At 47.5% G+C, this 112866-nt stretch carries 118 protein-coding genes and 1 pseudogene (2 of these 119 running past the window's edge); 59 read left to right on the top strand and 60 right to left on the bottom strand.

Features of this window, described 5'->3' with window-relative positions:
* Positions 1 to 828, top strand: the 3' portion of a protein-coding gene (locus tag ACKTRM_RS05455) for an MFS transporter (protein ID WP_012117246.1). 369 nt of this gene lie to the left of the window's left edge; only the last 828 of its 1197 coding nucleotides appear in the window; its start codon lies off the left edge, out of view; the stop codon is at positions 826 to 828.
* Between the two features lie 167 nt (positions 829 to 995).
* Complete coding sequence (locus ACKTRM_RS05450) at positions 996 to 2153, top strand: AbrB family transcriptional regulator (RefSeq protein ID WP_012117245.1); 1158 nt, start codon at positions 996 to 998, stop codon at positions 2151 to 2153.
* A 36-nt stretch (positions 2154 to 2189) separates the two neighbouring features.
* Here ACKTRM_RS05450 and ACKTRM_RS05445 read toward each other — a convergent pair whose 3' ends face one another.
* The 4 genes from ACKTRM_RS05445 to ACKTRM_RS05430 form a co-directional block, all read right to left on the bottom strand.
* Positions 2190 to 2711, bottom strand: a complete 522-nt coding sequence (locus tag ACKTRM_RS05445) for a MarR family transcriptional regulator (RefSeq protein ID WP_012117244.1) — start codon at positions 2709 to 2711, stop codon at positions 2190 to 2192.
* Between the two features lie 88 nt (positions 2712 to 2799).
* Complete coding sequence (locus ACKTRM_RS05440) at positions 2800 to 4278, bottom strand: monooxygenase (RefSeq protein ID WP_012117243.1); 1479 nt, start codon at positions 4276 to 4278, stop codon at positions 2800 to 2802.
* A gap of 147 nt (positions 4279 to 4425) precedes the next feature.
* Positions 4426 to 4941: a signal peptidase I gene (gene lepB / locus ACKTRM_RS05435; RefSeq protein WP_003155158.1), complete on the bottom strand. Its 516-nt coding sequence runs from the start codon at positions 4939 to 4941 to the stop codon at positions 4426 to 4428.
* Positions 4938 to 5564 carry a TVP38/TMEM64 family protein gene (locus tag ACKTRM_RS05430; RefSeq protein WP_012117242.1) on the bottom strand — a complete coding sequence of 209 codons (627 nt, stop codon included), beginning with the start codon at positions 5562 to 5564 and terminating at the stop codon, positions 4938 to 4940. Before ACKTRM_RS05430 ends, lepB begins: the two co-directional genes overlap by 4 nt.
* Before the next feature lie 152 nt (positions 5565 to 5716).
* On the opposite strand from ACKTRM_RS05430, the gene ACKTRM_RS05425 reads away from it, so the two are divergent.
* The 4 genes from ACKTRM_RS05425 (at position 5717) to ACKTRM_RS05410 (ending at position 8240) form a co-directional block, all read left to right on the top strand.
* Positions 5717 to 6076 carry a hypothetical protein gene (locus tag ACKTRM_RS05425; protein ID WP_012117241.1) on the top strand — a complete coding sequence of 120 codons (360 nt, stop codon included), beginning with the start codon at positions 5717 to 5719 and terminating at the stop codon, positions 6074 to 6076.
* Positions 6077 to 6196: 120 nt separating this feature from the next.
* A complete protein-coding gene (locus tag ACKTRM_RS05420; RefSeq protein ID WP_007409181.1) occupies positions 6197 to 6397 on the top strand; it encodes a DUF3311 domain-containing protein in 201 nt (66 codons plus the stop codon).
* Positions 6394 to 7863: a sodium:solute symporter family protein gene (locus tag ACKTRM_RS05415; protein WP_012117240.1), complete on the top strand. Its 1470-nt coding sequence runs from the start codon at positions 6394 to 6396 to the stop codon at positions 7861 to 7863. Before ACKTRM_RS05420 ends, ACKTRM_RS05415 begins: the two co-directional genes overlap by 4 nt.
* Positions 7864 to 7904: 41 nt before the next feature.
* Positions 7905 to 8240: a YbjQ family protein gene (locus tag ACKTRM_RS05410; RefSeq protein WP_012117239.1), complete on the top strand. Its 336-nt coding sequence runs from the start codon at positions 7905 to 7907 to the stop codon at positions 8238 to 8240.
* Positions 8241 to 8254: 14 nt separating this feature from the next.
* On the opposite strand, the gene ACKTRM_RS05405 is transcribed toward ACKTRM_RS05410, so the two are convergent.
* The gene (locus tag ACKTRM_RS05405; RefSeq protein ID WP_003155168.1) at positions 8255 to 8524 is read right to left on the bottom strand and encodes an excalibur calcium-binding domain-containing protein; all 270 of its coding nucleotides are present in this window, start codon (positions 8522 to 8524) and stop codon (positions 8255 to 8257) included.
* A 195-nt stretch (positions 8525 to 8719) separates the two neighbouring features.
* Here ACKTRM_RS05405 and ACKTRM_RS05400 point away from each other — a divergent pair, with 195 nt between their 5' ends.
* Positions 8720 to 9430: a YrpD family protein gene (locus ACKTRM_RS05400; protein WP_015239530.1), complete on the top strand. Its 711-nt coding sequence runs from the start codon at positions 8720 to 8722 to the stop codon at positions 9428 to 9430.
* Between the two features lie 228 nt (positions 9431 to 9658).
* Here ACKTRM_RS05400 and ACKTRM_RS05395 read toward each other — a convergent pair whose 3' ends face one another.
* The 4 genes from ACKTRM_RS05395 to ACKTRM_RS05380 form a co-directional block, all read right to left on the bottom strand.
* Positions 9659 to 10168, bottom strand: a complete 510-nt coding sequence (locus ACKTRM_RS05395; protein ID WP_012117237.1) for a MepB family protein — start codon at positions 10166 to 10168, stop codon at positions 9659 to 9661.
* A 122-nt stretch (positions 10169 to 10290) separates the two neighbouring features.
* Positions 10291 to 10662: an iron chaperone gene (locus tag ACKTRM_RS05390; RefSeq protein WP_012117236.1), complete on the bottom strand. Its 372-nt coding sequence runs from the start codon at positions 10660 to 10662 to the stop codon at positions 10291 to 10293.
* A 26-nt stretch (positions 10663 to 10688) separates the two neighbouring features.
* Complete coding sequence (locus ACKTRM_RS05385) at positions 10689 to 11057, bottom strand: iron chaperone (RefSeq protein WP_012117235.1); 369 nt, start codon at positions 11055 to 11057, stop codon at positions 10689 to 10691.
* A 145-nt stretch (positions 11058 to 11202) separates the two neighbouring features.
* Positions 11203 to 11781, bottom strand: coding sequence for a competence protein ComK (locus ACKTRM_RS05380; RefSeq protein ID WP_012117234.1), 579 nt, complete (start codon positions 11779 to 11781; stop codon positions 11203 to 11205).
* 314 nt (positions 11782 to 12095) lie between these two features.
* Between ACKTRM_RS05380 and ACKTRM_RS05375 the strand changes: the two genes are divergently transcribed.
* Positions 12096 to 12329, top strand: coding sequence for an IDEAL domain-containing protein (locus ACKTRM_RS05375; protein ID WP_012117233.1), 234 nt, complete (start codon positions 12096 to 12098; stop codon positions 12327 to 12329).
* Between the two features lie 30 nt (positions 12330 to 12359).
* Here ACKTRM_RS05375 and ACKTRM_RS05370 read toward each other — a convergent pair whose 3' ends face one another.
* Entirely contained in the window at positions 12360 to 13217 is an 858-nt protein-coding gene (locus tag ACKTRM_RS05370) for an SDR family oxidoreductase (RefSeq protein WP_007610477.1), read from the bottom strand.
* A 124-nt stretch (positions 13218 to 13341) separates the two neighbouring features.
* On the opposite strand from ACKTRM_RS05370, the gene ACKTRM_RS05365 reads away from it, so the two are divergent.
* The 7 genes and pseudogenes from ACKTRM_RS05365 (at position 13342) to ACKTRM_RS05335 (ending at position 20121) form a co-directional block, all read left to right on the top strand.
* Positions 13342 to 14865, top strand: coding sequence for an FAD-dependent oxidoreductase (locus ACKTRM_RS05365; protein ID WP_012117232.1), 1524 nt, complete (start codon positions 13342 to 13344; stop codon positions 14863 to 14865).
* Positions 14769 to 15521, top strand: a pseudogene (locus ACKTRM_RS05360) (protoglobin domain-containing protein); the annotation flags it as partial. The gene ACKTRM_RS05365 and the pseudogene ACKTRM_RS05360, both read left to right, overlap by 97 nt.
* Positions 15522 to 15764: 243 nt before the next feature.
* Positions 15765 to 16280 carry a methyl-accepting chemotaxis protein gene (locus tag ACKTRM_RS05355; RefSeq protein ID WP_370529535.1) on the top strand — a complete coding sequence of 172 codons (516 nt, stop codon included), beginning with the start codon at positions 15765 to 15767 and terminating at the stop codon, positions 16278 to 16280.
* Positions 16281 to 16410: 130 nt separating this feature from the next.
* The gene (locus tag ACKTRM_RS05350; RefSeq protein ID WP_003155185.1) at positions 16411 to 16968 is read left to right on the top strand and encodes a biotin transporter BioY; all 558 of its coding nucleotides are present in this window, start codon (positions 16411 to 16413) and stop codon (positions 16966 to 16968) included.
* Positions 16969 to 16979: 11 nt separating this feature from the next.
* The gene (locus ACKTRM_RS05345; protein ID WP_012117230.1) at positions 16980 to 18416 is read left to right on the top strand and encodes an acyl-CoA synthetase; all 1437 of its coding nucleotides are present in this window, start codon (positions 16980 to 16982) and stop codon (positions 18414 to 18416) included.
* Positions 18404 to 19495: an acetyl-CoA C-acyltransferase gene (locus tag ACKTRM_RS05340; protein ID WP_012117229.1), complete on the top strand. Its 1092-nt coding sequence runs from the start codon at positions 18404 to 18406 to the stop codon at positions 19493 to 19495. The genes ACKTRM_RS05345 and ACKTRM_RS05340 overlap by 13 nt, the downstream gene beginning before the upstream one ends.
* A 50-nt stretch (positions 19496 to 19545) precedes the next feature.
* Complete coding sequence (locus ACKTRM_RS05335; protein ID WP_012117228.1) at positions 19546 to 20121, top strand: histidine phosphatase family protein; 576 nt, start codon at positions 19546 to 19548, stop codon at positions 20119 to 20121.
* Between the two features lie 15 nt (positions 20122 to 20136).
* On the opposite strand, the gene ACKTRM_RS05330 is transcribed toward ACKTRM_RS05335, so the two are convergent.
* Positions 20137 to 21015, bottom strand: coding sequence for an ABC transporter substrate-binding protein (locus ACKTRM_RS05330; RefSeq protein ID WP_012117227.1), 879 nt, complete (start codon positions 21013 to 21015; stop codon positions 20137 to 20139).
* Between the two features lie 489 nt (positions 21016 to 21504).
* Here ACKTRM_RS05330 and ACKTRM_RS05325 point away from each other — a divergent pair, with 489 nt between their 5' ends.
* Positions 21505 to 22653, top strand: a complete 1149-nt coding sequence (locus ACKTRM_RS05325) for a S8 family peptidase (protein ID WP_007409199.1) — start codon at positions 21505 to 21507, stop codon at positions 22651 to 22653.
* A 45-nt stretch (positions 22654 to 22698) separates the two neighbouring features.
* Here the strand turns inward: ACKTRM_RS05325 and ACKTRM_RS05320 are convergent, their stop codons facing one another.
* Entirely contained in the window at positions 22699 to 23949 is a 1251-nt protein-coding gene (locus ACKTRM_RS05320) for a M48 family metallopeptidase (RefSeq protein WP_012117226.1), read from the bottom strand.
* A 154-nt stretch (positions 23950 to 24103) separates the two neighbouring features.
* On the opposite strand from ACKTRM_RS05320, the gene ACKTRM_RS05315 reads away from it, so the two are divergent.
* Positions 24104 to 24499 (top strand): hypothetical protein, encoded by a 396-nt coding sequence (locus ACKTRM_RS05315; protein WP_012117225.1) that lies wholly within the window; start codon positions 24104 to 24106, stop codon positions 24497 to 24499.
* A gap of 47 nt (positions 24500 to 24546) precedes the next feature.
* On the opposite strand, the gene ACKTRM_RS05310 is transcribed toward ACKTRM_RS05315, so the two are convergent.
* The 4 genes from ACKTRM_RS05310 to ACKTRM_RS05295 all read right to left on the bottom strand — a co-directional run bounded on the left by ACKTRM_RS05310 (position 24547) and on the right by ACKTRM_RS05295 (position 28688).
* Positions 24547 to 26088 (bottom strand): fatty acid--CoA ligase family protein, encoded by a 1542-nt coding sequence (locus ACKTRM_RS05310; protein ID WP_012117224.1) that lies wholly within the window; start codon positions 26086 to 26088, stop codon positions 24547 to 24549.
* A 132-nt stretch (positions 26089 to 26220) separates the two neighbouring features.
* Positions 26221 to 26865, bottom strand: coding sequence for an SDR family oxidoreductase (locus ACKTRM_RS05305; RefSeq protein WP_041482184.1), 645 nt, complete (start codon positions 26863 to 26865; stop codon positions 26221 to 26223).
* Positions 26866 to 26945: 80 nt separating this feature from the next.
* On the bottom strand, positions 26946 to 27941 hold the full coding sequence (gene lplJ / locus ACKTRM_RS05300) for a lipoate--protein ligase LplJ (RefSeq protein WP_012117222.1): 996 nt from the start codon (positions 27939 to 27941) through the stop codon (positions 26946 to 26948).
* Between the two features lie 12 nt (positions 27942 to 27953).
* Positions 27954 to 28688, bottom strand: a complete 735-nt coding sequence (locus ACKTRM_RS05295) for an MBL fold metallo-hydrolase (RefSeq protein ID WP_007409205.1) — start codon at positions 28686 to 28688, stop codon at positions 27954 to 27956.
* A 151-nt stretch (positions 28689 to 28839) separates the two neighbouring features.
* Here ACKTRM_RS05295 and yhfH point away from each other — a divergent pair, with 151 nt between their 5' ends.
* Positions 28840 to 28980, top strand: coding sequence for a protein YhfH (gene yhfH, locus ACKTRM_RS05290; protein ID WP_012117221.1), 141 nt, complete (start codon positions 28840 to 28842; stop codon positions 28978 to 28980).
* 234 nt (positions 28981 to 29214) lie between these two features.
* Positions 29215 to 30504 (top strand): cation:dicarboxylate symporter family transporter, encoded by a 1290-nt coding sequence (locus ACKTRM_RS05285; RefSeq protein ID WP_007610442.1) that lies wholly within the window; start codon positions 29215 to 29217, stop codon positions 30502 to 30504.
* Positions 30505 to 30544: 40 nt separating this feature from the next.
* Here ACKTRM_RS05285 and ACKTRM_RS05280 read toward each other — a convergent pair whose 3' ends face one another.
* The gene (locus ACKTRM_RS05280; protein ID WP_007409206.1) at positions 30545 to 31576 is read right to left on the bottom strand and encodes a M42 family metallopeptidase; all 1032 of its coding nucleotides are present in this window, start codon (positions 31574 to 31576) and stop codon (positions 30545 to 30547) included.
* A gap of 131 nt (positions 31577 to 31707) precedes the next feature.
* On the opposite strand from ACKTRM_RS05280, the gene ACKTRM_RS05275 reads away from it, so the two are divergent.
* Positions 31708 to 31929 carry a hypothetical protein gene (locus tag ACKTRM_RS05275; protein WP_007610440.1) on the top strand — a complete coding sequence of 74 codons (222 nt, stop codon included), beginning with the start codon at positions 31708 to 31710 and terminating at the stop codon, positions 31927 to 31929.
* A 137-nt stretch (positions 31930 to 32066) separates the two neighbouring features.
* Positions 32067 to 33044, top strand: coding sequence for a beta-ketoacyl-ACP synthase III FabHB (fabHB, locus tag ACKTRM_RS05270; protein WP_003155217.1), 978 nt, complete (start codon positions 32067 to 32069; stop codon positions 33042 to 33044).
* Between the two features lie 61 nt (positions 33045 to 33105).
* Here fabHB and ACKTRM_RS05265 read toward each other — a convergent pair whose 3' ends face one another.
* The 6 genes from ACKTRM_RS05265 to ACKTRM_RS05240 form a co-directional block, all read right to left on the bottom strand.
* Positions 33106 to 35439: a YhgE/Pip domain-containing protein gene (locus ACKTRM_RS05265; RefSeq protein ID WP_012117219.1), complete on the bottom strand. Its 2334-nt coding sequence runs from the start codon at positions 35437 to 35439 to the stop codon at positions 33106 to 33108.
* 74 nt (positions 35440 to 35513) lie between these two features.
* Positions 35514 to 36086, bottom strand: coding sequence for a TetR/AcrR family transcriptional regulator (locus ACKTRM_RS05260; protein WP_003155219.1), 573 nt, complete (start codon positions 36084 to 36086; stop codon positions 35514 to 35516).
* Between the two features lie 148 nt (positions 36087 to 36234).
* Complete coding sequence (gene hemY, locus ACKTRM_RS05255) at positions 36235 to 37668, bottom strand: protoporphyrinogen oxidase (RefSeq protein ID WP_012117218.1); 1434 nt, start codon at positions 37666 to 37668, stop codon at positions 36235 to 36237.
* A gap of 27 nt (positions 37669 to 37695) precedes the next feature.
* A complete protein-coding gene (gene hemH / locus ACKTRM_RS05250; RefSeq protein ID WP_012117217.1) occupies positions 37696 to 38631 on the bottom strand; it encodes a ferrochelatase in 936 nt (311 codons plus the stop codon).
* Between the two features lie 75 nt (positions 38632 to 38706).
* Entirely contained in the window at positions 38707 to 39768 is a 1062-nt protein-coding gene (gene hemE / locus ACKTRM_RS05245) for a uroporphyrinogen decarboxylase (RefSeq protein WP_012117216.1), read from the bottom strand.
* Between the two features lie 123 nt (positions 39769 to 39891).
* The gene (locus tag ACKTRM_RS05240) at positions 39892 to 42033 is read right to left on the bottom strand and encodes a transglycosylase domain-containing protein (protein WP_012117215.1); all 2142 of its coding nucleotides are present in this window, start codon (positions 42031 to 42033) and stop codon (positions 39892 to 39894) included.
* 122 nt (positions 42034 to 42155) lie between these two features.
* On the opposite strand from ACKTRM_RS05240, the gene hmoB reads away from it, so the two are divergent.
* The 3 genes from hmoB (at position 42156) to ACKTRM_RS05225 (ending at position 45416) form a co-directional block, all read left to right on the top strand.
* The gene (gene hmoB, locus ACKTRM_RS05235; protein ID WP_012117214.1) at positions 42156 to 42656 is read left to right on the top strand and encodes a heme-degrading oxygenase HmoB; all 501 of its coding nucleotides are present in this window, start codon (positions 42156 to 42158) and stop codon (positions 42654 to 42656) included.
* A gap of 117 nt (positions 42657 to 42773) precedes the next feature.
* Entirely contained in the window at positions 42774 to 44159 is a 1386-nt protein-coding gene (locus tag ACKTRM_RS05230; RefSeq protein WP_012117213.1) for a hypothetical protein, read from the top strand.
* A gap of 69 nt (positions 44160 to 44228) precedes the next feature.
* Positions 44229 to 45416 (top strand): M20 family metallopeptidase, encoded by a 1188-nt coding sequence (locus tag ACKTRM_RS05225; RefSeq protein WP_012117212.1) that lies wholly within the window; start codon positions 44229 to 44231, stop codon positions 45414 to 45416.
* A gap of 22 nt (positions 45417 to 45438) precedes the next feature.
* Here the strand turns inward: ACKTRM_RS05225 and ACKTRM_RS05220 are convergent, their stop codons facing one another.
* From ACKTRM_RS05220 to ecsA, 3 genes are read right to left on the bottom strand one after another with little or no spacing between them, the layout of a single operon-like run.
* Positions 45439 to 46143 carry an EcsC family protein gene (locus tag ACKTRM_RS05220; protein ID WP_012117211.1) on the bottom strand — a complete coding sequence of 235 codons (705 nt, stop codon included), beginning with the start codon at positions 46141 to 46143 and terminating at the stop codon, positions 45439 to 45441.
* 42 nt (positions 46144 to 46185) lie between these two features.
* Entirely contained in the window at positions 46186 to 47412 is a 1227-nt protein-coding gene (locus ACKTRM_RS05215; RefSeq protein ID WP_012117210.1) for an ABC transporter permease, read from the bottom strand.
* Positions 47405 to 48148 (bottom strand): ABC transporter ATP-binding protein EcsA, encoded by a 744-nt coding sequence (ecsA, locus tag ACKTRM_RS05210; protein WP_003155231.1) that lies wholly within the window; start codon positions 48146 to 48148, stop codon positions 47405 to 47407. The genes ACKTRM_RS05215 and ecsA overlap by 8 nt, the downstream gene beginning before the upstream one ends.
* Positions 48149 to 48638: 490 nt before the next feature.
* On the opposite strand from ecsA, the gene ACKTRM_RS05205 reads away from it, so the two are divergent.
* The 3 genes from ACKTRM_RS05205 to ACKTRM_RS05195 all read left to right on the top strand — a co-directional run bounded on the left by ACKTRM_RS05205 (position 48639) and on the right by ACKTRM_RS05195 (position 50930).
* Positions 48639 to 49076 carry an HIT family protein gene (locus tag ACKTRM_RS05205; RefSeq protein WP_007409220.1) on the top strand — a complete coding sequence of 146 codons (438 nt, stop codon included), beginning with the start codon at positions 48639 to 48641 and terminating at the stop codon, positions 49074 to 49076.
* A 135-nt stretch (positions 49077 to 49211) separates the two neighbouring features.
* Positions 49212 to 50291 carry a 3-phosphoserine/phosphohydroxythreonine transaminase gene (serC, locus tag ACKTRM_RS05200; protein ID WP_012117209.1) on the top strand — a complete coding sequence of 360 codons (1080 nt, stop codon included), beginning with the start codon at positions 49212 to 49214 and terminating at the stop codon, positions 50289 to 50291.
* A 120-nt stretch (positions 50292 to 50411) separates the two neighbouring features.
* A complete protein-coding gene (locus ACKTRM_RS05195) occupies positions 50412 to 50930 on the top strand; it encodes a tryptophan transporter (RefSeq protein ID WP_012117208.1) in 519 nt (172 codons plus the stop codon).
* Positions 50931 to 50987: 57 nt separating this feature from the next.
* Here the strand turns inward: ACKTRM_RS05195 and ACKTRM_RS05190 are convergent, their stop codons facing one another.
* Positions 50988 to 51179 carry a hypothetical protein gene (locus ACKTRM_RS05190; RefSeq protein WP_007409223.1) on the bottom strand — a complete coding sequence of 64 codons (192 nt, stop codon included), beginning with the start codon at positions 51177 to 51179 and terminating at the stop codon, positions 50988 to 50990.
* Positions 51180 to 51296: 117 nt separating this feature from the next.
* On the opposite strand from ACKTRM_RS05190, the gene ACKTRM_RS05185 reads away from it, so the two are divergent.
* Together ACKTRM_RS05185 and ACKTRM_RS05180 are read left to right on the top strand one after the other, a co-directional pair.
* Positions 51297 to 51653 carry a YtxH domain-containing protein gene (locus ACKTRM_RS05185; protein WP_007409224.1) on the top strand — a complete coding sequence of 119 codons (357 nt, stop codon included), beginning with the start codon at positions 51297 to 51299 and terminating at the stop codon, positions 51651 to 51653.
* Between the two features lie 180 nt (positions 51654 to 51833).
* Complete coding sequence (locus ACKTRM_RS05180; RefSeq protein WP_003155240.1) at positions 51834 to 52445, top strand: HTH-type transcriptional regulator Hpr; 612 nt, start codon at positions 51834 to 51836, stop codon at positions 52443 to 52445.
* On the opposite strand, the gene ACKTRM_RS05175 is transcribed toward ACKTRM_RS05180, so the two are convergent.
* On the bottom strand, positions 52442 to 52783 hold the full coding sequence (locus tag ACKTRM_RS05175; RefSeq protein ID WP_003155243.1) for a YhaI family protein: 342 nt from the start codon (positions 52781 to 52783) through the stop codon (positions 52442 to 52444). The genes ACKTRM_RS05180 and ACKTRM_RS05175 overlap by 4 nt on opposite strands.
* Positions 52784 to 52993: 210 nt before the next feature.
* Between ACKTRM_RS05175 and ACKTRM_RS05170 the strand changes: the two genes are divergently transcribed.
* Both ACKTRM_RS05170 and ACKTRM_RS05165 read left to right on the top strand, forming a co-directional pair.
* The gene (locus ACKTRM_RS05170) at positions 52994 to 53524 is read left to right on the top strand and encodes a DUF3267 domain-containing protein (RefSeq protein ID WP_007409225.1); all 531 of its coding nucleotides are present in this window, start codon (positions 52994 to 52996) and stop codon (positions 53522 to 53524) included.
* Positions 53525 to 53584: 60 nt separating this feature from the next.
* Complete coding sequence (locus ACKTRM_RS05165; protein ID WP_003155245.1) at positions 53585 to 53803, top strand: hypothetical protein; 219 nt, start codon at positions 53585 to 53587, stop codon at positions 53801 to 53803.
* A gap of 56 nt (positions 53804 to 53859) precedes the next feature.
* On the opposite strand, the gene yhzE2 is transcribed toward ACKTRM_RS05165, so the two are convergent.
* Both yhzE2 and yhzE1 read right to left on the bottom strand, forming a co-directional pair.
* Positions 53860 to 53946, bottom strand: a complete 87-nt coding sequence (gene yhzE2, locus ACKTRM_RS05160; protein WP_003155248.1) for a sporulation protein YhzE2 — start codon at positions 53944 to 53946, stop codon at positions 53860 to 53862.
* A gap of 124 nt (positions 53947 to 54070) precedes the next feature.
* Complete coding sequence (gene yhzE1 / locus ACKTRM_RS05155; protein WP_017417375.1) at positions 54071 to 54157, bottom strand: sporulation protein YhzE1; 87 nt, start codon at positions 54155 to 54157, stop codon at positions 54071 to 54073.
* A 158-nt stretch (positions 54158 to 54315) separates the two neighbouring features.
* Between yhzE1 and ACKTRM_RS05150 the strand changes: the two genes are divergently transcribed.
* Entirely contained in the window at positions 54316 to 55167 is an 852-nt protein-coding gene (locus tag ACKTRM_RS05150) for a peptidylprolyl isomerase (RefSeq protein ID WP_007409226.1), read from the top strand.
* 38 nt (positions 55168 to 55205) lie between these two features.
* On the opposite strand, the gene ACKTRM_RS05145 is transcribed toward ACKTRM_RS05150, so the two are convergent.
* The 6 genes from ACKTRM_RS05145 to ACKTRM_RS05120 form a co-directional block, all read right to left on the bottom strand.
* Complete coding sequence (locus ACKTRM_RS05145; RefSeq protein ID WP_012117207.1) at positions 55206 to 55433, bottom strand: sporulation YhaL family protein; 228 nt, start codon at positions 55431 to 55433, stop codon at positions 55206 to 55208.
* A 114-nt stretch (positions 55434 to 55547) separates the two neighbouring features.
* Positions 55548 to 56492 (bottom strand): 3'-5' exoribonuclease YhaM, encoded by a 945-nt coding sequence (yhaM, locus tag ACKTRM_RS05140; protein WP_012117206.1) that lies wholly within the window; start codon positions 56490 to 56492, stop codon positions 55548 to 55550.
* Positions 56493 to 56565: 73 nt separating this feature from the next.
* Entirely contained in the window at positions 56566 to 59448 is a 2883-nt protein-coding gene (locus ACKTRM_RS05135; protein WP_012117205.1) for an ATP-binding protein, read from the bottom strand.
* Entirely contained in the window at positions 59445 to 60668 is a 1224-nt protein-coding gene (locus ACKTRM_RS05130) for a metallophosphoesterase family protein (RefSeq protein ID WP_012117204.1), read from the bottom strand. The genes ACKTRM_RS05135 and ACKTRM_RS05130 overlap by 4 nt, the downstream gene beginning before the upstream one ends.
* A gap of 110 nt (positions 60669 to 60778) precedes the next feature.
* Positions 60779 to 62038, bottom strand: coding sequence for an ABC transporter permease (locus tag ACKTRM_RS05125; protein WP_012117203.1), 1260 nt, complete (start codon positions 62036 to 62038; stop codon positions 60779 to 60781).
* Entirely contained in the window at positions 62031 to 62927 is an 897-nt protein-coding gene (locus ACKTRM_RS05120) for an ABC transporter ATP-binding protein (protein ID WP_007409231.1), read from the bottom strand. Before ACKTRM_RS05120 ends, ACKTRM_RS05125 begins: the two co-directional genes overlap by 8 nt.
* A 105-nt stretch (positions 62928 to 63032) precedes the next feature.
* On the opposite strand from ACKTRM_RS05120, the gene ACKTRM_RS05115 reads away from it, so the two are divergent.
* Positions 63033 to 63218 carry a YhzD family protein gene (locus ACKTRM_RS05115; RefSeq protein ID WP_015239502.1) on the top strand — a complete coding sequence of 62 codons (186 nt, stop codon included), beginning with the start codon at positions 63033 to 63035 and terminating at the stop codon, positions 63216 to 63218.
* Between the two features lie 24 nt (positions 63219 to 63242).
* Here the strand turns inward: ACKTRM_RS05115 and ACKTRM_RS05110 are convergent, their stop codons facing one another.
* The gene (locus tag ACKTRM_RS05110) at positions 63243 to 64010 is read right to left on the bottom strand and encodes an enoyl-CoA hydratase (RefSeq protein WP_012117202.1); all 768 of its coding nucleotides are present in this window, start codon (positions 64008 to 64010) and stop codon (positions 63243 to 63245) included.
* A gap of 184 nt (positions 64011 to 64194) precedes the next feature.
* On the opposite strand from ACKTRM_RS05110, the gene ACKTRM_RS05105 reads away from it, so the two are divergent.
* Genes ACKTRM_RS05105 through ACKTRM_RS05095 form a run of 3 tightly spaced genes read left to right on the top strand, consistent with a single transcriptional unit; the run spans position 64195 to position 66295 of the window.
* A complete protein-coding gene (locus ACKTRM_RS05105) occupies positions 64195 to 64548 on the top strand; it encodes a hypothetical protein (protein WP_012117201.1) in 354 nt (117 codons plus the stop codon).
* A 27-nt stretch (positions 64549 to 64575) separates the two neighbouring features.
* Positions 64576 to 65073 carry a cation:proton antiporter regulatory subunit gene (locus ACKTRM_RS05100; protein WP_012117200.1) on the top strand — a complete coding sequence of 166 codons (498 nt, stop codon included), beginning with the start codon at positions 64576 to 64578 and terminating at the stop codon, positions 65071 to 65073.
* A 7-nt stretch (positions 65074 to 65080) separates the two neighbouring features.
* Positions 65081 to 66295: a cation:proton antiporter gene (locus ACKTRM_RS05095; protein WP_012117199.1), complete on the top strand. Its 1215-nt coding sequence runs from the start codon at positions 65081 to 65083 to the stop codon at positions 66293 to 66295.
* 25 nt (positions 66296 to 66320) lie between these two features.
* Here the strand turns inward: ACKTRM_RS05095 and ACKTRM_RS05090 are convergent, their stop codons facing one another.
* From ACKTRM_RS05090 to ACKTRM_RS05080, 3 genes are all read right to left on the bottom strand, one after another.
* Positions 66321 to 67610 (bottom strand): lysine N(6)-hydroxylase/L-ornithine N(5)-oxygenase family protein, encoded by a 1290-nt coding sequence (locus ACKTRM_RS05090; protein ID WP_023356813.1) that lies wholly within the window; start codon positions 67608 to 67610, stop codon positions 66321 to 66323.
* 101 nt (positions 67611 to 67711) lie between these two features.
* Positions 67712 to 69214, bottom strand: a complete 1503-nt coding sequence (locus ACKTRM_RS05085; RefSeq protein ID WP_007409236.1) for a coproporphyrinogen III oxidase — start codon at positions 69212 to 69214, stop codon at positions 67712 to 67714.
* A gap of 112 nt (positions 69215 to 69326) precedes the next feature.
* Positions 69327 to 70193: a Cof-type HAD-IIB family hydrolase gene (locus tag ACKTRM_RS05080; protein ID WP_012117197.1), complete on the bottom strand. Its 867-nt coding sequence runs from the start codon at positions 70191 to 70193 to the stop codon at positions 69327 to 69329.
* Positions 70194 to 70576: 383 nt separating this feature from the next.
* Here ACKTRM_RS05080 and ACKTRM_RS05075 point away from each other — a divergent pair, with 383 nt between their 5' ends.
* Positions 70577 to 71716: a DNA alkylation repair protein gene (locus ACKTRM_RS05075; RefSeq protein WP_023356811.1), complete on the top strand. Its 1140-nt coding sequence runs from the start codon at positions 70577 to 70579 to the stop codon at positions 71714 to 71716.
* 38 nt (positions 71717 to 71754) lie between these two features.
* Here the strand turns inward: ACKTRM_RS05075 and ACKTRM_RS05070 are convergent, their stop codons facing one another.
* Together ACKTRM_RS05070 and ACKTRM_RS05065 are read right to left on the bottom strand one after the other, a co-directional pair.
* Positions 71755 to 72105 (bottom strand): YlbF family regulator, encoded by a 351-nt coding sequence (locus ACKTRM_RS05070; protein ID WP_012117194.1) that lies wholly within the window; start codon positions 72103 to 72105, stop codon positions 71755 to 71757.
* Between the two features lie 85 nt (positions 72106 to 72190).
* Positions 72191 to 73324, bottom strand: coding sequence for a DUF445 domain-containing protein (locus ACKTRM_RS05065; protein ID WP_012117193.1), 1134 nt, complete (start codon positions 73322 to 73324; stop codon positions 72191 to 72193).
* Between the two features lie 237 nt (positions 73325 to 73561).
* Here ACKTRM_RS05065 and ACKTRM_RS05060 point away from each other — a divergent pair, with 237 nt between their 5' ends.
* From ACKTRM_RS05060 to ACKTRM_RS05035, 6 genes are all read left to right on the top strand, one after another.
* Complete coding sequence (locus ACKTRM_RS05060) at positions 73562 to 74653, top strand: YheC/YheD family endospore coat-associated protein (RefSeq protein ID WP_012117192.1); 1092 nt, start codon at positions 73562 to 73564, stop codon at positions 74651 to 74653.
* Positions 74643 to 76001: a YheC/YheD family endospore coat-associated protein gene (locus ACKTRM_RS05055; protein WP_012117191.1), complete on the top strand. Its 1359-nt coding sequence runs from the start codon at positions 74643 to 74645 to the stop codon at positions 75999 to 76001. Before ACKTRM_RS05060 ends, ACKTRM_RS05055 begins: the two co-directional genes overlap by 11 nt.
* An 82-nt stretch (positions 76002 to 76083) precedes the next feature.
* Positions 76084 to 76299, top strand: coding sequence for a YheE family protein (locus tag ACKTRM_RS05050; protein WP_012117190.1), 216 nt, complete (start codon positions 76084 to 76086; stop codon positions 76297 to 76299).
* 224 nt (positions 76300 to 76523) lie between these two features.
* The gene (locus ACKTRM_RS05045) at positions 76524 to 76730 is read left to right on the top strand and encodes an alpha/beta-type small acid-soluble spore protein (RefSeq protein WP_007610368.1); all 207 of its coding nucleotides are present in this window, start codon (positions 76524 to 76526) and stop codon (positions 76728 to 76730) included.
* 101 nt (positions 76731 to 76831) lie between these two features.
* Positions 76832 to 76957, top strand: coding sequence for a hypothetical protein (locus tag ACKTRM_RS05040; protein WP_007610363.1), 126 nt, complete (start codon positions 76832 to 76834; stop codon positions 76955 to 76957).
* A gap of 28 nt (positions 76958 to 76985) precedes the next feature.
* Positions 76986 to 77606 (top strand): NAD(P)-dependent oxidoreductase, encoded by a 621-nt coding sequence (locus ACKTRM_RS05035; protein ID WP_012117189.1) that lies wholly within the window; start codon positions 76986 to 76988, stop codon positions 77604 to 77606.
* Between the two features lie 39 nt (positions 77607 to 77645).
* On the opposite strand, the gene ACKTRM_RS05030 is transcribed toward ACKTRM_RS05035, so the two are convergent.
* A complete protein-coding gene (locus tag ACKTRM_RS05030) occupies positions 77646 to 79667 on the bottom strand; it encodes an ABC transporter ATP-binding protein (protein WP_012117188.1) in 2022 nt (673 codons plus the stop codon).
* Positions 79664 to 81421, bottom strand: a complete 1758-nt coding sequence (locus ACKTRM_RS05025) for an ABC transporter ATP-binding protein (protein ID WP_007409248.1) — start codon at positions 81419 to 81421, stop codon at positions 79664 to 79666. The genes ACKTRM_RS05030 and ACKTRM_RS05025 overlap by 4 nt, the downstream gene beginning before the upstream one ends.
* 421 nt (positions 81422 to 81842) lie before the next feature.
* On the opposite strand from ACKTRM_RS05025, the gene ACKTRM_RS05020 reads away from it, so the two are divergent.
* The gene (locus ACKTRM_RS05020; protein WP_023356808.1) at positions 81843 to 82343 is read left to right on the top strand and encodes a universal stress protein; all 501 of its coding nucleotides are present in this window, start codon (positions 81843 to 81845) and stop codon (positions 82341 to 82343) included.
* A gap of 38 nt (positions 82344 to 82381) precedes the next feature.
* On the opposite strand, the gene ACKTRM_RS05015 is transcribed toward ACKTRM_RS05020, so the two are convergent.
* Positions 82382 to 82933: a hypothetical protein gene (locus ACKTRM_RS05015; RefSeq protein ID WP_007409251.1), complete on the bottom strand. Its 552-nt coding sequence runs from the start codon at positions 82931 to 82933 to the stop codon at positions 82382 to 82384.
* Between the two features lie 108 nt (positions 82934 to 83041).
* Between ACKTRM_RS05015 and ACKTRM_RS05010 the strand changes: the two genes are divergently transcribed.
* The gene (locus tag ACKTRM_RS05010) at positions 83042 to 83626 is read left to right on the top strand and encodes a TetR/AcrR family transcriptional regulator (protein WP_012117186.1); all 585 of its coding nucleotides are present in this window, start codon (positions 83042 to 83044) and stop codon (positions 83624 to 83626) included.
* 41 nt (positions 83627 to 83667) lie between these two features.
* On the opposite strand, the gene dat is transcribed toward ACKTRM_RS05010, so the two are convergent.
* Entirely contained in the window at positions 83668 to 84519 is an 852-nt protein-coding gene (dat, locus tag ACKTRM_RS05005; RefSeq protein ID WP_012117185.1) for a D-amino-acid transaminase, read from the bottom strand.
* A gap of 256 nt (positions 84520 to 84775) precedes the next feature.
* Here dat and ACKTRM_RS05000 point away from each other — a divergent pair, with 256 nt between their 5' ends.
* Positions 84776 to 85624, top strand: coding sequence for a polysaccharide deacetylase family protein (locus ACKTRM_RS05000; RefSeq protein ID WP_012117184.1), 849 nt, complete (start codon positions 84776 to 84778; stop codon positions 85622 to 85624).
* Positions 85625 to 85657: 33 nt separating this feature from the next.
* Here ACKTRM_RS05000 and ACKTRM_RS04995 read toward each other — a convergent pair whose 3' ends face one another.
* The 3 genes from ACKTRM_RS04995 to ACKTRM_RS04985 form a co-directional block, all read right to left on the bottom strand.
* Entirely contained in the window at positions 85658 to 86389 is a 732-nt protein-coding gene (locus ACKTRM_RS04995; protein WP_301294548.1) for an NAD-dependent protein deacylase, read from the bottom strand.
* Positions 86390 to 86452: 63 nt separating this feature from the next.
* Positions 86453 to 87568, bottom strand: a complete 1116-nt coding sequence (locus ACKTRM_RS04990; RefSeq protein WP_007409256.1) for a mechanosensitive ion channel family protein — start codon at positions 87566 to 87568, stop codon at positions 86453 to 86455.
* Between the two features lie 162 nt (positions 87569 to 87730).
* Positions 87731 to 87835: a YhdX family protein gene (locus ACKTRM_RS04985; protein WP_003155299.1), complete on the bottom strand. Its 105-nt coding sequence runs from the start codon at positions 87833 to 87835 to the stop codon at positions 87731 to 87733.
* Between the two features lie 169 nt (positions 87836 to 88004).
* Between ACKTRM_RS04985 and ACKTRM_RS04980 the strand changes: the two genes are divergently transcribed.
* Genes ACKTRM_RS04980 through crcB form a run of 3 tightly spaced genes read left to right on the top strand, consistent with a single transcriptional unit; the run spans position 88005 to position 89474 of the window.
* Positions 88005 to 88721: a glycerophosphodiester phosphodiesterase gene (locus ACKTRM_RS04980; protein ID WP_012117182.1), complete on the top strand. Its 717-nt coding sequence runs from the start codon at positions 88005 to 88007 to the stop codon at positions 88719 to 88721.
* Between the two features lies 1 nt (position 88722).
* The gene (locus tag ACKTRM_RS04975; RefSeq protein WP_012117181.1) at positions 88723 to 89118 is read left to right on the top strand and encodes a fluoride efflux transporter FluC; all 396 of its coding nucleotides are present in this window, start codon (positions 88723 to 88725) and stop codon (positions 89116 to 89118) included.
* A complete protein-coding gene (gene crcB, locus ACKTRM_RS04970) occupies positions 89115 to 89474 on the top strand; it encodes a fluoride efflux transporter CrcB (RefSeq protein WP_012117180.1) in 360 nt (119 codons plus the stop codon). Before ACKTRM_RS04975 ends, crcB begins: the two co-directional genes overlap by 4 nt.
* A 13-nt stretch (positions 89475 to 89487) precedes the next feature.
* Here crcB and ACKTRM_RS04965 read toward each other — a convergent pair whose 3' ends face one another.
* From ACKTRM_RS04965 to ACKTRM_RS04955, 3 genes are all read right to left on the bottom strand, one after another.
* The gene (locus tag ACKTRM_RS04965) at positions 89488 to 90876 is read right to left on the bottom strand and encodes a hemolysin family protein (RefSeq protein ID WP_007610337.1); all 1389 of its coding nucleotides are present in this window, start codon (positions 90874 to 90876) and stop codon (positions 89488 to 89490) included.
* Positions 90877 to 91105: 229 nt separating this feature from the next.
* The gene (locus tag ACKTRM_RS04960; protein WP_012117179.1) at positions 91106 to 92350 is read right to left on the bottom strand and encodes a beta-ketoacyl synthase N-terminal-like domain-containing protein; all 1245 of its coding nucleotides are present in this window, start codon (positions 92348 to 92350) and stop codon (positions 91106 to 91108) included.
* 32 nt (positions 92351 to 92382) lie between these two features.
* The gene (locus ACKTRM_RS04955) at positions 92383 to 93567 is read right to left on the bottom strand and encodes a pyridoxal phosphate-dependent aminotransferase (RefSeq protein WP_012117178.1); all 1185 of its coding nucleotides are present in this window, start codon (positions 93565 to 93567) and stop codon (positions 92383 to 92385) included.
* A gap of 179 nt (positions 93568 to 93746) precedes the next feature.
* Here ACKTRM_RS04955 and ACKTRM_RS04950 point away from each other — a divergent pair, with 179 nt between their 5' ends.
* Positions 93747 to 94172 (top strand): MerR family transcriptional regulator, encoded by a 426-nt coding sequence (locus ACKTRM_RS04950; protein ID WP_007409263.1) that lies wholly within the window; start codon positions 93747 to 93749, stop codon positions 94170 to 94172.
* Positions 94173 to 94233: 61 nt separating this feature from the next.
* Complete coding sequence (locus ACKTRM_RS04945) at positions 94234 to 95568, top strand: hemolysin family protein (protein WP_003155308.1); 1335 nt, start codon at positions 94234 to 94236, stop codon at positions 95566 to 95568.
* A gap of 45 nt (positions 95569 to 95613) precedes the next feature.
* Here the strand turns inward: ACKTRM_RS04945 and ACKTRM_RS04940 are convergent, their stop codons facing one another.
* A complete protein-coding gene (locus tag ACKTRM_RS04940; RefSeq protein WP_007409265.1) occupies positions 95614 to 96213 on the bottom strand; it encodes a lysophospholipid acyltransferase family protein in 600 nt (199 codons plus the stop codon).
* Between the two features lie 240 nt (positions 96214 to 96453).
* Here ACKTRM_RS04940 and sigM point away from each other — a divergent pair, with 240 nt between their 5' ends.
* Genes sigM through ACKTRM_RS04925 form a run of 3 tightly spaced genes read left to right on the top strand, consistent with a single transcriptional unit; the run spans position 96454 to position 98289 of the window.
* The gene (gene sigM, locus ACKTRM_RS04935; protein ID WP_003155312.1) at positions 96454 to 96945 is read left to right on the top strand and encodes an RNA polymerase sigma factor SigM; all 492 of its coding nucleotides are present in this window, start codon (positions 96454 to 96456) and stop codon (positions 96943 to 96945) included.
* Positions 96935 to 98011: an anti-sigma factor gene (locus tag ACKTRM_RS04930; protein ID WP_088005355.1), complete on the top strand. Its 1077-nt coding sequence runs from the start codon at positions 96935 to 96937 to the stop codon at positions 98009 to 98011. The genes sigM and ACKTRM_RS04930 overlap by 11 nt, the downstream gene beginning before the upstream one ends.
* Positions 97999 to 98289, top strand: a complete 291-nt coding sequence (locus ACKTRM_RS04925; RefSeq protein ID WP_003155315.1) for an anti-sigma-M factor — start codon at positions 97999 to 98001, stop codon at positions 98287 to 98289. Before ACKTRM_RS04930 ends, ACKTRM_RS04925 begins: the two co-directional genes overlap by 13 nt.
* Before the next feature lie 36 nt (positions 98290 to 98325).
* On the opposite strand, the gene ACKTRM_RS04920 is transcribed toward ACKTRM_RS04925, so the two are convergent.
* From ACKTRM_RS04920 to ACKTRM_RS04905, 4 genes are all read right to left on the bottom strand, one after another.
* Positions 98326 to 99681 (bottom strand): sodium-dependent transporter, encoded by a 1356-nt coding sequence (locus ACKTRM_RS04920; RefSeq protein ID WP_012117177.1) that lies wholly within the window; start codon positions 99679 to 99681, stop codon positions 98326 to 98328.
* A gap of 114 nt (positions 99682 to 99795) precedes the next feature.
* The gene (locus ACKTRM_RS04915) at positions 99796 to 101199 is read right to left on the bottom strand and encodes an amino acid permease (RefSeq protein WP_012117176.1); all 1404 of its coding nucleotides are present in this window, start codon (positions 101197 to 101199) and stop codon (positions 99796 to 99798) included.
* A gap of 333 nt (positions 101200 to 101532) precedes the next feature.
* Positions 101533 to 102402, bottom strand: a complete 870-nt coding sequence (locus ACKTRM_RS04910; protein ID WP_007409269.1) for an SDR family oxidoreductase — start codon at positions 102400 to 102402, stop codon at positions 101533 to 101535.
* Between the two features lie 79 nt (positions 102403 to 102481).
* Entirely contained in the window at positions 102482 to 103585 is a 1104-nt protein-coding gene (locus ACKTRM_RS04905) for a citrate synthase/methylcitrate synthase (protein ID WP_023356802.1), read from the bottom strand.
* A gap of 109 nt (positions 103586 to 103694) precedes the next feature.
* On the opposite strand from ACKTRM_RS04905, the gene ACKTRM_RS04900 reads away from it, so the two are divergent.
* Positions 103695 to 104570: a LysR family transcriptional regulator gene (locus ACKTRM_RS04900; RefSeq protein WP_007409271.1), complete on the top strand. Its 876-nt coding sequence runs from the start codon at positions 103695 to 103697 to the stop codon at positions 104568 to 104570.
* Between the two features lie 68 nt (positions 104571 to 104638).
* Here the strand turns inward: ACKTRM_RS04900 and ACKTRM_RS04895 are convergent, their stop codons facing one another.
* Positions 104639 to 105463 carry a C40 family peptidase gene (locus ACKTRM_RS04895; RefSeq protein WP_012117174.1) on the bottom strand — a complete coding sequence of 275 codons (825 nt, stop codon included), beginning with the start codon at positions 105461 to 105463 and terminating at the stop codon, positions 104639 to 104641.
* Between the two features lie 459 nt (positions 105464 to 105922).
* Here ACKTRM_RS04895 and ACKTRM_RS04890 point away from each other — a divergent pair, with 459 nt between their 5' ends.
* Positions 105923 to 107302, top strand: a complete 1380-nt coding sequence (locus ACKTRM_RS04890) for an alkaline phosphatase (RefSeq protein ID WP_012117173.1) — start codon at positions 105923 to 105925, stop codon at positions 107300 to 107302.
* Positions 107303 to 107340: 38 nt separating this feature from the next.
* Here ACKTRM_RS04890 and ACKTRM_RS04885 read toward each other — a convergent pair whose 3' ends face one another.
* On the bottom strand, positions 107341 to 108747 hold the full coding sequence (locus ACKTRM_RS04885) for a SpoVR family protein (protein WP_012117172.1): 1407 nt from the start codon (positions 108745 to 108747) through the stop codon (positions 107341 to 107343).
* A gap of 169 nt (positions 108748 to 108916) precedes the next feature.
* Here ACKTRM_RS04885 and ACKTRM_RS04880 point away from each other — a divergent pair, with 169 nt between their 5' ends.
* The 3 genes from ACKTRM_RS04880 to ACKTRM_RS04870 all read left to right on the top strand — a co-directional run bounded on the left by ACKTRM_RS04880 (position 108917) and on the right by ACKTRM_RS04870 (position 112631).
* On the top strand, positions 108917 to 110431 hold the full coding sequence (locus tag ACKTRM_RS04880; RefSeq protein ID WP_023356801.1) for a mechanosensitive ion channel: 1515 nt from the start codon (positions 108917 to 108919) through the stop codon (positions 110429 to 110431).
* A 132-nt stretch (positions 110432 to 110563) separates the two neighbouring features.
* Complete coding sequence (nsrR, locus tag ACKTRM_RS04875; protein ID WP_007409277.1) at positions 110564 to 110998, top strand: nitric oxide-sensing transcriptional repressor NsrR; 435 nt, start codon at positions 110564 to 110566, stop codon at positions 110996 to 110998.
* A gap of 178 nt (positions 110999 to 111176) precedes the next feature.
* Entirely contained in the window at positions 111177 to 112631 is a 1455-nt protein-coding gene (locus tag ACKTRM_RS04870) for a C40 family peptidase (RefSeq protein WP_012117170.1), read from the top strand.
* 44 nt (positions 112632 to 112675) lie between these two features.
* Here ACKTRM_RS04870 and ACKTRM_RS04865 read toward each other — a convergent pair whose 3' ends face one another.
* A protein-coding gene (locus ACKTRM_RS04865; RefSeq protein WP_003155332.1) for a DUF3889 domain-containing protein crosses the window boundary here: on the bottom strand, positions 112676 to 112866 show its 3' portion. Its footprint extends 133 nt past the window's final position; the window shows 191 of its 324 coding nt (coding positions 134–324); its start codon lies off the right edge, out of view — the gene reads right to left on this strand; the stop codon is at positions 112676 to 112678.

The raw sequence follows: 112866 nt of genomic DNA, 5'->3' as shown, positions 1-112866 counted from the left end.
GCAGATATTACGACGGTGCAGGAAAGATCGAAGGCGATGGGCTATGTATCTGCCGCCATCAGCACAGGGTTTATCATCGGGCCCGGCATAGGAGGATTTATTGCCGATCACGGCGTTCGTATGCCGTTTTTCTTTGCGGCGGGAATTGCATTTATCGCAGTGATTTCCTCTGTCTTTATGCTGAAAGAGCCGTTAACTAAAGAAGAACGCGCAAAGCAGATGGAAAGCGTCAAAGAATCAACTTTCTTAAAAGATTTGAAAAAGTCGATTCATCCAAACTACTTGATCGCCTTTATCATCGTTTTTGTTTTGGCATTCGGACTGTCGGCGTACGAAACGGTATTCAGCTTATTTACAAACCATAAATTCGGCTTCACGCCAAAGGATATCGCCATTATTATTACGTTCAGCTCCATTGTGGCGGTCCTCATTCAAGTGCTCGCGTTCGGAAGACTTGTCAACTTCCTCGGGGAGAAAAAAGTCATTCAGCTTTGTCTGATCATCGGCGCTGTGCTGGCTTTCGTTTCTACGGTGATGTCAGGATTTTTGCCCGTGCTCGCTGTCACCTGCATCATTTTCCTTGCGTTTGATTTACTGCGCCCGGCACTGACTACTTATTTATCGAAAATCGCAGGAAATCAGCAGGGGTTTGTTGCCGGTATGAACTCAACATACACGAGTTTGGGCACTATTTTCGGCCCGGCTCTGGGCGGTATTTTATTTGATATGAATATTCACTTCCCGTTTCTATTCGCAGGTGTGGTTTTATTTCTCGGTCTGGGATTGACCTTTGTGTGGAAAGGAAAAGCAGGCGAGGTTTCGGAGTAGGGTGCACTCACCCATCTCCGGAGCTTTTTTTGCGTTTTCGATAAGAAAAACGAATGGATTATGAGAAATAATTCATTATTTATTTATCTCAAAATCTATACTATAGTAATAGTAAGGTTAACGAGCTTAACAATTTAATATGAATGTTTCAGGAAGAAGGGTTTTCATTGAAGAAAGACAAACATCTCCTTACGGATATCTGGTTTATTCTCATCAGTGCGGCAGGGGGGTTTCTTCTTTCGCTTACAGGGATGTCGATCGCCTGGATGCTCGGAACGCTGGCCGCCGGCTGCATCCTCTCCATGACGAGGCCCCGCTGGCTGTTCATGGCGCCTGACAGAAGAGGGATTCACCGCAGATGGCTTGCGGCGGGACAAATGATCCTCGGCATCGAACTCGGCCAGAAACTGAACCTGTCCGTTCTGTCGGTTTTACGGGAGCATTGGCTTCCGGTAGGCTTCATGCTGATTTTCTCTATCGTGATGGCGCTTGTTTCCGGATATGTGCTCTTTCGGTTCAGCCGGACGGACATGATGACAAGCTTTGTAGGCACGGCGCCGGGCGGTTTATCCGCCATGCCCGGTATCGCCCAGGAAGTCGGCGCAAACACCGCGATTGTAAGCCTTATTCAGCTGACGCGCGTCCTTTTGGTCGTCATGACAATACCGTTTCTCGTCATTTTCTTATTTACCAAACAAAACGGTGCGGCTCAGACATCAGCCGGAGCCGTTTCGGCAGGAGCTTCACATCCGGGCCTTACTCCCATCTTGTTAACGGCCGGATTTATTTTGGCTGCCTGGCTTGCAAGCAAAGGCGCAAAACGGCTGAAATTTCCCGCCCCTTGGCTGCTCGGCAGCATGATCGGCGTTGCTGCTGCGGAAATCGGCGTGTCCGCCTTGGCGGGCAAAGACATGCTGGCCTGGTGGCCGCCGGAAGCGAACCAGCTGTCACAAATTTTTCTCGGCGCCACAATCGGATCAAAAATGTACAAAAGCATGTTCACCGGCGTGGCGAGAGTGCTGACCGTCGGATTTATTTCTTCCGTCGGATTAATCGCCGCCATGATTCTGAGCGCGATTGCGGTTTCTAAATTAACGGGCATCTCCATGATTACATCTGTTCTCGCCTTTTCTCCCGGCGGGATCGCCGAGATGGCGGCGACTTCGATCACCCTGCACGAAGACTCGACTTTCGTCGTCGCGGTTCAGATCATCCGGATCGTTCTCGTCATCGCCATGCTTCCGCCCTTCTATCGGCTGCTGCACCACCTTTCTCAGCTGAAACGGGCACACGGCGAGAGAGGCCGGGCAGAAAGAGGAACATGATCCGAATAAAAAAACACGCATTCATATGCGTGTTTTTTATTTGAACAGCTCTCCGCCGCCATTTACAGACCGCCAGTTTGCTGAAAGATCACGGAACAGCCGTTCAGCAAATAACAGTTCTTCATCTGTATAGCGGTCTAAAAACGCCAAGAGCCGCTTTTTTATCAATTCATGATATTCATGATGAAGGGAATGCAGCTCTTTCCCGGCAGGAGTCAGCCGGAAATAGACTTCTTTTTTATTGTCGCTCAGCCGGGTCCTGCGCAGAAAGCCGGCTTCCAAAAACTTCGCGCAGCTTCTCGACACGGTCGGCTTTGTCGTCTTCATTTTTTCCGCTATTGACGTGACATTGATCGGTTCATGATCTCCGATACACGACAAAATGTGAATTTCCGTCAAGGTCAACTGTAATTTTTTTCCGTTTTCTTCACGGAGTTCGTCCATCCGTCCGGCCAACGACGCCCTGATGTCCTCCTGACACCTCTCCTGCTCGTGAAAAATATCTGTCAGCCCTTCAAGAATCATGTGTTTTGCATGGTCTGGCTGTCTTCTGTCCAACTGCTGAATCACCCTTCCGTATTGATTGTTTCTTTTACTATAACGTTTTGTTACACAAGAAACAATCACACAGGCGCATAAAAGGGTATCAGATGAATCCCCATCTCTCCAAACCGGCCAGAACAGCTTCTTCCGCTTCACGTCCCGAGCCGCCGGCTGCCCATGCCGCGTGGCCGTCCGGCCGGATTAAAACGGTGTGGACGTCATCCCAATCGGCACGTGTTTCAGCAAGCTCCGCCCTGACAGCTGCCACGCTGTCCGTATCAATACCGGCATGAATGCTCCCTCTTAATGATAAAAGCACAAAGGCGCCCTTATGAAGAAAATCATACAGCCGGGCCGGCCGCCCGTCATGAAGGGTCAATTCGATATCCGGCAGGCGTTTTCCGTTCAGGATATGCGGCGGCAGCTCCGCATCCGGTTCATAATGCAGATCAAGCGCGGATACTTTTCCCGCCAATAAACGGTTGGACTCCTGAAAATCCAGCAAAGCGGTCATCGTTTCTCTTAAAGCCATCCCCGACTCGGTAAAATCCATGAGCTTTATCTGGGTTTTTATATTGTGCAACACTTCTTTTCCTATGCTGTGCCTTTCCTGATGATAGCTGTCCAGAAGATAAGGCGCCGCTTTCCCCTTCATTTGCGCCGCCAGCTTCCAGCCGAGGTTGAAGGCATCCTGAAGCCCCGTGTTCAGCCCTTGGCCGCCTGCGGGAAAATGAATGTGCGCCGCATCACCGGCCACAAAAACCCGGCCTGATCGGTATTGTTCGGCCTGACGCTCGGCATTGCCGAACCGCGACATCCATACCGGATCACTCAATCCGAAATCAGTGCCGCATATCCGCCGCAGGTCTTCTTTCAGCTCATTTTCGGTGACCGGCTCTTCCTTCCGCTTTTGCGGAGCGTGCGGAGAAACGATGAGGACGCGGAAAAGTCCGTCCGTAAGAGGGACAATCACAACCGATCCCTCCAGGCGGCACGTTGAAAAAAAGGAAGATTCGGGCGGATGTTTCAAAGCGGCATCACAGAGGGTTCCTGTTAAGTCGGCATCAGTGCCCGAAAAAGCGATGCCCGCCTGTTTCCTGACAATGCTCCCCGCTCCGTCTGTACCCGCGGCATATAAGCTGTGAAGAGTGCGGATCCCGCTTTCGTCCCGGAACACCGTCTCCACTCCGTCATCCGTCTGGGTGACAGCCACCGCTTCCGCCCCGCGGATGATGTCTGCGCCGAGACTTGATGCATACTCCTCCAAAATCCGCTCCGTTTCTGCCTGAGGCAGCATTAACGAATAATTCTGCTTCGTATCCAGCCGAGAAAAATCCAGCCGTGTATCCAGCATGGAAAAATGGCCGGAAGACACCTTCGTCCCTTTTTCCAAAAAGCGTTCCAATATGCCTCTCATGGCAAAAAGCTCAAGTGTGCGCGGATGCATGATAAGCGCTTTGGAATATGGCACCGTCTTCTTCAATCGTTCAATAACAGTCGTTTTCACTCCGGCCAGCGCCAGTTCTGATGCAAGCATAAGCCCGACCGGACCTCCCCCGATAATGGCAGCCTGTGTTTTCATCTCATCAGCCCTCTTTCATATTTTTTGTTACATGGGTAACAAAATCACCAAAAAATAAAACGCCTCCTTTTTGTTTCGCGCGTAACAATTTTCATTATAGTCTTCCCTCTGCTTTTTTACAATCATTTCCGAAAAAAAAGACGCCGTTCACTTGGCGTCTGATTCACTGATAACTCCGACAATGTCTTTATCCTTAATCGGACCGAAATGACGGCTGTCGAGGCTGTATATGCGGTTGTCGCCAATAACAAAGTATTGTCCCTTCGGTATGCTTTTGCGCCCGGTCGTTTCCTTCAGCGTATAATCACCGGTCACATGGCTCCCGGCGGACAATGATGACTTTAACGGTTTTAAAAACGGTTCCGCCACCCGTTTTCCATTCACATACAGCTGATCCTCCCTGTATGCGATTGACTCGCCGGGGAGCCCGATGACACGTTTGATCAGCACTTTGCGGTGCGGGCCTTTAAACAGGACAATATCGAAACGGCGGATCGTTTTGTAACGATGGGAAAACTTGTTGACCATCAGCTCATTTCCTTGTTTAAAGGTCGGATTCATGCTGATTCCTTCGACTTTATAATCAATAAAAATGGCATTCTTTAATTGTATGGCCAAAACAACGATAAGCACGCCGGCTATAAACCAAAATCGTTTTTTCAAGATTCCTGTCTCCCTCCGTCTTTCTCATGCTGACTGATTCTCATCTGTAAACGCCGTTCGATATGCTTTCCGGCATACCACAGCACCGCGATCACCATTATGGCGCCCGCCATCCTGAAAGGCTGTGTCATGAGTGCGTGAAGATCATACCCGATAAAGCTGATCATAAAAATCATGACCATTTTCCCCATAGCGGCTGCTGAAATAAACTGCAGCGCCCCCACCCGTGACAGACCGGCAACGATATGAACCGCAGCGGACGGCGTAAAGGGGAAGCAAAGTAAAATAAACAGCGGACCGAAACCGTGCCGCTCAACCCAGAGCATCATCCGCCTTATGGTCTGATGCCTGCGGATGAAACCGAAAGCTCTTTTCTGTCCGAAACGGCGGACGGCATAAAACATCAGCATCGATCCTGCCGCAGACCCGAGCCATGACAGAAAAAAACCTTCCCACAAACCAAATGCATTCGTATTCGCCACCACAAATACAACGAGCGGCAAAAACGGAAGAAACGCTTCAATAAAAGGCAGTGCAGCCGCAGCCGCCGGGCCGAAAGCTCTATAGCTTTGGAACCATTCCGTCAGCTGTTCCTCAGTCAAATATGATAAAAATTGCTCCAACGTTTATACTCCTTAACGAGTTTGTCTATCCTTATTCTACACATTATCTCCAAAAAACGAAAATGTTTACGAGATTTTCCGACTTGAAATATCGTGTAAGCGAGTATAAAATAAGAACAAAGGTTCTCTTTTTTAAGAAAGAAGGAGTATTTATGCCTGACATCCGGAGCGGCACCCGCGATCTCATCGAAAAAGGGCTGTTTCTGCCCATGGCGGCTGCCATCCTGAACCGGGACCTCGAAGCGCTTGATTCGTGCCCGTTCAAATTAAAACAACCCTATAAACAGCTTATCAGCTGCTCTTTAAAATTAGCACAAAAGGATTTGAGTGATGTTCGAAAAGAGTTAAGAAAGCGTAAAATTAAAATATACGAAGCGGAAAGAGACGAAGCATTTACGCTTTATATATGCACCATTAACGGCTATGAAGAAAAACACCGTTATTTCAACCCGAGAATAAGGGAACAGGTAACTGCCTTATTAGAATATTACCTGTCTCTTGCGACCATTTAAAAAGCAGACGGGACTGCTTTTCCTTTTCAGCTGATAAATTTCAGACTATTCACACTATACATTCGACATGATTTTCTTTATAATCGGGACACGCTGTTTTCAATGAAAAGGAGGAATGTTATGAAACTGATTCATGTTCTCGCCGCCCTGCCCTTTTTCGGAATTCTCGCCGGCATTCCATTTGCCAACCGGGTGACGCCTTATGTTTTCGGAATGCCTTTCATTCTCGCGTATGTCGTCATCTGGGCGGTGCTGACTTCCGTTCTGATGGCCGCCGTTTACAAATTGGACAAAGAAAACAAGGCGGGTGAGGCGGAATGAACGCAGCATTTCCCGTAATGGCCGCCGTGCTCCTGTTTTGTGTATATCTCGGAATCCGGGCCCGAAAAGGAAAACATATGGACCTTGAACAATGGACGGTGGGCGGACGCGGCTTCGGCACGATGTTTGTCTTTTTATTAATGGCGGGAGAAATATACACGACCTTTACATTCCTCGGCGGAAGCGGATGGGCTTACGGAAAAGGAGGCCCCGCCTTTTATATTATCGCGTACGGCTGCCTTGCCTACATTTTGTCATATTGGCTTCTGCCAGCCGTGTGGACTTACGCCAAACAACACAAACTGATGTCGCAATCAGATTTTTTTATTTCAAAATACAACAGCTCGCTCCTCGGCATTCTCGTATCGCTCGTCGGCATCGCATCCCTCATACCCTATCTCGTCCTGCAGCTGAAAGGGCTCGGATTAATTGTTTCAGCAACGTCATACGGACAGATTCCGCCCTCAGCCGCTGTCTGGATCGGCGCTGTTTCCATCACGATTTATGTGATGATATCAGGAATCCACGGTTCAGCGTGGATATCAGTCGTTAAAGATATCATGATTTTAGGCATCGTCCTGTATTTAGGCATTTATCTGCCCATTCATTACTATGGCGGATTTACGGAGATGTTCAAACAAATTGACGCCGCAAAACCCGGTTTTCTCACGCTGCCGGAAACCGGACAGAGCGTTTCCTGGTTCAGCTCAACGGTTTTGCTGACCGCCCTCGGCTTTTATATGTGGCCCCATACATTTGCCGCTTCCTATTCGGCGGAGCATCCGCGGGTGTTTCGGAAAAACGCAATCATCATGCCTCTTTATCAGCTCGTCCTGCTGTTTGTCATCTTTACCGGATTTGCGGCGATTCTGCAGGTGCCCGGTTTAAAAGGGGCGGACACGGATCTCGCCTTATTAAAGCTGTCTGTGAAAACCTTTGATCCCTGGTTTGTCGGACTGATCGGATCGGCGGGCATCCTGACGGCGCTTGTACCCGGTTCAATGATATTAATGGCCTCAAGCACGCTGTTCGCCAAAAATGTGTACAAAGCCATTCTGCCCGGCACGACTGACGAAAAAGTCTCACGGCTCGCAAAATACGCCGTACCCGTCATCGCGCTGATATCCGTATATTTTACGCTGAAAGGCGGAAATACCATCGTCACCTTGCTTTTAATGGGCTACAGCCTTGTCACCCAGCTTTTCCCCGCCCTCTTATTCAGCCTGCCGAAGCGGCGTTTCATCACAAGCCACGGCGCTTTTGCCGGCATAACGGCCGGGGTCGGAACGGTGGCTTTCATTACGCTGACCGAATCAACCATCGGAACCCTCTTTCCGTTTCTTCCGCAGATCGTTAAGGATATGAATACAGGCATCATCGCACTGGTTCTGAACATTGCCGTCATGTTTGCAGTCAGCGCCGCAGTCAGAAAAAAACAAATCAGCGCAGCCGAAAAGGCGGCTTAAATGGTAAGATAGCGGTAAGATACACGAAAGGGGAAAAACGCATGATCATGACAACGACCGAAACCATCGCCGGAAAACAGATTACGGAAGTGAAAGGCTTGGTGACAAGCAGTATCGTCCAGTCCAGACACATCGGCAAAGACTTGCTTGCAGGCTTAAAATCTGTCGTCGGCGGCGAATTGAAAAGCTATACTGAAATGCTGGAAGACTCCAAAAAAGCGGTGAAAGAGCGGCTGATCAGAGAGGCGGAGCAGCTCGGAGCGAACGCCATCGTCGGCCTGCGGTTCGAACTGACCGCAGGACAGAACACATCCGAATTAATCGGATACGGAACCGCCGTCACCGCCGAATCCATTAAAAAAAACAAGCCTCTTTAAAGAGGCTTGTTTTTTTATTTCTCACATGCGATATAGTCTTTATCTCGGTCAAGTCTTTTATTTGCATTGTAAAGCGCTTTTGATACATACGGTTTGTACTTTGTTCTGCCGCCCTTGTTTTTCACTTTCGACGATTTGGCCACGCCGCCCTTATACACCTTATTCAGCGCCTTGCAGTTTTGATACGTTTTCACCTTTGTTTTCGCTTCTGCCGTCTGCCCCGCTCCGTATGAACATCCGAACACAAGACCGAAAGACAAAAGCACAGCTGCCGTCTTTTTCATTTCTATCCTATCCCCTCTCCTGAGTTAAGCGGTATTGCTGAACATATCATAGTTCAAATAATCTCCATTTACAAGAGAAATAGGAAAATAGTTTCAATTTACGTCCGACTGTATATCTTTTATGGAATTTTTCCCAAAACCTTTTATAATATGAATTGATAGCGCTATCTGACTATGATGATAGGAGGAGAAATGATGATGAAAAAAGGGCTTTTTGCGGGTGTGCTCACTACAGCCGTTCTATTCGGCACATGTACGGCGGAAATTCCGGGGTTGATCAGTCCCAATACGGCGGAAGCGGCGTCTCAGCTCAGCAAAGGAATCGGCGGAAGGGCCTACCTGAACAGCACAGGCTCAGTTCTCGTCACGAAAATTCAGCTTCCAAGCTCAATTCAAGTGTCAAATGGGACAGCCTATATTTACTCAGGATTTACCGGAGGCACAGAGGCTGATATCGGGCTTCAGTACAGTGACACCTATCATGTATGGAAACCGATCATGAAAGTCGGTTCAAAGGGACAAGGCCAGGTCAAGTATCTGGAAGGAGAAAGCCAATTCACCTATACGAAAGGCTTCCGGCCCGGCAGCACCGTACAGCTGACCATCTACAAAAATCTGAACGGCAATACCCGCGCCACATACTGGGGCACGAATAATGACGGATACACCGGCCGCATCATCTCAGAACTCGCCCAAACAAATGTAGGCTCTGTCTCAAAATGGAAAGCGCTCGCCACCGTCGCGGTCACATCAGAGGATCAGCGCCCTTACATCAAATCAAACTTCTCAACAGCCTTTACGAACATCACGATTGACAATAAAGCAGTCACACCTGTGATTGATACACAGGATTTTGCCAAATTGACAGTGTCAGGCAGCAGCGTCAGCATGTCTGTCGTCAAATAAAGAATGTTGAACGCACGATTTCTGTCATCGTGCGTTTCGTGAGGGTCTGCCGGATACGCAAATCCCTTATTTTTCGGATTACGTTTAATAAACAAACTCTGTTACATTCAAAATGTCGATTTCTATATAACAATTAGAGGAACCTCATTTGTTGAGGTTCCCCGTTATTCTCCAACTCACGCACCGGTTAACTTCACATACTGTCAGCCGACTCAGGGCTGTCCAATTTTAGTTAGAATATAGCTTTAACAGGTCTTGTGCTGGAAAACGATCTGCATCGTTCGCCTCAACAAAATATGCCAACTGCCATTTTTGTGTTTCGATAGCTTGTTTGCTAGTGGGATTTTCCCATTCAGGGTAAACTCTAATTGCCATTTTTCCTTTTGTAGCGGCTGTTTTAAGGATATTTTGCTTTACAAGAACTTCTTTTGGAAAAACAAATTGTCCAAAATGATTATTACTGGCAAAAGTATTGATAACCAATAAATCAGCAGCTTTTTCATATGAAAAGGCTTGGTTTTTACCATCTCCATCTTTTTCCCAAAAAGCAACAAACTGTCCTATCTTGTTAGGCGTTATTTTTGCGACTCTGAATCGAACTGATTTTGAATGCAGTTGAAACATACCGGCCCCATACTCTGAGTTTTGAGCTTCTTCTTGAATATCATGTATCGTTAAGTGATTTGGTTCATAAAAAATTTTATTTACATATGTTAACGCCTTATAAAATTCATTCACTGCTTCGTACTCCTTATTTTTTATAGTACGTCATCCATTGCTTCTTGATTAAAATGGGCTGATCATGTGTTTCCAATAAAAAAACAGCCCTCCTCAGGGTTGTTTTTTTAACATTTCTTTCATTATTTCCGCCAAAATGCTGAGCAGTCCGCCTTATCCTGAATATTGAATTGAATCATGCGTTCAAGCAGCTCATAATGCACCGGTTCAGTCCATTGAATTCTGAACAAACGGGAAGTAGCGCTGTAGCCGGCACAGGCAATGTCGTCGGTAAAATGCGCAATTCCAGCTTCTTCGGGGGAAACACTTACATGATGCTTTGCCGCCGCAAAGCCGATAATAAAGGTGCCGTGATCGGTAAACATTGGCGTGTTCCACTTGATCTGCGCTTCTAAGTTCGGAAATTGGTCAGCCGTCCACGAGAGGATTTCCTCCATTCGCAGACGATGATCAGGGCTGTCGATACTTGATAAATAGTCTTTGAAAACGTCCATGTCTTCCTCCTTCAACATCACGTCCGCTAGCGCCAAAACCCCGGATTTTCAGCTTTTTCCTTGATGTTAAATTCGATGATCTTCTTAAGCAGATCATAGTGCACCGGATCAGTCCATCGAATTCTGAATAGGCGCGAAGAAGCGCTGTACCCGGCTTGAGCGATGTCATCGGCAAAATGCTCCATCGTCTCTTTTTCAGGTAAAATGCTCAAATGATTTTTTGCCGCGGCAAACATAATGATATAGGTGCCGTGATCGGTAAATGTCGGTTTGTTCCACTTGATCTGCGCTTCTAAGTTCGGAAATTGGCCAGCCGTCCACGACAAAATTTCCTCTGCTTTGAGACGGTGATCCGGGTTGTCGATTCCTGATACATATTTTGCAAACACATCCATGCCCATCTCTCCTAAAATGAAATATCATTACTCTTTACATCATCATAGCCAACAGACGGACACGATACAACTCTGCCCGGGCATGTAAAGCAAAAAAAGCCCTCCCCAAAAGGAGAGGACCCGTCCCTTCACATCACAGCTTTCTCTAATATCTCTCCCCCAGCTCCCGCAAAATAAAGTCGTAGATCATTCTTGTCCGCTCTTCTTTCGGATACAGCATGAATTCCTGCCGCTTCGGGACATGACTGCCCATCCTGTCCTGAAAAGTGGTTCTGAGATAGGCGGTTCTGTAAACCTGATTTTCAAAAGAATGATAGGATACTTCCAGTTCCATCGTTTTGCCGTTTGAGAACGTGACCGCTGTGTCATCAAATGCCGTCGGTTGAAAATCTTTAACGTGCACATGAGATATCCAGCCGCATTGAGGCCTTGCAGAAGAAAGTGTAGGGAATAAAAAGATGTGATTTGAAGGGTCCACCATAATCGGCGGCTTGTGAGAAATTTTAATCGCTTCATATGTTCCCGCTTTTCTCCCGGCATAGCTGGAGCCAAAGTAGCGGCAGCTTCTGTCGATGATGTGAATCGGCTTCATGCTGACATACAGAATGCAGTCTTTCTCAATGACCTTCGACCCCATTTTACCGTCTATTTCCTCAGGCAAAACAGCGATGGTTGAACGATTTACTTCGTAGCTTTCTAAGGGTGCGTGTGTTTTCTGGCACATAATGTGCAGCCTCCAATCCTTTTCTTGAAAATTTATACTAATAATCTATCATCTGTCATTGGAAAACGACAGGTTTTTTTTGAATATAGCTAAAAATCACCTTTTAAAGATGTAATTTAGTCTTAAATTACTATTTAAATATTGTTTTTCTTTTTCGTTTCACCTCATTTATACGATGATCATTTTCGTTTTTCGTCAATTTGCAGGATATGTCGATATATTTCCAAGTATTAGTTGTCTAAAGATTATAAAAATTAATTGATTTTTCCGGCCGTTATCCATATACTATAAAAAAGGCATTGGGGGGATTCTTTATGAAAGAGAAAAAGTCGTACACTGAGCTCATGAAGTCCCGCAACACGCAAATAGCAAACGAATTCGATGTGACAATGGCCGATATTTACATTCAAATGGTGCTTGATGAATCCTTGTATAAACGCCGGCTCGCCATGCTGACCATGCAGATTAATAAGGCGCTTGATGATAAAAATAAAGAAGCGTTCCTCACGCTTTCAAAAGAATATGCAGCACTCAAACAGAGTGAATAAGCCAATCCATATGGATTGGCTTTTTTTACATTATCCGTTTACGATGGTGCCGCCGTTCACATGAATCGTCTGTCCCGTGACATAGGAAGAATCATCGCTTGCTAAGTACAAATAGCTCGGCGCCACTTCAACAGGCTCTCCCGGGCGCTGCATCGGCACGTCTGAGCCGAAGACTTCCACTTCCTTCGCCGAGAAGCTCGCCGGGATCAGCGGCGTCCAGATCGGCCCCGGCGCCACTGCGTTTACCCTGATGCCCTGAGTGACAAGAGATTGGGAAAGAGATCTTGTAAACGTGACGATCGCCCCTTTTGTCGCTGAATAGTCAATCAATGTTTTGTGGCCTTTATAGGCGGTAATAGAGGCCGTATTAATGATTGAACTTCCTTTTTTCAGGTGGGGGAGCGCGGCTTTCGTTAAGTAAAACATTGAAAAAATATTCGTCTGAAACGTTCTGATGAGCTGGTGGCTCGTGATTTTCTCAATCCCCGGCTGCACGTGCTGCTCACCTGCGTTGTTGACCAGGATGTCAATGGAAGGAAAGGCTTGGCCCGCCTGGCGGATGACATCGTTGCAAAAGGCTTCGTCGCCGACATCCCCTGCGATCAGCAGACACTTCGCCCCCTCTTTTTCTACGTATTGCTTCGTCTCTTCGGCATCCTGATGCTCATCAAAGTAAACGATGACCACATTAGCGCCTTCCTTCGCGAATAAAACGGATACGGCGCGGCCGATCCCGCTGTCTCCGCCCGTGATGATCGCCGTTTTCCCTTCAAGTTTTTTCGCCGCTTTCGGTTTGTCAAAAACGGGACGCGGGTCCATTACATATTCAAAGCCCGGCTGCCGGTTTTGATGCTGCGGCGGCAAGGTTTTCTTCTTCTGGTTAGCCATTTTGATCACTCCTTTACATTAATTACTATATTATGAGTAATTTGAGCATCTTATACGAATTTCATGTATGAACAGAGTCTTATTGGAAAAATTAAGAATATACAACAGAGGAGGTAAATCTGAATTGACTACTTTTTCAAACGAAGAACCGGCTTCCTATTGGAAAGCAACAGCTGACATTCCTTCCTTTCCCGCCCTCACTGAAGATACGGAATGTGACGTTGCGGTTATCGGCGGAGGAATTACGGGCCTGACAACGGCATACGAACTGACGAAAAGAGGTTTCCGTGTCGCTGTCATTGAAGCAGACCGGATTTTAAACGGGACGACCGCGGGCACGACCGCAAAAATCACCGCCCAGCATGATTTCATCTATGCCGATCTTATTCAGCAGATCGGCCTGACCAGCGCAAGGCTGTATTTCGAAGCCCATCTCCGCGCCATGGAAGACATGAAGCAGATCATCAAGGACCTTTCGATTGACTGCAGACTGATTGAACAAGACGCATATCTTTACACCAATACAGAATCAGGCGTCAAAAAAATCCGCAGTGAGCAGGAAGCTTATACCAAGCTCGGTATTGAACACGAGCTTGTGAAAGAACTTCCCGTACCCGTTGATTGCAGGCTCGGTCTCGCCATGAAGAATCAGGCGCAATTCCATCCGCTTTTATATGGCGCGGCGCTCGTCAATGAGATCGTTAAAAACGGGGCGCGGATTTTTGAACAGACGGCTGCGATCGACATAAAAAAAGAACCGCAGCCGGAAGTGGTCACGAAAAACAGACACGGCATCAAGTGCAGCTATATTGTCTGCTCTTCCCACTTTCCTTTTTATGACGGAGGCGGGCTTTATGCCGCCAGAATGTATGCCAGCAGATCCTACGTACTCGCGGTAAAGCCGAAACAAGCGTATCCGGACGGGATGTATCTCAGCATAGACAAGCCGTCCAGATCACTGCGATACACCGATTTGAACGGTGAAAAACTGGTTCTTGTCGGCGGCGAAAGCCACAAAACAGGCCAGGGAAAAGAAATGTCCGAGCATTACGAAGCACTGAAACAATTTGCGGAAGACACAATCGGAGTTGAAAGCATCCCATATCATTGGTCTGCACAAGACCTTGTCACCATTGACAAAATTCCGTTCATCGGTCCCATCTCGGGCGATGAAGAACATATTTTGGCGGCGACCGGTTTTAAAAAATGGGGCATGACAAGCTCAGCGCTCGCCGCGAAGCTTTTGGCTGATCATATTCAAAACAAAAAGAACCCGTTTTCCGGCCTGTTTATTCCGTCACGCTTCCACGCAGATCCGGGACTGAAAAAACTGATTTCCTATAATGCCGACGTGGCCAAACACCTTATCTCGGGCAAACTTGAGAGGCCAGACGCTTCACCTGAGACTCTTCGGCCCGGGGAGGGAAAAATCGTAACGGTAAACGGCAAACGGGCCGGCGCCTATAAAGATGAAAAAGGCTGTCTGCATCTTGTCGATACGACATGCACCCATTTGGGCTGTGAGGTCGAATGGAATGACGGCGAACGGACGTGGGACTGTCCTTGTCACGGGTCCCGGTTCACACCCGACGGCGGGGTTGCCGAAGGTCCCGCCATCAAGCCGCTGAAGCGCCTCAGCCAAGATTGACTAAACCATTCTGTACGAATGGTTTTATTTTTTTTTGCATTAAAATATTTTTATCAGATTCCTTCATTCAAGTTCCTTCCATACCGATAAAAAGAAAAAGAGAATATCTGGGGGAACTTATATTGTTATTTAAAAAAGACCGCAAAAAAGAAACAGCTTATTTTTCGGAAGCCGATGGAAAAAAACGCATCGCGCTTTCAAATCAATATGCAGATGTCCAAAAACAGCTGAAAATGGTCAGGCTCGGAAACGAAGAACTTCATGTGCTTGAAGAGCTGCAGCCGTTAATTAAAGAACATATCTCAACAATCGTCGATTCCTTTTACCGAAACCTGGATCACGAAAAATCATTAATGACGATCATTAACGACCACAGCACGGTCGAGCGCCTGAAAAAAACATTACGGCGTCATATCCATGAGATGTTTGCCGGCACGATTGATGATGAATTCATTGAAAAAAGACAGCGCATCGCTTCCATCCACTTGCGGATCGGCCTTGAACCGAAATGGTATATGGGAGCGTTCCAGGATCTGCTTCTGTCGATGATGAACATATATGAAGCAACCATTCCGGATTTGCATGAGCTTTTAAAAGCGATCAAAGCGACGACGAAAATATTGAATCTTGAACAGCAGCTCGTCCTTGAAGCATTCCAGACTGAATATAACTGCCAGCGTGACGAACAAGAGGAAAAGAAAGCCCGCCTTCATCAAAAAATCCAGGAAACATCCGGATCACTTGCTGATTTGTTTTCAGAAACGAGCAGAGCCGTGCAGGAGCTGGTCGATAAATCCGAGGGCATTTCCAAGGCGTCAAAAGCCGGCACTGTCACTTCCGTACATGTCGAAGAAAAATCAATCGGCGGGAAAAAAGAGCTTGAAAGCCAGCAGAAGCAGATGAATAAAATCGACGCCAGCCTTCTGCAGATTGAAGAAGAAATGGACAAGCTGAATGACATCGCCCAGCAGATCGAAAAAATCTTCGGCATCGTGACGGGGATCGCCGAGCAAACGAATCTCCTGTCACTCAACGCTTCAATAGAATCCGCGAGAGCCGGGGAGCACGGCAAAGGGTTCGCCGTTGTCGCGACGGAGGTAAGAAAGCTTTCAGAGGATACGAAAAAAACCGTTTCCACCGTATCAGAGCTCGTGAACAATACCAATACACAAATCAACATCGTGTCCAAACATATCAAAGATGTAAACGGACTTGTAAGTGAAACGAAAGAAAAAATGGCGCAGATCAACCGTTTGTTTGATGACATCGTCCAAAGCATGAAAACGAGCAAAGACCAGACAGGCAAAATCGACGTTGATTTGCAGGCCTTTCTCGGCGGTCTTCAAGAAGTCAGCCGCGCCGTTTCCCACGTTGCATCATCCGTTGATTCACTTGTTATCCTTACAGAAGAATAAAGATAAACCGACCGGCCTTTTTCATAAAGGGCCGGTCTTTTTAATGTTAACTTAAAATATAATAGAGTTGACATATATAAAGACTCGCTTTATTGTATAAACATATTTTGATAAGCTGGAGGAATACATAATGAAATTGACAGAAATGATGCATATTGCCGTGTTTACCGCCATTATGGGACTTTTGGGGCTGCTCCCGCCGCTTTTCTTATCCTTTACGCCGGTTCCGATTACGCTCCAGACGATCGGTGTGCTCTTATCGGGAAGCATCCTAAAACCGAAAGCGGCGTTTTTAAGCCAATTGCTGTTTTTGCTGATTGTGGCATGCGGAGCGCCTCTCCTTTCAGGCGGCAGAGGCGGATTCGGGGTTTTTTTCGGGCCGAGCGCCGGATACCTCATCGCATATCCGCTGGCGGCATTACTGCTGAGCCTCAGCATCCAAGGCCTTCGCTCAGCTGCTGTCCCCCATTTGTTTATCAGACAGTTCTTGTTCGGCGTGCTGTTTTTGTATGTCATCGGCATTCCCGTTCAGGCTTTTATGATGCACATTGATATCTTAACTGCCGTAAAGCTCAGCCTCATCTATGTGCCCGGAGATCTGCTTAAAGCGGCCGCAGCCTCATTCGCAGCCGTAAGAATCAGGAAAACTCTTCAAGCAAGCCGGCTTTTGCCGACGAAAGGAAGCTGATTTTAGTCATCATGATTACATCATCATATTCAGATACAGCCGGACAAGCGCCGGAACAGATCGCAATTCAGACAGAAACAGAACAGATCACCTATCAAACTTGGAACAGGCTGGTTAACCAAACCGCAAACTGGCTTGGCAGCCTTTCAGGTAAGCCGGAAAACATTGCAATATTACTGCCGAACGGCATCCCATTTTTACAACTTTTCGCAGGGGCGGCGCATGCCGGCTGCACGGCGGTTCCGTTAGATCCCCGCTCGGCAGCGGCGGAACTCGCGGACCAGCTGCACATCAGCAAAACCGGCCTCGTCATCTGTGACCGCCGGCTGAGCGGCAGACTGGACGGCGTCAAAACGCCTGTCATCCTGTGGGATGAATGCAGGCCTTTGATCGAGGCGGAAAAAACGGAAGGCGCTTTTATCAAAAACGCCGGCCTGCCCTTTTATACCGGATTCACCTCGGGATCGACCGGTAAGCCGAAAGCCTTCACCCGCTCTCACCGTTCGTGGCTGGAGAGCTTTTCTTGTACGAAACGTGAATTCGGCATTTCCCCTGATGACAAAGTGCTGGTACCGGGCACGCTTCGCTCGTCACACTTTTTATACGGCGCCGTCAGCACTTTGTTTATCGGCGGAACCGTCATCCTTCAAAGAAAATTCAACCCGGCCGGAATGAAAGACCGGCTCAGACAAGCTGACGTTCTATATACCGTTCCGACAATGACGGACGCCCTGCTCTCACTAGAGGCGTTTCCGGATACACCGCTCAAGGTGATTTCTTCCGGTGCAGACTGGCCCGCTTCGTCTAAACAAGCGCTGTCAGAGCGCTATCCCCATCTGCGGTTGTACGATTTTTACGGAACGTCCGAGCTGAGTTTCGTGGCGTTCTTATCGCCTGAAGACAGCGCCCGAAAGCCTGACGCGGCGGGCCGCCCGTTTGAAAATGTTACAATCGAAATCCGCCGGCCCGGCGGAGAACGCTGCATGCCGGGCGAAACGGGGAAGATTTTTGTGAACAGCCCGATGAAATTTTCCGGATACATCAACGGCGCAAAACCTGATGATTCCGGCTGGATGACGGTTGATGACATGGGATATATCGATCGTGAAGGCTATCTTTATATCGAAGGACGTGAAAACGGGATGATCGTATCAGGCGGCCTGAATGTATTCCCAGAAGAGATAGAACGTGTGCTCAACCGCTGTCCGGGCGTCAGAAAAGCGGCCGTCATCGGCATTCCTGATGATTATTGGGGCAGCATCGCCGTTGCGGTGATCGACGGACATGCAAATGTAAAGGAACTGAAGAAACAGTGCCGCGAGCAGCTGGCGGCATATAAAATCCCGAAAAAATGGCTGTTTTCAGAAATACCGGAAACAGCCGGCGGAAAGATCGCCCGTGCCGCCGTACAAAAGCAGGCAAAGGACATGATGGAATGGAAGCTGTAATTACGGATGCGAAACGGACAATTTTCGCCCGGGAAAACGGCCTGTTAAAAGACTGTCTCCCAGAAGATTTGGCAGCTCCGCTGATCCGCCATTTGAGCCGGAACATGCCCGAAGACATTGATGAAGTCCTGATCGGAAACGCGACGGGCCGCGGCGGGAATCTCGCCCGGCTGTCAGCCTTGGCCGCCGGACTTCCTTTGAGCGTGTCCGGTACGACCATCGACAGGCAGTGCGGCTCCGGACTGGACGCCGTGAGGGTCGCGTGCCACTTTGTCAAAGCCGGCGCGGGGAGAACGTACATCGCGGGAGGAGCGGAGAGCAGCAGCCGTTCCCCTTTCTCATCCCGGGCGCGCTTTTCTCCTGAACACATCGGCGATCCTGATATGGGCATAGCAGCAGAGTATACGGCACAGGCTTACGGCGTAACGAGAAAGATGCAGGACGAATATGCCCTTCTCAGCTATGAACGGAGCATCAAAGCGCACGAAGACGGCTTGTACCGCCCGGAAATTCTTCCCTGTCACGGATTCGCCGCTGACGAAAACATGCTGAAAAAGCGGAACATGGAGCCTCTCATCTCCCGTGCCAAGCCCGTCTTTCAGTCCGGAGGCTCTGTCACCGCCGCCAACAGCTGCGGAATTTCTGACGGGGCGGCGGCAGTTTGTGTGATGGAAGAACAAAAAGCGCGGTCTCTCGGTTTAAAGCCGGGATTGCGTTTTATCGGAAGCGCGGTAAGCGGCGTCCATCCGCATTATCCGTCAGCAGCTCCGGTTTATGCCGTCAAAAAGCTTTTGAAGGAACGGGACCTGTCACCGGATGATATTGATATATACGAAATCAACGAGGCGTTTGCCGTCAAAATATGCGTTTTTTCACAGCAGCTTCGAGTGCCGTATTCTAAAATAAATGTCAGGGGCGGCGCTCTGGCCGTCGGGCATCCGTACGGGGCTTCCGGGGCGGCGCTTGTCACCCGGCTTTTTTATGAAGCAAAAAGACGCCCGGATGCCCGCTACGCAGCAGCAGCGATCGGCAGCGGAGGCGGAGTCGGACTGGCGCTTCTCTTTGAAGTGTTAACGTAACGGCAGTATAATAGATGATATCGATAAAAAATGATCGGAGTGAAGACTTTATGACTGCCGTTTGTTTAGTAAGACATGGAGAGACTGATTGGAATGCCCAAAAGAAGCTTCAAGGCAAATCGGATATTCCGTTAAATGCGACGGGAGAGCGTCAGGCGAAAGAAACAGGAGAGTACTTAAAGGGGTCCGAATGGGATGTCATCGTCTCAAGCCCGATGAAACGGGCCAGAAAAACAGCTGACATTATTAACGGGTTTTTGAATCTTCCCATCGTCGTCATGGAAGATTTCAGAGAACGAAGCTACGGTGATGCGGAAGGAATGTCTTTACCGGAACGGTCGAAGCGCTACCCGGATAAAAACTACCCGAACATGGAGACCGCAGAAGAGCTGACAGACAGAATGCTTGCCGGTTTAGTGAAAGTTCAGGAGCAATTTCCTGATCAAAAAGTACTGATCGTCGGTCACGGCGCAGCCATTCATGCCCTCTTGTCCGCCATTTCTGACGGTGATACAGACATACAAAACGCAAAGCTTGTCAATGCGTGCCTGAGCAATATCGAACGAATTGAAAATAAGTGGCGCGTCAAAGATTACAATGTAAGCAGCCACCTATCAGAATCATAACAAAAAGGCCCGAATTCAGTTTTGGGCCTTTTTGGCGAGCATTTTTTTCTGCAGATCATGTAATATGGCGTCCGCTCCGTCAATGCTCCGGCGCTCCGTCCATACCGCCCTGTCCGCGCGGTAAACGTGTCCGTTTTTTACAGCTGTCAGCTGTTTCCAGAGGTGATTTTTTTCGAGTTCTTTCTCACCGTCCAACAGCACGATGTAATCAGGATCGGTATGCAAAAGCTGTCCGGACGTCATTTTGATAGAGTCTGATTTCCCGCCGGAATCCGTCTGGACCGCATAGGTAAACCCTGCGAGCGTCAAAAGCCGGGACGTAAAAAACTGATCATCCTTTACGGAAATGCTGTCATTTGCAGCGTCAATTAATAAAATCGTGCCGCCTTCTGCATCCAGCTTTCTTTTGATGTCATTCAGCTTTTCTTCCTGAGCCGACAATTGTTTCTCTATGATGCCATCTTTACCGACCGCCTTTTCAATAGTAAGGGCAGCATCAACCGCATCCTGATAATCCGCAGCTTCATTCTTTAAAGCGATTGTCGGAGCGATCTTTGTCAGTTGTCGGTATATCCCCTTGTGAAGGCTTGAGTCTGCAATGATGAGATCGGGCTTTAACGAAGTGATCTTTTTCAAATCAGGGTGTGACGGTGGTCCGACAGACGGACTGCCGTCGTTTCGCTCTGTCCGATTATCCGCCGCAGCCACAGGCTTTATGCCGAGATCATGGAGAATATCATTAAAGCCCGGATTCAACACGGCAACGCGCTGCGGGTGCGCAGCCACATGCGCCGTCCCCAGATCGTGCCTGACGGCGGTTTCATGTTCCTGTTCTGAGCATGCCGTTATGAAGAGAACGGATAAGATCATCAGCATACTGAAAATTTGTTTCATCTGTTCCCCCTCTTTCGTTTTTCCGCAATTATATCATTGACAATATAAGTATCAATGATATTCATTATCATTATTTTTATAAAATGGTTTCACAGCTTTTTTCCGTCAAGAAAGCCGAAGACTGATTCATGCCGGCCGCTTTATTTCATTCCGCTTTCGTTTCCATCAGACTTCTGCATTCAACAAAAGGTGACATTTATCCTGTTTTTGCCGCAGCTTCCGAAAATGGAATCAAACCGTTCGACCCAGCAAACAAGAGAGCGATTGCGGCTGTGTACAAATACTCATGTCCTTCCATCGGTTTTTTCCATTAAAATTTAAATATTTCGGGTTCCTATTAAACGAAAGAGAGATGATATACCTAAATAGAAATAAAACAAACTGAAAAAAATTGGGTCTACTAAAATATTATTCCATGCTATACAATTAATCCACAGAATAATCTGTCTATTGGTTGTTCTGCAAATGAAAAAAAGGAGAGGATAAAGAGTGAGAGGCAAAAAGGTATGGATCAGTTTGCTGTTTGCTTTAGCGTTAATCTTTACGATGGCGTTCGGCAGCACGTCTCCTGCCCAGGCGGCAGGGAAATCAAACGGGGAAAAGAAATACATTGTCGGATTTAAACAGACAATGAGCACGATGAGCGCCGCTAAGAAAAAAGATGTCATTTCTGAAAAAGGCGGGAAAGTGCAAAAGCAATTCAAATATGTAGACGCAGCTTCAGCTACATTAAATGAAAAAGCTGTAAAAGAGCTGAAAAAAGACCCTAGCGTCGCTTACGTTGAAGAAGATCACGTTGCAAAAGCGTACGCGCAGTCCGTGCCTTACGGCGTATCACAAATTAAAGCCCCTGCTCTGCACTCTCAAGGCTTCACCGGATCAAATGTGAAAGTAGCGGTTATCGACAGCGGTATCGATTCTTCTCATCCTGATTTAAAAGTAGCAGGCGGAGCCAGCATGGTTCCTTCTGAAACAAATCCTTTCCAAGACTACAACTCTCACGGAACTCACGTTGCCGGTACAGTTGCGGCTCTTAATAACTCAGTCGGTGTATTAGGCGTTGCGCCAAGCGCATCTCTTTACGCTGTAAAAGTTCTCGGCGCTGACGGTTCCGGCCAGTACAGCTGGATCATTAACGGAATTGAGTGGGCGATCGCAAACAATATGGACGTTATTAACATGAGCCTCGGCGGACCTTCTGGTTCTGCAGCGTTAAAAGCGGCAGTTGACAAAGCCGTTGCTTCCGGCGTCGTAGTCGTAGCGGCAGCCGGTAACGAAGGCACTTCCGGCGGCTCAAGCACAGTGGGCTACCCTGGTAAATACCCTTCTGTCATTGCGGTAGGCGCTGTTAACAGCAGCAACCAAAGAGCATCTTTCTCAAGCGTAGGTTCTGAGCTTGATGTCATGGCACCAGGCGTCTCTATCCAAAGCACGCTTCCTGGAAACAAATACGGCGCGTACAATGGTACGTCAATGGCATCTCCGCACGTTGCCGGAGCGGCTGCTTTGATTCTTTCTAAGCACCCGAACTGGACAAACACTCAAGTCCGCAGCAGTTTAGAAAACACCACTACAAAACTTGGTGATGCTTTCTACTACGGAAAAGGGCTGATCAACGTACAGGCGGCAGCTCAGTAAAACATAAAAAAACCGGCGTCGGCCATGGCCCCGCCGGTTTTTTTATTATTTTTCTTCCTCAGCATGTTCAATCCGCTCCATGATCGACGGGTGGCTCCCTCTGAAAATTTTGACGAGAAACGGCGGGTTGACCCGGCTCAGTCCCGTATCGGCCAAATCCTGAAACGTCTCAATCGCCGCTTCCCGGTTTCCGGTCAGCTCGATGCCGTAACGGTCGGCGGCGTTTTCCTGATACCGGGAGACGGCATTCGTAATCGGATCAGAAGCAAAACTGAGAACGGATATGAGCAGCAATAACAGCGGGAGGGCGGCCAGATCTTCAGGCCCCTTTATATGAAGCATTCGGCCGAAGAATTTGGACAGCCGCTTATAAAGCTTGTCAATGATATAGAACCCGGCTAATGACAGCAGGAGATACCCGGCCAGTCCGATGTACACGTGCTTCATCACATAGTGCCCCATCTCATGCCCCATAATGAACAAAATTTCCCGATCCTTCAGTTTGTTAAGCGTCGTATCCCACAAAACGATCCGCTTATTCGAACCGATTCCCGTCACATACGCATTCAGCGCATTCGTTTTCTCCGACATATTTACTTCATAAACATGGCTGGCCGGAATGTCGGCTTTGTCGGCAAGCGACAAGATTTTGCTTTCCAGCTCCTTGTCTTTCAGCGGATAAAAATCATTGTATAAAGGATCAATCACGACCGGCTGCAGGAAAAACAAAAACAGGGTAAACGGCACAGTAAGACACCAAGCGTAAAACCACCATTTTTTTGTATGCTTTGTGATCAGCCAGTAAAACACAAGCACACACACGGCAAACAGCGGAAAACTGATCCAGAAATCAATGACATGGTCTCTTATCCAGCTTGCTGTTGTCTGCGTCGAAATATGATACGCAAGCGAAACCCGATATCCGATCCACTCAAGCGGAAGCGAAGCCGCCGTAACGATGAGTGAAATCACAAATACGAAGCTTCCGATTTGCAGCACCCGAAAGCGCACCGCTGCTTCCAGCCAATGCTTTATTTTTTTGGCAAGCCCCGTAATGAGCAGCAGAAAAAATAAAAACCAATCTAACGGCGCACCGATGAAAAATAAAAAATCCTTTACATTTGAAAAGTTTTCAGCGGCTTCCAGGCGGCCCGGGTCCATAAACGAGGACGGATCGGCTTTCGTTCCCTTTACGGCCTCCGGGACGGCGGAGTCGCCTGTCATAAAGAAATACCAATAGAAAAAAAGGCCGTACAGCACATAGGCAAGTCCGGCTGCCGCTATCCATTTGCGCATGGAAGTCTCCCTCCTTAGCCTGATGACTTACTCCTATTGTAAGCATAAATGCAAATAAATAGAACCAAGCCTCCTAAACGGATGTTAATCTTTTCACAACAGAAAAGAATGGAACAACAGGAAGCGGGAAAGACTAAAAGACGGAGTGATGAATATGAAAAAAATAATCGCGTTTATTGTAGTAATCGCCCTTTTGGTTATTGCTTTCTTCTATGTATACAGCCGGACCGGCGATGTGTTTCCATCAAGCAACGCAGATCTGATTATTCTGTCTGAGCACGGAAAAAAAGAAATCAAAATTAAAGACAGGCAGAATGTAAAAGATATGCTCGATATCTTGAACCAAGGAAAACAAGTCAAACTGACCAAAAGCGTATCTCCCGATTACGACGGAACGGTCAAATACCATGAAGACCGTTTCGATTCATTCAGCATGTGGCTCGAAGGCGGCAATTATATGCTGTACAAGTATAAAAACACGTATTACAAACTGACCCGGCATGATACGAAGCTTGTGCAAAGCATCATTAAGGAAGAATCGCAGAGCTGACCGGATCAGCATGTAAAAGCGAAGCCCCCGGCTTCGCTTTTCGTCCGTCATTTCGGAAGCATGTCCCGGACCGCCCGCCTCAGCAGCTTCCCGGTCGCGTTCTTCGGAATCTCATCAAGAAAAACCACTTCCGCCGGCCGTTTATATTTTGCCAAATGTGTTTCACAGTAATCAAAAACCGCCTGCTCTGTCAGCTCACCGTCCCCAGGCACTATATAAGCATGCACCGCTTCCCCCGTTTTGGCGTCAGGAACGCCGATGACCACGGCTTCTTTAATGCCCTCATGGCTGTAGAGCACTTCTTCTACTTCGCGCGGATAGACGTTGTATCCGCCGACGAGAATCATATCTTTTTTTCTGTCGACGATATAAAAATAACCGTCTTCGTCGCGCTTCGCCAAATCACCCGTGTACAGCCAGCCGTCTTTCAGCGCGTGCTCCGTCTCCTCGGGCATCTTGTAATAGCCTTTCATCACATTCGGCCCTTTCACGATCAATTCTCCCACTTGATGGTCGGGCAATTCGCGTCCGAGCGTATCGACGACTTTATTTTCGACATGTAAAATATTCGTCCCGATCGAGCCGGGCTTTCTCCCCCGGTCAAACGGATTAAAACAAGTAACCGGAGACGCTTCAGAAAGTCCGTACCCCTCCAGAATGGTGACGTCAAAGGTTTGTTCAAACGTCTGCAACAGAGCGACCGGCATAGAGGCCCCGCCTGAAATGCACAGTCTGACGGACGCAAAATCCTCCGCCTTGCCGTGCTCGTATTGATACAGATAGTTATACATCGTCGGAACGCCGGCAAAAATGGTTGCCTGACGGCTTTTAATCAGTTTAAACACAGAAGCCGGGCTGAATTGCGGCTCGATTAAGACACACGCTCCGCTCATCAGAGGCGCATTCATACAAACGGTTAAACAAAAAACGTGAAACATCGGCAATGCCGCCACAATTTTGTCTTTCTCATTCATTCCTAAGTATCCGGCGACATCATTTGCATTGGAGAAAAGATTCTGATGGGTGAGCATGGCGCCTTTCGGTTTTCCGGTCGTCCCTGAGGTGTATAAAATGACGGCAGTATCATCTTTGGACAATATCGGATAAGTTCTGCTGCGCTCCGCCGGGCAGAGCATTTTTGCAAACGTTGTCATTTTTAAGCGCAATTGAGGGTCTTCTGTCGATGGAGCGTTCTCTGCTGTCTGGCTGATAATGATATGCTCCAGCAGCGGCAGCGAGCCGTGCAGGCTTTCAAATACGGGAATTAAAAGGTCGATGCCGGCGATCGCTTTGACATCGCCGTTTTTCAGCATGTATGCGATTTCTGAAGGTGTATATGCCGGATTAACAGGTATGACGACAATTCCCGCTTTTAACGCGCCGAAAAACGCAATAACAAAATCAGGCGTATTTCCGAGCAGCAGCGCGAGATGATCCCCTTTTTTCAGTCCCCTGTCCTCCAAGCCGTTTGCAAATGCTTTGATTTTACCTGCCAGCTCCTCATACGTCATGTACTGATCTTGAAACAGACAAGCTGGTTTTTCCGGTTTCTGCGATGCCGTTTCTTCCAATTTGGAAACCAGATTCATTTTCCCACCCCTTTAAAAATTGTAATGAATGAATAGTCATTCATTTATCCGGAATAAACGTTCACTTTTATTATAGAAAAATATAGAAAAACACTCAAGGGCAAAAAGCCCCGAGTGCCGTAAAACCGGAAACTATAATTGTTTCAGCGCTTCACTGACCGGCGTGCTGCCCGCTGTCAGATCGAATGCTTTTTCATACGTATTCGGTTCATCAAGGGATGCGATAACGGTCTTGGCGACATCGTCTCTTGAAATGAAGCCTCTTTCTAAATCGGCCGCGGCTTTGATATTTCCCGTGCCGGGATCATTTAATAACCCGCCCGGCCGGATAATCGTATACGTCAGACCGCTCGCTTCAAGAATTTTATCCGCATAATGCTTTGCGGCGTAATACGGCTTCAGCGCTTCATTCCAATTGCCGCGGTTATGAGCCTGAAGGGCGCTTACCATAATGAACCGCTTGATGCCGGCTATCTTTGCCGCTTCTATCGCTTTCGCGGCTCCGTCAAGATCAATCAAAAGCGTCTTATCGTATCCGGTGCTTCCTCCTGATCCGGCGGTAAACACAATCGCGTCACAGCCTTCAGCGGCTTTCGCGATGTCTTCCGGGCTTCCTTCCAAATCTGCAAGAACGGCTTCTGTTCCCGCGGCTTGAAGCGCTTCTTTCTGCTCTTGTTTCCGGACCATCGCCCGCAGCGTATGCGTGCCGTCTTTTTGAAACAGCCCGGTCAGCCGCTGTCCGATCTGTCCGTTTGCTCCGATGAGAAATACTTTCATCATGATCCCTCCCCATTCATTATGGTTCTATCATTTCACAAAAACGGGCGCTGATTCAAATCATGCGTTCGGCAAATGTTCTAATAAATCAGCTCGAGGAAATCTTCCAGCTCTATTTTGCCGAAATACTGTTTCAGATCGATTCCGGCCAGCGCCTCCTTGATAGCGGTTCGGTCATACTGTTTTCCGGTCAGCGCCTGTTCGACTCCACTCACATCTTTCGCACCGAAGAAATCACCGAAAATTTTGCAGTCCTGAATGATTCCTTTTTTCACTTCAAGACGCAGATCAATCGATCCGACCGGATAACGTTTCGAATGCTGAAGATTAAATGCGGGCGACCTTCCGAAATTCCAGTCCCAGTTTTGATAGCGCTCTTCGGAAATCTTCCGGATCGCTTTCCAGTCTTCATCGGTCAGTTTATATTCCGGCACTTCGGAAAGATCATTTGTATTAAAAATATGGTGAAGCAGGTGCTTTTTGAATTCATCCGCCGTCATTTTGTCATCAAGAAACTCGCTGATGTTGGCGACACGGCTTCTGATCGACTTAATGCCTTTTGATTCGATTTTGTCTTTTTTCACTTTCAAGGCTGACACAACATGATCAATGGCGGAATCCAGCATTAATGTTCCGTGGCTGAAAATACGCCCTTTCGTCGAAAATTGAGCGTTGCCGGAAATTTTTCTGCCGTCCGCGACGATGTCGTTTCGGCCGCTTAATTCAGCTTCCACACCGAGCTGGCGCAGCGCCTGAATAACGGGTTCGGTGAATTTTTTAAAATTGTGAAAGCTGTCGCCGTCATCCTTCGTGATAAAACTGAAATTCAGATTCCCGAGGTCATGGTAAACCGCACCGCCTCCTGACAGCCTGCGGACGACGATGATTCCGTTATCTTCTACGTATTTCGTATTGATTTCTTCTATTGTGTTTTGGTTCTTCCCAATGATAATCGACGGCTGATTGACATAAAACAGCAGGTATGTCTGTTCAGGGTCGAGATGCTTCACGCAATATTCCTCGATCGCGAGGTTGATCCTCGGGTCGGTTATGTTTTGGTTGTCGATAAATAACATGGTGCTCCTCCTTTATTTCTCCCACTTCAATCCGGAAGCGGCGATTGTCACTTCGCCCCCGAACACGGATTCCGCTTCTTCTTTCAGCTTCCGGTGCTCGCCGAAATGAGGCAGATGCGTGAGAATCAGCTCCCCCGCTCCGGCCTCCTTCGCGATACGTCCGGCTTCCAAACTGTTCATATGGCCGGCTGACGTGCCGTCCTGGTCTGCGTAAAAATTGCACTCGCAGATCAGCAGATCGGCATTTTCCGCAAACGGGATAAACGCGTCCTGGTAGCTTGAATCAGCCGTATACACAACAGAAGCTGAACCGTCAGTAATCCGCATCGCATAACAAGTGACCGGATGCACCGTTTTCAGAAAGGTAATGGTGAACGGACCTAGAGAAAGCGGGCGGTCCGGCTGATAGGCCACTCCCTTTGTATGCGTTTTATATGTAAGGCGCTCAAACTGTTCTATATCAGCATCATGCCCGTAAATCGGCAGTGCATGCGTCCCTTTTCCGAGAAAGGAGCCGACCTGTTTGGCAAATTGAAGCGGCCCGATATCAGCGATATGATCATGGTGATAATGGGACAAAATGACGGCATCAAGCTCTTCTGCCGGAACATAGGCAAACAGCTTTGATAATACGGCGCTTCCGCAATCGACGAGCAGAGAATAACCGCCGGACTGAAACAGATAGCCTGAAGTTGCTTCGTTTGCGGCCGGAAACCCGCCGCAGCACCCAATAACTGTAACTTTCATATAATCCTCCGAATGTTTATGATAAAAAGATCCTTTCCTCCAATATACCTATTTTTCGTACAAATTGCATGTTTTAAACATTGTGTCAAAACAGCCGTTGATTTTCCAAAACTGTTATAATACAATGTAGAGACAAAACAATGAAAGAGGGATGGGTATGTTGGAAAAGATGTCGGATTTTTTCAGAAATTTACCCGGTAAGAAATGCGAAGAATGCGGAAATGAGATTGTTGAGCAGTATGAGTGTCACATTAATCTGTGCAATGACTGCTTGAAAATTAAGGATATGTGACAATAGGGCGCCGCACAATTCTAAGTTGTGCGGCGCCCGTTTTTTCGGCCGTCATCATACTTTCTGAATAGGGCGTTATTCACCATTATTAGCAATTATCTGTACGTTTTAAAAGATTCAGTATTTTCAATCTATATTTTTCTATAGACGGATTGTTTTCTTTTCTATTATAATTTGTTCTAATAGCTATCTTTTTAGATACTTATTGCACTTTTTTTCTTCGGGAGGTAATCTATGAAAAAATTACGCTTTGGACTAGCGACGCAAATTTTCGTCGGACTCATACTAGGGGTTGTAGTCGGTGTCATCTGGTACGGCAATCCCGCCATTCCAACATATTTACAGCCTATCGGCGATTTGTTTTTACGCTTAATCAAAATGATAGTGATTCCAATTGTCGTCTCCAGCTTAATCATCGGCGTTGCCGGCGCGGGAAGCGGAAAACAAGTCGGAAAATTAGGCTTCAGAACGATTTTGTATTTTGAGATCATTACCACTTTTGCCATTATTCTCGGGCTGGCTTTGGCGAATCTGTTTCAGCCGGGAGCAGGCGTTAATATACATGAAGCTCAAAAGACAGATATCAGTCAATATGTTGAAACAGAAAAAGAACAAAGCGGTAAATCCGTTGCGGACACATTCCTGCATATCGTACCGACAAACTTCTTCCAATCATTAGCCGAAGGAGATCTGCTTGCCATCATCTGCTTTACCGTGCTGTTTGCACTCGGCATCTCGGCAATCGGTGAAAAAGGAAAGCCCGTATTGGCCTTCTTTGAAGGTGTTTCTCATGCGATGTTCCATGTTGTGAACCTCGTCATGAAAGTTGCGCCGTTTGGTGTTTTTGCGTTGATCGGTGTTACCGTTTCCAAATTTGGGCTCAGTTCCCTGCTTTCACTCGGTAAACTGGTCGGTTTAGTATATGTAGCTTTGGCTTTCTTTCTCATTGTTGTATTCGGAATCGTCGGAAAGCTTGCCGGTTTAAACATTTTCAAATTCCTCGCCTATATGAAGGATGAAATTTTATTGGCGTTCAGTACGTCAAGCTCCGAAACCGTACTCCCCCGCATCATGGAGAAGATGGAGAAAATCGGCTGTCCGAAAGGTATTGTTTCCTTTGTTGTGCCGATCGGATATACCTTTAACTTAGACGGATCTGTGCTGTACCAATCAATCGCCGCTTTATTCCTCGCTCAGGTATACCACATTGACTTGACCATTTGGCAGCAGATTACCCTTGTGCTTGTCTTGATGGTCACTTCCAAAGGAATGGCTGCCGTGCCCGGGACTTCTTTCGTCGTCCTGCTTGCGACACTCGGCACAATCGGCGTTCCTGCAGAAGGCCTTGCATTCATCGCCGGTGTTGACCGGATTATGGACATGGCCCGTACGGTCGTCAATCTGACCGGAAACGCGCTGGCATCCGTTGTGATGTCAAAATGGGAAGGCCAGTATGATCCCGTTAAAGGCGCGAAGGTCATGAGCCTCGCCAAAACAGAACAAAACACAACCATCTCAGGTTAAAATGAAAACCCTGCACGGAATGATTTCCGCGCAGGGTTTTTTATGCCATCGGCGATAAAACGTACCGGTGCAAAAGCTTCGCCGTATTAAGAAGCGATAATTCATGCGTGCGTTCAAAAGCGTGTGAAGCGTCAATTCCCGGGCCGATCAGCCCGTGGACGATGTCATGGCCCGAACGGATGGCTGCTGAGGCATCAGAACCGTAATACGGATAAATATCAAGCTGATAATCAATGCCATAGCGCTCCGCAAGCCCGGCCAGATGTTTTCTGAGCTGATAATGGTACGGGCCGCTCGCATCCTTCACGCAAATGGAGACGGTATATTCATCCGTAGACTGGCCGTCGCCGATCGCCCCCATATCAACAGCCAAGTATTCGACGGTCTCAGGAGGAATGTTGGAATTGCCGCCGTAGCCGATTTCTTCATTATTAGAAATCAGAAAATGCGTCGTATACGGAAGTTCGATTTTCTCTTCCGTGATGCGGCGGATTAAATTCAAGAGCAGAGCCACGCTCGCTTTGTCATCAAGATGCCGGGACTTAATAAAGCCGCTCGGCGTAATCTGCACGCGCGGGTCAAATGAGATGAAATCGCCGACCCTGATGCCGAGATCGGACGTCTCTTCCTTCGTCCGGACAGGCTCATCAAGGCGGACTTCCATATTCTCCTGATTCCGCTCTGCCTTGCCGGCGTCCTTGTAGACGTGCACTGAAGTCTGATGCATTAAGATGGTGCCTGTATAGGTTTTGCCGGAAGAAGTTTGGATCTCGCAATATTCCCCTTCAATCGAGTGATATCGGAAGCCGCCGATCAAGTCAATCTTCAGCCGGCCGTCCGCCTTTATCTCCTTTACCATCGCGCCGAGCGTATCGACATGCGCCGTCAGCAATCTGTGTTTCTTGTCATCACGGCCGGGAATTGTGACAAAAAGACCGCCTTTGCGGTTTCTGTAAGAGGAGACGCCCCATTCTTTTAAAAGACTTTCTGTATAGGCGATAACCTCGTATGTATTGCCCGTCGGACTCGGAATCGACACCAATTCTTTAATCAGTTCCATCGTATGTTTCATATTTGCCACAGGTCATTCCTCCTATCAATTTTATTCTTCTTAAAATATACTCTTTTGATCCATAACCCGTCCAATCTTTTCCTTCTCTTTTTTCATAGAATGAAGGGAGCATGAGCATAGGAGGGAAATGTATGATCAGCCGTAAACCGCACAAGCGGAAAAGGTTTCATAATGATTGGTTTGAGGATTGGTTTGAGGATGATTGGTCTGGTGCAGCCTTCTGGGGCTGTAAAAAAGAAGAAGATCACTGTAAAAAGAAAAAAGAAGACCCTTGTAAAAAGAAGAAAGAAAAAAAGAAGAAAGAAAAAAAGAAGCATCATCATTCATGCCGCCGCTGCTGCCGTCATTGGTAATCGTTCACACAAGCCCGTTTTACAAATAGATATCTCATGCTCCCCAAACAGCGGATGCTGCTTGGGTTTTTTTATTAAAATTAGTACCAAGTAATAATATCAGGTGTTATAATCTGATATAAAGGAGTGATTTTTTCATGTCAAAATCTAAAATTACAGCAATCGGTACATATGCTCCGGCACGCCGATTAACAAACGCGGATTTGGAGCGCATCGTCGATACATCTGATGAATGGATCGTCCAGCGCACCGGTATGAAGGAAAGACGCATTGCCGGCGAACATGAATTCACATCGGATTTGTGTGTGGAAGCGGTGAAAAACCTTGCAGAACGATACAGCGGAACTCTTGATGATGTCGATATGATCCTTGTCGCCACAACGACGGCGGACTATGCGTTTCCAAGCACCGCGGCACGCGTGCAGGCTTACTTCGGCTGGCCGCACACGGGGGCGCTTGATATTAACGCCACATGCGCCGGACTCACTTACGGCCTTCAGCTCGCAGACGCATTAATTACCGCCGGTTCCCATCAAAAAGTGATTGTCATTGCCGGTGAAACATTATCAAAGGTAACGGATTATACTGACCGGACGACCTGCGTTCTTTTCGGAGACGCTGCTGGCGCCCTATTGGTAGAACGCGACGAATCAGCGCCGGGCTTTTTGGCAGCCGTGCAAGGAACAGCGGGAGGCAGCGCGGACGTGCTGTATCGCACGGGACTGAGCGCAGAATTAAACGGCGAGCCGCTTAAAGGCGGAGGAAACATGGTGCAAAACGGGCGCGAAGTATATAAATGGGCGGCCAGAACCGTGCCTGAGGAATGCAATGCCCTTTTAGAAAAAGCCGGCTTTTCAAAAGACGATCTGGATTGGTTCGTTCCTCACAGCGCCAACATGCGGATGATCGAATCCATCTGCGAAAAACTGCCCTTCCCACTTGAACGGACATTGACAAGCGTTGAATATTACGGCAACACTTCATCGGTTTCTATTATTCTCGCATTGGATGAAGCTGTGAAAGCAAAAAAACTGTCGGAAGGCCAGACGCTGGTATTATTCGGGTTCGGCGGCGGATTGACGTATACCGGACTGTTGGTAAGATGGGGATTTTAATAGTACGACGATCGAAATCTAAAAAAAGAGGCCCTGAGCATCTGCTCAGAGCCTCTTTTTCTTATGCTGTTATTTCTTCTTCCGTTTTGTGTTCTTTTTTGCTTTGCACCGTAAAATACACGATGGTCAGCGCGATCATGACAACGGCGATGCCCAACAGAATGGATGCCTGCTGCCACATGTAGCCGTAGTCGCCATTTGAAATGACGGCACGGAACCCGTTGATGCTGTAAGTCATCGGCAGTGCCCCGTGAATCACTTGATAGAATCCCGGCAGGAGTTCAAGCGGGAAGGTTCCTCCGCTTGCCCCGAGCTGGAGCACCAGAATGATGACAGCGATAAAGCGTCCCGGATTCCCCATCGTTGTCGCCAATAATTGAATCATGGACAGGAACGCGATGCTGGTAATCATCGTAAAGAGATAGAATCTCCACGTGCTTTCCACATCAAGCCCGATTCCTTTTAACAGAACCGTGGCGACAATAACGGATTGAATCAGTCCGACAAGCAGAATAACACTGAATTTGCTGAGGAACCATTCAAAACCGTTTCTCGGACGCCCTGAAGCTTCACTCAGAGGGAATACGACCGTCAGCATCAATCCGCCGACATACAAGCCCATAGAGAGAATATAAGGCGTCAGTCCAGTACCGTAGTTAGGCACGGAATGAATCGCGTTATCGTCCGTTTTTACCGGATCGGCAAACATGCTGTACGTTTTGTCATCTGTCTTAATGTCCCCGGTTTGATCAGCCGCATCTTTCAGCTGGCTGGACAATTGTCCGGTGCCGTCTAAAAGTTTGCTTAAACCGGTGCCGAGAGACGCTTGACCCTGCTCAATTTTGGACGAGCCGTCATGGATTTTGTTTTGCGCGTCCAGCAGTTTCGTTAAGCCGCCTGATACTTGGCCGCTCCCTGACACTAACGCTTCTGATCCTGATTTGAGCTGTCCGAACTTGCTGTTGTATTCGCCGATGCCGGCTGTCAGTTTGTTTTGGCTTTCAAAAACGGTCTGCGCTCCGCTGTATAATTTATCAGTTCCCGCTGTCAGCTGGTTAATCGCGTCTTGTACCGCCGCTGCGCCGTTATACAGTTTCGATGTGGACTGAGGCAGTGCTTTCAGCTGATCAGCCTTCGCTTTTACATCTTTGAGCGCGCTTTTTATGACTGACATATCCGGAAGCTGAATATCTCCGCCGGACGGAAGCTGGCTGACGATATTGTCTAAATCCGGAAGGTCGGCCTTCGGAAGCTTCTCATTCAGAAGCTGAACAAGTTTCGCTTTTTGCTCATCCGTTAAGAAATCACTGTCCTTAATCACCTTTTTGACCGCATCATCCCGGGCATCCAGGCTGTTTTTCAGATCAGAAAGCTTCTTCTTAAACTGCTGCAGATCCTTTTCAGTCTGTTCGAGCTGCCCAACCGCGTTTTCAATGTCTGACAGGTTGACTGAATTGATCGCATCTTCAAATGCCGCCGCTTTTTGCGACACTTCCTGCGCCTTGCTGTTTAACGCACTTAATCCATTCGTTAAATCCGGAAGCTTTTGCTGGAGCTGCTTTTGTGCGTCAAGGCTTGTTTTCAGCCCGCTGGCCACTTGGCCTCCTCCTGAAGCAATCTGTCCTGATTTATCTTGAATTTCGGCGCTTGCGCTCTGAAGTTTTGCGATAGAGCTGTCAAGCGTTTGAATTCCGCTTGTCACTTTCGCCGCGCCGTCTGCAAGCTGCTGTGTTTTATCGCCGATGGTGGCGGTGCTTTCAGTAAGCTTCGCTAAATTTTCCTTCAGCTTGGCGCTGCCGTCTTTCGCGTTTTTCGTGCCGTCGTCTATTTTCTTGGCTCCGCTGCTGGCTTTGCCGAGCCCTTTGGCAATATCTTTAAAGTTATCAAAAATGACTTTTGCGTATTGCTCTGTCACTTCTTTCGACACGGAGGCTTTCAGTTTGTCGATCGCCTTTTCCCCGATTGTCGCGCCGACATAGTTTGATCCGGCATTCGTATGATATTTCAGATCCAGCTTCTTCGGATTTTTATCCATTACCGTGCTGGCGTTATTAGAAAAATCTTCAGGAATCTCGACCAATAAATAATATTTAGCATTTAATAAGTCCTTTAACGATTGATCAAGATCGCTTGAAAAATGCCAATCAAAATTATCATTTTTCTTTAACTCTTTCACAAGATCGTCACCGATCTGAAGATGTTTCCCTTCGTAGTCCGCCCCTTTATCCTGGTTGACAACGACAACCGGCAGCTGATCCACCGTGCCGTACGGGTCCCAGTACGCCTTCAAAAACACTCCGCTGTAGATCAGCGGAACGAATAATATGGCAATGATGGGGATTAACAGTTTCTTGTTCGTTACAATGTCTTTCCACTGGCTTTTTATTGTATTCAACCCTGTTGCCTCCTTCCGCAAACTGACTCATTTGACAAAACGGTCACTGCACCTAAAAAGTGAAGGATCATCTATTATTTAGATAATCCTTGACCAACATACATTTCCAGCAATTCGGCGATCGTCTCTTTTTCAAGAGGCGGATGGTTTTTTTCCCAGTCAAATATCAGCGCGATGTAGAGCTTGAGCATCACAAAAGCGGTCAGTTCCGGATCACACGGTTTAATGCTTCCGTTTTCAATGGCTGTTTCTATCTTTTCTTTAATGTATGACAGAATGGCCCGCTCCATTTTCGCAATGACATCCTGAACGGCTATTGTACCAATCTCGGCGTTCTCCTGAAAAATTTTAATAGTCAGCTGGTGTGTTTTTCTGAATTCCAAAATCGCGACAAGCGCCCGGTGGACATTTTCGTGAAATGAAAGCTCCGGTTTCATCGCTTCGTCTGCGTGTTCCTTCATTTCTCTTAAAATAGTGGTGAAAATATCATCAAACAGTTCTTCTTTGTTTTTGAAAAACGTGTAGATGGTTCCCTTCCCCACATTTGCAAGCTTTGCCACCAGATCCATTGTCGTTGCTTTGTAGCCGAATTGTGTAAAAGACTTCGTTGCCGCTTCCAGAATGAGCTTTTTCCGATCGACGGACATGTTTCCCACCTCGTTAAATTGACCGTTTGAACGTTTTAGTCATTTTGTACATAAGATAACTTATCACAGTCGCAAAGAAGATTCAAATGTTTTCTCTCTTTATTGGTGTTCCCTTTACAGAACGGGAACATGCAAAAAAACCTCCGTTTTACGATAACGGAGGCTGGTACGTTTCAAATAAATAAGCCAGTGAATCGTATACGGCGGCTTTTCCCTGGTCGATACAGTCGGGGATGCCCACCCCTTCGAAAGACGCGCCCGTCGCGTATACGCCCGGATAGGAAGCTTTCAGCGCATCTCTGAACTCTTTGATGCGCTCCTTATGGCCGACATGGTATTGCGGCATGCTTTCGTTCCAGCGGGTCACACAGGTCATTTCCGGTTCACCATTTATTTTCATTACTTTTTTCAAATCTTCCATTACGATTTTAATGATCTCGTTATCTGAAAGATCTACGATGGATTCATCTCCGGCCTTTCCGACGTACGCCCTGAGAAGCGTTTTGCCCTCCGGCGCCGCGTGCGGCCATTTTTTATTCGTCCATGTGCAGGCCGTGATGGAGAAGTCGCTGTTTCTTGAGATAACGAATCCCGTACCTTCATGCTCCATCTTGACGGCTCCCTCAGGAAAACCTAAGGCGACGTTGGCAACGGACGTAGAATGCATGTCTTTAAGACATGAAACCGCCGGCAGATCAGAAAGCATTTTCGCCGCGGCTTTATGCGGGGCTGTCACAATGCATCCTTCCGCATAGAGCACTTTGCCGTTATCAAGCGTCACGGAGTATCCCTTCTCCTCGCGGCCGATATGGGTGACTTTCGTTCCTTTCATCACCTTTGTCAGCGTAAGCTGCTTTTCCAGCTCCTCCACCAACGTTTGAAGCCCTGTCGTCAGCGTTAAAAACTGGCCCTGCTTTTTAGCCGTCAGCTGCTGTCCCGAAGGCTGCGGACGCGATTTTTTCATGCCGAGAATCAGGCTTCTGTGCTTCTGCTCAGTCTGATAGAATTGCGGAAACGTGGACATGAGGCTCAGCTTATCAATATCTCCGGCATAAATCCCTGATAATAGCGGTTCTATTAAATTCTCAACGACTTCGTCACCGACGCGTCTGCGGAAAAATTCACCCAGAGACTGATCTTCCTTCGGTTTGCTCGCAGGCAGGACAAAGTCAAGCGCCGCCCGCGCCTTTCCGGGAACAGAAAATAAACCGGTGGAGATGAACGGAGCGATTTTGGTCGGAATGCCCATCACCGCGCCCTTCGGCATCGGATGGAGCGTCTCGTTGACGAGCACGTAAGACTGGCCGGTCGCATTGTTGACGAGCAGATGCTCAAGCCCCAAATCCTTGACGAGCTGCGGCGCGCTTTTTTTCCTTTCCAAAAAAGAATCCGGCCCCCGCTCAATGATGTAGCCGTCTTTATGCTGCGTCTGAATTTTGCCGCCCGCTCTCGGGCCCGCTTCAATCAGGGTGACCTCAAGCGGCAGCTGTTTTTCCTTGATTTCTTTTTCCATGTAGAAGGCGGCGGCTAATCCCGTTATGCCGCCGCCGATGATGACCAGATGTTTTTTATCGCCACTCATTTTTATCGCCTTCTTTACCGTTTAATTCTACTTGTCCAGCTCTTTCAGCACGACCGCTGCAAGCGCGTCGATAAATTCAGGCTGTGCGTTCGGCATAGCCGGACGATAGTAGCTTGCGCCGACTTCTTCGGTCACAGCTTTGCATTCATAATCATTATCGTAAAGCACCTCTAAATGATCGGCAACGAAGCCTGCGGGCACGTATACAAATGCTTTATAAGGATGCTTTTGGTACAGATCGCGCGTGAGATCCTGCACATCCGGTCCGAGCCACGGATCAGGGGTGTTCCCTTCGCTTTGCCAGCCGACTGCGTAATCGGTAATTCCGGCGCCTTCGGCAATCAGTTTTGCGGATTCCTCCAGCTGGTCAGGATACGGATCTCCGTATTCTTTAATTTTTTCAGGAAGGCTGTGCGCTGAGACGATCAGCATCGCGTCATCCCGTTCTTCTTTCGGCATTGATTCATATGTTTTCTTCACCTGGCCGACCCAATAATCAACGAATTTCGGTTCATCATACCAGCTTTCAACAGACTTGATGGTCAAGCCGCCGAGCTTCTCCGCTTCTTCTTTCGCGCGTTTGTTGTATGACTGGACGCTGAATGTTGAAAAATGAGGGGCGAGCACAAGGCTGACAGCTTCTGTAATGCCGTCTTTATGCATGTCCGCCACCGCGTCTTCAATAAACGGTTCAATATGTTTTAATCCGATGTACACTTTGAATGTTACGTCATCCTGGATTTCATTTAAACGCTGTGCGAGCTTCTCCGCCTGCTCCTGCGTAATTTTCGCCAGCGGCGAAATGCCTCCGATCGCTTCATATCTGTCTTTTAAATCTTGAAGCATATGAGGCTCCGGCTTTCTTCCGCGTCTGATATGCGTATAATAACGTTCTATGTCCTCTTCTTTGTAAGGCGTTCCGTAAGCCATGACAAGAAGTCCCATTTTCTTTTTGCTGCTCATTTTGTTACACACCTCTTTTGATGGTCTGTCCACCTTGATTTTGACAGGAAAATCTACTTATAACCAACGATCTGCTCAGGAAGATTGTTCCGTTTTTTTGGCCGCGGAATATTCATGTACAAACGCCGTCAGCTTTTTCAGCGTTTCCGGATTGACATCTGGGAATACACCGTGCCCTAAATTGAAAATAAACCCGTCCGTTTTCATGCCTTGATCAAGTATTGCTTTCGCTTTTTTCTCGATGACTTCCCAAGGCGCAAGAAGAAGCGACGGATCAAGATTGCCCTGAACCGTTTTTGTAATGCCTTGTTTTCTGGCGTCATCTATGCCGAGTCTCCAGTCAAGACCGACGACATCAAGAGGAAGGTCATGCCAATCCCCGGCCAGATGGCTTGCGCCTACGCCGAACATGATCAGCGGAACTTGTTCTGCTGAAAGCTCCCGGAATATTCTGTCCATCACCGGTTTTATAAACTGCCGGTAATCTTCGCGGTTCAGCGCGCCGACCCATGAATCAAAAATCTGAATGGCTTTTGCGCCGGCGTTAATCTGCGCTTTCGCATAAACGATAATCATGTCCGCGAGCTTGTCCATCAGCATTTTCCACGCTTGCGGCATACTGTGCATAAACGCTTTTGTTTTGTTGTAATTTTTAGAAGGCCCGCCTTCAATCATATAACTGGCCAGCGTAAAAGGCGCTCCCGAAAAACCGATGAGCGGAACATTCAGCTGTTCGTTTACGAGTAATCGGATCGTTTCCAGCACGTAAGGAACATCCTGTTCGGGATTCAGTTCGCCGAGCTTTTCAATATCCGCAGCAGAGCGCACCGGCTGATCGATCACCGGGCCGATTCCGTTTTTTATTTCAACATCCACTCCGATATAAGGAAGCGGCGTCATAATGTCTTTATATAAAATGGCAGCGTCCACTCCGTACTGCTCGACCGGGAGCCTCGTCACATACGCGCACAGCTCGGGCTGATGCGTAATTTCGACTAAGCCGTACTTTTCCTTCAGCTTGCGGTATTCCGGCTGAGACCTCCCCGCCTGTCTCATGTACCAGACAGGGACGTGATTTGTTTTTTCTCCCCGTGCCGCTTTTAAAAACGTATCATTAAACGCTTCTCGTTTACTCATCTGAATTTCCACCTTTCCTCCTGCAACCATACGTTCGTGTTCTTCGCCCATTACACTATACCTTGTTTTTTCAAAAGCGTATAGAATTGAGGCTTAATGTTCAAAAAATCGCCGAATTCATGATTAAGAAGAAAAAAGCTTCGGCTGAACGTATTCCGTTCCCTCTCCTTCTTGATCCGTCTGTGAATTATATGGAACGACTTTGTATGAAGCCCCTGAAAACAGATTGGCATACGGTATGTCAAAGCTGCCTTTTCCTTTCACCGAATCCAGAAGCTTGTCTTTTCCGTCTTTCTTCTCATATATTCGGTAAACAACCCGATCATCCTTTTGAATATCCCATTTTAATTGAACCGTAATCAGTCCCATCGCCTTAAATGTATAACGGGCCGACAGGGACTTTACCGCCTCCAGCTCAATCGGGCTGCCCAGTTCCTTCACATTTTCAGGCTTTTTGAATGTCCGGCCGTTTTCACCCGCTTTTGTAACGATAGCTTTAAAGAGTCTGACCGGGTATTGGCTTCCGCCTTTCAGGTAATGGGTTTTATCCGTTTTGTCATAGCCCATCCAGACGGCTCCCGTCAGTCCGGGAGTGTATCCCGCAAACCAGGCGTCCTTTGTCGCGCCGGGGATGCCGGGAAATGTGGTCGTGCCGGTTTTCCCCGCCAGGTCACCTTGATAGCTGCCTTGTGAAGCGGTTCCTTCTTTTACGACCTGCTGAAGCATTCTCGTCATATTCCATGCCGTCTGTCCGCTGAAGACGCGCGTTTTGCCGTTTTTAGGCCCGGATAACGTTTCTCCGTCTTCGTCCGTGATGTTCTCTATAAAAAATGGCTTCGTATACATTCCGTTTGCCGCAAAGGTATGATAAGCTCCGGCAAGCTGAAGCGGGGTGACGCCTTCTGACAGACCGCCAAGCGCAATCGCGAGTCCGTTGTCAGAAATGTTCATGCCGTTTTTCTCAAGATACGATTTTCCCGTATCTACGCCGATCTGCTTCAATGTCCAGACAGCGGGCGCATTTATGCTGTAAGTGATCGCATCCTGCATCGTCACTTCCCCCTTGTACTGTCCGTCATAATTTTTCGGTTCATACCCGTCGTAGGACGTCAGTTTGTCTTGGAGAAGCGAATACGGTTTGAACTTGTCTTCCTGCATGGCGGGCCCGTATACGGCAATCGGCTTAAACGTTGAGCCCGGCTGCCGCTTCGCCGTAACCCTGTTGTATCCTTTTGTCACGTAGTCGCGTCCGCCGACCGCCGCGCGCACGCCTCCGGTTTTATTATCAATAAAGACGGCGCTTCCCTCTGCCGCCTGATCCGTCCCCGGAAAATAGCCGCTTTCCTTCATGAGGGTGTATGCCGTTTTCTGCAGCTTGGAATCAAGTGACGTCCGGATCGTATAACCGCCTTGAAGCAGCTGTTCACCTGACATCGAATAACGGTCTTCCGCCTCCTTGATGACAAGATCAATATAACTGTCAAACCAAGGCGTTTCTGATGTTTTCTTGACATTAAGCCCCAATGTCCGGCCCTGGGCTCTGACGGCTTCCTTGGCGCTGATATAGCCTTGGTCGTTCATCATTGCAAGAATCGTATCGCGGCGTTCTTTATTTTTATCCGGATGCTGAATCGGCGAATAAAGAGATGGCGCCTTCGGAATCGCTGCCAGAACGGCTCCTTCCGCAACGGTTAAATCTTTTACTTCTTTATTAAAGTAGTAGTGGGACGCGGCTTGAATGCCGTAAACGCCATGGCCGAAATAAAGCTGGTTCAGGTACATTTCAAGCAGCTTGTCCTTGCTGTAATCACGCTCAAGATTGATGGCGATAATGACTTCCTTCGTCTTGCGCAAAAATGTTTTATCATGGGTCAGAAAAATGTTTTTCGCCAGCTGCTGGGTGATCGTGCTGCCGCCCTCCACCTTGCCGCCTGCTAAAACATCCCGGAACACCGCCCGGCCGACAGACTTCACATCAATGCCGTGATGTTCGTAAAACCGTTTATCTTCAACGGCGATAAAGGCATCTCTCACATCTTCCGGAACCTGCTGAATGGATACCGGCTCGCGATTTTCCGTATAGAGGCTCGCGATTTCATCACCGTTTTGATCGACGATTTTTGAAGATGCGTGCAGTATTAATTTCTTTTCATCGATGACATAATGGCCGAGAAATATAATGATAATGTATCCGATTAACGCGAGAAAAGCGGTTGCCGCCGCAATTACAGCCGGAATAAAGAATCTTTTTTTCTTTTTCAGCATAAGTCACCTCGCCTTTCTTAACTTGTAGTATGGGAAATATTGTTTCGAATTATGTCAGAATGAGTCGCCAATAGAAACTTATACCACTCTTTTGATATACTAGCAAGCAGGAGGTGGCTGATATGAAGGTTTATATTACATACGGGACAGCCGATTTTTTAAAGACGATTGCAAAGAAACACCCGAGTGAGAATATGGTGCTGATGCAAGGGGGGGATAATGCGGTTTTAATTCATGAAACAAATGGAGAAACCGTTTTTCAGGCGCCCCATTCCTATGAAAGCATCGACAGCGTCGGGGAAATCAAAAATCCGGGCTACGCCGTCCTCAACAACATCGCCGTTACCCAGGAAGGCCGTCCGCTGTTTGAAAACCGGTTTAAAAACCGCGCCGGCAAAGTGGAAAATGAACCCGGTTTTCAAGCCATCCGCGTATTAAGACCGCTCGAAGGCGATACGTATGTCATTTTGACCCTGTGGGAAGAGGAAAAAGCCTTTCAGGATTGGCAGCAGTCAAACTCTTATCAGGAAGCTCATAAAAAACGCGGAACATCTGCAGGCATCGACACGACGTCTATTTTCTCCCGCCCGTCTTATGTAACCGCTTATTACGCAATAGACTGAAAACCGCCGGAGATTCTCCGGCTTTTTTGATGTCCCGATTTTACGCATCCTTCTTTGCACCTTCCGCCCGCCTATGAATAACCTGTAGCAATCCTATTTATAAACGGAGTGGTTCAATTGGGGATCGGCGTCTACTCGGTACATCTGCTTTATGTTGCTTTTATCGCGGCCATTATCGTTTTTATGCTCCTCAGGAAAGATACAACCTTTATTTCACTCGCCGGCATTTTTGTGATTGCGCTATGGACGACGCATTCATTCTCCGCTTCGGTCAGCAGTCTGTTTCACAGCTTCACGTATGCAGCCGGAGAATTGCTGCCGACGATTTTTATCATTTGTTTTATCGTGGCGATGAGCGGCCTTTTGACCAAAACCGGTATTAATGAAGCGATGATTTCTCCGTTTGCAAAGCTGATGAAAGGGCCGGCTGTCGCGTATTGGGTTATCGGCTGTCTGATGTTTGCCATCTCTCTTTTTTTCTGGCCGTCACCAGGGGTGGCGCTGATCGGCGCTGTGCTGCTTCCCGCAGCGATCCGGGCAGGCCTTTCTCCGATCGCCGCGGCAATGGCGATGAACCTGTTCGGCCACGGATTCGCTTTATCGGGGGATTACGTCATTCAGGCGGCCCCGAAATTAACGGCCGATGCCGCGGGCATTCCCGTGAGCGATGTCATGCAGGCAAGTATTCCGCTCGTTTTGATCATGGGGTTAACGACGACAATCACCGCTTTCATCCTCATCATGCGGGATCGAAAAAAAACGAAGGCCCCCCTCTCCTTGGACAGCTCCGGTTCTTTGGACACAAGTATGTATCTGCCGAAAAAACTCAGGGTGATCCTGTCGGTTTTCATTCCGCTTGTTTTTCTCGCCGATATTATCTGTATGATCGTATACCGCCTGCAAGGAAACGATGCGACGGCACTCGTCGGAGGAACCGCGATCGGCATTCTCCTGATCATTCATTTCATTGTATATAAAGAGCGGCATTTAGAAAAGATCACCGAGTATTTTATCGGCGGTTTTCAATTCGGCTTTAAAGTATTCGGCCCCGTCATTCCGATCGCGGCCTTCTTTTATCTCGGTGACGCGGGGTTTAAAAGTATTTTGAACACCTCGCTGCCGAAAGGATCTGCGGGGATCGTCAATGACCTCGGATTGGCCCTGTCCCATTCTTTTCCGATGTCCGGAGAATTCGCCGGCATCGCCCTGGCCGCAGTCGGTGCGATTACCGGGCTCGACGGGTCAGGGTTTTCCGGTATATCTCTTGCAGGCTCGATGGCAAAGCTGTTTTCCGCCGCGCTTCATACGGACCCGGCCGTTTTAACGGCGCTGGGCCAGATTTCAGCGATCTGGGTCGGGGGCGGAACATTGGTCCCTTGGGCACTGATCCCCGCTGCGGCTATTTGTAAAGTTGACCCGTTTGAGCTTGCCAGGAAAAACTTTATCCCGGTTGCGGCCGGGCTAGTCGTCACAACGATCGCCGCCATCATCATTCTCCCGTAGCAAAAGGATTGAAATCTTCTGACATTTTCTATACAATCATGGGAAAAGCAGACGAGGGGGACATCGCTTTTGACGTTAACGACACTTCAAAAAAGCTTAAACGCTCAGCTTGACGGGCTGTATGAGGAAATGGTTGAAATCAGGCGTCACCTTCACATGAATCCCGAGCCATCCTTTAAGGAGAAAAAAACACCGGCGTTCATCGCCTCATTTTATGAAAAGCTCGGCGTTCCCATCCGGACGAATGTCGGGGGCAACGGTGTCACAGCCTATATTGAAGGGAGTGAACCGGGACCGGTCGTGGCACTCAGAGCTGATTTTGACGCTTTGCCGATACAGGATGAAAAAGATGTGCCCTATGCTTCACAAATTCCCGGCGTCATGCACGCCTGCGGGCATGACGGCCACACGGCGGCTCTGCTTGCGGTCGGAAAAGTGCTGTACCGCAACCGGGAAAAACTGAAAGGGTCATTTGTGATGATCCATCAGCACGCCGAGGAATTATCTCCCGGCGGAGCAAAAGCAATGATTGAGGATGGCTGCCTCGAGCATGTCGATGCCATTTTCGGCACTCACCTTTGGGCGACTGAACCCGCCGGGACGGTCTTATGCCGCCCGGGCGCAGTGATGGCCGCCGCTGACGGCTTTACGATTAAAGTCATCGGGAAAGGCGGCCACGGCGCGATTCCTCACGATACGAAGGACGCCGTTTTAATCGGCTCACAAATCGTCACGGCTCTTCAGCATATCGTCAGCCGGCGGGTAAATCCGGTGCAGCCGGCCGTCATCTCAGCCGGCTCGTTCATCGCTGAAAATCCGTTTAATGCGATTGCCGATCAGGCAGTCATATCAGGCACCGTCCGCTCGTTTGACGAAAGTGTGCGCAGCCTGCTCGAAGCAGAAATAGAAGCCGTCGTAAAAGGAATCTGTTCCATGCACTCCGCTTCCTATGAATATCGTTTCAAGCGCGGTTATCCCGCCGTCGTTAATCATCCTGAGGAAGCAGCGCACGCGGCGGCAGCCGCAGCGGAAACAGATGGCGTCACGAAGGTCGTTGAAGGAGAGCCGCAGATGGCCGGAGAGGATTTTTCCTATTATCTGCAGCATACAAAAGGCGCATTTTTCTTTACGGGCGCCGCTTTAGAAAACGCGGAAACCATTTATCCTCATCACCACCCGAAATTTGATTTTAATGAAAAAGCGATGCTGACGGCCGCCAAGGTGCTTATCGGCGCCGCGGTGAGCTACCCCCGATAGGGCATAAAAAACAGCCGGTACATTACGTACCGGCTGCTGTGATTCTTAAATGAAAAACGTGCCTTGCCGTCTCACCGAGCTGTGACAGCAGTTTATAATTGGCCGCTCCGCCCACGGCGGCTCCGACGACCGGCAAAAGCTGAAACAATTTCACCACGTCCAGATAATCGCGGTATTCCTGCTGAAAAACTCTCCAATCGACATCATGCTTTTTCGAATCCCACTGTTCAATCATTGAGTATATGCGTTTCCGCTGTTCACCGCTTGAGAAAGCCAACTGAAAAATAAACAGCAAAAACAATCGCTCATCCCTGTCTTTCACATCATAGCCGTAAATAGAGACAAGATCGAACAGACATTTCATTTTAATGGATAACAGCAAAGGAAAATCAGCCATCCCTAAAAAAATTCCGCCGGCCCCCGTACCGATACCTTCGGCTGCCGCGACCTTTTGGTACGATACGATGGTTTGTCTGGCGAGGGCATCTTTTTCAGCAAGCGTCATACCGTTTGTATCCCGCTTGCCTTTCACCAGATTTGAACCCGCCATTGTTGCTTCGGTCATTTTTTTAATGCTTTCTGTGATGACGGCATGAATTTTATCGGGAATCCGCTCATTTATTTTCGCCTGCATTCCTTTAGAAAAACGTTCAAGCATAGAATCTTTGCGCAAAAAACGCGCTTTCCATTGCAGTGCTTCCTGTATCAGCTGCTGATCGTCGGTCATCTGTGTCTCCTTCTTTCATTGAGGTTTCAAAAACCCGATTGATTACAGCTTGCCGTACTTTTTCAATCTTCCGCCCATATACGAAGGCATGATCACAAAAATCAGAACGGCTGAAGCAACAGCCGCATACAGCGCCCCGCTGACTCCCGCGGCATAGGCTGACGCTGCACAGAACAGCAGCGCCTGCACGGTTAATGCCGATTTCATCAGCGAAAAGAAACTTTGCAGCTTCGCTTTCTGATTGACCGGGTAAAGCTCCTGCAGAGAAAGATGATGAAAATGCCCGAACAGCGGCAGAAGCTGTATCCCCGTAATAAAAACGGTAAAAACGGTTAACGCCGCCGTTATCCACGGATTAGCGGAAACGAGCATAATAATCAGGATAAAAATAATCGTGAGCCTGACCTGAATGCCGAGATAATCATTTGAACGCAGAAAGGCCCGCGCATACATATAGGAGAACGTTTTCCGCTGTTCAAACGGAATCATTCTGAGCAAAAAGTCGAGATACGCCCGGCGTTTTGCCTGTTTTTTCAGGTGAGGCACATCGGTAAACAGATTGGCGATTCTGTAAAAACGCTGTTTCCTTCTTAATTCATATTCAATATGGGCTTCCCATTTTAATGATTTATGTTTTGCGGCCGATGTGAAATACACATAAAGGCCGGCCATCACAATGTAGACGGCGGCAGCGTACACATAAAACGACTGTAAGACGAAGTATAAAAGCAGCATATTGCAGATAAAGCGTATGACCGCATCCATCATTTTCATGCTTCTGTCATTCATAAACGTCATCCGCCACTCCATGGCCTGATTCCACGCTTTTACCGCCAGCATCTGAATAAATACGGCGGCATACGACGAAAGCGACGCCCCCGGACTTACAGCGAAAAACAGAGGCATGCACACAAGCGACAGAGCAAGAAGCGGGAACAGCTGTGACAGATAGCTGTACTTAAATGAATGCTTAAAGTATGTCCCCATTTTCGGTTCAAGCGGCAGCAGAAACACGAGGTCCGCTTCCTTTAGCAGCGTCCGGACGTATGAACCGGTCAGCACAAATGAAAAGAGCACCGCCATCACCCAAAATGACGGAAAATGAACGGGAATGTCTTTGACCCACTTGCTGTACCAGCTCGCCGCGCCGGCAATAAAAAAGATCAGCACAATGACGAGATGATCATTGAGCATATATTTCATATACATTCTGGTTTCCTTTATATGCTCTTCAAGCCGGGACTGCCAAATCGTAGACATATTATTCATGGCCGGCGTCTTCCTTCGTCAGTTCGATATACAAGTCATCAAGAGCTGCGTCTTTCATGCCGAACTGCTCTCTCAGTTCTTCCAGTGTGCCGCTTGCCCGCACTTCGCCGTTATGTAAAATAATGAAAGCGTCACAGTAGCGCTCTGCCGTAGCCAAGATATGCGTTGACATCAGCACGCTTGATCCGGCTTTTTTCGCGGCGTCCATCCGCTCCAGCAATGCATTGATCGCAAGCGGGTCAAGGCCGAGAAACGGCTCGTCAATGATATAAAGCGAAGGCTCCGCGAGAAACGCGCACATGATCATGACTTTCTGCTTCATCCCTTTGGAAAAGTGAGCGGGAAACCATTTCAGCCTTTTTTCCATTCTGAATTCTTTCAGAAGCGGAGGAAGCCTTTTTTCAAGCGTTTCTTTGGAAAGGCCGTACGCCATGGCCGTCAGCTCCAGATGCTCTTTGAGCGTCAGTTCTTCATACAGCACCGGCGTTTCGGGGATGTACGTAAATTGCGAGCGGTAACTTTCCTTATCCTCCGAAAACGTCTTGCCGTTCAGCTCGATCGAGCCTTTATGCGGGTCCATTAATCCGATAATATGCCGGATCGTCGTGCTTTTGCCCGCGCCGTTTAATCCGATGAGTCCGACAATCTGGTTCGGCTCAAGGGTGAATGAAACATTTTTTAAGACCGGGTTTCTCGTATAACCGCCGGTTAAGTCTTTTACCGATAGCAGAGACATAATTTCTCCCCTTCTGATTCGTTTTTCTTCATAGTACCAAAAATAAAGTCTGATTTGAAACGATTCCCTTTTTTTCTCACGTGAAAAGTGTGCATAGTTATCGTTTTGGCGGACATCATAATGTATGTAGAAGGAAACAGCTTTAATCAACTGAAAATGAGGTGTTTATAAAAGACGTCTTAGAACAGTTGGATGAAAATCAACATGTCCTGTGCTTACAATTTCTTCACACACTGCTTTGATGATGTTCTTCATTCATGATGAAATAATCAAATGAGGTGTTTGTCCCAGGAATGATTAAGCAGACCCATAAGTCTTCATTTTAAAAACAAATGAGGTGCTTACAAAAGGCATATTCAATTTTCTGTGATAAAGCTCGTACTTCTGCATCAGGGTGAACGCGCAGCCGTTCATCCTGTTTTTTGTTTTGGCCGTTTTTGTGGTACGATGAGAATATACATATATTTCTTTTCAGGGAGGAAACCCATCTATGCACAAAGCGGACGATTGTATTTTCTGCAAAATCATTGCCGGTGACATTCCGTCTTCAAAAGTATACGAAAATGAACACGTCGTGGCGTTTCTTGATATCAGCCAGGTCACAAAAGGCCATACGCTCGTGATTCCGAAAACACATATCGAAAACGTGTACGAGTTTACGCCTGAGCTTTCTAAAGAATATTTTGAAGCGGTGCCGAAAATCGCACGCGCCATCCGCGATGAATTCGAGCCGATCGGGCTGAATATTCTCAATAACAACGGTGAAAAAGCGGGCCAATCGGTGTTCCATTTTCACATGCATATCATTCCGCGTTACGGAAAAGGCGACGGTTTCGGGGCTGTCTGGAAGACCCACGCCGAAGACTATACGCCTGACGATCTTCAGGAGATCGCTTCAACCGTCAGAAAACGGCTTGCCTCATCTTAAAGATGAGGTTTTTTTGCGTCCGAAAACACAAAAAACATAAATTATATTTTTTTATATCAAAAAAATCAAAAAATTGTGATAGGATAATTGTATTATTTCTTACACTAAAGCGGAAAACAGGGAGAGATCGTAAACATGGAACGTACAACGAATTTCAATGCAGGACCCGCAGCCCTTCCACTGGATGTGCTGCAAAAAGCACAAAAAGAATTTGTCAACTTCAATGATACCGGCATGTCCGTCATGGAGCTGTCCCACCGAAGCACGGAATATGATGCGGTGCACCAAAAAGCCAAAAGCCTTCTGAAAGAACTGATGGATATTCCCGACGATTACGATATTTTATTTCTTCAAGGCGGCGCAAGCCTTCAATTCTCCATGCTGCCGATGAACTTTTTAACGCCGGAGCAAACGGCGCACTTCATCGTAACGGGCGCATGGTCTGAAAAAGCACTCGCCGAGGCGAAACTGTTCGGAAACACATCCGTCACGGCAACAAGCGCAGATTCAAACCACAACCACATACCGGAAGCGGACCTCTCAGGAATCAAAGACGGCGCCTACCTGCATATTACGTCAAACAACACGATTTTCGGAACGCAGTGGAAAGAGTTCCCGAATTCAACAATCCCGCTCGTAGCCGACATGTCAAGCGACATCCTGAGCAGAAAAATTGATGTCAAAACGTTTGATGTCATCTATGGCGGAGCCCAGAAAAACCTCGGGCCGTCCGGCGTCACGGTCGTCATCATGAAAAAATCATGGCTTGAAAACGAAAACGCCAACGTCCCTAAAATGTTGAAATACTCCACTCACACAAAAGCCGATTCACTGTATAATACGCCGCCTACATTTGCGATTTATATGCTGAGCCTCGTCCTTGAATGGCTGGCTGAAAACGGCGGTGTCGAAGCGGCTGAACGGCGCAATCAGGAAAAGGCCGATGTCCTGTACGGCACAATCGACGCAAGCGGCGGGTTTTACGCGGGGCATGCCGCAAAAGACAGCCGTTCTCACATGAACGTCACGTTCACCCTCCGCGACAGCAGTCTCACGAAAAAATTCGTTGAAGAAGCGAAAGCGGCTAAAATGACCGGACTCGGAGGCCACCGCTCAGTCGGAGGCTGCAGGGCGTCTATCTACAACGCCGTCAGCCTGGCTGATTGTGAAAAACTGGCTCAGTTTATGAGAAAGTTCCAGCAGGAAAACGAATAAATTTCTTCTAACATAACGGTTCCTTTGATATACTGTTTGCATATCAATTTTTCCGGCCATCGCAATAAATGACGAGCATATTATTGGATGGCGAAAAAGCTTAGCAGAGGAGAGCTTAGTATGAAAACAAAAGAATTAGTCATTATGGCCCTGTTTGCGGCAATCGGAGCGGTGCTTCATTCCATTATGCCGCCGGTATTATTCGGAATGAAACCCGATATGATGCTTGTGATGATGTTTATGGGTATTCTGTTATTCCCCCGTGTGCAGAACGTGCTGATGATTGGGATTGTAACGGGAATCATTTCCGCACTCACGACATCTTTTCCGGGCGGACAGCTTCCGAATATCATTGAAAAACCGGTAACGGCGTTTCTGTTTCTCGCGCTGGCGCTTTTGGTGAAAAAGAGCGTGAAAACAGCGGCCGCCGCCGTCATTACGATAGCCGGCACCTTCATCTCCGGTTTGCTCTTTTTGGCGCTGGCCCTTCTGATTGTCGGCCTGCCGGGCGGATTCACCGCATTGGTGCTCGCGGTCGTCCTTCCGGCGGCTGCGCTGAATACGATCGCCATTATCATTATGCATCCGATTGTGCAGACGATCTTAAAACGGTCCAATATGATTGAAACGGTGAAATAACCGCATACCGAAACCTCTTCCGGCCGGAAGAGGTTTTTTAATGTGTTTCAGCATGTTTTATACGAGAAGTTTTGTGAAAAAGATAAGGAACAATGCGAGGGCGGTTCCTGCTGAGCAGACGATGGCCTTTTGGCGGACGACCCGCTTCGGCGGATAAGAAGCGGCCTGGCCGAGCAGTTTCAGGTAATAAACGGCGCCCGCCGCAAAGACAAGAGCCATACAAGATAAAACAATCATAAAGACAGACAACCTTCTCCCTCCTTTTCCCTTAAAAAATATGCTAAAATAAAGCAAGCTATGTATAGAAGTTTATTCTTCTGAACAAAAATGATAAAAGTTATGAGAAAAAAAACGGGGTGATTTCAAATGGCTGACGGACGTTCCCTTTTAACAGGCCTTTTCGTAGGCGGATTGATCGGAGGCGCAGCGGTGTTACTCTCGGCTCCTTCATCCGGAAAAGAGCTGCGGGGCAAAATCAAAGCGAATTGCAATTCAATTGAGGACACAATCAAACGGTTAAAAAAAGACGGAATGGCGCTTAAGGACCAGCTTGTCCAAACGGCGAAAGAAAGCGCAGAAGTCATTAAAGACGTAGGCGGAGAGCTTCAGACCAGCATTAAAAGGTGGCAGGAGGAAATCAAACCGCACCAGCAGGATCTTCAGAAGGAAATCGCTGATATTGAAGAGAAAATCAGACAGCTGGAGAAAACCTTACAAAACTAATATCCTATACAACCAAAAAAAAGTGCGGACATATTGCGTTCCGCACTTTTTTTTGCGGTTTAAAGCCTTTCCCAGCAACGGATGAAGAATTTATTATAAAATTCTTAAATTTTCATCTTTATTAATCTTTATTTTATTGGCATAATAGAGGAAAAGAAAATGTGAAGCAGGTGATCTGTATTGAATCGTGTTGAACCGCCTTACGATCTAAAAGAAGCTTTAATCTATACCCAAAAAATGGCGCAGCTGTCCAAAGCGCTCTGGAAATCTATCGAGAAAGACTGGCAGAATTGGCTGAAGCCGTACGACCTTAATATTAATGAGCATCATATATTATGGATTGCCTATCAGCTTAAAGGAGCTTCTATTTCAGAAATCGCCAAATTCGGCGTTATGCACGTATCAACTGCATTTAACTTTTCAAAAAAGCTTGAAGAACGGGGATATCTGAAATTTTCCAAGCGTCTGAATGATAAACGGAACACGTACATTCAGTTAACAGAAGAAGGGGAAAATGTATTTGAAAGCCTGCTTGAGGAGTTTGATCCGTCGAGAAACGCTGTGTTTAAAGGCTCACAGCCGATCTACCACTTATTCGGGAAGTTTCCTGAGGTTGAAGAATTAACCTGTGTCATCCGCCACATTTACGGCGAAGATTTTATGGAGATATTCGAGAAATCATTGACAAACATAAACAATGATTTTGATAGTGAAGACGGAAGGCTGAAGAAAAAAACGGACGAATCGGCTGTCCATGAAACGGCTGAAGAGCTGGAACCGATCAACAGTTAATCAAAGTGCTTCATAATCTCAATAAATTCTTCCATCAGCGCTGTATAAAGCCCCTGCTCATAAAGAGCAAAAATCGTTTCATGAACATCTAATTTTTCGTTCAGCTGTCCCGCAAAAAGCGCAAGGAGCTTGTCAAACGTCACAAAGCCTTGCGCTTTTTGCGACTCCAGCTCGTCCTCCAATTCGCGGCAGATCCGCCCGACCTCTTCTCCTTCTTCTTCGGTCAGCCCTTTTTCAATCATCATCGCATAAAAAGGGTACTTATCCATATCCACCGTTTTCACCAGCAATTGTATGTAATATTCTAAACGCCCGATACGCTGATCCATTGAATCCATCCGTTTCACTTCTTTCTATCTTTAATCTTATTTTAGCTGATAATGAATGGAGAAGAAAGGTTAAACCGTACATTTCCATGTTTCACCGAGCTCTTCTGTTCTTCTCTTTCCAGGTTTATTTTTTTCTTTAAAAAAGGATTGATTTTTTCTCCTGAAGAGAGTAAATTATTTTGAGATTGTATTCCATCTTTGTACGGAAGGATGACTCTGATGAATTGCTGGAAAACCATTAATCTGATCAAAGATTATGGTGCGGTTCGTTTATTATTGACTGCTGTAGGTTTTATGATCCTGTTTTTTATATGCAACTTCTTGGCATTCGGGCTGCTGCGTCCGAATATCAGTTTAAGTGACGGGCACGTGTTTGCTTTTTGTGTTCTGCTCGTTGTTACTTTATTTGTACATAAAGTCATACATGTCCTGCCGATGATCTGTAAAAAAAGAAAAAAGGAAATGAAAATGTACTTCTTGCGGATGCCGACATGGAAAGGCATACCGAAAACGACGATGCTGATTTCAACGATCAGCCCGTTTTTATTCATTACGCCGTTATTGTTTTATGCCGGACTGGCATTTCCGAGACACGCTCATTACTTTTATATGATTTCGAGCATCCATGCGGGGTATTGCCTGCCTGATCTTCTGTTTGCCCTGCATCTGGTCAAAGCGCCCAAATCATGTCTGATTGACCAGGAATCCGACGGTTTTGATATTTTAGTAAAAAAAGTGCCGGAGTCTTGATGTCCCGCTGATTTTTCAGGTTACATTCTATCTTTTTTAATAAATATTTGGTAATGTAATATGGGAGCAGTTCAGAGAGAGGGGGAATCTCCCATCATTTTATTCTATTTTATCGTGGCTGCCCTGTTTATTCTTTATTTCATAAACAGGCTCACAAATACATTATGCCTTGTCAGAGAGATTCCTGAAGACCGGCAGGATAAGGTATTCCGTTTTATTAATGTATCTATTTTAATTTTACTGATCTCTTCATTCGTCGAGATCTCCTTTACTGTGTAAACAGGCAAAAAAATATGGCTGACGGAGGTCTGACCCCCGACAGCCATATTTTTTTCTTAATAAAGCCAAGAAGCGCCGATGATGATCAATAAGATGAACAGAACAACCAATAATGCAAAACCGCCTGCAAATACTTCACCCATCTCCAAAAGCACCTCCTACAAAACGTTTTATTTTTCCAATTACATCATATGCAATTTACTTCTGAAACGATTAGGCGCCCGGGTAAGAAAACGGACCGCTTTTAGAAAAAGCGATCCGTTTCGCTTAACAAATGTAAGCTGCACCTACGATGATAAGCAATATGAACAGTACTACGAGCAGTGCGAAACCGTTTGAATATCCTCCGCCCATGGTTCATTACCTCCTTTTCATGATCAATATATTTGTATGTATCAGGAAAAAGTTTGACTAGACGAATGCCCTTTATTTAAAATCTTTTTACAGAAAGCCACAATATGTTATGATACGCATATGCAATTTAATTTGGATGATTAGGAGTGTTTAAAGGAATGAAGAAAATCGCGATAGCAGCTATTACGGCAACGAGCGTCCTGGCTCTCAGCGCTTGCAGCAGCGGCGACAACGACGTGATTGCCAAGACGGATGCCGGAAATGTAACAAAAGGCGAGCTCTACACGAACATGAAAAAAACCGCGGGCGCAAGTGTGCTGACACAGCTCGTACAAGAAAAAGTATTAGCAAAAAAATACAAAGTAACGGATAAAGAAATCGATACCAAGCTGAAAGAGTACAAAACGCAGCTCGGCGATCAGTACAGCTCCCTTAAACAGCAGTACGGCGAAGATTACCTGAAAGATCAGGTGAAGTACGAACTGCTTGCACAAAAAGCGGCGAAAGACAACATCAAAGTGACTGACTCCGATACGAAAGAATATTACGACGGCTTAAAAGGTAAAATCCGCGCGAGCCACATCCTTGTCGCTGACAAAAAGACAGCTGACGAAGTGGAGAAAAAGCTGAAAAAAGGCGAGAAGTTTGAAACGCTTGCGAAAGAATATTCAACTGACAGCTCAAAAGACAACGGCGGCGACCTTGGCTGGTTCGATAAAAAGTCAATGGATGAAACATTCAGCAAAGCTGCATTCGGCCTGAAAGTCGGACAAGTCAGCGATCCGGTCAAAACAAAATTCGGTTATCATATCATCAAAAAGACAGAAGAACGCGGCAAATATGATGACATGAAAAAAGAACTGAAAGAAGAAGTTCTTAAGCAGAAATTAAACGACAACTCAGCTGTACAGGCGGCAATTCAAAAAGTCATGAAAAAAGCTGACGTAAAAGTGGAAGACAAAGACTTAAAAGACACGTTTAACACTTCAACTTCTTCTGAATCTAAATAAAAAAACTGTGCGGGCTCTCGGTGAGCCGCACAGTTTTTTTATGCGATGGAATGATTGGAGTTTTCTTCCGCGTCCCCGTTTTCACTTGCGGGCGCCGCCATACGGCGCTCGCGTTCCTGTTCCATCCGTTCAATATACACCCTTCCTTCTTTTTCAATAAACGACTGGTCAAGCTTTTCCTCTTCTTTAGCTGTTGTGAAAAGCTTATAAGCGCTGAAAATAATTCCGATAATGCAAAGGTATACCCACCAAGGAAAAAATAGCACGTCGGTTTCCTCCCTTTTTCACCCAGAGTCTTTATTCTAAGCTATGCTTGATAAAGACAAGTTATGAGAGCTGAACGTAAAAAAGACCGATCATAGAGAATCGGCCTTTTTATCTTATTGATGGAAAGTCGGTTTGTAGAAAGAACGGTTTTCAAGCGCAAATACACGCTCTGTGTATTCGCCCGGCTTCACCCGTTCAAGCGCTCTGTCCATCATGATCATTTTTGCATCCAGATTGTCAATGTAGTGCAGAATTTCCGCTTCTTTCACCATCGGCGGTTTCGGGCTTCCCCATTCCGCTTTTCCGTGATGGCTTAAAATCAAATGCTTCAGAATCAGCACTTCTTCAGCGTCAATCTGAAGCTCTTCGGCTGCTTTTGAAAGCTCTGTCACCATGATTGAAATGTGTCCGAGCAGATTCCCTTCCACAGTGTACGTGGTGGAAACAGGGCCTGAAAGCTCTTTTACTTTGCCGAGGTCATGCAGAATGACTCCGGCATACAGTAAATCCCGGTCAAGAGACGGATACAGATCGGCAATCGCTTTTGCCAGGTTCAGCATGGACACTACATGATACGCGAGCCCGGAGACGAACTCATGGTGGTTTTTAGCCGCCGCCGGGTAATCCATAAACTCAGCCGCATATTTTTTGACCAGATGTCTTGTGATCCGCTGGATGTTTGGATTTTTCATTTCAAAAATGTATTGAGTGACGGTTTCCATCATTTCGTTTTTCGGAATCGGCGCCGTTTCCAGAAAATCATCAATGCTGACATTTTCGTTCTCGCCGGCCGGCCGGATGTTTCTCAGCTTAAGCTGGTTTCGTCCGCGATAGTGATGGACATCTCCGATCACCTTCACGATCGTCTGCGCCGCGTATGTTGTTTCATCAGTCGGCTTGGCATCCCACAGCTTCGCTTCGATATCTCCCGATTGGTCCTGCAGCATTAACGTCAGGAATGGTTTTCCGTTGCTTGCGATTCCCTTAGTCGAAGATTTAATCAGAAAGTATTGATCGACCTGCTCGCCGACCTCGTGCAGCATAATACCTTTTGCCATTCTATTAAAAGCTCCCTCCATATCTTACATAATACCAGTATAGCACATACCTCTTTTTTGAAAATAAACTCTTTTATGACAGGAGCCGCATGACTTGTCCGCTGTGAAAAGACCGGCTGACATGCTCATGGCAGGTGAAATAAAGTATCTGCCGCCCGCCTTCTGAAAGCTGATTCAGCACATCAAACAGCCGCTGCAGCCGCTGCCTGTCAAAATGGACAAAACTGTCATCAAGTAAAAACGGCAGTGATACCGCAGATTCCCTCTCTGACGCAAGGGCAAAACGAATCGCCGCATAAAGCTGCTCGCATGCCGCCTGTGACAGTTCGCCTGCAGAAAACACCGTTCCGTCTTTCCGCATGACCATAATGGAATCATCAGCCTCGGAAAAATACAATTTGTGATAGCGTCCGTCCGTAAGCGGTACGTATAATGCACCGGCGGTTTCTAACAGACGGGGAAGCGTCACTTTTTTATGCCGCTCCATTTTTTCCCTGATAATGTGTCTGACCGTCTGTAATGCGGCCCACTCTTTAGCGGTTTTTTTCACGCGCTCCTTCTGCATTTCTGTCTGCTGTTTTAAATCGGATACAAGCCCCGAGGACTCCAGCTGCTCTTGCTTCACCGTTAATAAAGCGGTTTGCTCACGGAGCTGGGCGCTTTTTTCCTCAAGCGTTTTTTTCTCTGTTTCCTTCTGAACGACTGTATGTTCAAGTTCGGACACTGTGCGGCTCATGTACGGCTCCAGCTGTTTTCCGCCTATGCCGGACAAGTGCGTTTTGATTTCGCGCAGCTGCCGCTCTGTTTCCCGGCGGCTTTCAGTCAGCCTGGCGAGTTCACAAAAGTGTTCGCGGTTTTTTGCGCCTGCCGCCATGAAAAGCTGTTTGACCTGCTGTTCGTAGTAATGAACTTCTTCGTTTAATTCACGCATTTGCTCTTGTGCATGCAGCAGATCCGTTTCGAGCGCCTGCTTTCGTTTTGCTTCCTCACGGGCCCGTTCCGCCTGCGCCAGCAAAACGTGCAGTCTTTCTTTTACGGACAGCTCCCTTCCGTCTGAAGGACTCAGCTTTTTGACCCGGTCCTCAAATGCTCTTTGCAGCTTTTGCAGCCTGCCCGCTTCAATGGTCAGCTCATGCTTGTTAAGGATTTCTTTTTTGACATCTTTCATCACATGATATGCGTCAAGAAGATGGGAAGGACTTCCTGAAAACCCCAGTTCATTCATAAAAAGTTCCGCCTGTTTTTCAGACGGCGCCATTTCCGCCTCCCATTCTTCATATTGGCGGATGACTCTTTCATATGCCGCTTCTTTCTGTTCAAGCACGGCTTGATCCGCAATCAGCTGCTGCCGGTGCCGGCCGTCACGCCAAAGCTCTTCCTGCAGAAGATCAGCCGCTTCTTTAGAGATCGCCGGCTTCTTTTTCTTGTGTCCGGGCCCTCCTCTTTCTGACGGCAGCGGTTTTTGCATGCCGGACAGCATATACAGCAGCAGAGCACCGCTAAAAAGGGCGGCGGGCAGCCATTCCTTTAACATAGCGAAAATCGCAATGAACAGAATGCCCGCACCGAGAAAGAGCTTTTTTTGTTTGGCGCGCTGTTTTTCCAGATGCTGAACATGTGCCTGCCATTCGTTTCCTTCTGTATCAGCCGTTTGCTTATATGATTGTAAAGCGGCTTCTTTTTCTTTCCTGACAGCGGGGTCCAAAATGTTTTCCGCCGTCAAGGCATGTTTTCGTTCGGCTTCTTCCAGCTCCAGCCGCGCTTGTTCGAAAATCGCATCAAGCTGTGTCTTTCTTTCTCTTGCCTGTCCGGCGCTCTGCACGGCTTCCTGCAGCCGCCATTCATATTCATAATCGGTGTTCAGTGAAAGAATGCCGTCCTCCTCATGTCTTCCGAGCTGCTGCAATCCTGACGAAACGCGGGCAGATGTCTGCCGGATCTGTGATTGGATGGCGGCAAGCTGTTCGCCGCGCGATTCGTACATATGCTGCTCGCCGGAAAGCTCCTGCAGCTGCCGCTCTTTTTGCAGCAAGTCCTCATTTGGAGCGAGCAGATCAGCCTGCCGCCTGAGTTCAGCCGATTTTGCCCGAAGCCCCTCAAGACGGGCCGCTTTCGGATGGAGATGCGATTCGTATTTTTCAAGCTGATGCATTCCGTCCTTCGGGAATTGCTTCAATGCTTCCGGATAAGAAGAAAGTTCGCTTTCCAAGGCTGTTTTTTTGTCTGCGAGCGGCTTTGCTTCTATCGCTGATTTTACTGTTTTGATTTCTTCAGTTATGTCTTTCAATCGTGCTTCGGCATCCTGCAAACGGCCGCCGGCGCTTTTTTTCTCTTCCAGAAGGCTGTGATAGCCCGCTTCCGCAGCTTCCGCCTGTTTCAGCTGGGCGCTGAGCCGCTTTAATGTATCCAACTCCTGATTTAAGCGGGGGTTCCGCCCGTTCGGCTTATACATCCTGTCAAGTTCTTTTGCCAGTCGCCCGTCAAGCTTTGCCGCCGCTTCCGATCCGAATAAGCTCGAATACAGGAGAAACTCGCCGATTTTGTCCCGGTTAAAAGCTTGAATCTCCTGCAGTCCGAATACATCGAACGAATAGATCGCTTCGTACAGCGCCCGGTCTGTATCGGAGAGAAGCTGTTTGAGCCATTCTCCGTCCTTGATTTCGCCTGAAGCCGTATACACTCTGACTTTTTCGGCAGCGCCTTTTGTCCGTTCGATTTTGACAGCGCCGTGATCGCCATGCTTCAATTCCACAGCGCCGCCGTAAACCCCGCCGTTTTTCGGTTCGTATTTTTTTGATTTCGGAAAACCGAACAGCACGCTTTTGATAAAGGACATCAATGTCGTTTTGCCCGCTTCATTTAACCCGTAGATCACTTGCACGGGAGAATCTGACAGCTGAAAACTTCGGTCGGAAAATTTTCCGTATTGGTAAATATGCATCGCCGTTATTTTCATCTCTGAAGCTCCTTCATCTGGCGTCTTAAAACGGCTTGAGCCTGCCGCTTAATATCCAGTATCTCTTCATCTGTAAATGAAGCCATCTGACGCCGGTATACGGGATGACGCTCAAGGGCTTCAAATACACCGCTCATGTCTGCGCATTGTTCTATGTCCTGAAGGAGCCCTTTTAAAAACGGATCGGGCGGCACGGTGTCTGTTTCATCCGTCCGATCCTCAAGCGCAAGCGGCCAGACGAAACATTCCTCTTCGGCCTCTTCCTCCTGTAAAGCGGAAAGAAGCTCCTCCGCGATACCTGCGGGCGCCTCCGTCCAAAAGCGGGGCGCCGCGCCGCGAAGCACCAGCCTGACACATGCCGGGCGGCCCGCCGCGCGCAAGCCGGAGAATGTATCCGATGCGGCTTTCAGAAGTGAAGTCATATGTTCAGCTCCGGAGATATCCAGATCAATTTCCTCCCATAACACATCATGCGCTTCTTTGAATTCCCAAGACATCTCACCGTTTGCCGCCCGGACGAGATAATAACCCTTAGGCCCGGTTTCTTTTAAATGCCGGGCTTGAATATTCCCGGGGTAAATGGCGGCGGGATGCTGGGCGGACAGAACCTGCCGTTTATGAATGTGTCCGAGCGCCCAGTAATCCATGCCGCTTTTTTCAAGGTCTTCTTTCGTAAACGGGCAGTACGGGTCATGCCCTTCCGCTCCTGATAACATGCCGTGGAGCATGCCGATATGATAAGGCGCGCCGGTCATTTTCCGGTAACGGGCCGCCTGATTGACCGTTACGCTTCTTTCCTGATAGCTGCATCCGTATATGCTTGCCGCAAGCTCTCCGTTTTTAAAGAAAGATTTTTCCTCCGGTGTATCCGAGGTGAAGATATGTACATTTTCCGGCCATTCAATCGGCGTCCACTTACCGCCCAAATGATCATGGTTGCCGAATATGACGAACACTTGGATATCCGCTTCCTGTAATCTCGTAAACTGTTTTCTCAAAAACAGCTGGGCTTTTAAACTTCTGTTGGCTTCGTCAAACAGATCCCCCGAAAGCAGCACGAAATCTGCCTGCTCCCGGAGTGCCCCGTCCGTCAGTCGGCGGACGCTGTGAAATGTGCTTTCTTTAATACGCGCATATACCGGTTCAGGCAGATTCGAAATGCCGTAAAACGGGCTGTCCAGATGCAGGTCAGCGGCATGAATAAACGTCAGATCAGCCATCTCGCCCTCCCCTTTCTGCAAATTGAATTACCCTTATTTTAGCACCGTTTTTATACGAATGCACGTTCTGCAAAATAAAAAAACAGCCCGGCTGTTCCGGGCTGTTTCACTTATTTTTTGGAGATGCGCAGCGCTTGTTTGATCGCTTTGAATCCGCTGGCGTTTCCGTAAATCAAAACGCCGCCTTTGTAAATTTTCGCGCCGACCGCCGCAAAGATCACGATAGTGAGCAGTGTCAGGGCGATTCCGGCCGCAGCCTGCCAAAACGGGATATCGAGCATCCCGACGCGTAAAAACATAATCATCGGCGTGAAAAACGGAATGTAAGATGTAACGGTAATAAAACCGGCGTCAGGATTGCCGATGCCGAACATGGCGATCATAAAACCTGCCACGACTAAAAAAACCATCGGCTGAATCGTCTGCTGTACGTCCTCTATCCGGCTGACAACACTGCCGAGAAACGCGGCAAGCGTCGCGTAAAGAAAATAGCCGAGCAAATAGAAAATGACAGCATAGACTATCGTCGAGACGGGAACATCCGTAAAATTGAGAAATGCACTGATCGGCGACGACGCATCATTTTGAGGGTTCAGCTTCAGTGAGAGATAACCCGCCGCAATCAGCACCGCAAACTGTGTGATCCCCACGAGCGCGATACCGAACAGTTTGGCAAACATCTGCTGAATCGGCGGCATGCTTGAAATTAAAATTTCCATGACGCGGGACGATTTTTCCGTCGCCACTTCCATCGCAATCATGCTTGCGTACATGATAACTGAGAAGTAGATGACAAACAGCATGATGTATACAAGCCCCATTACCTGACCAAGCTCTTCCTCAGATTTCGCCCCTTTTTCCAGCGCGTCTTTGCTGACTTCCGGCGGAGTGTAGAGGCTGCTGACTTTTTCTGCCGAAATGCCGAGCTTGGCGGTTTCAACAGCGGTTTTTGTCTGGGTTAAAGCCTGCTTGAGAAGTTTATACGCTGATTCATCAGAAATGGTCAGCGCTTTGTAGGCTCCTGTTATCGTTCCTTTTTGATCTTGTCTGATGATAAACAGTCCGTCCCATTCACCGTCTTTGACACGCTTTACGGCATCTTTTTCGGACTCCTTCGTCTCCACTGCCTGCAGATCATTGTCTGTATCCGCCGCTTTAAGCTGTTTTGCAAACGCCGGGTACAGCCCGCCCGTTTCATCAATCACCGCGATTTGCTGCTTGCCGTCATCCGATTGAAACACGGATATAATCGATTGCAGGTTGGTCACCGCTAATACTAATAAAACGGTAATGGCGGTCGAAATAATGAATGACTTTGTCGCGATTTTGTTTTTATATGTATGAAACAGCATAATCCAAAATTTATTCATATACGGCCCCCACCTTTTCTATAAAAATATCATGCAGTGACGGCTCTTCCAATTCGAACTTCCGTATAAAACCTTTCCCTTGCAGCGCCCGGAAAATATCCTGAGAAACCGGTTCATTCGCGACCTGCAGTCTGATTCCGTCATTTGTTTCCTTCCATTTCACGACGCCTTCATGCGTTTTTAAAAAGCTGAGGTCATCATCTGAATGAACGGTGACATTTTTTTTGCCGAAAGACCGCTTAATGTCTTTCAGATTGCCTTGAACGACGGGTTTTCCCTTCTGGAGAATGCACAAATTCTCACAAAGTTCTTCCACATGCTCCATTCGGTGGCTTGAAAAAACGATGGAAACGCCGCTGTTTTTCAAAGAAATAACCGCTTCTTTCAGCAGCTCGACATTCACCGGATCAAGACCGCTGAAAGGTTCATCGAGAATCAGCAGTTCAGGCTTATGCAGGACGGCCGAAATGAATTGGATTTTCTGCTGGTTTCCTTTCGACAGCTCTTCGACTTTCTTATTCTTGTAATCTGTAATGCCGAACCGCTCGAGCCATGTCATGAGCTCTTTTTCCGCCTCTTTTTTGCCCATTCCTTTTAATCTCGCCAGATAGACAAGCTGGTCACTCACCTTCACTTTCGGATACAGCCCCCGCTCTTCCGGGAGATAGCCGATTTTTTCACTGATGGAATAATTGACCGGCTGCCCTTTCCAGGTGATATGCCCGTCAGTCAGGCTTAAAAGACCTAAAATCATCCGAAAGGTCGTCGTTTTTCCCGCGCCGTTTGCGCCGAGGAGCCCGAACATTTCCCTTTCAGGTATTTGCAGGTTCAAATTGTCAACAGCGGTAAAGCTGCCGAATGTTTTCGTTACGTTTTCAATTGTAAGCACGAATCCAACTCCTTCCTTGACCCATTATATACTAATAATGGGTAAAAATTAATGGAGGATTTTAAATTCTTTATCAGAATATCATTCTATAAAGGGGGTGACATGATGGGACAATATGTATTGACCGCATTCCATGCGTCGGGAGAAACGCTGCTGAATGAACGGATCGAAGCGGATAATGAGGCGGAGGCGAAGGCCGCCGGAGAGGCTTTATTGAAGGAAAAAAAGCTTGAGAACAGTACTCATCGCTTGGTAAATGAAGCCGGAAAGCTGATTTTATTCCACAGATAACAGAAGCTTTCCGGCTTCTGTATTTTACCGGTTAAATTGCGGCGTCCGTTTTTCTAAAAAGGCGCAGATGCCCTCTTTATGATCATCCGTTTTTCTCATATTTTCCTGGGCCTTTCGTTCAAGAGACAAAACATCTTTTAACCGGCTGATATGGAGGCTCTGATAAATAGCCTTCGTTTCAATCATCGCTGACAGCGGCGCATGCAGCAATCGGTCGATATACGGTTGTGCCCCCTCCGCAGGGCCGCCGCTGAACAGCTCGTCGGCAAGCTTGAGCCGCACCGCTTTTTCAGCAGGCAATTTTTCACCGCTCCAAATCAGTTTTTTCGCTTCGATCTCACCGACGCGTCTCATTAATAAATAATGGCCTCCTCCATCGGGAACCAATCCGATGCCGATGAAATTCATCGCGAGGCGGGCGTTTTCTTCAGCGAGCACCACATCGGCGCACAACGCGAAACTCAGCCCGAGCCCCGCCGCAGCTCCGTGGATGGCGGCTATCACAATTTTTTTCATATCATAGAGCGTCAGTGTAATGGATTCGATCATTTTCATGAGCCGTTCATATTCTCCTGAATCATGATCAGACGTCATCATCTGGATATCACCGCCCGCGGAAAATCCCCGGCCTTCCCCCCGCAAAAGGACGATAAGCGCCTCACTGTCGGCTGCCATCACGCATGCGTTTTCCAATTCCCGGAGCATTTGTTCATTCAGCGCGTTGTAACTGTCAGGCCGGTTCAGCACAATCTCCGCAATCTTTCCCTTTTCTTCATAGCGAATATACTGCATGTTTACATCCTCCTTGAATCCGCTTACATATTTTGTTCAAATGATATATTCCTTCCGCCGAAGCGAAATTCCTTTATTTTTCAAGGTCAACAGATACCGAAAAATGCATATCATTTGAAACTGAACATACATTTTTATATAGTGAAATTGATATACAAAACAAAAGGGGGGAAAAACGCCGATAATGAAATATGTGATACTCAGCTTGTTACTGAGCTTTTTTATGGTGCTGTTCCCCCCTTCGGATGTCGCTCTTCCTTCCCAATTGGTGACAGAAACAGACAGCCATGTACAAATTTCGGTTTACCCGCAGGAAACGGATTCGGCAAAGACGCCGGTTCACACCAAAACCGCTCCGCAAGGCCTGTCAAAAGGATACGGTGCGTTATCCCGGATGATCTCCCTGTTATCTGTCAAACCTCTTGATCAATTCATTGATTCCACAATGGAAAGGACATGCGCCATTCCGATACAATACCAGTCAAATTACCTCCGGCATCAGACCATTTCTCATTGCCAATCTGTATTTACGGTGTAAAAACAGTATATTCCGGAGGGATTTTTTATGAATATTAAAGAAAACGATCTGCCCGGTATCGGGAAAAAATTCGAAATCGAAACGAGAAATCATGAAAAAATGACGATCATCATTCATGATGACGGCAGGCGGGAAATTTACAGATTTGATGACCGCGACCCTGATGAGCTTCTGGCAAGCATTTCACTTGATGATGCGGAAGCAAGACAGATTGCAGCGATTATCGGCGGTATGGTGTATAAACCGCAGGCGCTTGAATCGATTGAAATGGCGTTCAACGATCTGATTATCGAATGGTTTAAAGTTGAAAAAGGGGCAAAAGCGGCAGGGCGGACGCTCGGCGAACTGGATGTGCGTCAGAACTATGACGTGACGGTCATCGCCATCATTAAGCATAACCAGAAAAAGCTTTTAAACCCGGGCGCTGATTCGCTCCTTGAAGCAAACGATACACTCGTCCTCTCAGGTGAAAGAAAGCATTTGAAAAAGCTGATCCAAGACTTCCTCTCCAGAGACGGAGTGTGATCTGTTTATGGACCATCTCGTATTTGAAGTCGGTACGGCGTTAGTTCTTGTGGCTATTGCGAGTGTCATCGCCAATAAAATTAAATTCTCGATCATCCCCTTCCTGATCATTTTAGGAATGCTCGTCGGGCCGCACGCGCCCCAAGCGGGCATCATTGACCTGACGTTTATCGAAAGCCGGGAAGTGATTGAATTTTTCGGACGGATGGGCGTCCTGTTCCTCCTCTTTTACCTCGGGCTTGAATTCTCGGTCGGAAAATTAGTCAAATCCGGACGTTCTATCGCCGCCGGCGGAACGATTTATATTCTGATTAATTTCAGTTTAGGGCTGATCTACGGCTTTATCACAGGCTTTTCCTTTTTGGAAGTGCTTGTATTGGCGGGCGTCATCACGATATCATCAAGCGCCATTGTCGCAAAGGTGCTTGTCGACTTAAAGCGCACGGCCAATCCGGAAACGGAGCTGATTCTCGGCATCATTATGTTTGAGGATATCTTTCTGGCGGTTTACTTGTCCGTCGTTTCCGGGCTTGTTCTGGGAGACGCGACGTCTGTCGGAGGCGCGCTGATGTCAATCGTGATCGCTTTCGGATATATGCTGCTGTTTTTCATTGCCGCTCGAAAATTGCCGCCTCTGCTGAACAAGCTGCTTGATATCCGTTCAAACGAGGTATTTGCCATCGTCATTTTCGCCGCGCTCTTTTTCATTGCCGGCTTTTCCGAAACGATTCATGTCGCTGAAGCGATCGGCGCGCTCTTGCTCGGACTCGTGTTTTCGGAGACGGCCCATTCTGACAGGATTGAGCATCTTGTCGTGCCGTTCCGTGACTTTTTCGGGGCCATGTTTTTCTTCAGCTTCGGTCTCAGCATTGATCCGTTTTCACTCGGAGATGCGGTATGGCTTGCCCTCGGCGCCGTTCTGCTGACGATTGCCGGAAACTTTATTGCCGGCATGATCGCCGGGCGCCGGGCGGGGCTTTCTCATAAAGCATCGTCTAATATCGGGCTGACCATTGTGTCACGCGGCGAATTCTCCATTATCGTCGCAAATCTCGGCATCGCCGGCGGCCTGTCCGCTTCACTTAAACCTTTCGCCGCCTTATATGTTTTGATACTGGCCATCTTCGGCCCTTTGCTCACGAAAGAATCGAAGCGGATATATCTCCTGTTGAACAGCGTGTTCAAATGGAAGACGCCTGAAAAGAAGCCGCAGAAATCATAAAAAAAACTGACCTCTTCATAAGGGGTCAGTTTTTTTGAGCAGGAAGAAATTGCTGAAAAGCCGTTTTTTTATTAATGGAGAAATGCTCTTTCCCCAGAATGGTATTGATGATTTTTTGGTTTCTGTAAACAGACAGCTTCAAATTTGTAGCGCCCGTTCCGTGAGCATGATCAAGATTCGTTAATGTGAAAAAATGATGCCGCCTGTCGTCCTTAAAGACAAGACGGGAATCGGCCGTCACTTTAAAGCGTTTCTCATCCTCCCATTCGATATCGGGGGCAATTGCCGTAAACCATTCCGGAATATGAGGTTTAAAGCCGGTCGCCAAAATCACTTTTTCTGAATCGGCCGTAAAGGTTTCATCCATCTGCCATTGATGAAAGCTCAGTACGCAGCGCCCGTTTTGCTTTTCAATTTTTTCAAGCTCCGCCATCGGCTGAATATACACGTCAGGCGAACCTCCGCTGATCGATCTGTGATACAGGGCATCGTAAATGGCGGCAAGTGTGTCAGAATCAATGCCGTGGCGCAGTCCGTCCAGCTCAGGGAGCGTGTTCAGCCGTTCTTTAAAAGGCAGGCGGTTAAAATATTCCACATAATCAGGTGTAAACATTTCCTGTCCGAGCTTGGCGGTTTCCAATTCTCGGAATCCGGCGGAGCGTGTCACCCATTGCAGCCGGCTGCGGCGGTATTGTTCATCGTGCAATAAGTCAGAAAAGATCTCCGCGGCGCTCTGTCCGGAGCCGACCACTGTAATTGATTCGGCGCAGGCGAGCTCGTCTTTCCGAAACAAATATTCCGTGCTGACCATCGTGTCCTGACGCGCTTCGTCAGCAATCTCTGCGGGAATAAGCGGTTCAGACCCCGTCCCCATGACGAAATGCTTCGTTTGATAGACACTGATGCTTCCGTCCTCAATGTTCTTGACGCTGACGTCATAATGGTCGCCGGCATTTTTCACGCCGATTACCTCTGAGCCGAAACGGCATGATTTGATTTCTGAAGCCGCCCAGCTCAAATAGTCGTTAAATTCCCGTCTCGGAATATCAAATTCATTAAACGTATAAAACCGGTACAGCCGGTCATGTTCATGGAGAAAGTTTAAAAACGTGTAGCGGCTTTTCGGATCGGCGAGCGTGACCAGGTCCGCCAGAAACGCCACCTGTAAATCCGTCCCTTTAATTAATAGACCGGGATGCCACGCAAATTCTTTCTTTTTATCGAAAAAAAGAGCGTCTGTTCCGGGTATATCCTCTAACAATGCGGCAAGCCCTAAATTAAACGGCCCGATTCCCGCTCCTATGACATCATACATATTATGCACCTCTTGCGAATAACAGTCTGATGGTCATTTCCCGTTTTTGCAGACGGTTAAACATAAAAAAACGGCACGCTGATTCCGTGCCGTTTTTGATATTATAATGCAGATTTGACGAACATCTCATCTAAGTATTTGATTTTCTCTTCTGTATAATGCTCGAATCGGTCATTATATGATTTCGGATCTTTCGGATTGGCGAAGTGCGTGATTTTTCCGGTTTCCGGATGAATGAATTTGCTTGCCGCGCCGCAGCCGATACCGATAATCGTCTGCACTTCTTCCATAATCATAATGTTGTAGATGCTTTCCTGACCAGGGAAGGAGTAGCCGACATTTTCAAGGTTTCCGAGAATGTTTTTCTGCCGGTACAAGTAGTACGGCGTATAGCCGTGCTCTTTTGTCCAGCGGACGGCGTCATCCATCATGCGGGACACTTCCTGTCTGTCGGCAACTTTATACTTATGCTTGTTTCTCGTCATTTCTGACGCCCGTTTAAAAGAAAGCGTATGAACGGTCAAAGATTCAGGCATCAGCTTTTCCGTTTCCTCAAGACTGTGCCTGAACTCAGCCGTCCCTTCTCCCGGCAGGCCGATGATCAGGTCCATGTTGATGTTATTCATGCCGTGTTTGCGGGAAAGATGGTATTTTTCGATGGTTTCTTCAACTGTATGATGTCTGCCGATGGCCTTAAGCGTTTCGTTTTCATAAGATTGCGGGTTGATGCTGATTCTGTCAATCTTATACTTATTTAATACGGCCAGCTTTTCCTCCGTAATCGTGTCGGGACGGCCCGCTTCAACGGTAATCTCCCTGATATTCGCGACATCCGGGAAAGAGCGGACCATTTCTTCATATAAAAGATCCATTTCCTCAGCGGTAATGCTTGTCGGCGTGCCGCCGCCGAAATAAATGGTCGTCACTTTGATATCATGCCGCTTCAGCCATTCTCCGATTTTCTGCATTTCATAGTGAAGCCCCCATAAAAAGGAGCCGACTCTTCCCGCCTGTCCTTGAATGGCATAAGCCGGAAACGTGCAGTAGGCGCATTTTGTCGGGCAGAACGGGATGCCGATATATATGCTGACTTCATCTTTGACCCGGTACAGATCGGGAACCGCAGCGAGCTGACGGTCGACAATCTCCTGCATCAGATTGATTTTTTCATCATGGATCAGATAATCTTTTTTCAGATCGGCGTGCGCCTCTTCTTTTGTCAGGCCGCTCTGCAGCTTTTTATGAAGAAGTTTAGTAGGCCTGATGCCGGTTAAGATTCCCCATTTTTGTGTCATGCCCGTATGCGATTGAAGAAGATTTAAGTAGACGTACGACAGCGTGTTTTTCACCTGTTTAAATACTTCTTTTTCGCTCCATCCGGCAAGAAGCGGTTTCGTATGATGTTCCTTTTCGCCGGTTCCTTTGATTTCTCCGGATACCGACACGCTGTCTGCATCTTGAGAAATGGCAAGTGAGATGACGAGATCAGAGGGTTCCTCCGTTTCGCCGTACGCAAGAACACACTCTTCAAAAAATAAATTCGCGATGTTTTGCAGCGGACGATGCAGCCTGTCATCCGTGATGCCGTCTATTTTTATTTGCAATGTGATCACCTTATTTTTCAGATTCAAAACTTTCTTTAGTGTACAGAAAGAACAGGCTAAAATCAATCCGCGAAAAAGCCGCAGACCGGCGTTTCGCGTCTGCGGCTCTTGATTACGGCCGTTTCATATGGAACTTATCGAGAAAGCCTTTGCGGTGCTGCATGCGGAAATATTCCTTAATCATATAGGCGACTCCTTGTTCATCATTTGACCTTGTCACCCAGTCCGCTTTTCTTTTTAATTCATTTGAGGCATTCCCCATCGCGACGCCGAGACCGGCCAGCTCGATCATCGGCAGATCATCTTCCTGATGGCCGATAGCTACAACCTCTTCCATTGAAAGCCCGAGTTCAGCGGCGACCATCGAAAGTCCGCTTTCTTTTGAAACCCCTTTAGGCACGATGTTCAGTTTTTCTCCGTTGACGCGGATCACATCGACGGCCGGGAATGCTTTCATTATCGTATCCGTTATATCAGCCTGCAGGCCATCTTCGGCATGCACTTCAATGACGGGCGCTGAAACCGGCTCATCAAGGAGCAGGTCACTTAATGATTCGACAAACTGCACCGGATAAAAAATCGGGTCAGACGGATGAATCATCGTTTTCCCGACCAGATTGGAGTTCACTTTCTTCTTGTTTCCGATCGAATATTTTTCGTGAAGAAGCCGGATATTGCATGGATAGCTTTCCAGCACCTGAACAATATTAAACGTGTGATCTTCTGATATTTTCTTTTCAAAAAACGGCTCATCTATTTTTTCAGAAATGTATGCGCCGCTGTGGGTAATCAATTTCGCATTCAGCTTTAATATTTTCGCCACTTTTTGAGCGGAGCGAAAATGGCGGTTTGTGACCAGTGTGACGTAAATTCCTTTTTTCTTGACGTATTCGATGGCATCCTTTGTCGTCTGATGAAGTTTGCCGTTGGAGCGAAGAAGCGCTCCGTCTATATTTAACGCCAGCATTTGTTTTGACACAGAGAAGTCCCCCTCCTTGATGACTGTACTTGTCATTAGGATATGACCCTGTCTCTATGTTTAGAACAACCTTTTCTCCGCAGCAAAAAAGCCTGCCTCAAGCAGACTTTGAACTGTCGTTTTGTTGGGATACGATCGATTTGCTGCCTTCTCCCCAATGTGTATTTCTATTTACGAAATATATCAGGAACCCCTTATTTGACCGTTGATGCGCTCGTTTCACTTACTCTCTGTTGCTACCCCTTAACATACCAGGCAGTATAGGCGACCGTATCCTTAGATCATCTGTAAGTGTAGGCGCTTTCAGAGTTATTATCTCAATTATATTGTTAAAAAACAAGGGTTTTTTTAACTAAAAAAATTAGAGGAAATATCTATGCTGAATGTATGATAAAGTTGAAAGAGAACATACATTCTCATATAATAAAAGAAAAAAAGCGGTGACTGTCATGTCTCTATTAAAAGATATTTATAACGAAGAATTTGCAGAAGCACTTCTGAACAGAATCAAATCGGCGTATCCGGCTTTTGAGCGGGACAAGTGCCGGGCGCTGATGTTTCAGGAAGATTGGCCCGGACTGACGTTAAAACAGCGGATGCGCCGGATCACAGACTCTTTATATGAAACACTGCCGAAGGATTACATACGGGCGCTTGACGTCTTATATGAGACAGCTCCCCACTTCTCAGGGCTCGCCGGGATTATTTTTCCCGATTATGTCCAACAGTACGGAACGGATCACTGGGACGAATCAATGAAGGCGCTTCAGTATTTCACTCGTTTTTCCACTTCCGAATTTGCGGTCCGCCCGTATATCAGGCTTGACCGGGAGCGGATGTTCAAAGAGTTCCTTTCCTGGACGGAGCATCCGGACGAACATGTCAGAAGGCTTGCCAGCGAAGGGTCAAGACCGCGCCTGCCATGGGGAATCTCCATTCCGGCTCTTCTTGACGATCCTTCCCCGATTCTCCCTGTTCTGGACCGCTTGATGCAGGATGACTCGTTATATGTCAGAAAAAGCGTGGCGAATAACCTGAATGACATCTCCAAAACACATCCGGATCTTCTGGCACAGATCGCAGCCGAGCGGTTCGGAAGCTGTCCGCACACGGACTGGATTTTGAAGCACGCCTGCAGGACACTGTTAAAAAGAGGAGACAAACAGGCGCTTGCGGTTTTCGGGTTTGAAGACGCCTCCCGGATTTCATTGGAACGTTTTACACTGAATTCGGAAACGGCCGCCATCGGAACAAGCATACATTTTTCTTTTCAGATCCGCTCATCCGCCCGGCAAAAAGTCAGGGTTGAATACGCGATTGATTTTGTAAAGAAAAGGGGGCACCGCAGCCGCAAGGTGTTTAAGATGTCGGAGTCCGCCATGGATAACGGAGACGTAAAAGCCTTCAGCAAACATCATTCCCTTAAAGATTTAACCACCCGCAAGCATTATCGGGGAATTCACACTCTGTCTGTCATCATTAACGGAACGGTAAAAGGTTCGCTTGATTTTTCTGTTGAATAAAAAAACCCCTCCATTTCATAGATGGAGGGGTGTGGAGCTTATTGCTGGCTGCCGTAAAGCTCTTCAAGAGGTTTCATAATGATTTTGTTTAACTCGCCGATCAGCATGCTCATGCGCTGTTCCGCTTCCATCAGCTGAGAAATCAATTCATGCTGCTGTACGAGAGCCACCGTTTTTTGTGCCTGCTCTACCTCTTCCTGAGTGATTTCTTCACCTGACATCTGTTTCTGCTGCAGCTGCAGCTGTACATTGCGGAAGTTATCAAACATGCGTTTTGCGGATTCATCTGCGTTTACTTGATCATAAAGCCCTCTCAGACGGCTGTATTCATCACTGTTTCGCAAAGCTTTTTCAAGATCATATGCTGCATCATAAAAATGAACTGCCATAGTAACCGCTCCTTTCTTCCTTTCGGACATACCACTCCACTATAACAGACTGCGGAGCGACTTTCATCATCGGCGTATGTTTTCCTTAGAAAAGAATGACAAACAAAGCCTGAATTGCTCCGATTATCCCGCCGAGCAGACCGCCTAAATACGTTATCATCTTAAATTCTCTCTTGGAAATCGACAGCACCATTTCCTCCAGCCGTTCAACGGGAAACTGATCAACCTGCTCTTTGACCACTTCCTCAAGACGCAGCCGTTTCAGCACATCCTCCAAATGAGCGGCAATACTGCCGAGTGCCGCATCAAGCAGCTTCGGCGCGTACGTTCCCGTAATCTCCCCTTCATAACGGGAGATGATGTCACCGAGCCGGCATTCGAAAAAGGGCGCGGTTTGAAGTGCGGCCAAAGCCCGCTTTTTCATGCTGAACAGCAGATCTTTCGCATTCCACTTTTCATCGGCCTCATAAAGTGTATAAGATTTGAGCTTGCCCCATTCTTGAGAAAGCAGATCAGCCAGAAGCTTTTTCGTTTCCTCATTGCGCAAAAACTTTAACAGCTCAGGCAGCACACGGTCTGCCAAGCTTGAATTGCCGAGGAACATCTGCACCATGCTGCCGAGCATCCCCCGGGAATTCAAAAAGTCGTCAATCATATTTCCGAGCCTGTCTTTCCCTTCTTCGCTCTCAAAATAATCAGTGCTCCGCTTCAGAATATAATCTGCGGCCAACGGGACTTTTTCATCCAGCTTTTCCTGAAGCTCATCAGGAAGCCAGTCTTTTATGGCGCGGTGCTCATATTTCCGGTACAGTTCCGAAAGCTTTTCATCGGTAAAACGGTCAATCCAGGCATCCGTCTTTTCCTGCGGATTCAGGATGCCTGCGGCAGCCAAAGCTTCGTGCACCGTCATCTCGGAAGCGGCCATTTTTTGTGTGAATTGTTCGGCGAAAAGAAGCGCCTGGTTTTTAACGGTATCTGATAAAAGCCGCTTTTTTATTCCTTCCGGGGTTAAAAGGTGGTTCGTCACCATGAGCCCCATTTGTTTTGCCAATTCATCCCGCCTTTTCGGGATCAGCCCCGGCGTAAACGGAACCCGTTTTCCGAACAGGTAATACGGCCGGTACGGACGAAATAACATCTGAATGGCAAGATGATTCGTCACCGCGCCGATCGCGGCTCCGATCACAATCATAAATAGAAACGTTCCTGCTATGCCCATTCCTTTTCTTCTGCCTCCATCTTATGTTCTATTTTCTTGATGATATATCTATTCGTATTATAGAGGCTGGCGTGCATGCGGGCAAATGAAGAACCTGAATTGTTGTTTGTGAGGAATAAGGCAAGATGCTGTTTCGTACTCTTTACAGTAGATCATCTTTTATGATGCGCTTAGCATATTTATTGGATGGAAGGGCCGTTCCATCAGCGGCTTTTTGAATAAAGGGGGAGTAATAATATGACAACACTCGGTTTTATGTCTGTATCCCGCCGGCACGAAGAAGATTACGCCGGGGAATTGGCTGAAAGAGCGCCTCAATATAATGTGCGCTTAGCCCGCTTTACACCGTTTGATATATTTCCGGATTCTTTGCGCGTGAAAGCGCTCGTCTATCACCCGCAAAGCGGAAAGTGGAACGAAACGGAAATCGATATTCCCGAATATATTTACGACCGCTGTTTTTACGGAAAATCCGCTGAAGCGCAAAAAGCCAAACCGATCGTCGAATGGCTGAAAAAATATCGGAAAACGGAATTTATCGGCCGGGGGCTTCCTGATAAATGGACGGTCACGGATGCGCTCCAAAAGCATCATCTGATCAGTCCCTATATTCCTGAAACGGCCGAAGTCAGCCGCTATGAACAGGTGCAATCATACTTAGCCAAGGAAAAAGCATGTATACTTAAGCCCGCTTTCGGAGCGGGAGGCAGAGGCATCATCCTGCTTGAAACAGGCAAAAAATCAATTACGGCCACTTACTATATCGGAAAAAACAAACAAACAAAATCATTTTCCAATCACGTGTCTTTTAAGTCTTGGTGCAAAAAAGTGCTGCAGCACCGCTATTTGCTTCAATCCTACTTAAATATCCAGGATAAAGAGCGGCATCCGTGCGACATCCGCATTTTCATGCGCAAAACGGAGTCAGGCGTTTGGGAAACGGTCGGAAAAGCGGTCAGAAGGGGTTATCAGAACGGTCTTTTATCTCATTTGCCCGGAGGATCCGAACCGATTAAGTTTGACACATGGTTTGAGGAAATTCCGAGAAAGCAGCAGGCCGTTTTATTGGATGATGTCTTTTCGATCACCCAATCCGTCCCTTATTTCCTTGATGAACGGTTCGGGCCGCTGTTTGAGCTGGGGCTCGATATTTGTTATGCCAAAGACGGACGCATCTGGCTTTTGGATGTCAACTCAAAGCCGGGACGGAAAGCTATTTTAAGCGTGGCTCCGGAGGCGAAAGAGGATTTGTATACGAGTCCGCTGAGACGCTTCCGCGAACTTCAGTCACAGGAAAGCCGGAAAGGAGTATTACCGCGTGAATCATAAAGGGATGATTGTCGGCATCGATAAAAAAAGCAAAAATACGCTGTTTCTCCCCTCCTCCATGAAACGGGAAGGGCTTTTATCCGCTGCCTTCGGGACCAAGGTTGTCAAATGCCGTGTAGCCTTTTCTCAATCACTTGAAAAAAGCGCGCTCCTTTCTGAAGATTTGTTTGAGGAGCTGTTGATACCGCATAAAAGCCGGGCTGACTTTCTCATACACGGCCAGACGGTGCACATCGGACCGCTGATCGGCGTTTTCACAGCCGGGTTCACATCATCGCCGTCCCGCCCGTTAAGAGACCGTACAGCCTTCTTTTCCAAGATGCTCTCTCTTCATGAACAGGCGAACGGATATTGTTTCGTTTTCGGGGCCCATCAGATCAACTGGGAAGAAGGCACCGTCCAAGCGCTGATTTATAAAGAAAACAGCTGGAAACGGACGGCCGTCCCGCTTCCGAATGTCGTATATGACAGGCTCCCGAGCCGAAAAACGGAAGAAGTTCCGCTTTTACAGCAGACAAAACAAAGGCTGATGAATGACTATCAGATTCCATGGTTTAATCCGCAATTCTTTAATAAATGGGACATTCATAAGCTTCTGGAAAAAAACAGTCTCACCGCTTCACTTCTGCCAAAATCTGTCCTGCACCCGAATGCAGAAGCGTTAGAAACGTTATGCAGCACGTTTGACACCGTCTATATCAAACCTGCAGACGGCGCACTCGGAACGGGGATTTACAAGGTGGAAAAAACAGATGCCGGCTTATCTGTCAAACACACGAATGAGGAAAAAACGGTGGTGACGGCAGAGTATTCAGATGCGGCATCCTTCATGACATCATTTAAAGAAAACAATGACCCGTCCGCATTTTTAATTCAGCAAGGCATTGACCTGATCCGGCTGGATGGGCGCCCCGTCGATTTCAGGGTGCACACGAATAAAAACGCCGAGGGGAAATGGACAGTGACGGCCATTGCGGCAAAAATTTCCGGTGAAAACAGCATCACGACGCATCTGGCAACCGGCGGAGAAGTCAGGACGTTAGCTGAATTATACGGCGATCCGCGCGAGAGAGTCGGCATGATGCGGAAACTTTCAAAAGCCGCCTTGGCGGTCAGCCGCGTGTTAAATGAGCACATTGAAGGTTTTATCGGCGAAATCGGTTTTGACCTCGGCGTCGATCATTCAGGGAAAGTTTGGATGTTTGAAGCCAATTCCCGCCCCGGGCGCAGCATTTTTTCCCATCCGAAGCTGAAATCGGTCGATTACCTGACAAAACGGAGAAATTTTGAATACGCGTCGTATTTATCAGAACGGTCCATCACCGCCCCGGAAAAACTTTGGCGGTGAGGCTGTCTTTTTTTAGGTTTACCCGGGACAGGCATTGAACGATGAGCTACAATGAACAAGATCAACATTTCCCATAAGGAGCGTGAACGTCATGATTTCGCACTTCAGCTGGAAACCGTTATTCAAAAAAGAGAAACTGCCCGGATGGCGGATTTCATTTTACTGGCAGGGTACGCATTACGAAGGGATTTACCATAAGTCCGGAGACATTGAATGGGGACACACACATCCGGGAAAAGAAGAGCCGGCTCTCGTAAAAGAGCTGCATGAATTAATGCTTTATCACATATATGACTGAAAGCTAAAAGCTCAGCCGCACCAGGCTGGGCTTTTCTTTTTCCTTCCGCTATTTACCACACCGTTTTCCGAATGAGATGCCGTTTGATTCACCATAATACGTAGTACAAAGCGGCAAACAGCATTGGGTGAAGCCGAGCTGGCAATGGTTTTCGTTCCGAAAATCATCGGCTGGTGCAATTCCAGCAAACCCAACCATACTACTTTATAAAGGAGATCATACAAATGGCAAACAACAACTCTTCAAACCAACTAGTAGTACCCGGCGCTGCTCAAGCAATCGACCAAATGAAATACGAAATTGCTTCTGAGTTCGGCGTAAACCTTGGCGGAGAAACAACTTCTCGTGCAAACGGTTCTGTCGGAGGAGAAATCACTAAACGTTTAGTATCTTTCGCACAGCAGAACATGGGCGGCCAAGGCGTACAATAACTCAATAAATGGCTTACAGAAGGCGCGGGATACCGCGTCTTCTTTTATGCCGTCACCCTTTTTTCCTATTCCACATACCCTAGGAAAAAAGGAGGGAAAACATGTCATTCATTGCCTCAGTCAATTGGGAGCTGTTTCAGTTCGTAAGTGTTTCTTTGGTCAATGAATATGTTGCCCACCATTTCCCGTTTATTCACAGGTATTCTTTTCCCCGCTGCTTTGAATGATATAATGAGCGGCGAGGAGGTTTTTTACATGAACATCGCTTTACTCGGAGCAACGGGAAGAGTCGGACAGGCTTTTATAAAAGAAGCGCAGAAACATGGACACATGGAGATATTCGCTCTTGTCAGATCAGCCGGAACAGTCCTTCCCATTCCTAAAAAACAAATCATAACAGGGAATGCGAGGCGGCGGGAAGATGTAAGCCGATTGATTTCCAAAGCGGATACAGTCGTGAGCTGTCTCGGCACGGACGGTGACGATACCCTTTCAACCGCTATGACCCATATAATAGACAGCATGAAACGGCATCATGTTCAGCGTCTGATTACGATCGGCACGGCGGGTATCCTTCAATCACGGCTTATGCCTGATCAATACCGATTTGAATCGGCAGAATCAAAACGAAAATCAACAAGAGCCGCAAAGGAACACGCCCGCGTATACGAAATGCTGCTGGCAGAGGATCTTGACTGGACGATCATCTGTCCCACCTACCTTCCTGACGGAGATGCTGCCGGAGTTTACCGGTTCGAACAGGATCGCCTTCCTGAAGACGGCGCTGAAATCACCGTCGGAGACACGGCGCACTTTCTGTACCGTGAGCTGATCAGCCCGCAGTTTGTCAGAAAACGGGTGGGACTGGCTTACTGAATGAAAAAAAGGGCGAATCTTTAGATTCACCCTTTCCGATTACACCGCGGACTTCGCCGTTCCTTTCTGCAATTCATACATTTGGTGGTACTGCCCCTTTTGCGCCATTAATTCGTCATGGCTTCCCTTTTCAATAATGCGGCCCTTTTCCAGCACGAGAATCTGGTCTGCGTGTCTGATCGTGGAAAGCCGATGGGCGATAATAAATGTCGTGCGCCCTTCTTGAACGACTTGCAGCGCTTTTTGAATGACTGCTTCTGTTTCGGTGTCAATGTGCGCCGTCGCCTCATCCAAAATTAAAATGGCCGGATCGAACACAAGCGCTCTTGCAAAAGAAATCAGCTGACGCTGGCCTGAGGACAGTGTGCCGCCTTTTTCGGTAACGGGCTCTCTGATGCCCTTCGGCAGGGATTGCAGAAGACTTGCGGCGCCGACTTGGCGAAGCGCTTCTTCCGCCTGCTCCAAAGAAATACGCTGATCATCGAGTGTCACATTGGAGCCGATCGTGCCCGAGAAAAGATACGGGTCTTGCAGCACAATGCCCATATGCGACCTCAGCTCCTGCCTCGACATGCCGTATATGCTTTTATCGTCCAGCAGTATATCTCCTTTTTGGGCATCATAAAAACGGAACAGAAGATTCAAAATGGAGCTTTTGCCGGACCCCGTATGGCCGACGAGGGCGACCGTCTCTCCTTTTTCAGCTGTAAAGCTGATGTGTTTCAGCACCTCTTCTCCCTTTCGATACCCAAAAGATACATCGCGGAATTCCACTGTCCCTTCCGCCTTTCTGTCTGCGGGAGCGCCTTCTTCTTCCGTTTCCTCCTCCTGTAAAAGCTCGAATACTCTGGCGGCAGAGACACGGGCCAATTCAAGCTTTGAAAATTGGTTGACAATCCCCGTAACCGGCTGGAACAAACGGTTTAAATAATCAACAAACGCGTATAAAACACCGATTGAAACAATTCCGGCCGCACTCAGACTCGCGCCTCCGAAATACCAGATCAGCCCGACAAACGCCAGATTGCGCAACACATTGACAAGACTGTGGGACATGAGGGAATTTAAGGACAGCATTTTGTTCTTATAGCGAAAATGAGCTTCATTCAATTCTTCAAATTCCTTCATCGTTTCCTTTTCGCGGCGGAACGCCTGAATAATCGGCATTCCTTGAATGGATTCGTTCATTTTCGCATTGATGTTACTGTTAATGGAACGGATTTTTTGGTTGAAGACGGATGCGTATTTGCGGTACACAACCGACCAGATCATTAAAATCGGAATAATCAGCAGGCAAACGGCGGCCAGCCTGACGTCAAGCATAAACAGCGCCGTAAAAATGCCGAGCATATAAACGCCGCTTGTGATAAATGTCGACAGCACCGTTACATATAAATCCCTGACCGCTTCTGTGTCATTCGTAATGCGGGCCACGACTTTTCCGGCAGGCAGATTATCAAAGTAGCGGATCGGCATTTTCTGAATGTGTGAAAATACATCCTGCCTCATGCGCTGTATGATCCGGTTCGCTCCCATCTGCAGCAGATAATGCTGGCCGTAATGAAAACATACGGAAAACATGAGCAGTCCCGCGTAAATGGCGGTCAACGTCAGCAATCCTTTTATTTCGGGACGGTAAAATTGAAAAATCTCCTGTCTTGATAACGTAATGGCGGGATATGACCTGCTTTCTTTACCGTTTGATATTGTCAGCCGGCCGTCAGACACCGAACGGTTTCCGTCAAAACTGACGGGACGGTCAACAAAATAGTAGCCCGCACCGACTTGATAAATGTGCGCCTCTCCGGTTTTGTCCGCCCCCGGTTTGAGCCGGTCCTCCCTGACATAATCATGCCCCCGGAACCTGACGGCGCCCGGATCGTCCGCAGAGGCTTTAACCCATGTTTTTTCAATGCCGAGAATGTGGTCGTCAATCATTTTTTTTCCGATAAACGGGCCGGTCAGCTCAGTGCCGACCGCAATAATGAGCAGGACGACCGCCCATATCAGCAGCTTCTTATATTGAAGCGCGTAATTCCATAATCTTCTCCCGGTCTTCATGCGCCCGTCCCCCCTTCTTCAAGAGAGGACAGCTGCTGCCTCTCATATTGTTTTCGATACCAGCCGTTCTGCGCCAACAGCTCCCGGTGCGTGCCTCTTTCAGACACCCGGCCTTCATCCATGACGAGAATGAGATCTGCGTGTTCAACTGCCGAGAGCCGGTGGGTGGTGATAATCGTTGTTTTATGCCGCCGTTTTTTACGGATGCTGTCAATGATGGCGGCTTCCGTTTTCGCGTCTACGGCAGAAAGCGAATCATCTAATATGAGAATGTCAGGATCGGTCAAAAGCGCTCTCGCAATTGAGATGCGCTGCTTTTGTCCGCCAGAGAGCGCTACGCCCTTCTCGCCGACAAGCGTCTCAAGCCCGTCGGAAAGCATGCCGATATCGTTTTCAAAATGCGCATCTTTCAGCGCACTGCCGATTTCCTCTTCGTTTGCATCCTGCCGGCCGTAAAGCAGATTCTCTTTTACAGTCTTTGAAAATAAAATATGATCCTGCGGCACATAGCCGATCCACCCGCGGAGCTCCTCAAGCGGAATCTCCTGAATCGGAACGCCTGTAAACGTGATTGCTCCCGCGCCGGGCGGATATTCACGCAACAGCTGCTTAATGATCGTCGTCTTTCCGCTTCCCGTCTTCCCGACGATGCCGAGTGTCTGCCCTTTTTCTACGGAAAAAGATACATCAGAAACCGCCGGTCCCGCTCCGCTCGGATACGTGAAAGTCACTTGTTCAAAAACAAGACGCCCGGGCTCCTTGATGCCGGCGGGGTGCTTGGGTCCTGTCACGTCTGGCTCATAGGAAAGCGTCTCATTGACACGATCCAAGGAGGCATTTCCGCGCTGCATAATATTGATTAATTCTCCGATCGCAAACATCGGCCAGATCATCATTCCGAGATACACGTTAAACGATACCAGCTCTCCCAGCGTCAGCCGGTTTTGAAAAACGAGATAAGCGCCGTAGCCGAGACCGATGAGATAGCTGAGGCCGACGAGAAGTTTCACAGTCGGTTCAAAAAGTGAATCGATAAACGCCACCTTCATGTTTTTCTCATATACATCCGCGGTCATATCACCGAACCGGCTGACATCATTTTTTTCCTGTACGAAAGCCCGGATGACCCGAACGCCGGATACCGACTCCAGCACCTTGTCATTTAATGATCCGAAAGCATCCTGCGCTTCCGTAAACCGCTCATGGATCTTTTTTCCGTACAGGCTGACCGCAGCCGCCATTATCGGCAGCGGAATAATCGCGGCAAATGTCAGCTTCCAGCTGATGAGAAGCCCCATTGTCAAAAATATCGTCAGCATATACATCGTTGAATCAACGAGCGTTAAGACCCCGAAGCCCGTCGTCATACTGACGGCCTGCAAGTCATTTGTCCCCCGCGCCATTAAATCGCCCGTTCTGTATTTCTCGTAAAACGGCGGTGACATTTGAAGAAGCCTTCCCATCAGCTTTGAACGGAGAATCTTCTCCATGACATTCGCCCCGCCGAAAAGCTGATACATCCAAAAATAAGACAGTAAATAGACGGCTGCCGTTAATGCGAGAAATACACATATGTAAAACAGCATCCCGCTTTTTGTAAACACGCCCGCCTTCATATCGTCTATCGCGTTACCGAGAAGTTTAGGCGGAAACATTTCAATGACATTCACAATCAATAACAGAACAATCGCTGTCGTATAGCGCAGCCAATAGGCTTTAAAAAACCATGCGAGCTTTTTTAATACAGTAAACAAATACTGTCATCCCCTTTCATCAATCAGCCGCCCTCAAGCTTTTCCGGATTGTTTTTCATTGTTTTCGCTAATACCGCCACATGCATCACACCTGTCTTTCTTTCATTTTTTTGTATAAAAAAAGACATGAAGCCTCAGCTCCATGCCTCTTATTATTATAAATAAGGTACAGACCCGCCGTTTATGCGCGACTGCCCCGTTTTTAAGCAAATGTTCAGAAAACGGAAGCTGTATGGGAGTCACGCCGGTATTCAGCTGAAGATGAGTTGACAAGCTTTAGTTTTGACATGATCCATACCTCCTTTTTCCCTATATTGTTCCTTCATCATATAAACAAATCCTTTTTTTGTCAATGCAGGTTTTACATTTCTGCCATTCGGGTATTGTAAAACAAACCTTTTTTACTGAAAGGATGAGGCCGATGTTTCACGCGGACCGGTTGATAGCAGCTTTTGACGGAAGTGATGATAGTAAAAAAGCGCTCCAAAAAGCCATAGACCTTTCAAAAACATTTCACGCGGATTTAACGGTCGTACATTCCCACAATGCAAAAGATACCCGGACGATTGTTGATCCCCCGAGGCCGGGAGCCGGAGCAACGTATATCGGCGGCGGGATTGCAAGCGTTCCTGACCCGCTCCAGACGGAAAGAATCTCCCCTGATCCGATGATTTATGAAGACCGTACGGAAGAAATCGTTGCGGAAGCGAGAATGCTGATGAACGACAGCCAGATTGACGGGGATATCGACATTTTAGAAGGTGATCCCGCTGATGCCATTATCGAGCATGCCGACCGTATATCGGCGGATTTGATCGTCATGGGGAGCCGGGACCAGAACAGGCTGAAAAAACTTTTATTCGGAAGCGTCAGTGAAAAACTGTCATCGAAATCCGATATTCCCGTGCTGATCGTAAAATAATTCTTTCTGTAAAGCAGCTTAATCAAAAGCTGCTTTTTTTACAGCTCCCGGCTGTTTCTTCTTTTTTTCGGCATCACAAAAAAACTCGCCATGATCAAAAAATCGATGCACAATACGACAGACCAGCCCTTTAACAGCTTGCTGAGCGCTTCGGTGCGGGAAGCGTCCTGAATGAGAAATACCGTTCCGGCTAAAAGAACGCCGCCGATGACAAATGCTAATACATGTCTTCCCCATCCTTTTGCATAATGTTTGGCATAATCCAGCCCGTACCGCTTGACCGGTTTTGCCCCTTCCTTGACCACATAATAGCGGAACCGCTCATCCGCCCATTGAATCATGCTTTTCCCGAAGGCGACAGACACTCCGATATAAATGGCCGCCACCGCATGCGCCATAGTCGCCGCCGCCCCTCTGTATAAATCAGCTGCAGCCGCCAGAAACAGTACGGCATCCAATAAAGGAATGAGAGCGAAAAAAAACATTCCGAGCTTTTGCCGCCTGAATATATAGCGCGCCGCCAATCCGAAGATGACAGCCGCCCAAAAAGCAGCCTCACAAATGACAATCAACCAAGCAATCGCGTTCAATCCGGTTCCCCCTTATCGTTTTCTAAAATGCATTGTATCACTGCTTTTTATTTAATACAACTGTATTACAAAATTGCAAGAAAAAATATTTCCTGTTACACTGGAACCATGCCTAAAATAATCGATCATGAAAAAAGAAGAAAACAAATAGCCGAAGCCACTTGGCGGACGATTTTGGAGCGGGGAATGGAAGGAGCGACAGTGAGAAACATCGCCCAGGAAGCGGGTCTTTCTTTAGGCGCGCTGAGGCACTATTTCACCACCCAGGATGAGCTTTTAGGGTATGCGATGACACTCGTAAAAGAAAAAGCGGCCGCCAGAATTAACGAAGTTGCCATGAAAGATCTGCCGCCGAAAGAAAAAGCGGTGCGTCTGATGCTTGAAATCATCCCGACAGATGAAGAAACGATGGCTGAAATGGAGGTATGGTTCGCTTTCACAGCTTATGCCAGACATAAGGGAGAAGAGTTTCAACCCCAGCAGGACGGGATCTTGGCATATATCCGCGGTCTGATTGACTGGCTGGATGAAAATAAGCTTCTGAAACCGAATCTTGATAAAGAGATCGAAGCGGAGAAAATGTACGCCATCGCCGACGGATTGGCGCTGCATGCCATGCTTGAACCTGAGCGTCTTTCAAAAGAGAAGATCTCCCGTGTGCTCGTTCAGCATATCGAATCTCTTTTTATCTGACTGAAGTAAAAAGGCCGGATGTGTTCCGGCCTTTTTTCAGCTTATGACTGAACCCCGAGCTCCTGCTGAATGTGCGACTGAAAAGCCTCCTGAATCGTTTTGGCTACAGGTCCCGGCACTCCGCTTCCGACCGGTTTCCCGTCAAGGGTTACGATCGGGATTAATTCAGCCGTCGTTGACGAGATGAAAATTTCATCCGCATCCCTGAGTTCGTCTTCGGTAAGAGCCTTCTCCCGCACCTCAATATCGTTTTCTTTCATCAGCTCTAACAGTTTCATCCGCGTAATGCCGTTTAAAATCAGCTCATTTGCAGGATGCGTCCGGACAGTGCCGTTTATGACGGCGTATACATTGGAAGAGGTTCCTTCCGTGACCGCTCCGTCCCTTATCAGCACCGCTTCATAAGCGCCTGCTTCATAGGCTTTTTGTTTAATCATCACATTATACAGTAAATTCAGACTCTTAATGTCACACCTCAGCCAGCGTTTGTCTTCCGCCGTTATGGCCTGCGCTCCGGCTTTTTGTTCATTTTCCGGTTTTTTTACTGAAAAGGTGTATGCCGTCGTCTGCGGTTCCAATCCTTCGTCATACTGGTGCTTCCGCGGCGCCTTCCCTCTCGTCGTCTGTATATAGACCCCGCCGTCAATGAGTTTGTTTTCCTGTACGAGCTTTTGCAGATCCCATTCTATGTCCTCTGCGGAGAACGGCAGGGTGATGCCGATTTCTGCGGCGCTTCTGAAAAGACGGGCAATATGCTCACGCAGACCGAATAAGGCGCCGTTATACACTCTGATGACCTCATACACACCGTCACCGAATTGATATCCGCGGTCCTCAATATCAACTGCCGCTTCTTCACGATCAACCAACTGGCCGTTTACTAATGTCTTCATGTAAACCCTCCTCATCGTTATCTGCCGTGATGTGCATTCTCAGCTGTTATTGTCAACTATTCTATCATACTGAACGAGCCGGCTGCGGAGTTTATTTTTTTCTTAAAATCTTATTATTCGACATCTTTTCTATGTCTTTTCCAGTTTTGTTCCTGTATACTTGATTCGACATACATATGCTGTTAACTTATGGCACTTCGCAAGCCTCCGCTGTTATCGGCATTATGCAGAAACTTATGCTACTGGAGAGATTGTTATGCGCAACACAAAAGAAGGTGCTTCCCCTTCTCTGTTTTCATTGGCTTTTAAACTTACGAGTTTAGCAGTTTTGTGCGGACTGCTTCTGGTAATCGTCATAATGGGATATTCCGCTTCCGCCGCAAAAAACAAACAGGTCACCGTGACCGCAAACGGGCAGCTTCGGGATGAAGCAGAAAGCCTGCGGCTGAAAAATGATTCTCCCGACATCTTAATGAAACATTTGCAGAGAGAGCGTGACCCAGGGAAAAAAACGGTATATTTAACCTTCGACGACGGGCCGTCTCCATATACTGAACAGCTGTTGAATGTATTGAAGGCAAATGGCGCAAAGGCCACTTTTTTTATGCTTGAACCGCGGATGAAAGCCTATAAGCATTCCGTGCAAAGAGCGAAGCAGGAAGGAATCGCGCTCGGCCTGCACGGCGTGACGCACGATAATCACCTGTTTTATCAAACACCGACATCACCGCTGAACGAAATGCAGCAGGGACGCGATACACTCGAGGCAATCACCGGAGTAAAAACGGATCTTATCCGCACGCCTTACGGCAGTAAACCGTCATTGACGGATGCCCAGATTAAGAATCTCGAAAAAGGCGGATTCGTGTACTGGGACTGGACGATAGACAGTGAAGACTGGAAGTACAAAAACACACGGTACGTGCCGGAAGTATTGAATCAGCTCGCATATTTGGAAAGCGTTCATACGAGCAGGCCGCATGTCATTTTAATGCACGATCTGCCTGCGACGGTGTACGCTTTGCCGAGCCTGATCCAAAAACTGAAAGCCCAGGGCTACTCCTTTGATGTTTTGACGGATCAAATGATTCCCGTCCATGAATAAGAAAAGCCGGATCTGTATATGATCCGGCTTTTTTTATGTCGCGGCGCTGATCCGTTTTGCAAATTCACCGATCTTCTCATGGATGACAAGATCAAATAAATGGTCGCAATATGTCGGCTCAAGGTTAATGATCACCTGCTTCAAACCGGGAATCCGGCCCGCATCCTCAGGGACAAACCTTGCCGGCGCCACTTCAAGCGAAGTGCCGATCACAAGAAGAAGATCAGCTTTATCAAGCTTTTCATAAAGGGTTTCAAAATGCTGAACGAGATCGCCGAACAGCACGACATCCGTTTTTAATACGGTGCCGCATACCGCATGATCACCGATTTCGGCCGTACATTCCGGCACTTCGTCCTTCAGCAGATGAGAAAGCCCGTAGCGCGCTCCGCAGCGGGGGCATGCGGCGGTCTGAATTGAACCGTGAAGCTCATAGACACTGCTGCTTCCCGCTTTCTTATGCAGCCCGTCAATATTCTGCGTGAAAATGTCTACCTGCTTTCCCCGCTTTTCAAGATCCGCCAAATACGTATGGCCGGCATTCGGCTCATAGCTTCCGCTCATTTTCATCTGAAAGAGCTGTTTGAATTTAGGCCAGAATTCACGCGGACGGCGTTCAAAGTATTCCCTGCTCATCGCTTCCATTCTGGATGTGTCTTCGGTCCATATACCGCCCGCCGAACGAAAATCAGGAATGCCGGATTCCGTGCTCATTCCCGCTCCCGTCAGCACCACGATACGTTCCGCCTGATTGATCAATGTCATAAACGCTTCCACTCTTCCACCGCCTTTTCTTTTTATCATATCATGAAAAAAGAACGGCGCCTGTTATGCCCGTTCTTTTTCTCCGGAATGATCCTTCACATGAACCGGATCATCGTGGCTTTTCTGTTTTACGAATACATTCTGGCCCGGATAGGCGAATTCCACGCCTTCCTCAGCAAAAATATCAATAATCCGGCGGTTGATATCCTGCCGCACGTCCAAGCTTTCCGCCCAGACGATGGTCTTTGTGTAAAAGTTGAAAAACAGATTATAATAGCTGTCCGCAAACACGTCAAAGTTAACCATAATCGTATCATCATGCACGCCTTCATGTTCACGAAGCATTTCTCTGAGCCTTGTGATGCACCGCTCTAAACGATCAATCGGCGTCGCATAAGAAACACGAACGGAAAACGTGACCTGGCGCTTCGTCATCCTCGTCCAGTTTGTGATGGCTTCCATGGACAGCGTTGAATTGGGCACGGTAACAAGCGCCCCCTGCGCCGTGCGGAACCTTGTGCTTCGGAATGTGATATCTTCAACGCCCCCCGTTACAGATGACGTCTCGACCCAGTCGCCGATCGTAAACGGCTTTTCCGTAATGATGATAATGCCGCCGAAAAAATTACTGATCGTATCTTTAGCCGCAAGCGCGAAGGCCAATCCGCCAAGTCCGAGTCCGGCCACGAACCCGTTTACATCATAATTGAATTCCTGCGCGATCACACTGACGCTGAGCGCGAGAATGACAAAGCGCAGCACCTTGGATAAAAACGGCGCCAAAATGTCATCCATATCAAGCTCAAAGCGCTGATTGACTTTATGAAATAAAAACGAAGACGCCGATGTCAGATTGCAAAGCCCCCAGGCGATCAGCGCAACGATCAGAGAGCGGTACAATTTTTTGACAATGTCCATCTGCCCGTCTAAAAACGGCGAATACTCAATCGCCAAAAATAGACCCAGCGCCACGAAAAACCATCTGGCCGGCTTGTCAAACGCTACGGCAATCTGTTTGAATATGTCGGTTTTCGGCTTGTTCGCCAATTTGTAAATGAGCTGAAAAAAGTATTTGACAAACAGTTTTCTCAAAACGAGAAAAGCCGCTAAAATTCCGATGCTGATACTGATCTGCAAAATATGGTCAAGAGTAAAAAAGCTCTGAAATTGTGTCATCATGGCATATGCTCCTTTGTCTTGTCGAAAATCTATTATACTAAAACATTCGGACATCAGCTTCTTTTAATGTCTTTAGGCAGCCTGAAAAACCCCGGCATCAGAACACAGCCGGGGTTTTCACACATTCGTTCATCTTTCAGCCAGATACAACAGGGTCAGGCACTATTTCTTCTTTGATTGTGTCTGTTTCAGGAGAGTCGCTTTTTGGATTTCAGCATCGGTTTCGGCCTTAATTCTTTCTTCCACTTTCAATCTCCCTTTTCCCATGATCTCGCCTCCTTTTTGCCATTATAAATCATCACTGCGGATTGTAAACCGAAAAAAGCACTATCTTTATTCCAAAAAAATACTGTTTCGCACATTCACCAGTTTGAATCGCTGTGCATATACGAATCTGATATAATAACAGAAATGCCCATGAGGGGAGCTGACAAGCTTGTATACCATCGCTCATCGCGGCGCATCCGGTTACGCGCCCGAAAATACATTTGCGGCATTTGATATCGCTGCCGAAATGAACGCTGATTTCATTGAGCTTGACGTCCAGCTCACAAAAGACGGCCAGATTGTCGTCATCCATGATGACAAAGTCGACCGGACGACGGACGGCTCCGGTTTTGTAAAAGATTTTACGCTGAAGAAGCTGCAGTCTCTGGATGCCGGCAGCTGGTATGGGGCTGAGTTTAAAGGGGAGCGGATTCCCCTGCTCGAAGAGGTCTTGAAGCGTTATCATTCTGAAATCGGTTTTTTAATTGAACTGAAAGGGCACGTTTCTCAAGTCGGTCTTGAAAAAGCAGTCGGCCAGCTGTTAAGCAGGTTTTCCTTTTCCATCCACCCTATCGTTCAATCATTCAGCCTCAAGTCAATTCAGACCTTTCACGACATGTATCCGCCCGTTCCGACTGCAATAATTGCAAGACCCAGCTTCGGGATGTTTTCCAAAAGCCAGCTGAACGCCTACAAATCAGCCGTAAATTATGTCAATATTAAATATACCCGCCTGAATCGGTTCTTGATTTCCACCGCTCACAGACACGGCCTGAAAGTATTTGCCTGGACGGTCAGAAATCAAAAGACGGCCGAAAAACTGCAAATGATGGCAGTTGACGGCATTGTAACTGATTTTCCGGATTTTATTTCTAAGGATGGCTGATATGAAACAATACATCGCAATTTTTATCGGAGGCGCGCTTGGCGCATTGCTCCGCTTTGAAATGAGCGCGCACATTCACAGCAGTTCTTTCCCGGCGGCCACTTTCCTCGAAAATGCGGCGGGAAGCCTTTCACTCGGTCTTATTACGGGTTATTTCATCATTCGGGCTAAACGCCCTCTTTTGACCGCCTTTTTAGGAACCGGTTTTTGCGGAGGTTTCACGACGATGTCAACCTTCGCAAAAGAAACCATTTTTCTGCTGCAATCGTCTCCCGCAGCGGCTTTTTGTTATTTTGCCGCGACATTAGTCTCTGGCATTACCCTTGCATGTGCCGGCATTTTCTGGGGACGGCGGATTGCCCTTCACGCAGCGGGAAGGGAGCATGATACGCCATGACGATTGTCCTGATGCTTATCGCAGCGGGTATCGGAGCGGTATTACGGTCTCTGCTGGGTAAAACAATTTCAGAAAGAACAAAAGGTTTTCCGATGCCGCTTGGAATGGCTGCGGTCAACCTGCTCGGCTCCTTCGGCCTCGGCATGTTCACCGGCCTGGGCCTGGATAATCCTTCTGCCGGCATCATCATCGCGACGGGCTTTTTCGGTGCGTTTACGACCTTTTCCACGTTCAGTATTGAAGCCGTGCAGCTGATGATGAACAACCGCATAAAGGAAAGCCTGCTCTACATCGCTGTTTCAGCAGCCGGAAGCCTTTTGGCGTTCTGGTGCGGCTTTGTTATGATATCCATTTAAAAAAACCTTGAGCTTATTTTTCGCTCAAGGTTGCGTTATGAAGCATGACCGTTTCAGGCACGGGCAGCTGGCGGTTTATTGTACCCTGACCGCCCGGGCGGCCCTGTTCTTCTTTGAGTTCAAGCTGTTTAATAAACCGGCCGTCCATTTCTAATATGAGGGCAGTGTATCCCCCTATTTGTATCGACTCACCCGCACAGATGTCAATATTCCGTTTCAGCACAAGACCGCCGATCGTGTCGACTTCCTCTTCAATCCCTGCGCCGAGAAGATGATTCACCTGATCAATCCGAACCTTTCCGTCCAGCACATAATGGCGTTCGGACAGCTTTTGAATCTGCGGCTGTTCGTCCTCATCAAATTCGTCTCTGATATCGCCGACGATTTCTTCAAGGATGTCTTCGGTCGTCACAAGACCGGACGTTCCGCCGTATTCATCAGACAATATCGCCAAATGAATCCGTTCTCTCTGCATTTTTATCAGCAGGTCGTGTATCGGGATCGTCTCGATGACTTCAATCACCGGGCGGACGTATGACGTGATGGATACTTCCGCTTTTTCATCTTCTGTCATAAACAGCAGATCTGAAAAGAGATGCTTCGTATTGATCATGCCGATGACACTGTCTTTGTCCCCGTCCGTTACGGGCCAGCGCGTATATTTGTCTTTCAGCATCATATCAAGCATTTCCGGCACGTCCATATCAGTGGAAACAGCCGCGATTTCTTTTCTCGGGATCATGATTTCCTTGGCGATCCGATTATCAAAATCAAAAATTTTATTCACAAATGTATATTCAGACGGATTGATTTCTCCGTTTTTTAAACTTTCTGACAGCAGGATCCGCAGCTCTTCTTCAGAGTGGGAGCCTTCATGCTCAGATGCCGGCTTTAATCCGGCCAAACCGGTCAGAATTCTCGCGGAGCCGTTCAGCACCCAAATAAACGGGAACATGAACACGTAAAATAACCGAAGCGGTCCGGCAATCCATAACGTCAGCTTTTCCGCTTTTTGAATCGCAACCGTTTTAGGCGCAAGCTCACCGACGACGACATGCAGAAACGTAATCAGCCCGTACGCCGCAGCAAAAGCAATCACATGCTCAGCAGAATCCGGCAGCCCCATGCCCTGAAACACAGGATGAAGCATCCGTTCAAATGCAGGCTCTCCCAGTACGCCGAGCCCGATGGATGTGAGTGTAATGCCAAGCTGCGAGGCGGATAAATACTCATCAAGATCCGTAATGATACGCTTTGCGAGCACCGCCCGTCTGTTCCCTTCTGAAATGAGCTGATCGATTCTGGATCTTCTCACTCTGACGATCGCAAATTCACTCGCCACGAAAAATGCCGTTAACGCAATGAGCACACCGATTAAAATCAAACTGTCAATATCGTCCATTTCACCTTATCCCGAATTGAAGGATAAGGACGTCACCTCCTGATTTCATCGTTTTTTCTTAAGCGAGAGGAACGAAATGGATGATTGACTACACAGAGGGCCCCATCCTGCCACCTCCTAAGTCAAAGCATGATTGTCATTTGTATAGTTTATTGTATCACAACTCCATTCTTTCATCATTTTCAGATTTTTATCATATAAAAAACAGCCTTCAAAAAGAAGGCTGCCGTTATCTGCTTCGGAAATGATTTTCTAAACAAAGCGCCGTATTAATCCCCCCGAATCCCATGCTTAAGCTTAACGCATGGTGTACGGTATGGGCGCTCGGCCCGTCGGTCACCCACTGAAATGAATCGTCAATCGGCTCCGTTAAGTTTCGGATCGGATGAAGCTTGTTTTCCCGCATTTGCAAGAGAGCAGCAATGATTTCCACCGTTCCGGCCGCACTCAGACCGTGTCCGGTAATCGATTTTGTCGCATTAATCCGCGCGTGCGACAGGCCGCTTTCAGAAAGCGCCCGGCATTCAGTCTTATCACCGATCGGCGAACCGGTGCCGTGCGGGTTGATGTAATCGATCTCTTTTGCTGAAAGACCGGCCCGCTCCAGCGCATGGCGGATCACCGTCATTTCGCCCTCTGCTGAAGGATTCGGGTTGCGGTTCGCATCGGAAGCCATCCCCCAGCCCTTTAAGCCGGCCCACGATCGTGCGCCCCTCTGTTCGGCAGATTCAGCGCGTTCCAGCACAATCGCCCCGCACGCCTCTCCGAATATAAACCCGTCCGTATGCCGGTCAAACGGGCGGCAGGCGGCTTCAGGCCGTTCAGCGTATGTATCAGTGCCCATCGCTCCCAAAGAACGGAGAGCATGACACTCCATGTACGACAGATCGGCCAGCGCCCCGATCACGATGCACCGGTCAAACAGGCCGCCTTTGATTCCTTGAGCAGCCTGAATAACCGCCGCCTGGCCGCTTGCCGACGCGCCGCCGACCGTAAAGGCCGGCCCTTTTATCCCGAATTGCTCCGTACAAAGCCCCGACAAATCACTATCCATAAAAGAAAGCCCGTATGTCGGATTTACAAATTGCGGCGTTTCACCGTTTTTCTCAAAGGCCTGCAGCAATTCGCGCTGCGTCATATTCGAGCCGCCGATGATCAGACCGGTGCGGCTGTGATCAGCGCCGTCTAATTGAGCGTCATGCCACGCTTCATATAAAGCGATAAGCGCCGTCTTTCCTGATAATGCGGCCCTTCGGTACAAGCGCTTCGACAGCGCGTCCGGCGGCGTTAATTCGCTAAGCTCCGCGCCGATAAACGAACTGCCTTTCTGCCGGCCGGGCCGTTTCATCACATCAAAGGCGTGCCGCCCCTCCATAAGCGCATCGAGAAACGCCTCCTTGCCTTGTCCGACCGCGGTTAAGACTCCGATTCCTGTAATGCTGATGTCTGACGTGCCATTATTACTCCTCGACATTTGTCCGTTCTCCCATCTTTATGTATTGGAAGCTATGAAGAAAAATCTTGATACAGTGCTTTGAAAATATCGCGTGACTGTCTGATCTGTTCTGAAGGCACGCTGAAAGATAATCGGAAATAGCCGCTTTTTCCAAATCCGCTGCCGGGTACGATCAATAGTTTGTATTTCTGTGCGGCATGCATGCAGAATGCCACCTCGTCTTCAATCGGTGATTTCGGAAAGACGAAAAAGCCTCCTTTCGGCATTTCAAATTCGAAACCGGCTTCTGTGAGGATGTCCACCATAAGGTCTCTCCGCTTTCTGTAAGGTTCAGCGTCAATCGAAAGATCATCCATTCTCGCCACGGCACGCTGCATCATGACCGGAGCGTTCACAAAGCCGAGCGTCCGGTTGCAGAAAACGAACGCATCCGTCAGAAGATCGCCCTCAGGCATTTGGGCGTCTGCCGCGATATACCCGAGCCTTTCCCCCGCAATGCCGAGATCTTTACTGAACGAACTGACTAAAATCACGCGGTGATACGCCTGAAACGGATTCGCCTGCTCTTCTCCGTAGATCAGCTGGCTGTACGGTTCATCAAATAAAATAAATATGCTTTGGCCGTTCCGCTCTTCGGCTTCTTTTAATAAGGCGCCCAATTCGTTAAGGTTTTTCTGGCTGAGCACAGTCCCCGTCGGATTATGCGGCGTATTAACGATCAGTCCTTTCGTACGGGGGGTGATCGCACCTTTAACCGCTTCAATATCAATCTCAAATGAATCAGTCAGCGGGCAGATGACGGGTCTGCCGCGGTAATTTTCAACATACGCTTTATATTCCGCAAAATAAGGCGAAAGAAGGATGACTTCTTCCTCGGGGTTTAAAATGCTTTTCAGCGCGACATTCAGCGCCCCGCCGGCTCCGACCGTCATGACTGTATGCCTGGGGGAAATTTCTGTCTGAAACCGCTCTGACAAAAAGCGCGCAACCTTTTCTCTCGCCTCCGGAAGCCCCTGGTTTTGTATGTATCCGTGCCGCCCTGTTTCAGCCGCTTCGCAAAGCGCCTTTTTAAATGTTTCAGGCGGCTCCGCAACCGGATTTCCTATTGAAAAGTCAAACACCTTATCGGCGCCGAACTCTTTTTTCAGCCGAGCGCCTTCATCAAATAGTTTGCGTATCCATGAACCTTTCTCCAGATTCTGTGTCACTTCCCGTGATAAACCGGCCACTGTCATCTGTCCCTTCTGTCTTTTTCTTCCGTTTCTATTTACAATGATTATGAAAGATTTACATGGCGCAGTCAACGCTTTTTCAGACAGCCCGCCGCGCCGTTTCAGGAGAAAGACGGAAAACAATAAACTTGTGCAAACTCCCCTTCATATATTAAACTATTCTCATAACTATAACGTGATGGTTGGGGAGGGATTTAGATGGGGCTGAGACTTATCGCATCAGTGAATTAGCAGAGCTTGCCGGTGTAACGAAACGCACGGTGGATTACTACACAAACCTCGGGCTTTTAAAGCCTGACAGGTCTTGTTCGAACTATCGTTACTACGATACACTTGCACTTAATCGGTTAAAGTTTATAGTCGCTTGTAAAAAGCAGCGATTGGCCCTGTCTGATATAAAAGATCGACTGGAGAACCAGTTTCCCTCTTCAGCCCTGCCTGACGATATTGGAAATCTGGCATCGGAAATTGATCACATGAATCAAAACATCTCCGTGATCTTGAATCGGTTTGAAAAGCTTGAACCAGAGGAGCGCGCCCAGCTGAAAAAAAGGCTGGCTCCTGAAAAGCTTGCAGTGCTTCAATCATTTATGCTGCTGTTAAGTTAAACCATTATCTTACTAACAGGAGGTGTTACCTTCATCTTCCCAAAAGGAGTGAAGGTTCTAATTGGACATTGTGAATTTGATTTTAGTCGCGGTTTTAATCGCGCTGACGGCATTTTTCGTAGCATCTGAGTTTGCGATAATCAGAATCAGAGGCTCACGGGTTGACCAGCTTATAGCAGAAGGAAATAAAGCCGCAATCGGTGTCAAAAAAGTGACCACGCATTTAGATGAGTATTTATCGGCGTGCCAGCTCGGCATAACATTGACTTCCATCGGTCTTGGTGTCTTAGGCGAATCAACGATTGAACGCTTGCTTCATCCGCTTTTCACAAAGATAAACGTACCAAGCTCATTATCGCATATTATTTCATTTATTCTCGCCTATGCGATCATTACATTCTTACACGTGGTCGTGGGAGAGTTGGCGCCGAAAACAGTCGCCATCCAGAAAGCGGAAGCCGTTTCAATGCTGTTTTCGAAACCGCTCATTTGGTTTTACCGCATCATGTTCCCGTTTATCTGGCTTCTGAACAACTCCGCCCGTCTTTTAACGAAGACGTTCGGTCTGGAGACGGTGTCTGAAAATGAGCTTGCCCACTCTGAAGAAGAGCTGCGCATCATTTTATCGGAAAGCTATAAAAGCGGTGAAATCAACCAGTCTGAATTTAAATACGTGAACAAAATCTTTGAATTTGACGACAGACTTGCAAAAGAAATCATGATTCCGCGTACGGAAATCGTCAGTCTGCCGCATGATATCAAAATTTCTGAAATGATGGACATCATTCAGATTGAAAAATATACCCGGTACCCTGTCGAAGAGGGTGACAAAGATAATATTATCGGCGTTATTAACATTAAAGAAGTGCTGACCGCCTGCATCAGCGGCGAAGTATCAGTCGACTCGCCGATTACCGATTTTGTCAATCCGATCATCCATGTGATTGAGTCGGCACCGATTCACGATCTGCTTGTAAAAATGCAGAAGGAACGGGTTCATATGGCGATTCTGTCGGATGAATACGGCGGAACCGCGGGGCTTGTCACCGTTGAAGACATTATTGAAGAAATCGTCGGGGAAATCCGTGATGAATTTGATATCGATGAAATCAACGAAATCCGCAAACTCGGCGACGGCCATTACATGCTTGACGGCAAGGTCCTGATTGATCAAGTGAACGAACTCCTCGGCATCCATTTAGAAAATGACGAGGTCGACACCATTGGCGGCTGGTTCCTTACCCAGAAATACGACGTCGAACAATACGACTCGATTATCGAAGAAGGCTGTGAATTTATCATTAATGAAATTGACGGCCACCACGTCGCATATATCGAAGTGAAAAAACTGGCGTTTGATGAACTGCTGGAAACCGCCGAACAAAAAGAAGCATAACAAAAAAGCTTGCGCGTCTGATACAGACGGCAAGCTTTTTTTCATTTACAGTTGTTCAAGTTTTTTCTCAAGCTCTTTAATTCTGGCATTCAGCTCTTCTGTCATGGCCGCAAGCCTCTCCTTCGGCGCAAGATCGGAAAAGTCCTCCAAAAAAATCGGCTCGCCGATGATAAGCCGCATTTTTCCCTTTTTAAACAGCGCTTTTCCCGTAGACGGCCCTTTATATGCGGCCGGAACGAGCGGCGCTTTTCCCATTTGGGCGATGGTCACGGCCCCTCTTTTCAGCGGGACGTCTTCTGATGTTCTCGTACCGCTCGGAAAAATCCCGACAATCTTTCCTTCCTTCAGAAGCTTAATCGGCGTTTTAATGCTGCTTGGGCCCGGATTTTCACGGTCAACCGGGAACGCGTGAATCTTCTTCAAAAAACGTCCGATCCACTTTTTCTGAAACAGCTCTTTTTTCGCCATATAATGAATCTGATGGGGCAATATCCCGACACCGAGCGTGAGGACGTCCACCCAGCCCGCATGCGTGCACGCGATAACGAATCCTTTATCAGACGGAAGATTCTCTTTATTGTACACTTTCACTCCTCCGCGCAGGGATAGAATGCATTTGATGGCATTTGCACAAAACTTATACATAACGCACTTCCTTTGTTGTAATGATCAAAAGTGTTCTCTCTCTCTATTATAACAATATTTTTTATTACCTGGTACTAATAATTATATTTTTCCTCCGCCGATCTCTATCTTTTATGACGGATTTTGGGTACTATAGAGAAATGGTGTTTGATGAGGTGAAAATGAATTTAAGCCGTTTGCATGGAACGTGCAACTTTAAACCTTTCTTATGCGTGTATAACATAGAGGGGAGAAAAGGCAGTGACGATCGATGAAATTTACCAAATGTATATGAATGATGTTTACCGGTTCCTGCTCTCCATGACAAAAGACAAGCATCTCGCTGAAGATTTGCTGCAGGAAACCTTTATGAGGGCATACATACACATTCACTCCTACGACCACAGCAAAGTAAAGCCATGGCTTTTTCAAGTGGCGAGAAATGCGTTTATAGATTATGTCAGAAAACATAAAAAGGAAGTGACCATTTCCGATGACTTAATTGGGAGCCTTTTTCAGACGGCTGTTCAAAGCCCGGCTCATCAGATTGAAATCAAGGAAGTGCTGACAGGGTATATGTCCGAACTTCCCGACAATTATCGGGAGGCCTTAACACTGTATTATTTAAAAGAACTGAATTACAAAGAAGCATCCCATATTATGAATATTTCAGAGGCTAATTTTAAAAGTGTTTTATTTCGTGCCAGACAGCGGCTGAAAGCACTTTATAATAGAGGTGTTAATGATGAATGAAGAATTTAAAAAGCGTTTTTACCAATACAAAAATGGAGAAATGAGCGACCGGGAAATGGCCGCCTTTGAAGAAGAGCTGGAAAAGCTGGAAGTCTATCAGGAGTTGATTGAAAGCGAAATGCAGGACGACCGGGAATGGGACGTCGGCATCAGCCCGGAAAAACAGAAGGCCATTTTATCATACGGAAAACGCAAATCGTATTTGCGGATTTCAGTTCTCGCCGTCATCTCCACTTTGATGATTTTGCCGCTTTGTACATTAGGAAGCTACCTCTATTACGGTCTGGGAGGAAAAGAAAGCACCGGCAATCAATTAATGGAGACCGCGGCAGTGACGGTGGCGACCACAATGCCGAACGTCCTCGTCGATACCTCCGGACTGAAAAGCCAGGTGAAGCTGTTTGGAATGAATACGGAATTTCCGTTGCAAAAGCAGATCGGCACAAAAACGAAATCCGTCGGCGGAGAACGGATTGAAATGTTTTTAGATACGGTCAAATCGCCTGCCGTTAACTACTATGATCTAGACGCGGCACAGGCAAAGCATTATTTCGCCCATCCTTCCGGCTTAAAGGAACGCACGATTGACAAAGCCGGACAGACATTAAAAAAATTGCCTGAAGGAAGCGTGGCGGAGGTCTATCTTTCTTATGACAGGGCCTACCCTTCTTCTCAAGTATATTCGACTTTTAAAAAATACGATGTGAAGTTTTTATGGAACGCGGTCGAAACGGAGAAAAATCTGAAAGACAGTCCTTATGCAGAGCCGTTAGGATTTCCCGGGAAAGATTCCAAGATGGTGTCCTCTTTCGAAACGCAAGGACAGACAGACCGTGAACAATTTATCAATGCCCTTGAATTTATGTCCCGCCATAAAAAATGGGCGCATGCAATATCGAAACGCAAAGACATGAATCTTGGCAGCCGAATCGACTATGTTGAACATCACGGAATGAACGTATACGGCTCTGTCGTGACGGGGCCGACAAAAGAAATCGAACGTCTGCTGAAAAACAAAACAGTAAAAGCAGCAAACATCGGTGAGGTGGAATTATGGAATTGGTAAGAATTTTTAAAGAGCATAATGTTTTCGGCTGGATATCAGTCGGTACCGCGATTTTGTCGCTGCTGCTTTTGAACGTGGCAATCATCAGCAATGTGACTTTCTATTCTTATCAGATGCTGCCGTTTGCGATGGCCGCCGTGCCGTTCGGCATCATTGAGCTGTTTATTAAAAAAGGACGGACGGGCCCGGGACTGCTCGGTGTCATTCTCAATCTGTTCGTCATTGTCTGTGTATATACGATCGTTGCGGTTGATACGAATCTGCAATTCGGTTTTTAAACATAAAAACAGGCCCTTTTACGGGGGCCTGTTTTTTTAAAATGAAAGAACGCCGATTAAATGCAGCAATACGACGATGATCGCCAGCGGCACGAGATATTTCAGAAGGAAATACCACACCTGAAAGAAACGATAGCCGATGGCGGAACCGCTTTTCATCTCGGCAAACAGCTCCTGCTTCGGTATTTTCAGCGGGACGAAGATTGATATTAATAAAGCGCCGAGCGGAATCAGCACATTGCTGACGGTGAAATCCGCAAGATCAAAAAACGTTTTTCCGAACAAATGAACATCACCGAGAACACCGTATGATAAACAGGACGGAATTCCGACTAAGAAAATGAGCAGACCGCTTGTCCACGACAGCTTCTTTCTTTTCGTTTCATCACCTTTCCCGACAGTCGCCACGATAATTTCCACCATCGAAAAGGCCGAAGTCAGCGCGGCGAAGAAAAAGACCGCCAAAAAGCTGATAAAAAACAGCGAGCCGAACGGCAGCCGGTCAAAAACAGCCGGCAGCACGGTAAACAGCAGTGTAGGCCCTTCATCCGGTTTAAAGCCGAACGAAAAAACCGCCGGGAAAATGGCCAGTCCCGCAAACAGCGTAACGAGCACATTCATCATAACAATGGAACCCGCCGAACCCGGAAGATTTTGGGTTTTCGGCAGATACGAACTGTATGTCACCATGACCGAAACACCGAGCGTTAATGTAAAAAACGCCTGTCCTAAAGCATATAGGATGGATTCCGGCGTCAAATCTTCAAAGTGCGGAACCAATAAAAATCTAATCCCCTCAACGGCATGATCGAGCGTGACTGATCGCAGCACAAGCAATAGAAACAGCACGAATAAAATCGGCATCAGCACCGCACTGACACGTTCAATCCCTTTCTGCACGCCTTTTGCGACGACCGCCACCGTCATGATCATAAATACAAGCTGCGCAATGAGAGTCTGGATCGGATTTTCAATGACCGTCCCGAACACCGTGCCGTACTGCTCCTGAGTGAGCCCGGATAAAGAACCGGTAACGGCTTTTAACACATAAAGCAAAATCCACCCGCCGACAACACTGTAAAAAGACAAAACTAAAAAACAGGCCGCCACACCCACATAACCCGTGAGGTGCCATACCGACTTCGGCGCGGCTTGTTTGTAGGCATCAATCGCATTTGTCTGGCTCCGTCTTCCGAAAATAAATTCACCGAGCAAAAGCGGATAGCCTAAAAGCACGGTAAAGAGGACGAATACAAGAAAAAAAGCGCCTCCCCCGTTCGTACCCGCTACGTAAGGGAACTTCCAAATGGCTCCCAGGCCGATCGCCGAACCGGCAGCGGCCATAATAAATCCTATTTTTGAGGCCCATTGAACCCTTTTTTGGTCAGACACGACTTTCCACTTCCCTTCCGCCCTATATTATCCCTTATTCACTGCGATAACTTAAGCCCATTTCAATATGTTTCATTATTCCGAAAAATAAAAAGGAGCGGCGGGTGCCGCTCCTTACAAATCCCCGTTTAATTTCGAATGCTTTCTCGAATATAAGAAATAAATCACCAGACCGATGATCAGCCAGATAAAGAAACGGAATATGGTGGTGGCGCCAAGGTTAATAATCAAAAACACGCAGAACAGAATGGACAATATCGGAATAAAGGGAACCCCCGGACATTTAAAAGCCCTGGGCAGATCAGGCTGTTTCTTTCTCAATACGATAACCGCCACGGAAATCAGGACAAATGCGGCAAGCGTGCCGATGTTCACCAGCTTCGCCAGTTCATCAAGCGGGACGAGCGAGCCGAGTAATGCCGACAGGATGCCGAACACCCATGTCACCACGTGCGGCGTTTTATGCTTCGGATGGACTTTTGAAAGCGCCCCCGGCACCAAACCGTCACGGGACATGGCAAACATCACCCTCGTCTGGCCGTACAGCATGACGAGCATCACCGTTGTCATCCCCAACACTGCGCCGATATCAATAATCCCGGCCACCCAATTCTGTCCGGCCATCTGCAGGACGAGAGACACGGGATGGTCAACGCCTTCAAAGCGGGCAAACGGAACGACGCCCGTCATAATCGCCGATACGGTCACATACAGCACGGTGCAGACGATTAATGAAAAGATAATTCCTTTCGGCAGATCCTTCGCCGGATTTTTCGTTTCTTCAGCGGCGGAAGAGACGGCGTCAAAACCGATAAAAGAGAAGAAAACGAGCGCCGCGGCACTGAAAACACCGCCGAACCCCATCGGTATAAACGGCTGCCAGTTGTGAGGTTTGACATATACGGCCGCAACGGCGATAAACAATAGAACAACCAGAACCTTCAAAATGACCATAATATTATTGACCCGCTTCGATTCCTTAATGCCTAAATAGAGAAGGAATGTAATCGCAAGCACGATAACAAATGCGGGGAGATTAAAGAATGTGACCGTGCCTTTAATAGATCCCGGCGCGGCCGTTAATGCGGTCGGAAGATGAATGCCGAAGCCCGCCAAGAATGATTGAAAATAGCCGGACCACCCGACCGAAACCGCGCTGACGGCGAGCATATATTCCAAGATTAAATCCCATCCGATGATAAACGCGAGAAGTTCACCCAGTGTCGCATAAGTAAACGTGTAGACGGAACCTGAAACCGGGACGCTTGAAGCAAATTCGGCATATGACAGAGCCGCAAATAAACACGCAAGAGCGGCGATGACAAATGAAACGGTCAGCCCCGGCCCCGCCGTGACAGCGCCTGTTCCGGTTAATACAAAAATCCCCGTTCCGATGATGGCCCCTATCCCCAGAAGGGTCAAATCAAAGGCCCCTAACTCTCTTTTCAGCGACTTTTCCCCGCTCGTTGCGGCAAGCAGGTCCTGAATGCTTTTCTTTCTGAATACGCTCCCCTTCATCTGCTTCACTCCTTGTAAACCAATATATGTTAGAATATTCAGATAACAATAGAAATAATGACTAAATTCTTATTTTTCGCATGAAATGTTTCAGCACATCATTCCTTTCTCCTATGTCATATTATAGCGAAAAATATAAAAATGAAAATAACTTTTTTGAAAATTCTATATATTATTTTTAGTTTTCATAAAACAGAACTCAGCGGATTCTCCACTGTTAAATATCGGCATTAGTGATTCAGCTGGCGACTTCCATCTTTTAAAAATCGTATTCATATGTACGTTCAAATAAAAATCCCGCCCTTTTTAAAAGCGCGGGATAAGACTTGCGTATTATGTTGAAATAAATCTGCCGCCATTTACGTGAATGGTTTGCCCCGTCATATAGGAAGATTCGTCTGAAGCCAGAAGCACGTAAGCTCCCGCGTGTTCCGCAGGCTGTCCCGGTCTTCCCATCGGAGTGTCCAGACCATGCTTTTCCACCTTTTCTTCAGTAAACGTTGCCGGAATCAGGGCGGTCCAGATCGGGCCAGGGGCCACCGCATTTACTCTGATCCCCTGATCGGCCAATGACATCGCCATTGAACGCGTAAAGGAAACGATGCCGCCTTTCGTGCATGAATAGTCGATCAATGATGTGTCTCCCTGATAAGCGGTAATAGACGTTGTATTAATGATGGCGCTCCCTCTTTGCAGGTGGGGCAGCACGGCTTTTGTCATATGAAACATAGAAAACATGTTTGTACGGAATGTCTTCTCCAGCTGTTCAGCTGTAATATCAAGAATCCCGTTTTGCGGATGCTGCTCAGCCGCATTATTAACGAGAATATCTATTTTTCCGTAGTGATCTAAGACTTGCCGGACCGCCTTCTGACAATGCGCCTCATCACCGACGTCTCCCGGAATTAACAGGCATTCGGCCTGGTATTCTTCCGCACGCTTTTTCGTTCTCTCAGCATCGGCATGTTCGTCTAGGTACAGGATGGCAAGATCCGCTCCTTCCTTCGCGTAAGCGATCGCAGCCGCTGCGCCGATGCCGCTGTCTCCGCCCGTGATGACGGCGACTTTTCCTTTTAATCTGCCCGACCCTTTTACATCCGGGTCCTCCAAGAGCGGTTTCGGCTCCATGTCTGACTCAATGCCGGGCTGGCGCTTTTGCACCTGCGGCTTTTGTCCTTCCGTCTGTCTGTCCATCGGATTCATATTCTCACACTCCTGCAATTGGTATTACTGAGACGATACCACGCAGCGCGGGGAGTTAAACGGACAAATATGCCGGTGATTAAAGCTGCTGAGCCGTTTCGGGAAAAGCGCCGGTGTATTTCGCAGACGGCCTGTAAATCATGTTGTCAGCGGACTGTTCAAGCACGTGTGCGCACCAGCCTGCCATTCTGCTTGCTGAAAAGGTCGGCGTAAATAAATCATTGTCGACATCAATGGCCTGCATCACAGCCGCTGCGTAAAACTCCACATTCGTATACAGCTTCCGTCCGGGCTTATATTGCTCTAACAGGCGGATGGCTTCCTTCTCCACATAAAGCGCCAAGTCAAGCGACGGATCATTTCCCGCCACTTCTTCAGCCTTTATGCGCAGCGCTTCCGCCCGCGGGTCTTTTGTTTTGTACACCCTGTGCCCGAAGCCCATCAGGCGTTCTCCCCTCATAAGCTTCGCTGCCAAATACGCTTCTGCATTTTCTTTTTTCCCGATGTCTTCAAGCATTTTCGTGACGCCTGAAGGCGCGCCTCCGTGCAGCGGCCCTTTCATCGTACCTAGTGCGGCAGTGACGGCAGACACTAAGTCCGATTCAGTCGAAACGGTGACTCTCGCTGAAAAAGTCGATGCATTCATCCCGTGCTCCATCGCCAGAATCATATACGTTTCAAGCGCTTTCTTTTGGGCTGCGGACGGCTGCCTGCCTGTCAGCATATACAAATAGTTTTCAACGTGTCCGTATCGCGCCTCAGGTGACAACGCTTCCTGCCCTTGTTTACGGCGGTATCTGTACGCAATAATCGTCGGTGTGACGGCAATCAGTTTAATCGCTTCTTCCGGCTTGGGCGGATATGTAAATGAATCTGTGCCCAAACCTGAAACAGCCGTTCTCAGCACCGCCATGTCGTCCATTTCATCCGGAAGCGTTTCCAGTAAGTCGATCAAATGTTTCGGAAGCCCGCGCTCGGCTGCAAGTTCTTCCTGAAACGCAAGCAATTGCCGCTCATCAGGAAGCGCCCCGTTCAAAATGAGATACGCCGCTTCTTCAAAACTGGATTGCAGCGCGATATCCTTCGCATCATAGCCGCGATATATTAAATGCCCCTTTTCTCCGTCAATGTGGCTGATAGCCGTTTCTGCACAAGTAATCCCTTTCAATCCACGATAAATCAATTTCATTCCCCCTTATCCTCTTTCTGTTATTATAGTAAATATAATATTTAAAAAATAATGAATATTTTTAAGGGAATTAATTAAAACTTTTAATCAGAGGAGTGCATCTATGGATTTTAAATGGCTTCACACCTTCGTCACCGCGGCAAAATATGAGAATTTCAGAAAAACGGCGGAAACGCTTTTTTTATCTCAGCCGACCGTCACCGTTCATATAAAATTATTAGAGAAAGAAATCAGCTGCAAGCTGTTTCAGCGAAGCGGCCGGAAAATACAATTGACGGAAGAAGGAAAAGCATACGTGCCGTTTGCCATGAGGCTTTTGGAAGACTATGAAAACAGCATGGCGGAACTGCACAGGGTGCGCCAGGGCTACTCGCACACGCTGACACTCGCTGTTTCGCCGCTTATCGCCGACACCGTTCTCCCGTCTGTCATGAAGCGTTATACAGAGGACAATAAAGAAACCGAAATGACGGTCACCATTTTCGAATCGGAAGAAATCGCCTCTCAAATCAGAAACGGCTCAGCCGATATCGGACTGAGCTGCTTAAAGGTGCAATCATCTTCCCTCACTTGCCGCCCCCTGTACAATGACCCCGTTGTCCTCGTCGCGCCGCCCGGCCGAAAACCCGGAACAGGGAAGGCGGATGAAGTGAAAGACCTGTTCGGACAATATCTGCTTTTGACCCATAACCATCCTGACTATTGGGATGATTTGCTCCGCCAGGTCAGAATACAGTTCCCTTTCGTCAGGACAATGAAGGTGACACAGACGCATATTACGAAACGATTTATTAAAGAGGGGCTGGGTGTCTCATTTCTGCCGCTGTCAGCAGTACGGGCCGAACTCGCCGCAGGCAGCATGATTGAAATTCCGTGCGAATTCGCCCAGATGCCGAGCGCGGGCGCGTACGCCATCGCCCTCTATGAAAATGAAAAAAAGAAAACCTTTTTAGATTTTTTATCACATTTTCATTTTTAGGTGAAACAAATGGAGCTCTGTCCCGTCTAAATAAAAAACCCGTTCTGATGAACGGGTTTCTATCGCTGCTAGAATCTTTTCGCGCCAAGATAGCGAGGTTTCCAGTAGCTGTTATTCAGATCACTTGTTGTGACGCCGTCAGAACCGGCATGGATGAACTTGTTGTTTCCGATGTACACACCCATGTGTGAAGGGCCGGCCTGATATGTTGTAAAGAAGACGAAGTCTCCTCTTGACGGGCTGGACACGCTCTTCATTGAGCTCCAGTATCCCGCAGTGCTCGTTCTGCCGACACTCGTCTGTTTGTTTAACAGGTACCAGATAAATCCGCTGCAGTCAAAGCCGGAAGTTGTTGTTCCGCCCCATACATACGGCGTCCCGGTTAAAGATTGCGCATCAGAAATCAGCTTGTTTACATTCAGGCTCGTCTGTGCAGCATTATGGCTGGATGAAGGCTGCTTTGATGACGAAGATCCTGAAGACGTTGAACCGGAAGTTGATCCCTTTACTTTAAGAACTTGTCCGATGCGGATCAGGTCCGTTTTTAAACCGTTTAAACTTTTTAATTGGTTTACCGTCATTTTATATTTATTCGCAATTTTCCAAAGGCTGTCGCCTTTTACGACTTTATATGTAGACGATGATGACTTGCTGCTTGAGCTTGAACCTGAGGATGATTTACCGTTAATCGAAAGCGTCTGACCGATGTAAATGATATCCGATTTTAATTTGTTCTCAGATTTAATGGAATTAATTGACGTTCCATACCGATTTGAAAGTCCCCATAATGTATCGCCTTTTTTTACCTTAATCGTTTGCGCAGATGCCGCGCCCGCAAACAAAGTCGTCCCCAAAACCACTGCCGTTGTTGCTGTAACAAGTTGCTTTTTCATATTTTCCTCCCTGAATGATTCTATCTATTTTATGTGTCTCTTTTTTAAAGTTTTTATCTGTTTCCTATTATAAGGTTCAATTTCCACTAGAAATAGACTTGACTTCCCGTGACAAATTTCTTACTAATTCGTTTTAGAAAAAAGTTTTTAAGGGTATTAAATATTTCAATTTGATTTCAAACGTGACGAAAAACAAGTCAATTTGTCATGTTTTTTTCCTGTGATCCTCGTATTTTGGAAAAACAAAGCAGTTCATTTTCCAAATAACCCCTTGTTAAAAAAATCCTCGTCTTTTTCAAAAAAGTGAATGGTTTTCACTCTTTCTTGAAAACATAACATTACACCGAAATTTACATTTCTAACAATGTTTCACCTGAAATTTACAGGAGGAATAGGCGCTCTTTACAAACACCCCCTACCATTAGACATGCAGACACGATTAAAGGAGGACGAGTGAGAATGAGTCTATTTAAACAGGTTCGATCAAAACTTCTGCCGGCTGCAGCCGTATCCGTGCTGACAGCCGGTCTGATTGCGGGTGCGGGGCTTCAGCACTCCGAACAGGCTGCGGCAAAAAAACAGCCTGACAAAAACGAAATCAGAAACGTCATCTTCATGGTCGGCGACGGAATGGGCGCTCCCTATATGAACGCCTACCGTTCGGTCATTAACAAAGGAAAGCCTTCGGATGGTATGAAACTGACGGCATTCGATCCCAATCTCACCGGTATGATGATGACTTATCCTGACGATCCTGATTCCAATATTACCGATTCCGCGGCGGCTGGCACGGCAATGGCCACGGGCGTGAAAACGTATAACGCGGCGATCGGAGTCGATAAAAAAGGAAAGCGGGTAAAATCCGTCCTCGAAGAAGCGAAACAAAGAGGGAAATCCACCGGACTTGTCGCAACTTCGGAGATTGCCCACGCCACCCCTGCGGCATTCGGAGCCCATAACAAATCCCGAAAGAACATGGATGACATCGCAAGCAGCTACTTTGATGACCGCATCAACGGAAAACAGAAAGTCGATGTGCTCCTCGGAGGCGGCAAGTTAAACTTTATCCGTAAAGACCGCAATGTAACAAAGGATTTCAAAAAAGCGGGATACAGCTACGTGACATCAAAACAGGAGCTCAAAAAGGATCGTAACAAGAAGATTCTCGGCCTGTTTGCCGATGGCGGACTCGACAAAGCAATCGACCGCTCAAACGCCGTCCCTTCATTAGAAGACATGACAACGGCAGCGATCGACAGGCTGAACAAGAATAAAAAAGGGTTTTTCTTAATGGTCGAAGGCAGCCAAATTGACTGGGCGGGACATGACAATGATATAGTCGGCGCAATGAGTGAAATGAAGGATTTTGAAAAAGCGTATAAAGCAGCGATCGCATTTGCCAAAAAGGACAAACATACGCTTGTCGTTGCCACGGCTGACCATACCACCGGCGGATTGACGATCGGCGCGAATGACGATAAAAACTGGCATGTTGAACCGATTCTTGCCGCAAAAAAAACTCCGGCATTTATGGCTGACCAAATCAAAGCGGGCAAATCCGTATCTTCCGTGCTTGCGCGCTATACAGACCTGAAATGGTCAAAGGCGGAAATCAAACAGATCGAAACGGCCGCAAAACAGGATGCTGACAAGAGCATCTACAAAGCAATCATTAAGCTCTTTAATGCGAAAACCAACAGCGGCTGGACAACCGGCGATCATACAGGCGAAGAAGTTCCCGTTTACGCATACGGTCCGGGAAGAGAGTCATTTACGGGGCTTTTAAACAACACAGACCAGGCCAAAAAGATCTTTCACATCCTGAAACACGGAAAATAAAAAAAGGATGCGGGGGTTTCCCCGCATCCTTTCTTCTTTTACAGATATCTCCGGTGCACTCCTTTGCCGTCATACGAAAACATCACTTCTCTGTCTTCAAGAACAGATTCGATGTGCACGCTCCTGCCCCACAGCTGGTACAGATACGGCAGCACTTTCTCCAAATATTTCAGATCAAGCTCAATTCCCTCATACCAATGTTTAATATAAAGCTCATTATTCTTCAGGTAATCCCCGTCATTGACGGTCAGATAAGGAAATCCCCCGTTGACCCGCATATTCACGAGCTGATCGCGCACGGCCTTCCATTCTTTGTCGATCACTTTATAGTCCCTGCCCTGCTTTTGGAATAAATACAAATCCTCACGCATCACGAGATCTTTCGTCAAATAATTGCGGATAAATGATATATCCGATTCAATTTCCCTGACCTCAAACATTTTCTCGCGTCCGGAACCGGGCTTTACTCCTGTTTTTTTCATTTCATCTGTCGGGTTGTCATAACGCTCTTCGATGTCTTCAAAAATTTTCAGCCCTAAATAATACGGGTTGATTCCCGTTTTTGACGGCTGAACAACGCCTGCGTTCAGTTTCGCAAATTCGATGGCTTCATCTGAAGTCAGGTCAAGCTCGCGGATAATCCGCTGATGCCAATAGGATGCCCAGCCTTCGTTCATGATTTTCGTTTCCAGCTGCGGCCAGAAATACAGCATTTCTTCTCTCATCATGGTTAAAATGTCACGCTGCCACGGTTCAAGCTCCCGCGAATGTTCCTCGATAAACAGCAGAATATCTTTTTCCGGCCGGGGCGGAAACGGTTTTTTCCCTTTTTTCTTTTTCACCTGCTTCGGCTTATCCATTCCCCATAAATCATCGTAAGGCGATGACGCGGTTTCTTCTTCGTCCTCCTCTTCGTCATCGACGCTCCACAGCAGCTTCGGCCTGACGAGCGACGGATCGATATGCTCCTGAACCGCCAGAATGGCATCTAAAAAGGACTCCACCTCTTTTATCCCGTGAATTCTTTCATAATGCTTAATCCGCTCCGCCGCAGCCGCCATACTTTCAACCATGTCCCGGTTCGTATTTTGAAAGCGGCAGTTATGTTTGAAAAAATCACAATGGGCAAGAACATGGGCTACAATTAATTTATTTTGGATCAGCGAATTGCTGTCCAGCAAAAAAGCGTAGCAAGGGTTGGAATTAATGACAAGTTCATAAATTTTGCTCAAACCGAGATCATAATGGAGTTTCATCTTGTGAAATTGTTTGCCGAAACTCCAATGGCTGAATCTCGTCGGCATGCCGTACGCGCCGAATGTATAAATAATCTCAGCCGGACAAATTTCATATCTCATCGGGTAGAAATCAAGGCCGAAACCCTTCGCAATGTCGGTTATTTCCTCAATTGCCCGCTGTAAACCTTTTGTCTCCTCCGCGTTCAACCGAATCCCCCCTACTTGGACTTATTTATAATGTATGACCCCTCCTCTCAAAAGATGAAATAACAGACCGGTTTCCGTCTGAAAACTTTCGGCACATCCGCCCCGTTTGCTTTATCTGTAAGTGGGTAAAACACACACCATACCCCAAAAAGAAAAGGAGCGATTCTACTTGAATAAAGCAGACATGCTTACGACGTATCTCAGCAAACTCCCGAATCTGATCATCGCACTGCTCGTCCTGCTTATCGGCTGGGGCATTGCCAAAATCATTGAAAAAGCCGTATACAAAGGCCTGCAAAAAACAAAAATCGACGATAGGCTGTTCGCCGAAAAAAAGCCGGCGCGCTATTCCTCAGAAAAAGTCATCAGTAAAGTCATTTATTTTATCGCATTAATCATCGTTTTTATTCTATTCTTTAACATTCTGCATCTGACAACCGTGGCTTCGCCTTTTGTCAGCATGCTGTCAGCGATAACGGCGGCTGTGCCGAGCATTTTAAAAGCCGGCCTGATTCTGCTGTTGGGCTGGGCGGCCGCTTCGCTTTTCAGCTATCTCGTCAAAAAAGCGGGCATGAAACTCGCTGAAAACGGCCGGCTCAGAAAATGGACAATGGTGTCTGAAGAAGCGGAGATGAGCAGATCCGTTACGGCCGCTTCACGAATCGTTTTTTACTTCGTCTTGCTCTTGTTCCTGCCCGGCGTCTTGGCCGCTCTCCAAATCAGCGGAGTATCAGGGCCGTTTACAAATATGATCCAAAGCGTTTTGTCCTTTATACCGAAATTATTCGCCGCGGCGCTGATTGTTTTAATCGGCTGGCTTGTTGCCCGTCTCGTTCGTGATATCGTCACAAACTTTCTGGCGAGTATCGGCACGGAAAGGCTCGCCGCACGTATGGGGCTTTCTATATACCTGAAGGATACAAGCCTGTCGGCAATCATCGGAACGATTGTCTACGTGCTGATTTTCATTCCGGTGATCATTTCTGCGCTTGACCGGCTTGATGTGGCGGGTATTTCTGAACCGGCGTCAGCCATGCTGCACACGGTCTTCACAATGCTCCCTAATATCATCATCGGTATCGTGCTGATCATCGCCGGCATCTGGATCGGAAAATGGGTCAACAGCATTGTATCCGGGCTCTTGCACCGGGCCGGTTTCGACTCTCTTCTCGGTAAAATGGGTTTTGAACAGACGGGTACCCCGAAGCTGACGCTTTCTCAGACGGTCGGCATGATTGTTCAGATCATCATCGTCCTGCTCTTTACGGCAGAGGCGCTGCAGCTTGTTCATCTCGAATTTCTCGTCGTTATCGCAACCGGTATTATCGCTTACCTGCCTAATGTTCTGGCCGCTGTATTTATTCTCGGAATCGGACTTTTGGCCGGACAGCTCGTCAGCAGGCTGCTTGCCGGCATGCTGAGCGGAAAGGAATTCAGATTCCTGGCGCCGCTTGCGAAATATACCATTATCACTCTTTCAATCTTTATGGCGCTGGATCAGCTCGGTGTCGCCGACACGATCGTAAATGCCGCGTTTATTCTGATTCTGGGCGGTTTCGCGCTTGCCTTCGGACTTTCATTCGGTCTTGGCGGAAAAGAATTTGCCTCCCGTTATCTCGCAAAATTGGATCGCAAAATTGAAAAACATCAATCGGCTGACGATCGGAAGCCGCCGATGTCTTAACGAAAAAAACGTGCGCTCAGAAGGAGCGCACGTTTTTTTTTGAGTTAAGGGGGCAAATTCCTTTTTTTTCATTTTAGATTCATATATGATAGACTGTAACAGAAGCAAAATCTCTTTTTTCGAGGTCATTCTATGAAATTAACGAACTATACCGATTATTCTTTACGCGTTTTGATTTTTTTGGCTTCCAGACATTCCGACGAACTTTCCAACATAAAAGAAATCGCAGATACTTATTCCATCTCTAAAAACCACCTCATGAAAGTCATTTACCGCCTCGGCCAGCTCGGGTATGTCGAAACGATCCGGGGCCGGGGAGGCGGAATCCGATTAGGAATGACACCGGAAGACATAAACATTGGAGAAGTCGTTCGAAATACAGAAGACGACTTTAACATCGTAGAATGCTTTGACTCCCAAAAAAATCTCTGTATCATATCTCCCGCCTGCAACTTAAAGAACCTTCTGAATGAAGCCCTGCAAGCTTACCTGGCCGTTTTAGACAAATATACGTTAAGGGATCTGGTCAAAAACAAAGAGGAGATTATGAGACTGCTCAGAAGCTGAAGGAATGCCCGCATTCCTTCTTTTTTTATGCCGGCATAAGAAAAAAGGACTATTTCTATTAATATGATAAACGATTGCAGACAAGTGCCGATATAAAGATTATCATTACTGATATCCTCACCTTGCGGCTGCAACGAATGGGGATAGTAAAATCATCGCAGGAAAAGGGAGATTCATTATGAAAAAAAAGGTAGCGGTCGGTTTGACTGCATCTGCGATCGTCGGGTCTGCGTTAGCTGTAACACCGGCAGAAGCACAAACGATTAAGGTTAAAAGCGGAGATTCATTATGGAAGCTTGCCCAAAACTACAATACGAGCGTGGATGCCATTACATCAGCGAATCATCTAAAATCCACCGTTATTTCTATCGGGCAGACACTCAACATTCCTAACGGCAAATCAGATTCCGGCAGCAAAAAGCCATCTTCAAAGAACAGCGGCACGACTAAAAGCGTTTATACAGTGAAAAGCGGCGACTCGCTGTGGCTGATCGCATCTGATTTTAAAATGTCCGTACAGGAACTGAAAAAATTGAACGGTCTGACAAGCGACTTAATCCGCGCCGGACAGAAGCTGCAAGTGACGGGGAAAGTTTCCTCAAGCACCGATCAGAAAAAAACCACGCCGGGCAGCAGCTCAAACAGCAGCAAAAATCAGTCATCATCTTCCGGGACGTATAAAGTCAAACTCGGCGATTCACTATGGAAGATCGCAAACAGCGTCAATATGACCATTGCGGAACTTAAAGTATTAAACAACTTAAAAACGGATACGATCTACGTAAACCAAGTCCTGAAAACAAAAGGAACGTCTTCTTCGGGAAACACGCCGTCAAAAGACAATTCAAACCAAAATAAAAACCAGACGCAAACGTCCTCTTATACAGTAAAAAGCGGAGACTCACTCTGGAAAATCGCAAACGCATACAATATGACGGTTCAGCAAATCAGAAGCATCAACAAACTGACGTCAGACATGCTGCGGGTCGGACAAGTGCTTAAGCTGACCAAAACGTCATCTTCCGGCTCTTCGTCTTCACCGTCAACTCCGAACCAGTCCGGAGATACAGGGAAAACCACTACATATACCGTGAAAAGCGGGGATTCTTTATGGGTGATCGCCCAAAAGTTCAATGTGACCGCCCAGCAGATCCGCGAGAAAAACAATCTGAAAACAGATGTTCTTCAAATCGGACAAAAGCTGACGATTACCGGGCAGCAGACAAACACGACACCGAATCAGTCCGGCAACACAGGCGGCACAGGTTCAACAAGCGCAAAGATTAATGTAATGATCGATGCCGCAAAAGCTCAGCTGGGCGTACCGTATGTATGGGGCGGGACGACGCCGAGAGGCTTTGACTGCAGCGGTTTCATTTATTACGTTCTCAATAAGGTCACTTCTGTATCCAGACTTTCAGCCGCAGGCTACTGGAATACGATGACATCAGTCAGCCAGCCGGCGGTCGGTGACTTTGTCTTTTTCTCAACTTATAAAGCCGGACCTTCCCACGTCGGTATTTATCTCGGGAACGGCCAGTTTATTAATGCCAACGATTCGGGTGTCGTTATTTCCAGCATGAACAATTCCTATTGGAAACAGCGCTACCTCGGCGCAAAACGTTTCTTCTGATATCTGACAAGCTGTACGGCCTCAATAAGGCTGTGCAGCTTTTTTTACAGTCTGAAAATATTAATGCTGATCACATGTTTTGTCACGGGATGGAAATACACTTCAGCACGGGATGAAAACGTTTCTTTTGCTGTTTGCACCGTTACGCGAAACACGTCTTTCGTCTGTTCCCGGTTTACTTTTGTACGGCCCATGTACGAATAATCGGTAAGCTCGGCCCCCTTGTATTCACGTT

Source organism: Bacillus sp. D7-8, from assembly GCF_052055895.1.
GTDB lineage: Bacteria > Bacillota > Bacilli > Bacillales > Bacillaceae > Bacillus > Bacillus velezensis.
Note: the sequence above shows the minus strand (reverse complement) of the source record. Positions and strands in the feature narration are given on the sequence as shown.

Excerpts from the sequence above, each read along its gene's own strand:
- ACKTRM_RS05440 (WP_012117243.1), bottom strand. The coding sequence starts at position 4,278 with ATGAAAACACAGGCTGCCATTATCGGGGGAGGTCCGGTCGGGCTTATG.
- ACKTRM_RS05425 (WP_012117241.1), top strand. The coding sequence starts at position 5,717 with ATGCCTGACATCCGGAGCGGCACCCGCGATCTCATCGAAAAAGGGCTG.
- ACKTRM_RS05420 (WP_007409181.1), top strand. The coding sequence starts at position 6,197 with ATGAAACTGATTCATGTTCTCGCCGCCCTGCCCTTTTTCGGAATTCTC.
- ACKTRM_RS05415 (WP_012117240.1), top strand. The coding sequence starts at position 6,394 with ATGAACGCAGCATTTCCCGTAATGGCCGCCGTGCTCCTGTTTTGTGTA.
- ACKTRM_RS05410 (WP_012117239.1), top strand. The coding sequence starts at position 7,905 with ATGATCATGACAACGACCGAAACCATCGCCGGAAAACAGATTACGGAA.
- ACKTRM_RS05405 (WP_003155168.1), bottom strand. The coding sequence starts at position 8,524 with ATGAAAAAGACGGCAGCTGTGCTTTTGTCTTTCGGTCTTGTGTTCGGA.
- ACKTRM_RS05400 (WP_015239530.1), top strand. The coding sequence starts at position 8,720 with ATGATGAAAAAAGGGCTTTTTGCGGGTGTGCTCACTACAGCCGTTCTA.
- ACKTRM_RS05390 (WP_012117236.1), bottom strand. The coding sequence starts at position 10,662 with ATGGACGTTTTCAAAGACTATTTATCAAGTATCGACAGCCCTGATCAT.
- ACKTRM_RS05385 (WP_012117235.1), bottom strand. The coding sequence starts at position 11,057 with ATGGATGTGTTTGCAAAATATGTATCAGGAATCGACAACCCGGATCAC.
- ACKTRM_RS05380 (WP_012117234.1), bottom strand. The coding sequence starts at position 11,781 with ATGTGCCAGAAAACACACGCACCCTTAGAAAGCTACGAAGTAAATCGT.
- ACKTRM_RS05375 (WP_012117233.1), top strand. The coding sequence starts at position 12,096 with ATGAAAGAGAAAAAGTCGTACACTGAGCTCATGAAGTCCCGCAACACG.
- ACKTRM_RS05370 (WP_007610477.1), bottom strand. The coding sequence starts at position 13,217 with ATGGCTAACCAGAAGAAGAAAACCTTGCCGCCGCAGCATCAAAACCGG.
- ACKTRM_RS05355 (WP_370529535.1), top strand. The coding sequence starts at position 15,765 with ATGAATAAAATCGACGCCAGCCTTCTGCAGATTGAAGAAGAAATGGAC.
- ACKTRM_RS05350 (WP_003155185.1), top strand. The coding sequence starts at position 16,411 with ATGAAATTGACAGAAATGATGCATATTGCCGTGTTTACCGCCATTATG.
- ACKTRM_RS05345 (WP_012117230.1), top strand. The coding sequence starts at position 16,980 with ATGATTACATCATCATATTCAGATACAGCCGGACAAGCGCCGGAACAG.
- ACKTRM_RS05340 (WP_012117229.1), top strand. The coding sequence starts at position 18,404 with ATGGAAGCTGTAATTACGGATGCGAAACGGACAATTTTCGCCCGGGAA.
- ACKTRM_RS05335 (WP_012117228.1), top strand. The coding sequence starts at position 19,546 with ATGACTGCCGTTTGTTTAGTAAGACATGGAGAGACTGATTGGAATGCC.
- ACKTRM_RS05330 (WP_012117227.1), bottom strand. The coding sequence starts at position 21,015 with ATGAAACAAATTTTCAGTATGCTGATGATCTTATCCGTTCTCTTCATA.
- ACKTRM_RS05320 (WP_012117226.1), bottom strand. The coding sequence starts at position 23,949 with ATGCGCAAATGGATAGCGGCAGCCGGACTTGCCTATGTGCTGTACGGC.
- ACKTRM_RS05315 (WP_012117225.1), top strand. The coding sequence starts at position 24,104 with ATGAAAAAAATAATCGCGTTTATTGTAGTAATCGCCCTTTTGGTTATT.
- ACKTRM_RS05310 (WP_012117224.1), bottom strand. The coding sequence starts at position 26,088 with ATGAATCTGGTTTCCAAATTGGAAGAAACGGCATCGCAGAAACCGGAA.
- ACKTRM_RS05305 (WP_041482184.1), bottom strand. The coding sequence starts at position 26,865 with ATGAAAGTATTTCTCATCGGAGCAAACGGACAGATCGGACAGCGGCTG.
- lplJ (WP_012117222.1), bottom strand. The coding sequence starts at position 27,941 with ATGTTATTTATCGACAACCAAAACATAACCGACCCGAGGATCAACCTC.
- ACKTRM_RS05295 (WP_007409205.1), bottom strand. The coding sequence starts at position 28,688 with ATGAAAGTTACAGTTATTGGGTGCTGCGGCGGGTTTCCGGCCGCAAAC.
- yhfH (WP_012117221.1), top strand. The coding sequence starts at position 28,840 with ATGGGTATGTTGGAAAAGATGTCGGATTTTTTCAGAAATTTACCCGGT.
- ACKTRM_RS05285 (WP_007610442.1), top strand. The coding sequence starts at position 29,215 with ATGAAAAAATTACGCTTTGGACTAGCGACGCAAATTTTCGTCGGACTC.
- ACKTRM_RS05280 (WP_007409206.1), bottom strand. The coding sequence starts at position 31,576 with ATGAAACATACGATGGAACTGATTAAAGAATTGGTGTCGATTCCGAGT.
- ACKTRM_RS05275 (WP_007610440.1), top strand. The coding sequence starts at position 31,708 with ATGATCAGCCGTAAACCGCACAAGCGGAAAAGGTTTCATAATGATTGG.
- fabHB (WP_003155217.1), top strand. The coding sequence starts at position 32,067 with ATGTCAAAATCTAAAATTACAGCAATCGGTACATATGCTCCGGCACGC.
- ACKTRM_RS05260 (WP_003155219.1), bottom strand. The coding sequence starts at position 36,086 with ATGTCCGTCGATCGGAAAAAGCTCATTCTGGAAGCGGCAACGAAGTCT.
- hemY (WP_012117218.1), bottom strand. The coding sequence starts at position 37,668 with ATGAGTGGCGATAAAAAACATCTGGTCATCATCGGCGGCGGCATAACG.
- hemH (WP_012117217.1), bottom strand. The coding sequence starts at position 38,631 with ATGAGCAGCAAAAAGAAAATGGGACTTCTTGTCATGGCTTACGGAACG.
- hemE (WP_012117216.1), bottom strand. The coding sequence starts at position 39,768 with ATGAGTAAACGAGAAGCGTTTAATGATACGTTTTTAAAAGCGGCACGG.
- ACKTRM_RS05240 (WP_012117215.1), bottom strand. The coding sequence starts at position 42,033 with ATGCTGAAAAAGAAAAAAAGATTCTTTATTCCGGCTGTAATTGCGGCG.
- hmoB (WP_012117214.1), top strand. The coding sequence starts at position 42,156 with ATGAAGGTTTATATTACATACGGGACAGCCGATTTTTTAAAGACGATT.
- ACKTRM_RS05220 (WP_012117211.1), bottom strand. The coding sequence starts at position 46,143 with ATGACCGACGATCAGCAGCTGATACAGGAAGCACTGCAATGGAAAGCG.
- ACKTRM_RS05215 (WP_012117210.1), bottom strand. The coding sequence starts at position 47,412 with ATGAATAATATGTCTACGATTTGGCAGTCCCGGCTTGAAGAGCATATA.
- ecsA (WP_003155231.1), bottom strand. The coding sequence starts at position 48,148 with ATGTCTCTGCTATCGGTAAAAGACTTAACCGGCGGTTATACGAGAAAC.
- ACKTRM_RS05205 (WP_007409220.1), top strand. The coding sequence starts at position 48,639 with ATGCACAAAGCGGACGATTGTATTTTCTGCAAAATCATTGCCGGTGAC.
- serC (WP_012117209.1), top strand. The coding sequence starts at position 49,212 with ATGGAACGTACAACGAATTTCAATGCAGGACCCGCAGCCCTTCCACTG.
- ACKTRM_RS05195 (WP_012117208.1), top strand. The coding sequence starts at position 50,412 with ATGAAAACAAAAGAATTAGTCATTATGGCCCTGTTTGCGGCAATCGGA.
- ACKTRM_RS05185 (WP_007409224.1), top strand. The coding sequence starts at position 51,297 with ATGGCTGACGGACGTTCCCTTTTAACAGGCCTTTTCGTAGGCGGATTG.
- ACKTRM_RS05175 (WP_003155243.1), bottom strand. The coding sequence starts at position 52,783 with ATGGATTCAATGGATCAGCGTATCGGGCGTTTAGAATATTACATACAA.
- ACKTRM_RS05170 (WP_007409225.1), top strand. The coding sequence starts at position 52,994 with ATGAATTGCTGGAAAACCATTAATCTGATCAAAGATTATGGTGCGGTT.
- ACKTRM_RS05165 (WP_003155245.1), top strand. The coding sequence starts at position 53,585 with ATGGGAGCAGTTCAGAGAGAGGGGGAATCTCCCATCATTTTATTCTAT.
- yhzE2 (WP_003155248.1), bottom strand. The coding sequence starts at position 53,946 with ATGGGTGAAGTATTTGCAGGCGGTTTTGCATTATTGGTTGTTCTGTTC.
- yhzE1 (WP_017417375.1), bottom strand. The coding sequence starts at position 54,157 with ATGGGCGGAGGATATTCAAACGGTTTCGCACTGCTCGTAGTACTGTTC.
- ACKTRM_RS05150 (WP_007409226.1), top strand. The coding sequence starts at position 54,316 with ATGAAGAAAATCGCGATAGCAGCTATTACGGCAACGAGCGTCCTGGCT.
- yhaM (WP_012117206.1), bottom strand. The coding sequence starts at position 56,492 with ATGGCAAAAGGTATTATGCTGCACGAGGTCGGCGAGCAGGTCGATCAA.
- ACKTRM_RS05135 (WP_012117205.1), bottom strand. The coding sequence starts at position 59,448 with ATGAAAATAACGGCGATGCATATTTACCAATACGGAAAATTTTCCGAC.
- ACKTRM_RS05130 (WP_012117204.1), bottom strand. The coding sequence starts at position 60,668 with ATGGCTGATCTGACGTTTATTCATGCCGCTGACCTGCATCTGGACAGC.
- ACKTRM_RS05125 (WP_012117203.1), bottom strand. The coding sequence starts at position 62,038 with ATGAATAAATTTTGGATTATGCTGTTTCATACATATAAAAACAAAATC.
- ACKTRM_RS05115 (WP_015239502.1), top strand. The coding sequence starts at position 63,033 with ATGGGACAATATGTATTGACCGCATTCCATGCGTCGGGAGAAACGCTG.
- ACKTRM_RS05110 (WP_012117202.1), bottom strand. The coding sequence starts at position 64,010 with ATGCAGTATATTCGCTATGAAGAAAAGGGAAAGATTGCGGAGATTGTG.
- ACKTRM_RS05105 (WP_012117201.1), top strand. The coding sequence starts at position 64,195 with ATGAAATATGTGATACTCAGCTTGTTACTGAGCTTTTTTATGGTGCTG.
- ACKTRM_RS05100 (WP_012117200.1), top strand. The coding sequence starts at position 64,576 with ATGAATATTAAAGAAAACGATCTGCCCGGTATCGGGAAAAAATTCGAA.
- ACKTRM_RS05095 (WP_012117199.1), top strand. The coding sequence starts at position 65,081 with ATGGACCATCTCGTATTTGAAGTCGGTACGGCGTTAGTTCTTGTGGCT.
- ACKTRM_RS05090 (WP_023356813.1), bottom strand. The coding sequence starts at position 67,610 with ATGTATGATGTCATAGGAGCGGGAATCGGGCCGTTTAATTTAGGGCTT.
- ACKTRM_RS05075 (WP_023356811.1), top strand. The coding sequence starts at position 70,577 with ATGTATGATAAAGTTGAAAGAGAACATACATTCTCATATAATAAAAGA.
- ACKTRM_RS05070 (WP_012117194.1), bottom strand. The coding sequence starts at position 72,105 with ATGGCAGTTCATTTTTATGATGCAGCATATGATCTTGAAAAAGCTTTG.
- ACKTRM_RS05065 (WP_012117193.1), bottom strand. The coding sequence starts at position 73,324 with ATGGGCATAGCAGGAACGTTTCTATTTATGATTGTGATCGGAGCCGCG.
- ACKTRM_RS05060 (WP_012117192.1), top strand. The coding sequence starts at position 73,562 with ATGACAACACTCGGTTTTATGTCTGTATCCCGCCGGCACGAAGAAGAT.
- ACKTRM_RS05045 (WP_007610368.1), top strand. The coding sequence starts at position 76,524 with ATGGCAAACAACAACTCTTCAAACCAACTAGTAGTACCCGGCGCTGCT.
- ACKTRM_RS05040 (WP_007610363.1), top strand. The coding sequence starts at position 76,832 with ATGTCATTCATTGCCTCAGTCAATTGGGAGCTGTTTCAGTTCGTAAGT.
- ACKTRM_RS05035 (WP_012117189.1), top strand. The coding sequence starts at position 76,986 with ATGAACATCGCTTTACTCGGAGCAACGGGAAGAGTCGGACAGGCTTTT.
- ACKTRM_RS05030 (WP_012117188.1), bottom strand. The coding sequence starts at position 79,667 with ATGAAGACCGGGAGAAGATTATGGAATTACGCGCTTCAATATAAGAAG.
- ACKTRM_RS05020 (WP_023356808.1), top strand. The coding sequence starts at position 81,843 with ATGTTTCACGCGGACCGGTTGATAGCAGCTTTTGACGGAAGTGATGAT.
- ACKTRM_RS05010 (WP_012117186.1), top strand. The coding sequence starts at position 83,042 with ATGCCTAAAATAATCGATCATGAAAAAAGAAGAAAACAAATAGCCGAA.
- dat (WP_012117185.1), bottom strand. The coding sequence starts at position 84,519 with ATGAAGACATTAGTAAACGGCCAGTTGGTTGATCGTGAAGAAGCGGCA.
- ACKTRM_RS05000 (WP_012117184.1), top strand. The coding sequence starts at position 84,776 with ATGCGCAACACAAAAGAAGGTGCTTCCCCTTCTCTGTTTTCATTGGCT.
- ACKTRM_RS04995 (WP_301294548.1), bottom strand. The coding sequence starts at position 86,389 with ATGACATTGATCAATCAGGCGGAACGTATCGTGGTGCTGACGGGAGCG.
- ACKTRM_RS04990 (WP_007409256.1), bottom strand. The coding sequence starts at position 87,568 with ATGATGACACAATTTCAGAGCTTTTTTACTCTTGACCATATTTTGCAG.
- ACKTRM_RS04985 (WP_003155299.1), bottom strand. The coding sequence starts at position 87,835 with ATGGGAAAAGGGAGATTGAAAGTGGAAGAAAGAATTAAGGCCGAAACC.
- ACKTRM_RS04975 (WP_012117181.1), top strand. The coding sequence starts at position 88,723 with ATGAAACAATACATCGCAATTTTTATCGGAGGCGCGCTTGGCGCATTG.
- crcB (WP_012117180.1), top strand. The coding sequence starts at position 89,115 with ATGACGATTGTCCTGATGCTTATCGCAGCGGGTATCGGAGCGGTATTA.
- ACKTRM_RS04965 (WP_007610337.1), bottom strand. The coding sequence starts at position 90,876 with ATGGACGATATTGACAGTTTGATTTTAATCGGTGTGCTCATTGCGTTA.
- ACKTRM_RS04960 (WP_012117179.1), bottom strand. The coding sequence starts at position 92,350 with ATGTCGAGGAGTAATAATGGCACGTCAGACATCAGCATTACAGGAATC.
- ACKTRM_RS04955 (WP_012117178.1), bottom strand. The coding sequence starts at position 93,567 with ATGACAGTGGCCGGTTTATCACGGGAAGTGACACAGAATCTGGAGAAA.
- ACKTRM_RS04940 (WP_007409265.1), bottom strand. The coding sequence starts at position 96,213 with ATGTATAAGTTTTGTGCAAATGCCATCAAATGCATTCTATCCCTGCGC.
- ACKTRM_RS04930 (WP_088005355.1), top strand. The coding sequence starts at position 96,935 with ATGATGAATGAAGAATTTAAAAAGCGTTTTTACCAATACAAAAATGGA.
- ACKTRM_RS04925 (WP_003155315.1), top strand. The coding sequence starts at position 97,999 with ATGGAATTGGTAAGAATTTTTAAAGAGCATAATGTTTTCGGCTGGATA.
- ACKTRM_RS04915 (WP_012117176.1), bottom strand. The coding sequence starts at position 101,199 with ATGAAGGGGAGCGTATTCAGAAAGAAAAGCATTCAGGACCTGCTTGCC.
- ACKTRM_RS04910 (WP_007409269.1), bottom strand. The coding sequence starts at position 102,402 with ATGAATCCGATGGACAGACAGACGGAAGGACAAAAGCCGCAGGTGCAA.
- ACKTRM_RS04900 (WP_007409271.1), top strand. The coding sequence starts at position 103,695 with ATGGATTTTAAATGGCTTCACACCTTCGTCACCGCGGCAAAATATGAG.
- ACKTRM_RS04895 (WP_012117174.1), bottom strand. The coding sequence starts at position 105,463 with ATGAAAAAGCAACTTGTTACAGCAACAACGGCAGTGGTTTTGGGGACG.
- ACKTRM_RS04890 (WP_012117173.1), top strand. The coding sequence starts at position 105,923 with ATGAGTCTATTTAAACAGGTTCGATCAAAACTTCTGCCGGCTGCAGCC.
- nsrR (WP_007409277.1), top strand. The coding sequence starts at position 110,564 with ATGAAATTAACGAACTATACCGATTATTCTTTACGCGTTTTGATTTTT.
- ACKTRM_RS04870 (WP_012117170.1), top strand. The coding sequence starts at position 111,177 with ATGAAAAAAAAGGTAGCGGTCGGTTTGACTGCATCTGCGATCGTCGGG.